Genomic DNA, 109,413 nt, shown 5'->3' with positions numbered 1-109,413 from the left:
GCGGCGAACCGCGCGATCTGGATGTGGCCGTCGGGCGTGACGCGCGCCGGGTAGACCGGCACCGACACCCGCGGATCGTCGAGGCAGGACCCGTCCTCCAGCGCGAAAGCCTGCTTGAGGATGGGTGATTGGACGGTGACCCGGCCGCCGCGGTCCCCGACGATCCCCCGCGACAGCACGGCCGCTCCAGAGAACGGGTCGACGTTGCCGACCGCGTGCACCGACCCGTCGTCCAGCCGGAACAGCGCCGCCTGCGAACCGTCGTCGAGCAGAACCCCGACGCCGCGCCCGGGAATCAGGCGGTCGTAGTGGCAGGCGGTCGTCCACACCTGAATGTCTTGAGCGTCGTTGAGAAGTGTCATCGTGTCTCCTTGATTACGACCGGACCCGCGGCATGCCAATGGGCACAGGCACTTTGCGCCCAGCGCGTTCGGTGAACGTCACCGTCGAATCGACGGCGTCGGGGGCGTTGACGAAGGAGACGAACCGCGACAGCTTGTCCGGGTCCTCCAGCACGCCCTTCCATTCGCACTTGTAGTTCTGCACATGCCGCTCCATCGCGGCCTCGAATTCGTCGGCCAAGCCCAGGGAGTCGTCGCACACGACCTCGCGGACGTGATCCAGGCCGCCGTCCAGCGATTCGACCCACGGCGCGGTGCGTTGCAGCCGGTCGGCCGTCCGGATGTAGTACATGAGGAACCGGTCGACATAGCGGACCAGGGTCTCGGTGTCCAAATCGCTGGCCAGCAGCTGGGCGTGCTTGGGCGTCATGCCGCCGTTGCCGCCGACGTAGAGATTCCAACCCTTTTCGGTGGCGATGACGCCCACGTCCTTGCTGCGCGCCTCGGCGCATTCGCGGGCGCAACCGGAGACGCCGAGCTTGATCTTGTGCGGCGCGCGCAGCCCGCGGTACCGCAGCTCCAGATCGATGGCCAGCTGCACCGAATCCTGCTGGCCATAGCGGCACCAGTCGCTGCCCACGCAGCTCTTCACGGTGCGCAGGGCCTTGCCATAGGCATGCCCGGATTCCATGCCGCCGTCGACGAGCCGCTTCCAGATCTGCGGCAGCTGGTCCACGCGGGCGCCGAACAGGTCGATCCGCTGGCCGCCGGTGATCTTGGTGTACAGCCCGAAGTCCTGGGCGATCTGGCCGATCAGGATCAGGTGCTCCGGCTTGATGTCACCGCCGGGAACCCGCGGGACCACCGAGTAGCTCCCGTTCTTTTGGATGTTGGCCAGGAAGTGGTCGTTGGAGTCCTGCAGCGAGGCCTGCTCGCCCTCGAGGATGTGGTCCGAGCCGGTGGACGCCAGGATCGACGCGACCACCGGTTTGCAGATGTCGCAACCCTTTCCGCGGCCGAAGCGCTCCAGCAGTCCCGAGAACGTCCGGATCTCGGTGGCGGTGATGATCTCGAAAAGCTCCGCCCGCGACTGGCTGAAGTGCTCGCACAGCGCCTTGGACTGTTCCACGCCCTCGGCTTCCAGCAGCTGCTTGAGCAGCGGCACGCACGACCCGCACGAGGTGCCCGCGGCCGTGCACGACTTCAGCCCCGGCACATCGGCGCAACCGCCGGCGATCGCGCCCTTCAGATCACCCTTGGTGACGTTGTTGCACGAGCAGATCTGCGCCGAATCGGGCAGCGCCCCCACGCCGAGGCCCGGCGCGCCATCGGCCTGGGCCGGCGCGATCAGCGCCAGCGGATCGCCCGGCAGCTCGCTGCCCACCATGGGCCGCAGCACCCCGTACGACGAGGCGTCGCCCACCAGGACCCCGCCGAGCAGGGTCTTGGCGTCGTCGGACAGCACCAGCTTGGCGTAGGTCCGGTTCACCGCGTCGTTGATGGCGACCTCGAGGCAGTTCTCGGTCACGCCCATCGCGTCGCCGAAGCTGGCGACGTCGACGCCGAGCAGCTTGAGCTTGGTCGACAGGTCCGCTTCGCCGAATTCCGCGGCGCCGTCCAGCAGCCGGTCCGCCACCACCTCGGCCGAGGTGTAGCCGGGGCCGACCAGGCCGTAGCACCGCCCGCCGATCGCCGCGACCTCACCGATCGCGTAGATGTCGGGATCGCTTGTCCGGCAGGACAAATCGGTGAGCACACCGCCCCGCTCGCCCCGCGCAAGCCCGGCGGCCGCCGCCAGCTCGTCGCGCGGCCGGATGCCGGCCGCGAAGATCACCACGCCGGCGTCGATCAGCTCACCGTCGGTCAGGCGCACCCGCGCCGACGTCGAGCCGTCCGGATGCGCGACGGCTTCGATCGATTCGGTGCCCGTCCCCACATGAACGGCGATGTCGAGTTCGGTGACCATCCTGGCCAGTAGCGCGCCACCGGCCTCGTCGATCTGCTGGGCCATCAGCCGCGGCATCATCTCGACGACGTGCGTCTGCAACCCGAACTGGCGCAGCGCATTAGCGGCCTCGAGCCCCAGCAGGCCGCCGCCGATGACCACCCCCGCGGTGGCGTGGCCGGCCTGAACCGTGCGCTGGGCGTCGGCGCGGATCGCGTCGAGGTCGTCGAGCGTGCGGTAGACGTGGCACTGCGGCAACTCGTGGCCGGGCACGGGCGGGACGAACGCATAGGACCCGGTGGCCAGCACCAGGGCGTCGTAGCCGTGCCGTTGACCGTCGGCGGTGACCACGGTCTTTGTGTCGCGGTCGATTTCGGTGACGCGGGCGTTCAGCAGCAGCCGGACCCGGTCGTCGCCGGCATAGTCGTTACCGGGCAGCGCCAGCAGTTGCCGGTCCCAGCTTTCGGTGTAGGAGGTCAAACCGACACGGTCGTAGGCGGCGTCGGCTTCCTCTGCCAAAACCGTGATGCTCCAACGCCCTTCGGTGTCGCGGGCGCGCAGCGCCTCGACCAGCCGGTGGCCGACCATGCCGTGCCCGACCACAATGACGTGACGCGCAACACTATCCGCGCACCAGGTTTCGGATTGGGCCATGCCATGAGGGTAGGGGCGGGAAATTAACTCGGAATCGCTGAATATGACACCCACATGACGGCGTGCTCACACCTCACAACGACGGCTGTGAAACTGTTCGCCGCGGGCGAACGCCCGAGAGGAACTTTAGCGTGGTCGACTCATGTTTGTAGAAATAGCCGGCCGGTAAGGCGCCGGTCACAGCAAACTCACAATGAAGCATAAGGAGATCCCCATGAGCAACCTCGCATTGTGGTCGCGACCGGCCTGGGACACCGACCGCTGGGTGCGCGACTTCTTCGGACCCGCCGCGGCGACCGACTGGGTCAAGCCGGTGAGCAGCGGCTTCACCCCAGCCGCCGAAATCGTCAAGGACGGCGATGACGCGGTGGTCCGCCTGGAACTGCCGGGCGTCGACGTAGAGAAGGATGTCAACGTCGAGGTCGACAAGGGCCGGCTGGTCATCCATGGCGAACACCGCGACGAGCACGCGGAGGAATCGAACGGCCGCACGCTGCGGGAGATTCGGTACGGATCCTTCCGCCGGTCGTTCCAGTTGCCGACGCACGTCACCGGCGAGGCCATCAGCGCCTCCTACGACGACGGCGTGCTGACCGTGCGGGTCGCCGGCGCCTACGCCGGAACCCAGCCGCAGCGCATCGCGATCACCAAGTAATTCCGCGACAGATCAATCCGGCGGGGCCGCGCCAATTCTGGACGGCCTCGCCGGATTCGCGTGTGAAGCCAGGGCTTTGCCTGTGAAGCGCGGGCTTTGGGTGTGAAGCCACGGCGCTGGGTGTGAAGGGTGGGCGGGAAAGCTGCCGAATCCCCGCCCTGGCTTCACCGCGAAAGCCCTGGCTTCACGCTCAATGCCCAGGATTCACCCTCAAGCGGCCCGCCGTGCCGAGAGCTTCAGGCCCAGCGGGCCAGCAGCTCCTTGGCCCGGGCCGCCAGCGCGGCCTGCAGGAACGGCCCGAAGCTGACCCGGGCGACGCCGAGCGGGCCGAACGACGCCGGGTCGTCCTGGTCGGGCAGCGCGAACGCGTTGATCGGCAGCGGCAGCTCGGCGGCCAAGCGCCGCAACGTTTCCGGGTCGTGGTAGCCCACCGGGTAGAGGACGTCGGCGCCCGCGGCGGCAGCCTCGGTCAGCCGCGCCACCGCCCGCTCGACGCGGTCGGCCTCGTCACCGTCGCGCCGCAGGAACAGATCGGTGCGCGCGTTGATCACGACGTGCACGCCGGCCGCGTCGGCGGCCGAGCGCAGCGCCGCCACCAGCTCGGCGTGCTCGGCCGCGGAGCGCAGGCGCCTGCCCTCCGAGTGCACGGTGTCCTCGATGTTCAGCCCGACGGCGCCGACGCCCAGCAGGCCTTCGATCAGGCGGGTCGGCGGCTGCCCGTACCCCGATTCGATGTCCACCGACACCGGGACGTCGACCGCGGCGGTGATCTGGGCGACCCGGGTCAGCACGTCGTCGAACGACATGCCCTCGCCGTCCGGCTTGCCGATCGAGTCGGCGAGTGGATGGCTGCCCACGGTCAGCGCGGCGAATCCCGCGTCGGCGGCCAGGCGGGCCGACCACGCGTCCCACACCGTCGGCAGGATCACCGGGTCGCCCGGCCGGTGCAGGTCGAGCAGGGCCGTGGCGCGCTCGGCGGTGGTTTGGCCTGTCATGGTGTCCGACATTAGGCCGCGACGATCGCTACTATCGAGGGCGTACTGTGATCCGCAACACCGTCTGCGCCCGGAGAAGTAGTAGGAGATCCGTTGAGCACCACGACTGAACTCGCCGAACTGCACGACCTCATCGGTGGCCTGCGGCGGTGCGTGAGCTCATTGCGGGCGCGGTACGGCGACAACCCGGCGATGCGCCGCATCGTCATCGACGCCGACCGGATCCTGTCCGACGTCGAACTGCTCGACACCGACGTCTCCGAGTTGGACCTGGACCGCGCCACGGTGCAGCAGTCCGGCGAGAAGATCGTCATTCCCGACACCCAGTACGACACCGATTTCTGGCGCGATGTCGACGACGAGGGTGTCGGGGGTCACAACAGGTCCTGACAACCTCGGACAACTTCAAGCCCCCCGCGAAACAGGGGGTTTGCTCTGTGTACCCTTCGACAGACAGCCCGTTCGAAGAGGAACACTAGATGAGCGCACCTACGGCGAACCGTCCTGCGTCCGGTGTCTTTTCACCCACACGCGCCCGCATCCCGCAGCGGACCCTACGCACCGACCGGTGGTGGATGTCGCCGTTGCGCATCGACCTGGGCTTCGCGGCTTTCGTCATTTACGCGACGGCGCGGGCGTTCCAGCAGGATTACTTCTTCGTCCCGAAGTACCACTACCTGACGCCGTTCTACTCGCCATGCGTCAGCAAGGCCTGCGGTGAGGCCGGCGACATCTGGCCCCAGTTCCTGCCCGACGTCTGGTGGCTGCCCTACGCGGCGCTGTCGCTGCCGTTCCTGCTGCTGTTCCGGCTGACCTGCTACTACTACCGGGGCGCCTACTACCGCACGGTGTGGCAGTCGCCCAGCGCCTGCGCGGTGGCCGAGCCCCGCGTGCACTACACCGGCGAGACCAAGTTCCCGCTGATCGTCCAAAACACCCACCGCTACTTCTTCTATATCGCCGGCATCATCTCGGTGATCAACACCTATGACGCGATCGTCGCGTTCCATTCCGACAGCGGGCCCGGTGGATTCGGCTTCGGCCTGGGCAACCTGATCCTGCTCGGCAACGTCATCATGCTGTGGATCTACACGCTGTCCTGCCATTCGTGCCGGCACGTGACCGGCGGGCGGCTCAAGCACTTCTCCAAGAACCCTGTGCGGTATTGGATCTGGACCAAGGTCAGCGCCATCAACACCCGGCACAAGCTGTTCGCGTGGATCACGCTGGGCACCCTGATGCTCACCGACTTCTACATCGCGCTGGTGGCCAGCGGCACCATTGGCGACCTGAGATTTGTTGGCTGACAAGCCATTTCGCCGATTATAGAGAGAGCTGAGCGAGGTTTCATGGTTGAGGTCGAGCGGCACGCCTACGACGTAGTCGTCATCGGCGCCGGCGGCGCGGGATTGCGGGCGGTCATCGAGGCGCGCGAGCGGGGCCTGAAGGTCGCGGTGGTGTCCAAGTCCCTGTTCGGCAAGGCCCACACGGTGATGGCCGAGGGCGGCTGCGCGGCAGCCATGGGCAACACCAACCCCAAGGACAACTGGAAGACCCACTTCGGCGACACCATGCGCGGCGGGAAATTCCTCAACAACTGGCGGATGGCCGAGCTGCACGCCAAGGAGGCCCCGGACCGCGTCTGGGAGCTGGAAACCTACGGCGCGCTGTTCGATCGCCTCAAGGACGGCAAGATCAGCCAGCGCAACTTCGGCGGGCACACCTACCCGAGGCTGGCGCACGTCGGTGACCGCACCGGCCTGGAGCTGATCCGCACCATGCAGCAGAAGATCGTTTCGCTGCAGCAGGAGGACTACGCCGAAGTCGGCGACTACGAGGCGCGCATCCGGGTGTTCGCCGAGTGCACCATCACCGAACTGATCAAGGACGGCGACAGGATCGCCGGGGCGTTCGGCTACTGGCGCGAGAGCGGCAACTTCGTCCTGTTCGAGGCGCCGGCCGTGGTGCTGGCCACCGGCGGCATCGGCAAGTCGTTCAAGGTCACCTCGAACTCCTGGGAGTACACCGGTGACGGGCACGCGCTGGCCTTGCGGGCGGGCGCGTCGCTGATCAACATGGAGTTCGTCCAGTTCCACCCGACCGGCATGGTGTGGCCGCCGAGCGTCAAGGGGATCCTGGTCACCGAGGGTGTGCGCGGCGACGGCGGGGTGCTGAAGGACTCCGACGGCAAGCGCTTCATGTTCGAATACATCCCGCCGGTGTTCAAGGGCCAGTACGCCGAAACGGAGCAAGAGGCCGACCAGTGGCTCAAGGACAACGACTCGGCCCGCCGCACCCCGGACCTGCTGCCGCGCGACGAGGTCGCGCGCGCGATCAACTCGGAGGTCAAGGCCGGCCGGGGCAGCCCACACGGCGGCGTGTACCTCGACATCGCGTCCCGGCTGACGCCCGACGAGATCAAGCGGCGGCTGCCGTCGATGTACCACCAGTTCAAGGAGCTGGCCGGGGTCGACATCACCAAGGAGCCAATGGAAGTCGGGCCCACCTGCCACTACGTGATGGGTGGCGTGGAGGTCGACGCCGACACCGGCGCGGCCACCGTCCCCGGCCTGTTCGCGGCCGGCGAGTGCTCGGGCGGCATGCACGGCTCCAACCGGCTGGGCGGCAACTCGCTGTCGGACCTGCTGGTGTTCGGCCGGCGCGCCGGCTTGGGGGCGGCCGACTACGTGCGGGCGCTGAGCAGCCGCCCGACGGTCGCGGAGGACGCCGTCGAGACGGCGGCCCAGCGCGCGCTCGCGCCCTTCGAGGGACCGACGAACGGCGCCGCGGCCGAGAACCCCTACACCCTGCAGCTGGAACTGCAGCAGTCGATGAACGATCTGGTCGGCATCATCCGCAAGGCGGAGGAGATCTCCGAGGCCCTCGGCCGGCTCGACAAACTGCGCGAGCGGTTCAAGAACATCCACGTCGAGGGGCAGCGGCGGTACAACCCCGGCTGGAACCTGGCCATCGACCTGCGCAACATGCTGCTGGTCAGCGAGTGCGTGGCCAAGGCCGCGCTGGAGCGCACCGAGAGCCGCGGCGGGCACACCCGCGACGATCACCCGTCGATGGACTCGTCCTGGCGCAAGGTGTTGCTGGTCTGCCGGGCGTCCGGCGGCGACGAGGTGCTGCCCGACATCAGCATCACGCGCGAGGACCAGGTGCCGATGCGGCCCGATCTGCTGGAGCTCTTCGAGATCTCCGAGCTGGAGAAGTACTACACCGACGGAGAACTGGCCGACCACCCAGGACGGAGAGGCTGATGACCTACAACGCGACCATGCGGGTGTGGCGCGGCGACGAGGCCGGCGGCGCGCTGGAGGACTTCACCGTCGAGGTCAACGAGGGCGAGGTGGTGCTCGACATCATCCATCGCCTGCAGCAGACCCAGACGCCCGACCTCGCGGTGCGGTGGAACTGCAAGGCCGGCAAGTGCGGCTCGTGCTCGGCGGAGATCAACGGCTACCCCCGCTTGATGTGCATGACCCGGATGTCCACGTTCGCCGAGGACGAGGTCGTGACCGTCACGCCGCTGCGGACGTTCCCGGTGATCCGCGACCTGGTGACCGACGTCTCGTTCAACTACGAAAAGGCCCGCGAGATACCGTCTTTCGCGCCGCCCAAGGACCTGCAGCCGGGCGAGTACCGGATGGCGCAGGTCGACGTGCAGCGCTCGCAGGAGTTCCGCAAGTGCATCGAGTGCTTCCTGTGCCAGAACGTCTGCCACGTGGTCCGCGACCACGAGGAGAACAAGAAGGCGTTCGCCGGGCCGCGCTACCTGATGCGCATCGCCGAGCTGGAGATGCACCCGCTGGACACGCTGGACCGGCGCAACCAGGCGCAGGAAGAGCACGGCCTGGGCTACTGCAACATCACCAAGTGCTGCACCGAGGTGTGCCCCGAGAACATCAAGATCACCGACAACGCGCTGATCCCGATGAAAGAGCGGGTCGCCGACCGCAAGTACGACCCCGTGGTTTGGCTGGGCAACAAGCTGTTCCGCCGCGGCTAGGCGGGGGCGGCATCGCCGTGGCCTAGACGCCGAGCCGGCGGAAGGTGCTGCGGTGGAACACGATGGGCGCCACCTCGGCGTCGACCGTCACCTCGCTGACCCGCAGCACCACGATGGTGTGGTCCCCCGCCGGGATCAGTTGTTCGATCGCGCTCTCCAGCCACAGGCCGGTGCCCTTGATGAACACCGCGCCGCTGTCGTAGGACACCGTCTCCAGCCCGGCGAAGCGGTCGCCGGTCTTGGCCGCCAACGTGCGCGCGGCCGCGTCATGGACCTCGCCGAGCACGCTGATGCCCAGCATCGGCACGGCCTTGAGTTTGGGCCAGGTCGTCGAGGTGTTCTGCACGCAGAACGACACCAGCGGCGGCTCGAGTGAAACGGGGACGAAGGTGCTGGCGGCCAAGCCTTCTCGGATCCCCTCGACCTCGGCGGCGATGGCCACCACGCCGGACGGAAAGTGGCCGAATGCCTCACGAAGCGTGGACGGCGTCAGATTCTTGTTCGGGTTCACCGCGGTCATTCGCCCCTTGCGCCGAGGACGGAATTCTCGTCCCCGACCCTACCTGCCGAATATCCGTGGGCTGAAGCCACATCCGGATGCGCCCGCAGCCTGCTCTTCCAGGCGTTGCGGCCGTAGACCGAGAAGATCGGATCCGACGGGTCGTCCCTTTTCGCGGCCCGCGCCGCCAATTCCTCGGGCAACGCCAGCACCGGGATCTGCGCGTCCAGTCGCGGGTTGAAGAAGTACGGCACCGAGATGCGCTCCCCGGCCGGGCCGGCCAGGTTCACCCGGTGCTCGGTGGCCCGCAGGTAGCCGCCCGTGGCCACCTCGAGCAGCTCGCCGATGTTGACGATGAACGCGCCCTCCACCGGCGGCACGTCGATCCAGCCCGCGTGGCCGCCCCGTCGCACCTGCAGGCCACGGCTGCCCGGCTCGGCGAGCAGCAGCGTGAGCACGCCGGCGTCGCGGTGCGCGCCCACGCCCTGGGGGCTGGCCGCGCGGGCGGGGTAGCGGATGATCTTGATCAGCGTGGCGGGCGCGTCGGCGAACGCGGCGTCGAACGCGTCCGGCGGGCTGCCCAGCGACGCCGCCCAATGCCGGAGCAGGCGGCGGGCCACCACGGAAAGGGCGGCGTCCCACTCGTCGATGATCGCGGGCAACTCGGGCAGGGCCTCCGGCCACTGATTCGGGCCCTGCAGCCACAGGTAGTCCGGACTGCCGGGACCGCCGATCGGGGGGCGTTCGGGGCCGAGGTCGATCTGCTCGCGCCAGTCCACCCGGCCCCGGGTCAGCTCGCCGCCCAGCCGGGTGTAGCCGCGGAAATGCGGGCTGCGCACCATCGCGATCGCGTCCTTGTCGGCCTCCGGCAGCGCGAACAAGCGGCGCGCCGCGTCGAGCACCCGGGCGGCTAGTTCGCCGGGCACGTCGTGGCCGATCAGGTAGAAGAAACCGACGTCGTGGGCGGCCTCGCGAAGGCCCTCCCGCAGGGCTTCCGGGGCGGTTCGAAGGTCCACCACGGGCAGCGCTGTGACGCGCCTCACGTCCGTCATGGCCACATCATCTCCGCAGGTCAGGCGCGAAAGAAGGGACTGCCCAACCGGTTGGTTAGTTAGACGGTGGAATCTAGCTCACACTCGCTTGCTTCGGCGACAATAACGGTTATATTTTAGGGCAGTTACTGGTGGGTAACTTAGACCTAGTACCCAACCACAAGTGGCATTCTCAACGAGGAGGAACGTAGTGGGCCACTACAAGAGCAACGTCCGTGACCAGGTATTCAACCTGTTCGAAGTCTTCGGCGTTGACAAGGCATTAGGCCAAGGCGAGTACAGCGACCTCGACGTCGACACCGCCCAGGAAATGCTGTCCGAGATCAGCCGGCTGGCCGAGGGCCCGGTCGCGGAATCGTTCGTCGAGGGCGACCGCAACCCGCCGGTCTTCGACCCGGAGACCCACTCGGTGGCGCTGCCGGAGGCCTTCAAGGAGTCGGTCCGCGCCGTCCAGGAGGCCGGTTGGGACAAAGCCGGCGTCGACGAGGCACTCGGCGGCATGCCGATGCCAAAGGCACTGGTATGGGCGCTGCACGAGCACATCCTGGGCGCCAACCCGGCGGTATGGATGTACGCCGGCGGCGCCGGATTCGCCAACGTCATCTACCACCTCGGCACCGAGGAGCAGAAGAAGTGGGCCACGCTGATCGCGGAGCGCGGATGGGGTGCGACCATGGTGCTCACCGAGCCGGACGCCGGCTCGGACGTCGGCGCCGGGCGCACCAAGGCGGTGCAGCAGGAGGACGGCTCCTGGCACATCGACGGCGTCAAGCGGTTCATCACCTCGGGTGACTCCGGTGACCTGTTCGAGAACATCGTCCACCTGGTGCTGGCCCGTCCCGAGGGCGCCGGCCCCGGTACCAAGGGTCTGTCGCTGTTCATCGTGCCCAAGTTCCTGTTCGACTTCGAGACCGGCGAACCGGGCGAGCGCAACGGCGCCTTCGTCACCAACGTCGAGCACAAGATGGGCCTGAAGGTCTCGGCGACCTGTGAGCTGTCGCTCGGCCAGCACGGCGTGCCCGCCAAGGGCTGGCTGGTCGGCGAGGTGCACAACGGCATCGCGCAGATGTTCGACGTCATCGAGATGGCGCGGATGATGGTCGGCACCAAGGCGATCGCCACCCTGTCCACCGGCTACCTGAACGCGTTGGAGTACGCCAAGTCCCGGGTGCAGGGCGCCGACATGACCCAGATGACCGACAAGACCGCGCCGCGGGTGACCATCACGCACCACCCCGACGTGCGCCGGTCGCTGATGACCCAGAAGGCCTACGCCGAGGGTCTGCGCGCGCTGTACCTGTTCACCGCGACCTACCAGGACGCGGCGGTCGCCGAGGCGCTGCACGGTGTGGACGCCGAGCTGGCCGTCAAGGTCAACGACCTGATGCTGCCGGTGGTCAAGGGTGTGGGCTCCGAGCAGGCCTACGCCAAGCTGACCGAGAGCCTGCAGACGTTCGGTGGGTCCGGCTTCCTGCAGGACTACCCGATCGAGCAGTACATCCGTGACGCCAAGATCGACTCGCTCTACGAGGGCACCACGGCCATCCAGGCGCAGGACTTCTTCTTCCGCAAGATCGTCCGCGACAAGGGTGTGGCGCTGGCCCACGTGTCCGGGGAGATCCAGAAGTTCGTCGACAGCGAGTCCGGCAACGGCCGGCTCAAGACCGAGCGCGAGCTGCTCGGCAAGGCGCTGACCGACGTGCAGGCCATGGCGGCCACCCTGACCGGCTACCTGATGGCCGCGCAGGAGGACGTCACCAGCCTGTACAAGGTGGGCCTGGGCTCGGTGCGCTTCCTGATGAGCGTCGGCGACCTGGTCATCGGCTGGTTGCTGCAGCGTCAGGCCGCGGTTGCGGTGGCGGCGCTGGACGCCGGCGCCAGCGGCGCCGAGCGGTCCTTCTACGAGGGCAAGATCGCGGTGGCATCGTTCTTCGCGAAAAACTTCCTGCCCCTGCTGGCCAGCACCCGCGAGGTCATCGAGACGCTGGACAACGACATCATGGAGCTCGACGAGGCGGCGTTCTAGACGCTGGGCCTCAGCAAAAACCCCGCTTCCGGCTGGAGGCGGGGTTTTTGTATGTAAGCAAAAAAGACCGCCGCTGGATCCCCTCAGTCCAGCGGCGGCCCTTTTCGCCCCCCGCCCACGATCGGCGGTCGATTCAGGGATGCCCCGTATTGCCGTCGGGGTCGGGGGGTCAGACCACAACACGGGGCTATCCGGACGGTCGGATACCCAAGAGCCCCGGTTCGTAACCGACTGTGACCGAATTCATTCGCGCCCGATGTTTGAGGCGATCAGGCCTCCAGGATCGCGGCCACGCCCTGGCCGCCGGCGGCGCAGATGGAGATCAGCGCCCGTAGGGTGCCGCCGCCCTTCTGCTCGGCCTTCTTCTCGGCCAGCTGCTTGGCGGCCTGCGCCAGGATCCGCCCGCCGGTGGCCGCGAAGGGATGCCCGGCGGCCAGCGACGACCCGTTGACGTTCAGCTTGGCCCGATCGATGGACCCGAGCGCGGCGTCGAGCCCCAGCCGCTCCTTGCAGTACTCCTCGGATTCCCAGGCCTGTAGGTGGGCCAGCACCACCGACGCGAACGCCTCGTGGATCTCGTAGAAATCGAAGTCCTGCAGGCTCAGTCCGTTCCGGGCCAGCAGCCGGGGCACCGCGTACGTCGGCGCCATCAGCAACCCGTCGCGCCCGTTGACGTAGTCCACCGCGGCGGTTTCCGCGTCCATCAGGTAGGCCAGCGGAGTCAGGGAGTGGGCGGCCGCCCACTCCTCGCTGGCCAGCAGCGCGACCGACGCGCCGTCCGTCAGCGGGGTGGAGTTGCCGGCCGTCATCGTCGCGTCGCCGTTCTTCACCCCGAACACGGGGCGCAGCGTCGCCAGCTTTTCGGTGCTGGCGTTGGCGCGCAGGTTGTCGTCCCGGTAGAGCCCGAGGAAGGGCGTGACGAGGTCGTCGAAAAAGCCCCGGTCGTAGGCGGCGGCCATGTTGCGATGGCTGGCGACGGCCAGCTCGTCCTGGTCGACGCGCTTGATGCCCATCTGCTTAGTGGTGATGGCGGCGTGCTCGCCCATCGACAACCCGGTGCGCGGCTCGCTGTTGGCGGGGATCTCGATCCCCAGCGTGGCGGGCAGCGTGCCGACCAGCTTGAGACGTTCCAGGTTCGACTTGGACCGGCGCAGCTTGAGCAGCTGGCGGCGCAGGTTGTCGCCCAGGCCGATCGGCGGGTCGGAGGTGGTGTCCACCCCGCCGGCGGCGGCCACCTCGTAGCGGCCGGCGGCGACGCCGTCGGCCGCGGCGATCGCGGCCTGCAGCCCCGTCCCGCACGCCTGCTGAACGTCGAACGCGGGCGTGTACGACGACAGCTCGGAGCCCAGCACGCACTCGCGGGTCAGGTTGAAGTCGCGGCTGTGCTTTAGCACCGCGCCGCCGACCACCACGCCCAGCCGCTCGCCTGCCAGCCCGAACCTGTCCACCAGCCCGTCCAGGGCGGCGGTGAACATGTCCTGGTTGGACGCTTCGGCGTACGCGCCGTCCGACCGCGCGAACGGGATGCGATTGCCGCCCAGTACCGCGACTGGTCGCCTGGTCTTAGAACTCGCAGGGGCCACTTTTCTCTCCGTGCATCTCCGGGTACATCACTTTTTGAACCGGCCGTTGTTCGCCATACTACTCACTGTTCTTACTCTGAAGTAAGTTCGTCCCGATACGGTTGTCCGACAAACGGCATTACCCAGGAAGGCAGCTCAGTGGCTCCCAAAGGCTCGTCCGATCTGTTCTCGCAGGTGGTCAACTCCGGCCCCGGATCGTTTCTGGCAAAGCAGCTCGGCATCCCGCAGCCCGAGACGCTTCGCCGGTACCGGCCCGGTGAGCCGCCGCTGGCGGGCTCCCTGCTGATCGGCGGCGAGGGCAGGGTGGCCGAGCCGCTGCGCGCGGCCCTGCATGCCGACTACGACGTGGTGGGCGCCAACCTGGGCGGCCGCTGGGCCGACAAGTTCGCCGGGCTGGTGTTCGACGCCACCGGCATCACGGCGCCGGCCGGGCTCAAGGGCCTCTACGAGTTCTTCACCCCGGTGCTGCGCAATCTGGGCCACAACGCCCGCGTCGTGGTGGTCGGCACCACGCCCGACGCCGCCGCCAGCACCGACGAGCGCATCGCCCAGCGCGCGCTGGAGGGCTTCACCCGCTCGCTGGGCAAGGAGCTGCGCAACGGGTCCACCGCGCAGCTGGTGTACCTGTCGCCGGACGCCAAGCCCGCCGCCACCGGCCTGGAATCCACGATGCGGTTCATCCTCTCGGGCAAGTCCGCCTACGTCGACGGCCAGGTCTTCTATGTCGGCGAGGCCGACTCCACCCCGCCGGCCGACTGGGAACGGCCGCTGGACTCCCAAGTGGCCATCGTGACCGGCGCCGCCCGCGGCATCGGCGCCTGCATCGCCGAGGTGTTCGCCCGCGACGGCGCCCGCGTCGTCGCCATCGACGTGGAGTCGGCCGCCGAGGCTCTCGCCGAGACCGCCAGCCGGGTCGGGGGCACCCCGCTGTGGCTGGACGTCACCGCAGACGACGCGGTCGACAAGATCACCGAGCACCTGCGCGACCACTACGCCGGGCACGCCGACGTCCTGGTCAACAACGCCGGCATCACCCGCGACAAGCTGCTGGCCAACATGGACGACGCGCGTTGGGACGCCGTGCTGGCCGTCAACCTGCTTGCCCCGCAACGGCTTACCGAGGGCCTGATCGGCAACGGCAGCATCGGCGAGGGGGGCCGGGTGATCGGCCTGTCGTCGATGGCCGGCATCGCGGGCAACCGCGGGCAGACCAACTACGCCACCACCAAGGCCGGCATGATCGGCCTGACCCAGGCGCTGGCGCCGGGGCTCTACGCGAAGGGCATCACGATCAACGCGGTCGCGCCCGGCTTCATCGAAACCCAGATGACCGCGGCCATCCCGCTGGCCACCCGCGAGGTCGGCCGCCGGATGAACTCGCTGCTGCAGGGCGGGCAGCCCGTCGATGTGGCCGAGGCCATCGCGTATTTCGCCAGCCCCGCGTCGAACGCGGTGACCGGCAACGTCATTCGCGTCTGCGGCCAGGCGATGTTGGGGGCATGATGAACCAGCCAAGCGGTTTGCGAAACATGCTGCGCGCGGCGGCCGGGGCGCTGCCCCTGCTGCCCCGCTCGGACCAGCTGCCGAGCCGCACGGTGACGGTCGAGGAACTGCCCATCGACCAGACGAACGTGGCCGAGTACGCGGGCGTCACGGGCCTGCGCTACGGCAACCACGTGCCGCTGACCTACCCGTTCGCGTTGACGTTTCCCGCGATGATGTCGCTGGTGACCGGCTTCGACTTTCCTTTCGCCGCAATGGGATCGGTGCACACCGAAAACCGCATCACGCAGTACCGCCCGATCGCGGTGACCGACACGGTCGGCGTGCGCGTGCGCGCGGAGAACCTGCGCGAACACCGCAAGGGCCTGCTGGTGGATCTGGTGACCGACGTCAGCGTCGGCAATGACGTCGCGTGGCACCAGGTGACCACCTTCCTGCACCAGCAACGCACCAGCCTGTCCGACGAGCCCAAACCGCCGCCGCAGAAGCAGCCGAAGCTGCCCCCGCCGAGCACCGTGCTGCGGATCAGCCCCGGCCAGATCCGCCGCTACGCCGCGGTCGGCGGCGACCACAACCCGATCCACACGAACCCGATCGCCGCCAAGCTGTTCGGCTTCCCGACCGTCATCGCGCACGGGATGTTCAGCGCCGCAGCGGTATTGGCGAACATCGAGGCCCGGATTCCCGACGCGGCGCAGTACTCGGTGCGGTTCGGCAAGCCGCTGGTGCTGCCCGGCACCGCGGGGCTGTACATCGACGAGGGCGACGACGGCGGCTGGGATCTGTCGCTGCGCAACGTCGCGAAGGGCTATCCCTATCTAACCGGCAGCGTCCGGGGCCTCTAGCCCGCGGGCCGGCGGCCGAGCGCGAGCACCTTCAATCCGTAAGCGCCGCAGGCGGTCAGCAGGAAGACGCCGAACAGCCACAGCGGCGGGTGGGCCAGCTCCCAGACGAAGATCGCCGCCCAGATCGGTGAACCCTGGGTCACCGCGAGCACCCCGGCGGCCCCCGCCAGCGAGACGGCCGGCGTGTGCAGGTGCGTCCCGGCCGCCCAATTGACGGCCAGCACCAGGGCCGATCCCGCCGCCGCGCCGGTGGCCAGCGAGGGCGTGAGCATTCCGCCCGCCCCGCCGGCGCGCAGGAACAGCGCCGTCAGCAGCGGTTTCAACACCAGGATGACCAGGGCCGCCGACAGGGTCATGCGGCTGGCGAGGCTGACGGTCAGGATGCTGCGGCCGTTGCCGGGCAACTCCGGGAACCAATGCGAGCAGATGCCCATCACCACACCCGCGGCGGCCAGCGCCGGGACCAGCACCCACGAACGCATCACCCGGGCCGGCCGCGCCGCCGCCATCAGACGGTTGAACGCCAACCCCACCGCGAGGGTCACCGGCGCCAGGATCAGCCCGTGCGCGGTCAGCAGGTACGACGATTCCGCGCTGGGCCAGGCCAGGCTCGGCTGGTCGTGCGTTTCGGCCGAGCAGATCGCGACGGCCAGGCTCGACGTGAGCAGGGCCGCGCCCACCGCCCGGGGATGCCAGGTGTTGAGCATGATCCGCACGGCGAACAGCGCGCCGGCCAGCGGGACGGCGTAGACGGCGCCAAGACCCGCCCCCGCCGCACACGCCAGCAAGACCTGGCGGTCATGGCCGGACAGCCGCTTCAGCCATGCGGTGGCGAAATCGCCCAGGGCCGCGGCGAATTGGCGCGGGGCGCCCTCGCGGCCCAGTGATGCGCCGGAGCCGACCAGCAGCACCTGCAACACCGCGTCGACACTCCACGCCAGCCGCGGGATCGGCTCGCGGCGGGCGATGGTCCCCGCCAGCGGCGGCACCGGGGTGCGGCGGCGCAGGAGCCACCAGCCCAGTCCCGCCAGCGCGCCGCCGACCACCGGCCCCAGCGCACGGCGGACGGGGCCGCTGCCGGTGATCCCGGTCAGCAGCGGGCCGAAACTGTAGTGATAGGTGATGTGCTCGACGAGCCGCAGCACCTCCGTCGTCGCCAACCCGGCGGCCCCGGCCAGCAACCCGACGATGACTACGGCGCAAAAGAAGTCGAGGTTGCGGCGGGGAGGCGATCGAGGCGGAGGGGCCACCCCACGAATGTAGGGGTTAGCCGGCCGCGGCGGCTTCGCGATCCTCCGGCGTGCCGCGCAGACCGTGCCAGAACAGGTCGATCATCAGCTCGGCCGCCTCGTCGACGCCGAGCTCGCCGCTGGACAGCCGGTTGGCCATCGCCTCCCCCGCGCCCACCAGCGCCACGGCCATCATCTGGTACTCGGCGTCCGACCGCGGGGTGCGGCTGCCGGCCCGCATCAGCTCGGCCACCAGTTCGATGATCTGCTCGCGTCCCTCGCGCACGGTGTGCGCGAACGCCTGCGAGCTGATGGCCTGCGTGTACATCACGATCCAGGACGCGCGGTTGGCGTCGATGTAACGCATGAACGACCTGATTGCGTTGCCCAGCAGGTCCTTTGGGCTCTGGTCGAAGTTGATGTCGGCGCGCACCCCTTCGATGAACCGCCCCAGCTCGCGGTCCAGGCAGGCGCCGAACAGGTCCTCCTTGGAGCCGTAGTACAGATACAGCATCGGCTTGGAGATCTGCGCCTCGGCGGCGATGGTGTCCATCGAGGTCTCGTGGTAACCGTTGACCGAGAACATCTGCACCGCGGCGTCGAGCATTTGCTGCTCGCGGACAGCACGCGGCAGCCGCTTGGTGCCACCCGCCATCGCCGTGCCTCTCTAGCCCGCCAAAATCTGACTACAGGGTAACGATGATGCGGCCTATTGGTGGCCACATGTTCGATTGGCGCCCTTCATCGTCGCCACCCGCACCACCGACTGGTCGACCGCCGCCATCGGCAGGTCGCCGGCGGCCACCGCCTTTTCCAGCCGGTCCAGGACCGCGGGCACCTCTTCGATGCTGACCCACAGCGCGACGTCGGTACCGGCCTGCAGCGCGCGCAGCACCGCCTCCGCCACGCCGTACCGATCGGAGATCGCGGCCATGCTGGACAGGTCGTCGCTGAACACCGGGCCGTTGAAGGGCGGGGCGCCGTAGCCGATGCCGTCGCGCAGCAACTGCACCGCGGCCCGGCTCAGGCTGGCAGGGTCGTCGCCGGTCAGCCCGGGGACTTGCAGGTGACCGATCATGACCGCGACCGGGAGCTGGGTCAGTAGCGTCCGGTAGGGCACGAGGTCGTTGGTCTGCAGGTCGCTCAGCGGCGGCGTGACGACGCCGCCCTTGTGTGAATCGCCCGAGCCATGTCCATGGCCGGGGAAGTGCTTGAGCACCGGCAGCAGCCCGGCGTCGCGCAGGCCCTGCGCGTAGGCCCCGGCGTAGGCCGTGACGGTGTTCGGGTCCGCGCCGAACGAGCGGTCACCGATCACGCCGTCCGGGGCATCGGTCACGTCGACCACCGGGGCGAAGTCGACGGTGATGCCCAGGTCGCGCATCTTCTTGCCGCGCTCCACTTCGAGGTCGTGGACTTGCTGGGGCGTCTGGGTCTGCGCCAGCTGCCGGGCCGACGGGGCCGCCCCGATCAGCGACTTCAACCGCGACACCCGGCCACCCTCTTCATCGACGCCCACCGCCAGCGGGAGGGGCCCGGCGCTGTGGGCGACCTCGGCCAGCCCGCCCTTGAAAATCGAGAGGTCCGTCCAGCCACCGATGATGATCCCGCCGACGTGGCTGTCATTGACGACGGTTCGGGCTTCGTCGGCGTTCCGCACGCCCACCATCAGCAGTTGTGCCAGCTTGTCGCGGGTCGACAGCGCGGCCGGGACGGCCGTTGGGTCGGCGCACACCGGCGGCGCGGGGGCGGCGGCCGGCTTGCTCGACGAGGCCGCCGGCGGGTGGGCGGCATGGTGGCCGCAGCCGGCTACCAGCGCTGTTGCGGCGACGAGCACGGCCAGGGTGCGGGGGAAGGGCATCGGGCCATGTTGTCACGGCGAGCGTTTCGTCCCGTGCTCCAGGGGGCATCGCCGGTAGGTTGGCAATCAGCCCATTTGCCTGGCAGGGAGGAGCCGGCGATGGCCGGGTTTTCGTTGGTCGCGGCGGCAAGCATCGCGGCGGGGCTGATGATCGGCGCCGCGGCGACCGTCGGCGTCACGCTCGAGGTCGAAGACCACAAGGCGGCGCCGGCGCAGACCGCACCGCAGCACCCCTCCGGGCCGTACCTGGTGAGTTACGGCTCTCGCTGTTGGCATGGCCATTGCATTCCGTGGCCGTGACTCGCCGGCCGAGCCGGCGACGGCCGTTCTGCTAGGTTGGCGCTAGGTCCCCCCGCGAAACTTCAGGAGCCTTTTCATGAACCGGATCATCGCGCCCGCCGCCGCGAGCGTTGTGGTTGGTCTGTTGCTGGGCGCGGCCGCGATCTTCGGGATCACCCTGATGGTGCAGCAGGACACGAAGCCGCCACTCCCCGGGGGCGATCCGCAGTCGTCAGTGCTCAACCGGGTCGAGTACGGCAACCGTAGCTAGCCGCGCGGCAGGGCCGACGCTGGGCGAGCCGGCGGCGCCGGCGCCAGCCGCGCCGCTCTCCCGCCGGTGGTTGCTGTTGGTCGGCGCCGTCGCGCTGGCGCTGACGTTCGCGCAGTCGCCCGGGCAGGTCTCCCCCGACACCAAGCTCGACCTCACCGCCAACCCGCTGCGGTTCCTGGCCCGCGCGACCAACCTGTGGAACAGCGAGCTGCCGTTCGGTCAGGCCCAGAACCAGGCCTACGGCTACCTGTTTCCGCACGGCACCTTCTTTCTGGTCGGCCACGCGCTGGGCGTGCCGGGCTGGATCACCCAGCGGGTGTGGTGGGCGCTGCTGCTGAGCGTCGGTTTTTGGGGGCTGCTGCGGGTGGCCGAAACGCTGGGCATCGGCAGCCCGACGTCCCGGGTGATCGGCGCTCTGGCGTTCGCGCTGTCGCCGCGGGTGCTGACCACGCTCGGATCGATCTCGTCGGAGACGTTGCCGATGATGCTGGCGCCGTGGGTGCTGTTGCCGACGATCCTGGCGCTAAGGGCCGCCGGCGACAGGTCGGTACGGGCGCTGGCCGCGCAGGCCGGGCTGGCCGTGGCTTTGATGGGCGCGGTCAACGCCATCGCGACGCTGGCCGGATGCCTGCCCGCGGTGATCTGGTGGGCGTGCCACCGGCCGAACCGGTTGTGGTGGCGCTACACGGCGTGGTGGGCGCTGGCGCTGGGCCTGGCCACGCTGTGGTGGGTGGTTGCGCTGGTTTGCCTGCGCCACGTCAGCCCGCCGTTCCTGGACTTCATCGAATCCTCCGGGGTGACAACGCAGTGGTCGTCGCTGACCGAGATCCTGCGCGGCACCGACGCCTGGACCCCGTTCGTGGCGCCGACCGCCACCGCCGGCGCGCCCCTGGTGACCGGGTCGGCGGCCGTCCTGGCCACCTGCCTGGTCGCCGCGGCGGGGCTGGCCGGGCTGGCCAGCCCGGGGATGCCGGCGCGGGGGCGGCTGGTAACGATGCTGCTGGTCGGCGTGGTGTTGATGGCCGTCGGCTACAGCGGGGGGCTGGGGTCGCCGTTCGCCCACGAGGTGCAGGCGTTCATGGACGCCGCCGGCGCGCCGCTGCGCAACGTGCACAAACTGGGACCGGTGATCCGGATCCCGGTGGCGCTGGGCGTCGCGCAGCTGCTGGGCCGGGTCGCGCTCCCGGGCAGCGCGCCGCGCTCGGCGTGGCTGCGCGCGCTCGCCCACCCCGAGCGCGACAAGCGGGCCGCCGTGGCGATCGTGGTCCTGACCGCGCTGATGGTCAGCACCTCGCTGGCGTGGACCGGCCGGCTCGCCCCGCCGGGCACATTCGGCGCGATCCCGGCGTACTGGCACCAGGCCGCCGACTGGCTCGACGAACACAACACGGGCGCACCGGTTCCCGGGCGGGTACTGGTGGTCCCCGGCGCGCCGTTCGCCACCCAGGCGTGGGGCACCACCCACGACGAGCCGCTGCAGGTGCTCGGCAACAGCCCGTGGGGGGTGCGCGACTCGATCCCGCTGACCCCGCCGCAGACCATCCGGGCGCTGGACTCGGTGCAACGCCTGTTCGCCGCCGGGCAACCCTCGGCGGGCCTGGCCGACACCCTTGCCCGCCAAGGCATTTCGTACGTCGTGCTGCGCAACGACCTGGATCCGGAGACGTCTCGCTCCGCGCGCCCCATCCTGGTGCACCGCGCGATCGCGGGCTCGCCGGGATTGCAGAAGGTCGCACAGTTCGGCGCGCCAGTGGGGCCCGGCACACTGGCGGGCTTCGTCGCCGACGGCGGGCTGCGGCCCCGCTACCCGGCCGTGGAGATCTACCGGGTGGCCTCCTCAAATGGCGGCGACGACCCCGGCGCGCCCTACTTCGTCGACGCCGACCGGTTGGCCCGGGTCGACGGCGGGCCGGAAGTATTGCTGCGCCTGGACGAGCGGCGACGACTGCTGGGCCAGCAGCCGCTGGGCCCGGTGCTGCTGACGCCCGACGCCCGGGGTGCCGGTCTCCCGGCCTCGCTCGTGACGGTCACCGACACCCCGGTGGCCCGCGAGACCGACTACGGCCGCGTCGACCAGCATTCGTCGGCCGTCCGGGCGACCGGTGACGCCCGGCGCACCTACAACCGCGTGCCCGACTATCCGGTGCCGGGCGCAGACACCGTCTTCGGCGCCTGGAACGGCGGGCGCATCACGGTGTCGAGCTCGTCGTCGGACTCCACCGCCATGCCCGACGTCGCGCCCGCGACCTCCCCCGCCGAGGCCGTCGACGGCGACTCCGGGACGGCGTGGGTGTCCAACGCGCTGCAGGCCGCCGTCGGGCAGTGGCTGCGGGTGGACTTCGACCACCCGGTGACCAACGGCTCGATCACCATCACGCCGAGCGCGACCGCCGTCGGCGCCCAGGTCCGCCGCATCCTGATCGAGACCGCCAACGGCAGCACCACTTTGCGGTTCGACGAGCCCGGCAAGCCGCTCGCAACGGCGCTGCCGTACGGCGAAACCCCGTGGGTGCGGGTCACCGCCGCCGGCACCGACGACGGCTCCCCCGGCGTGCAGTTCGGCATCACCGACCTTTCAATTACCCAGTACGACGCGTCCGGCTTCGCGCACCCGGTCAGCCTGCGGCACACCGTTTCAGTGCCCGGGCCGCCGCCGGGCTCGGCGGTCGCCGCGTGGGACCTGGGTTCGGAATTGCTCGGCAGGCCCGGCTGCGCGGCGGCGCCCGGCGGCGTGCGCTGCGCGGCGTCGATGGCGTTGGCGCCGGAAGAGCCGGTCAACTTCAGCCGCACCCTGACCGTCGCGGCCCCGGTGTCGGTGACGCCGACGGTGTGGGTACGGCCGCGGCAGGGGCCCAAATTGGCGGACCTGGTCGCCGAGCCGAATACCACTCGGGCCCAAGGCGATTCCGACGCGGTGGACATTCTCGGGTCCGCGTTCGCCGCGACCGACGGCGACCCGGCCACCGCGTGGACCGCGCCGCAGCGGGTGGTGCAGCACAAGTCCCCGCCGACGCTGACCGTCACCCTGCCGCGGGCGACGGAGGTCGCGGGGCTGCGGGTGGCGCCCAGCGCGTCGACGCTGCCGGCGCACCCGACGGTGGTGGCCGTCAACCTGGGCGACGGCCCGCAGGTACGCCAGCTGAAACCGGGTGAGCCCCAAACGCTTTCACTCAAGCCGCGGGTGACCGACACCGTCAGCATCAGCCTGCTCGACTGGGAAGACGTGATCGACCGCAACGCCCTGGGCTTCGATCAGCTCAAGCCGCCGGGCCTGGCCGAGGTCGCGGTGCTGGGCGCCGACGGCAACCCGATCGCACCCGCCGACGCCGCCCGCAACCGCTCGCGCGAGATCACCGTCGGTTGCGACCGCGGCCCGGTCATCGCCGTCGCGGGCCGATTCGTGCACACCTCGATCCGCACCACCGCGGGCGCGCTGCTGGACGGCGAACCCGTCGAGGCCCAGCCCTGCGAACGCGAGCCGATCGCGCTGCCGGCCGGCCAGCAGGAGCTGTTGATCGGTCCCGGCGCGCAATTCGTCGTGGACGGGGCCCGGCTGTCGACCCCCGCCGCCGCCGCGATACCCAGCGCCGCTCCGGTTCGCGCCCAGACCGGAGCGTGGGGTCCGAGCCGCCGCGAGGTGCGGGCCCCCGCGTCGCCCGCCGCGCGGCTGCTGGTCATCCCGGAAAGCATCAACCCCGGCTGGGTGGCGCGCACCGCCGCCGGGGCCCGACTGACGCCGGTCGCGGTCAACGGCTGGCAGCAGGGCTGGGTGGTGCCGGCCGGGGACCCGGGCACCATCACGCTGAGCTTCGCGTCCAATTCGCTGTACCGGGCGGGCCTGGCGGTGGGGCTGGTGCTGCTGCCGCTGCTGGCCGCGCTCGCCTGGTGGCGACCCCGGCGGCGGCGTACCGACGACCCGCCCGCCCGGCCGTGGGCGCCGGGGCCGTGGGCGGCGGTCGCCGTGCTGGCGGCCGGGGTTCTCATCGCGGGCGCCGCGGGGTTGGTCGCGGCCGGCGCCGCCCTGGGCCTGCGGTACGCGCTGCGGCGGCGGCGTCGGGGCGACGCCGCGACGGTGGCGCTGAGCGCGGCCGGGCTGATCCTGGCCGGGGCGGCGCTGTCGCGGCACCCCTGGCGCTCGGTCGACGGCTACGCGGGGCACGCGGCGAATGTGCAACTGCTGGCACTGATTTCGCTCGCGGTGCTCGCCGCATCGGTGGTGGCGGTTCCGCGCCGCGAGCCGCGGCCGCGCGAGGAATGACTTTTGGCCGTTGGCTAGCGGTTTTCCTGCTGCTTGACTGGTAATACGTGACGACCATGGATTGGTTTTCGGCGCCTGAATATTGGCTGGGCCGGATGGTCCTGCAGCGGGGCGTCGCGGCCATCTATCTGATCGCGTTCGTCGCGGCCGCGCTGCAATTCCGGGCGCTCATCGGCGAGCACGGAATGCTGCCGGTGCCGCGGTTTTTGGCCAGGCAGACGTTTTGGCGCGCGCCGAGCCTTTTTCATCTGCGCTACTCCGACCGGCTGTTCGCGGGGGTGGCCTGGCTGGGCGCGGCGCTGGCGGCCGCGGTCGTCGGCGGCGCGGCCGACCTGGCGCCGGTGTGGGGCGCGATGCTGGCGTGGCTGGCCCTGTGGGCGCTTTACCTTTCGATCGTCAACGTCGGCCAGACCTGGTATGGGTTCGGCTGGGAGTCGTTGCTGCTGGAGTCGGGGTTCCTGATGATCTTCCTCGGCAACGAGCGGGTGGCGCCGCCGGTGCTGACGCTGTGGATGGCGCGGCTGCTGCTGTTCCGGGTCGAGTTCGGCGCCGGGCTGATCAAGATGCGCGGTGACCCGTGCTGGCGCGACCTGACGTGCCTGTACTACCACCACGAAACCCAGCCGATGCCGGGGCCGCTGAGCTGGTTCTTCCACCACCTGCCGAGGCCGCTGCACCGTATCGAGGTGGCGGGCAACCATTTCGCCCAGCTGATCGTGCCGTTCGGGTTGTTCGCACCGCAGCCGGTGGCCAGCGTGGCGGGGGCGGTCGTCGTCGTCACCCAGCTGTGGCTGGTGGCTTCGGGCAACTTCGCCTGGCTCAACTGGGTAACGATCATGCTGGCGTTCAGCGCGATCGACGACTCGTCGTTGGGGATGCTCTTTGCGGTGCCCGCGCACGCTTGGCCCTCGGGGCCGCCGCTGTGGTTTGCCGGCGTGGTGATGGCGTTCACCGCCGCCGTGCTGTTCATGAGCTACTGGCCGCTGCGCAACATGCTCTCGCCGCGTCAGCGAATGAACATGTCGTTCAACTCATTTCATCTGGTGAACACCTACGGGGCGTTCGGCAGCATCGGGCGCATCCGCCGCGAGGTGGTGATCGAGGGCACCGACGGCTCGCCTGTCAGCAGCGAAACGGTCTGGAAGGAATACGAATTCAAGGGCAAGCCCGGCGGCGTGCGCCGGCTGCCGCGGCAGTGGGCCCCCTACCATCTGCGCCTGGACTGGCTGATGTGGTTCGCCGCCATCTCGCCGGGTTACGCCCAGCCGTGGCTGAGGCCATTCATGCAGCGGCTGCTGCGCAACGACCGCCCGACGCTGCGCCTGTTGCGGCGCAATCCGTTTCCCGATTCGCCGCCGCGGTACGTGCGCGCGCAGCTCTATGAGTACCGATTTACGACGTGGCGAGAGCTGCGGCGCGAGCGGGCGTGGTGGCATCGCACGCTGGTGGGCACCTACGTCCGGCCCATGACGCTGGGAAAAGAGCAGTCTCCGCGGGGAGCTTAGCCAGGCGTCAAAACGGCGGTGGATCGTCGTCGTCTTGGGGTGGGGCGGGTCCAAAGTAGCTGGGCCACTCAGCTTTACGGGCCAGGCGGGCGTCGCGGTTGTGGCGGCGTTCGGTGGCCACCCGGTAGGCGCGGTCTTGGGCGCGGGTGCGGCGGCGTCGGGGCATCATCGCGGTGCGCTCGGCGCAGTAGTCGGCCGGCGGGTCGGCCTCCGGTGTGGGCATGCCGCCCACCGAATAACACAGGCTGGGGAACAGCAGCGCGCTGCCCGGGGTGGTGACATACGTCTGTCCGGACGGGGAGGTCAGAATCAGCGTCCCGTCGGGCAGTTGCTGTTCGGCCCAACCCAGAAACGTCTTGATCAAATGATGGTGTCGGCTGGCTGGGAACACTTTAAAGCCTGGTGACATCGGGCAGTGATCGAAGACGCAGGTTGCGCGGGCTGGTTGCCTATGGTGATCGGGTGGCTGATGAGGAGTCAAACCCCGGATTCAAAGTAACCAGCCCTGACGGCGGCCTGCTGACGAGATAGGCTATTCGTCATATTCGGTGGGCGCTCATTGGGTTCGCCGCCTCCACCACTGCTGTAAGTCATCCCTGGTCTGGGTAAGAGGCTCACCACTGATATGGTCACGCCATATATCACCCAACGACGGCGACTCTGAATCCGCAGTCTCCGAAGGTATTTCGAGCTGTTGCGGCCTGCCGGGGTACGGCACGCCGGGATACTGACGCGGTGCAGGTGAAGCATCGACGGTACGCGCCGCCATCGCCATTGCGACCACCCAGCCGATGAAAGTCCAACCCAGGAAAAGGTTTATCACGACGATTGAGCCGGTGTTACGCACCTTGCGCGCCGCCGCAATGATCGACGGCAGGAAGTAACCGGCAAGCATCAGTGCCAGCACGATGACAAAGGCGGGGCCGTAGCCGCTGCCGTTGCCGCTGTCCGCGAGCGTCATCATCACTTACCCCTTACGCCCGTTCGTAGGAATGCCGCATCGTATCGCCGTCGCCGCCGCTGGGACCAGGGCCGAGAGTCACCGTCCAGCGCCGCCCGAGCCGACGTCGGCACCGGCCAGCGCCCCGAGGTGCCCACCTGGGCGTTGTGGTGGCCCCTGAGTCGTCAGCGCCGCCGCCCTTTCCCGGCCTTGTCGGGGAGCTGCAATAAGGTGTTCGCCATGAGTGGTGCGGTGCGGTTCGAGGAGCAGATGGGGACCCAGATCGGATTTCTTGAGCGGTCGGCACGGGCATACGACTCGGGTCAGGAAGACGAAAGCCTTCGGTTCGCCACCACGATGCGGGTGATCTTCCACCAGACGGCTATGAGCACCTCGCTGTTGACCCATATGCAGCTGACGGGGACGAAGATGCTGTCGTCGGCGCGGGGACACGGCAACTGGCAGGACTACCTCGGCATGAGACTCGATATCAATAGTCCGCGGCCGATCACGATGACGCCCCTGCTGGGTAAGGAGTTCACGGAGGTTCCTCTTGCCGACTGGTGGGACGGCGAGACGATCTTCGTCGACAACGGCACGCCGTACACGCGCAAGAAAATCATCTTGAGCCTCGCCAACAAAGACGGCGGCGCCCACGTCGACGAACAGCTTGAGGCGTACTACGAGGTCCTTCGGGCTGGGAAGTACGCGCTCGGGATCACCGGAAACCTGACGTACAACGGGCCGACCCCGTTCCCGCAGGGTGTCACCATCTACCCGGACAACGCGCACCTTGCGCTGGGTCGCCAATTCGCTCACGAAACACTTGCGTCGCAACGTCACTTCCAGTGGCCCGCCGTCCGGCGGCAATAGCAAGGACCCGTGCTGCGCGCCTTCAGGTTCCGCTAGTCGGCACAACACCGCGTTGGCGCGCGAGGTCCAGCATCTGCTCGGTCGGCATGTACGCTCGTGTCGAAAACGTCAGCGGCAGAGCGGGATCCGGTTCGCCGCCCTCGACGTTGGCGCACTCGACAATGTGCACCATGTCGGAGTTGAACAGTTCGGTCCAGCTGTCGTTTCGGTAGGGGTCGTGCCACGGGTGGCACGTCGGCGCCAGCTTGGGAACCATCTGCCGTAGCCGGTGGGTCTCTCCCGGGCGAAACCGGGTCCAGCCGCTGACGTCGACCCAGCCGAGTTCATCGAGGATCGTCTCGCGGGCGGTGTAGACGAGCTCCCACGCCAACGGCGGGAAGTACACGGAGGCGATGGCCATGATCCCGATCTGGTTTCCGTCGGCGCCGCGGCGCTGGTTCGGGCCCAGCAGGTGCCAGCCGAAGATGGACCCGGCGACGCGCGCGGACCGTCCGCGGGCGAGCGCGAGGTATAGCTTCATTTGCGCGGGCAGCTCGACGGGCTCGGCCCCGGTGAGCGACATCGGTAGGTCGGGCCAATGCTCCCTGAGCAGGGTTCCGGTGGCGCACATCCCCAACAGGATCGAGCGTGCGACCGCGCCGGGGTCGAAGCCGACGTCGGGCACGGCGATCTGTTTCGGCAGGGCGAGTGTGAGCGATTTGTCCCAACACGGCTTGAGCGAGGCCGCGAAGTCGCCGTACGCGCCGTCGTACCGGCTCGCGAGCCCGTTGCACTCGATGCAGTGTCCCGGCAGGTGGATTCCGCCGGGGTCCGGGCGGCCCGTGCTGACCTCGTGGCCCTCCAGCATGAGTCGGTAGCGCTTGGTCAGCATCTGGTTGCCGGCGCATTGGGGCGGCACGTGCGCCCTGGTCATCAGCTTCTTGTGCCCGCAGACGCCGCAGACGGCTTTGCGCCTGCGGTGACGGTCAATCGGCCTGCGGCCGCGCTGCCTGGACATCTCGGGTAACGAGGTTAGACGTCGCGGCCGACATCAGGCGGGACCTCGCATCCCTACGTCGTGGGCGGAGTGCCGCGGACGGGTCCTCCTCCGCCAGCGCCAGCAACCCGTCCGGCTCGTACACCAGCACCGCCGCGACAATCACCGCGCACCTCTTCGTAGGTAGAATGGCACCGCTCCCGGCGGCCACGTGCCGATCGTCGCCCAACAACTACATACCGCCGGGAGTCTTAGGGATTTAGACGATCAGCCGCAATCGCCGCGCTCATAGGTCCTCGACCCGAAAGGTGCCCGGTCCCCCGCTCCCCCCTCGGCGGCATCCTCCGCGCGGCCGCATCCGCCGAGCACCTCGTCGGTGCTCATCTTGCGGCGCTGGGGATAGGGCTGGGAGCAGGCGGAGTATCCGGGCGGTGGCCTCATCGTCGTTAGCCGTCTTTGCCCGTCTCGCAGGCAATGCCGTCATGGTCCTTGTCCAGCGAAGGCGCGTAGTCGGGGTGCAGCCGCGTGGTTTTCGGTCATGGTGTTCCTCTCGGGTGGTCGTGGGTTGTGGTTGTCGGTCAGGCGATCAGTCCGGCCCGCCGCAGAATCTCGCGGACCTCGGCCCGTTGGGCGTTCTCCCGTACCAGTACGTCGGCGAGCGGCTCGGGCATCAGCGCGTCGAGATAGGCGCGCACCATGTCGAGGATTCGCCGCTGCCCGAGGGCTTCCAGCTCGACGGCGTCATGTTCACGGCCGCCGTCGTACCGCTTGTCTCTCTTGCGGATGACCAGCCGCCGTAGCTCGGGGTCGGCAGCTACCTGGGCGTCGGTCAACGCGATCCGCTCCCACAGCGGGCGTAGTGGTACGCCTGACCGCAAAGCCCTTGCCTCCGAACGGATCACCGACTCCGCCCACGCCGGGGCGTGCTTCATCAGTACCCGCCGGTCGTGGGCCTCGATCTGCCCGCCGGACAGGTCGGAGTCCCCGAGATAGCCGACGCGCTGGCCGGGCTGCAGGCGCGACGCGACCTCGTTGATCAGATGCGCCCGCGCCATGCCCGCTGTGTCGGTGATCGGGCACCCGTAGAGGGCGGCGAGGTTGCGCAGCACCCCGGCGGTGTCACCGGACTCGCACAGAAGCAGCGGCGGGGGCTCCCCACCCCACGGGTCCAGGGTGGCCTCCTCCAGCGACTGGGCCATGAAGTCCGCGACGCTGGGCGCGGTGTTCCACTCGCTGTAGATCCGGCGTTCATCGAGGAGCCACGACCATGGGATGATCCCGACCTCCCGCAGATGGGTCAGCGCCTCTGAGAGGTATTGCCGGTCTTCCCGTTTGATCGGCTTACCGTCACGGCGGCGCAGCTCGGCGAACGCCGAAAGCGGATGCTTGCAGACGATCCCGAGCTGCTCCAGCTCGTAGAACACGAACCGGCCGTTAGTCGGGATCGTGTCGTCGGCCTGGTGGACGCGGAACCGGGCAAGCGCGGCGCGCTGAAGAGTGCCCGCGATGCTTCCCAGCTTGGACAGCCTCTCGTCATCGTCGGCGATGTCGAGGTCGACGGCGGCGATGTCCTCGGGCGAGAGGTAGTCGGTCATGTCATGGGGTTGCTTTCATGTTCGGTGGCTAACAAGGCGGCCTGCGCCTGGCAAACCTTCCCTCGTTGACCCTGCAACGCACGCACCGTGTAATAAGTTCCCCAACTATGTTGCAATAGTGCGACTCAGAACACAGTTGCATCGTTGATAACGCTGAGTAAGCTTCGCGTCATCTCGTGTTGTAGCAACGGGTAAAAAGAGGGGCCAGTTACGTAGAAAAGCTTGCGGCTAGGACGGTACGGATTTACGGTGAGAGGCGCAGGACAACCACACCCCGGATTGATAGGCGCGCGGGCATCCCGCCCGCGCCCACGGTTTGAATGGGGTTTGTCTGAATGTCCAAGCCATACACCGCCTCGCCCGAGGTGATGTCCGCGCGCGGAAAGCTCGGGATGCGGCGTCGTTACCATCCCGCCGAAGATGCCAGCGCGGAACGCGAGGCGCTGCAAGCCGCCGTCTGGAGCGACAAGATCAGGCGATTGGTCGCCGCCGCGCCGCCGCTGACGGTCGAGCAACGCAACCGCTTACGCGAGTTGCTCGCGCCAATCTGCGTCCAACCCGCCGATGTTGAGGCCGACCAGCTCGAAGACGGCGGCGCGGCCGGTGAGGCTAAACAGCTCGAAGACGGCGGCGCCGCGTGAAACACAACTCCCCCCAGAAACGGGAGCGGTCCTCGGCCACCGAACCGAGGACTCGCCACCGTCACCGTCTGGACAACCACTATCCCGCAGTCAGCCGTCCGGCCTCGCTCGGCCCGCCGAAGTCGAAGCGAGACCCCGAAAGGCGAGAGACATGGTTGATGTTACGGCGCACGGCGACATTCGGGGTATCAAGACGGCCGGGTGGTCGCGGTGAAGATGTATCCCCTCAGCGAGGAGAAACGCCGGTACTGGTGCTGGGCGCAGCGGCTCACGTTGGCGTTGATGACACGTGACCGCGACGTGATGGCGATGATCGGCGTAGAAATCGGCGACGACCTCGACCGCTGGAAGCAGGTCGCCTGGTTCCTGACCATCCTTGCCTGCGATCACCGAGACATGGACACGCTGTGCCGGGGGATCGCCGCGACCCTTGACGCCGGACTTCCCACCGGGAGGCCAGCATGACCGGCACCGAGAGTCAGCAAGTTGATTGGTGGAGCGTTCACCGGTTCGTCAGCCCGCTCCTTGACGCGGTCGGTGACTGGCCGGTGCTCGGCAGCCCGGCGTGGTCCGAGCTGCCCGACGCCGACCCGCGCAAGATCGCGGCGCTATTCGACGCCGCCCGGCATCACGCGTTGCGGCTGGAGACCGCGCAGCAGGCCCTCGCGGAGGCGTCCCGCGCGGTGTCCGCCGCTGCTGACTGGCCGCGAATCGCGCGCAGCTTACGCGCAGCCACCGACCCCTACATTCCCCGGAGGGCCGGATGACCGACGCCCGATTCCCGGACCGCTGGCTGCATGACGCCCGTATTCAGGGGCTCACCGATAGTGATTTCCGGGCGTGGATGCACGTGCTGGCATGGTCAGCGAGCAACCGGACCGATGGCATGATCCGCTTTGAGAACCTGCCGCTGATCCCCCGCGTGGACACCGACGCGATGGCCGCGTTTGTCGCGGCGGGGCTGTGCGTCGAGCTTCACGATGGCTGGTTGGTCGTTAACTACCTGGCCACGCAAACCAGCCGCACGCAACTCGAAGCCGCCGAACGGACACGCGCCAAGGACCGTGAACGGAAGGCGAAAGACCGTGCCGAAAAACTCGCAGCGCAACAACCTGTCCATACGGAAGTCCGTACGGAAGTCCATCCGGAAAACACAGGACAGGCTAGGCAAGGCAAGGCCTATACAGAAGTAACCACCTACGGAAGTAAGGGACCAGCAGCCCCAGCAAACAACGAACCGCTCCCGCCTGAGCCCGCTTTCGACTACGACCCCGCCGAGGCCGAGCCGTGAGGACGGTCATTTGTCGGGGTTGTGGGTGCGCTCCGGCGGTCGGCGCGGCCGGTGCCGAGGACTGGTGTGATCCGACGTTGTGCGCTGGATTCAATCAGGCTCGCTTCGATGAGGGTCAGTCGTGGATCGAAGCGCACCCGTGAGCGGGCTGCCATGGACGGCCCTGGTGCACATCGCTTGTCGTTGCCGGAAGGGCTATGAGTGCCTGTTTTGCCGGACCGTGTCGGGGCCTCGGCCGCGTCGCAGTCGGTGGTGCTCGGGTTGCGGGGCACGTTTGGAGCACGCCCTGTCGAAGTTCACCGCCAGGTGCCTCGAAATGCAGACTTTCTGATGAGGCCCAGGCCCAACTGCCGGGCGACCGGCAGACCGACACGGGGAGGACCCCATGACCGACGACTCGTACAACGCTGAGCTGATTCGGCTTGCTGCTGTGGTCGAACGGCTGACGTTGGTGTGCCTTGACGCGATCGGCGGCGCCGACAACGCCGCGCTGGGCGACGCCCTGAACCGCATCGCCGACGCGGTGGCCCCGGACGACTGGCGGTTCATCGCCCACCTGCTCGCCGGGCGTGTCGCGGAATGCCCCGCCGAAGTCGATCCGATCAGCGGGCAGCCGCGTTACCTTGTCGGCGCGATCCGCTTCACTGCGGGCCGCGTCGCGCACCTACTCGACCAGATCAACCCGGCGAGCAGCCCCGACGGCGAATCGCCGTGCCCGATCTGCGGCATCGCCGAGCGGTGCCATCCCAACGCCGTCTGCCCGAGGGTGACACCCGAGTGACCCCCAAGCCTTTGCAGTCGCGGTCCGTGACGTGTCCGGCCTGCGGTCACCCGTTCACCCCGGGCCGCCGGGAATACCGATTCTGCTCCGCTGACTGCCGCGAGCTGATCCGCCAGCGCGCCGCCGCCGCCCTTAGAGAAGCCGTGTTCGCGGAACCCGTCGCCCGGCCAAAAAGACTCGCGGACTCGACCCGTGCGGTCAGAACTTAATCGGCAAATAGCCAACGTTGGGGAGAATGCCGCCTAACAGCGGGGATCCCGGCCAGGAAAAGGTTAAACCGTCGAAGATGTAACCGGTCTGTGTTTGGCCCGTTGGGCTCGTCAGGTCGTAGGTTCCGAAGTAGAGAAGCGGATTTCCGAAGTGGTACACAAAACCCGCAGAGCCGTCCGGGAACATTCCTTCGGTGGCTCCCTCGGAGAACAACGTCGCCGAACCGAACGGCGTGTTTAGCCTGAGGCCAATATCAAAGACACCCCATTGTGGACCGGGAGGAGTGCCAAACATCGTCTCCTGCACGTACGCCTCGAAAGGACCGAAGGGAACGCTGGAAATCGTCTGAGCCGGGTTGGCAGCCGCCCCAGCCAAATTCCGACCGATTCCAATCATGGGAGCTACCCGCGCGTGTGCGGGCGTGTTCACGGCGCTGGCTAACGCTTGCACGGCATTAGCCACCTCGGTGTTGACGTATTGCGCCACCCCGCCATTCAACAGATTGGTGAACTGATCATGAAAGACTGCCGCATTGGCGCTGAGCGCTTGAAACTCCTGAGCGTGGGCGCCGAGCAGCGCCGTGATCGCCGCCGACACCTCGTCAGCGGCCGGGGCCACAATTCGAGTTGTGGAAGTGGCTGCGGCGGCGTTAGCCGCTTGCAGTGACGAGCCGATGTGGCCAATATCCGCCGCCGCTGATTCCATGAAGTCGGGCACCGCTGTCAGAGACGCCATGGCGGTAGAGTACAGCACCCCTCTGGGTCAATGGCTAATTCCGCACTCCATGTACCGGGCGTGCTCGTTCGTCGGCCGAGCGGCCAGGGCTTGTCAAGATAACTGTGGAAGGTGTTGTAGCCGTTCATCTTTGGTTTATAGCGGGAGCCGGTCGGAGAACTGGATGGCGAAGGTGTTCAACGCTTCGGTCCAGCGGTAGGTTCCGGGTCCTTGGGTGGATGCTCTTTTCTGGGTTGATATTGCGGATGGCCAGGTAGAGCAGTTTCATCTCGGCGGTATCCGAGGGAACGATCCGCGCAGAGCGTATCCCGGGTTCGACCTAGTCGACGCGGGCCGCCAGTACCCCCTGCTCCGGGGTGGTCCGCCGACCAACAGGAATGGCGCGGGAAGCCTTATCAGTAGGGCACAGACAGCTGCACGGCCCCTCAGCTATGGGGGAGTGCCCGAGCGGCCCCCAACGGCCGTCAGAACGCGATACAGATACCTTTCCGTGTCCCCGGACAGCCCCGCTATCCAGGAACTTGCGCTCATTGCGGGCAGACCCAGCGAATCGTGCCGATACTGGTACGCAGACACCGACGGAAGGACCGACCCATGGCCACCAAAGTGAGAATGCTTATTCCGGTTAACGGGCTGCATGTCGGGATCGAAGGGGGAACGCCAAAAGGCGCGATCCTCGACCTGCCCGACACCGTCGCGGACGGCTACCTCAAAGCCGGGCTCGCCGAATCCCGCCTGACCGGCCCGCTCGGTCGGGCTTATCAAAAGCAGCAGCCCTGACACGGGAGGCCCACCATGTCCAACCGCGCAAACCGGCACCGGATCGAGTACTCCGACGACCGTTCATCGGCCGCCGCCGGGCCGCTGACCGAGCTGGCCGAAGCGGCCGGAATCTCTGTCGAGGAAGTCGCGCAACTCGCCGCACAGGACCGACTGGCCAGTGTCGCGCGCCGAGCTGAATCGAGGACGCGGACCCGCCGCATCGCCGCCGCCAGGCAAGCCGCGATGCCGTTCCAGCTGGTGACGTTGGGTAAAAAGTTCGGGCCGTCCACCGACACCAGCAACCCGGCCATGATGTCCGACACCTGCTGCCCCAACTGCCACAGCCCCGACTACCAAGGGCTGTGCTGCAGTTCGTGCGGCCATTGCCAGCCATGACACCCAGAACAGCGCTCCATTCGACGGCCCCGCCGATTCCTGAGCGGGTTGCGGTGGCGGCCGGAGCGCACCCCGGCGCTGGCGGGCGGCTACTCAGTGGTTGCCACGGTTTCTCCAGCCGCCCGCCACGCCGGGACCCCCGAACCACCCGTTCGCCGAACTGGGTCCGATGGCTGTCTTCGCGGACTTGGCTGCGACCGGCGAACGGGCAGACCCCAAGTCGCACGTTGGTCATGGGCGAGTGCGACCACGGGGCCCGGCAGGGCGAGCCACACTTTCCGGGCCGCCCTGCCGGGAACCCCACCAAGACTCCGAACGAGATGGCGGCCGGGCGAGCCCCCCGTCTCGTCCGGCCCCCGGCGGCAGGCGTTCTGGTTGTCCACCTCGCCGCCGGGGAACCACAAGGCGAAATGGTCGGCGCCGCACCGCCGGGGACCTTCGACCACCCCGGCGCGCCGTCCTTTTCAATTGCCCCAGTCCGGGGGATGCGTGCCGGGGCTCCAAAACCCAAGCCCCGCAACACAACCCAGCCCGGGCGGGTGACATGAAAAGCCCTGCGGCACAACGACACTCGTACAGCAACCCACCGACACAAACGTCTACGCAGGTCAGCGGCGAATCACCAAGCCCCACAACGACGCAACCGACCTGGCCAGCAAACGCGTATACACAGCAAACCACATCTGACCAGCGACGATCGCGTCACGCGTTATTTTTAGCAAATCCGCTTGGCGAGGCCGCCTCGCGCCTGGGGGTACTTACCACGGACCATCGGGGGGTGCGGTCGGGATTTCCGGTCCGCGCGCCAAAGGTCAAGTGCCGGAACGGTTCTGGTTTCCGCAGATCGCCGCCGCTTTGTGCGAATTGCTTTGGGGTTTCCCGGAATTGAGCGATAGAGGCTGGTTATGTCCGATGTGACGCCTATTCGTCGGGATCACCGTTCGACTTCGACGAAGGTGGTGACGGTCCTCGCCGCTGTTCGAGGTGGTGATCATGTGACGATTCTGCGGGCGGTGCGGGATCGGATGGCGCAGGTGATCGGCGATGCCGGGCCTCGCGATGTGGGGACGTTGGGCAGGCTGTTGTTGACTGTGGAGCGGGAGCTGTACGGGCTGGATGCGGAGGCGGAAGAGGCGGCGGCCAGGGCTGTCGGCGGCGAGGATGAGCGGGCCGGTGAGCTGCCGTGGGACCCGGAGTCCCTATGACCAGGGCGGTGCTTTGTTGTGTCTGTTTCTCCGAGGTGGTTCGCGTGGGGAAGCGGTGTGGGGCGTGCAGCCTGACGTTCACGGGGGTGAAGGGCAGCTCGAATCAGTACGAGCCTCGGCCGGTGGCTGTGACGCCGCCGAGTTCATAGGACTTCGATGCATCCCCAAAGTTACATGAATGGAGTTTGGGCGCTCCGGCCACCTACCCACAAAAGTTTGTGGGGAGGTGGTAGTGTTACCCACATGGAGTCAGCACTGGATGTTGGACGGCTCAGCGAAACCCTCAGCCGTCTCAATGAACGCGCCGCTGCCATGGAGAAGGGCCTCGCCGAGATCCGCGAACTACAGAAGCAGATGGCGTCCCTTATAGCGGAGGCAGAGCGCCTAGGCCGTTACGGTCTCGCGGTTGAGGAGTTCCCCACCGTCCCCTCGGCACCCGAAGAAACGTCGCCAACGGTGGGCGAAGCCGCTACCTTCACCGACGCGGTGATCGCTGTATTTAAGCAGCGTCCGGATGCCGTCCTCGGCGTCGGTGAGGTGGTGGAATTACTGAAAGAAAGCAGGTCAGACGCCACAAAAGAGAGAGTGCGGAACGCCCTCTACTACGCCGACAAGCAAGGAAATCTGCATCGAGTCATTGGGCGAGCGGGCAAGTTCACCCTCAAAGACACCTCAACCCCGGCGGACACCGGGGTTGAGGTCAACGGGGAGTCGTACGAAGGCTCCCCCAGAGAGATAGGAGGTGGTCGAGATGGAACCTCGGCCCCGCCTCACGATCAAGGTAGTAGTGCGTATGACGCACGAATCCACCTTGATCGTGTTGGAGATCGAGCCCCCATAGGAGGCTGATCACCGCCCGTGGCCTCGTCGAAAGGCGAGGTCGCGGGCCTCTCACACTGGGCGGTGCACGGTGCCGGGTCGGAAGTTGGACACTGCTACCCGAGGGGTTCGAATCCCCTACCGTCCACCAGATGTAATTGTTCGCCGCGTTACCGCGACACCAGCAAGTATACGGCACAATGCCTACCCGACCTAGGTATTGTGCCAGCGCGTAGTGGGTCAGTCTAAAAGGTGAACTACAACTTCGCGCGTCCCCACCAGACCCTCACCAAGGACGCCGGAGGCCACAAGGTCACGCCCGCGATGGCCGCTGGCGTCGAGAACCGCGTCTGGGACGCACCGCGACATCGCGGCCCTACTTGACCGAGCGCGGGCCGCAGCCGGTAGTACTTTGGCCTTTCGGCGCATCATTCGCGTTCGGCGCAACCCGTGTGATGAGGGTCATGATGTAGCCAAGGAACCGTACTTTTGCCGTAATTGTTCTACCCATATACCCGCACAGGAGCCATACTTACGGTACCTAAGAAGGAGGGCCGCATCGATGACTGAAACCGACACTGCCGCGACGACTGAGACCGCCGCGACGACTGAGACCGACACGACGACTGAGACCGACACGACTGAAGCAGTCGCCACCAAGATCACCGCAACCCTGCCAAACGATGTAGTCGATGATCTGCGCCAACTTGCCAAGGCTAATCACTTGACGCTCAGCGCGGCACTCCGGCAGGCGATCACTACCTCAAAGTTCATCGATGATGAGACGAGAGACGGCAAGCTTCTCATCAAGAAGGACAACGGCGAGCTGCGGGAGATCGTCTTCCGATGACCCACGGGGCCCTCCGAGTCGCAGCGCGGCGGTGAGAAGCAAGTGAGTCATCCTCGTGTGCTAAACATCGACACCGCGCCGCCCCCGACGCCGGGGGCTTCGAACACGCCGAGTGTGCCGTACGCGCCCGAATACAAACCGGCGCGTGATCGAGAACGGGTCCGAACGATATTGGCGATTGGATTCGCAGCGGTGAGTGCGGGGATAGCGAATATTCTGCTGCTGTGGGCCCTAATCTGGCATAGCGATGTTAATACGCTACTGACAGGCATATTCACGCCGTTCTTCGGAGTGACCGGCACGATCATCGGGTTTTACTTTGGCGGCCAAGACACCACCAAGCACAGCAGCTAAGACCAACCACGGGGCGCCTGGCTTTGAGTGAGGCGGCGCAAAACAGACTGGCGCACGTACTCGCCGGGGTGTTGATCGCGGTCATCGTGGTGTGCGTGGTGATCGTAGTTGTAGCCCTGGATAAAGCAGGGCCCGTCGATACCGCGAACCAACCACCCGCCCACTCGGTTCTCGACCACCACCCCGAGTCGGCCAGCGGTCTACTACAAGAACTGTGCTGAGGCCCACGCCGATGGGCGCTGGGACATTCCCGAGGGTGACCCGGCCTACAGGCCCGCGCTGGACAAGAACCACGACGGCATAGCATGCGAGTCCCCAAGCCCGGCTGAGCAAGCGGTGCCGAGTTATTGGCGTTAGACGTGTTGGGGACCAAAGGCCCTAGTCAGCGATTGGTTTAGAGCGGTATCCCACTTTGCACAACTCAAAGAGCCGCGAGCAACAAGGCCGCATCCGATCTTGCCGGCCCACTACGGGGAGTAACGAAGGACATGACAGCACAGCCGCCACCCCAAGCAGAGTTTTATCCAGAGCATCCCCCCAGCGGCCCGGTCTCCAAGCCGCCGAAGTCGTCGAAGAAGAAGTGGATCATCGCGCTGGCAAGCGTTGCCGCCGTTCTTCTCATCGGAGGCGGAGCTACGACCGCAGTGCTCTTCGCGCACAAGTCGACAACCTCATCCAAGCCGACGACGACGTCCCCCCAGGATGCGCTCAAGAACTGGTGGAGCGGAGCGAGTGCGGACTTCAATGACTTGCAGAACGCCATCGACGATGCCAAACGCATAATGGACCGCGCTATCGCGGCGGGCGGAGGTGTCACCGAAGACGCCTGTCTCCGGATGCACGACATCGCTGAGAACAAGCTGCAGTCGCACCTGCCCAGCCCAGACCCGCTGGTGACCGCTGACATAGCAGGCGCGATCACCGACGTCCACGTCGCGGCGCACAACTGCCTGGCTGCCCAGCAGGGGGCCCTCCAGCAGTCCGGTGAATTCTACGATCGCATCAACGTGGCACAGAGGCAGATGAAGGCAGCGCAGGACATCGTGAACAGGAGCCTGATCGCGGCTTAGTAGCCCGCGCTACGCGCCGCATCAATGGTCGCAACTTCACGCTGAAACACCACCGCCCGCTAGACGCTTATAACGCCCACCTGGCGCTCGGGACAGGCGACCTGGTTGGGCCACGGAAAGATTCTTCTTTTCGGGTCGTATCACTCGGCGGCGATGGCGGCCCGTTCAATGTTGTCAATACCGAGTTAGACGCGGACTTATTGGTTCCAGAACGGGGGCCCCTGCCGTGCGGTCTGGTGGAACGGAACGGGGCGCGATCCTCTTTGCCGGGCCAAAAGGCTCTAACGCACGCCTGTACGACCTACGTATGATGAACAGATGAACGTTAAGAAATTGGTTGTGGCCAGCGTTTTTGTCGTTGCTGCTGCCATTGTCACAGGACCGGTAGCCGGTGCCGATCCAGTCGGACAGGGGGGCGGGGCCTGCACCGATCCGCAGTGCCCTCCACCGGTTCGGGTATTCATGTCGCCTAATAGCGCGACCAACCTAGAGCAGGCCAAGCAACAAGAGCTGCAGAATTCGCAGAACCTGCCGCCCGGGCCTTAGAAATTCAACCTCTGGGCTTGTCTCTTTGTTCTTTAGTCCGCTCATCCTGGTGGCTAGGGCGACCCGATGCGCCAGGCTGCTGGCGATCATGTTGCACCGGCACGACCACCACCGGGTGACCACATAAGTGGCGGATATGAAGGAATTGGAAATGTCGGACGGGACTCATCCCAGCCCTGTCCAGCCTCAGCAACACTGTGCCTCGGACAATAGATAACTACGGCTGAAGCGATAATATTCGCAGCCTCATCATCGCTATACGGGCCAGCGGTTTCCAAGGCCAGAAGTGCTTGACTCTTGGTCTTTCCGGCATCCAAAAGCCGACACACTCCTACGCCCTGTGACCTAATCATTGGAAAATTCCAGATCACCATGGGATGATCCTGATTTGGCTCAGTCAATAAATAGTAATAATCTTGATCATCCTGAACACTTGCATGCGATTTCGGTGCCGATAGCAGAGCATGGCAAAGCAGTACAGCCAATGTCGCTAACGCAGCGGTGAATTTTGCAAGGCGCTTGCGTGTGATTGTCATTTCTTTTTCTCTCGACGTCGTAAGGGCAAACCGCGCTGCCGTCAACGTTCGCGGGTTCCCGCCCTGACTACCCATTGCCCTCATTGACCGGATGGTCAATGCCGCCATGGTGAGAACACGCCCCCTGGGAGGTTCTGCTGTCAGAAAAGCAGCCGTCTCGACACTGGTACGTATCCCTCGGTAGCGGCGTCGGAGGGTTGCAGTGCACGCTGGAGGGCACGTAGTCCTCCGGCAGACAGCCAGCGGTCAAGATTGGCGAAATCGCGGCGGCGCTCTCTGCTATCGAACTAGCGCCGATCGTTGCGACAACGATCGCCGTCGTTACGAGCAGTCCACGAATCATGCTCCACACCTGGTGTTGAGACCGACTGTCTTGTTTGCCGTGGCTGGCGACGCTAATCGACCCGAGCCGTCCAACGTAGGGACCAAGGGCCTGATTTGGTGGGTCTAGGGGAATATGTTCGTTAGCGCAAGAGGCGGTACCTGGTGGGCAAGGGAAAGCTGTATACACAGAACGATTTCTAGCGGCACGGTGATCTGGACCCTTTGCGACGGAACTCTGACGTGACCGCGCTTCCACTTGAAGGAAAACGTGTCGCGGCGACACGATTCCGCTGGGGAATAACCCCTCGCCCTGAGACGTGCGCGGTGCACTCTCAGCGCCAGGTGATATCTACGCGGTCAGGGTCGAAGTTGCGGCCATTCTTGCCCTTCCCGACCGAATTGACGGTGATCGACAGCAGCAGCCGCACCACCGCCCGGTATCGGCCCGGTGACTCCTGCGCCAGCTTGTCCAGCTGACGGGCTACCCGGTCCGCGCCCAAGTCCAGGCCCTCCAGGACCCGCCAGCGGTCGTCGCTGATCTGCCGGTGCTCCAGGGCGGCAATCTTGCCGTTGACGACTTCGCTGGCGATGCGGGCCTGCGGACCCGTCAGCTCCCCCAGGCCCCGCTCGACACCGATGGCCTCAAGCCGCGCATAGAGGGCGTTCAGCTCGGCGCGGATCGCTTCGGCTTCGGCCGGGTCCATCTCAGCCTTGAGCAGGTCCACGGCGTCGGGCAGGGCGAGCCGCTCCGCGATCAGCCGGGCCACGAAGGGCTCGATGTGGGCGGCGCGGATCGACAGCTGGCGGCAGTTCCGGCACGTGTAGGCGACCGGCGGGGTCGGGTCCGCGTCGGTGGGTGTGCGGAGCCGTTGCCCGCCGAGGTGATGCCCGCAGTGCCCACAGGTCAGGACGCCGGTCAGCTTGTGCTCACGGACTGACTTCTGGCCGGGACGCCGCGCGGCGTCGGTCAGCTTGTCCTGCGCCCGCTTCCAGACACTCAGCGGCACCAGCTCAGGCCAGCCGCCCTCAACCAGCTTGCTGTTGTCCCGGTGGTAGGAGCGCATCCCGGCGTTGCGGGCAGCCCGCAGGAACAGGCTCACGGTTGTTTCTGTCCACGGCTTGCCGTTGAGCCCGTACGCGCCAGCCTTGTTGAACATCTTGGCGATGTCCCCCAGCGACTTGTTGCCCAGCAGCATCTCGTAGGCCTTCTTCACGAGCGGCGCCGTGTCCGGGTCCAGCTCGTGGTGATACGCCTTACACTTCGGGCCGCACTTGTCGGTGTGCCCGGTCCGCCGGTACCCGAACGCGCGGTGAAACGCGGTCGCCCCGTTGTCGGCGCGCTCGCGCTGCGCGCGACGCATCCGTACCCGCATCATGGCCACTTCGTGCTCGGACACGGCGGTCTTGATCTGCGCAGCCAGCACCCCGGTCGGCGAGAACAGGTCCACGTCGCCTTGCCCGGTGGTGGCCAGCTTGACCGGGCGGCCCAGCCCGGCGAAGAACCGGCGCAGCTCCTCCAGGTCAGCCATCAGCCGCCACGATCGGTCTTGGTCCCAGGCCGCGATGGCGTCGATACGCCCGGCCTTGATGTCGGCCAGCAGCCGCTCCCACTCGGGGCGGGCCTTCCCGTTGGACGCCGAGCGGTCGTCGTCCACGTAGTAGTCGACCAGCTCCCAACCCTTCACCTCGCACAGGGTCGCAGTGTCTTTGCGCTGCCGGTCGGTCCCCTCCTTCTTGTCGTCGGGGTCCGACGAGATCCGGCAGTAGGCCCCGGCGCGGACAGGGGCCTGCACGGGGGCGATGGTGGCGGTCATGATGGTGTGCTCCTCGGGTGGCGGAGGGCGAGCTGCCCTCTCACCTGGTACAACACCCTACCCTAGAAGTGCTCTCAGCTAGCATCAATTGAGTTCTGCAGTAGCACTTCAGGTTTGACGCGTGCGTGGGCCCACCCTGGGCATAGGGGATCGTATGATCCAGGTCGCAGCCGATGGCCGGGGCGTCGCAGCCCGGCCAGCGGCACGTCAGATCCCGGCAGCGCACGAAATCGGCCAACGCCTGCGAGGGCACATAGCCGTTCTCGGGTGGCGCGTCGCCGGGGTGAACCAGCGGCATGAGCTTGGCCGACTTAGCGATTTCGGCCAGCAGTTCGGGTGGGATGAGGCCGTCGGCGCCTACTTCGGAGCCCGGAGCCGTGCTGGTGCCGTTCAGGCTGGCCCGTTCGGCGATCACATGAATCACCACCGGCGACGCAGCGGGCCGTGTCCCTGCGGCGCAGTCGGGCCGCCCGCAGCGACAGCCCAACCGATCCGCCCCGACCGCCAGCGCGCCGAGCGCATCGGCGCGGCGCTGCTCACGGGTACGCGGATCGTGGACACACACCGTGGCCGCCAACGCATTCAGCCGCTTCTCCAGGGCGTGGGCATCCGGGGTCAGCAGGCTGCCGTGGATCTCCGAGAGCCCGTCTTGAACCCGATCCCCAATCCAGATCTCCCGATCGACCTGACGCTCTTTTCGACGGCGCACCGCATCCACATCGGCTTTGGCCACGATCTTGTCCACCTGACCGGCCAACCGGCCCCGACTCATCGACGGCCAGCGCGCCACATTGGCCGCCAACGTCGCATCCACGCCCGCCAACACCTCGGGGTCCTCGATCAAATCGGTGCGAAACACGACCGTCTGAAACATCCGAAAATCGATGTCCCCCGCCGCGAACACCCCGCCCACCTGCGGCAGGCGCTCACACATCGCCCGGGCATAGTGCAGCCGGCTCGCCGCCAGACCCTGGCTGATCCGCAACGCGGCCGCGACCTCCGCGGCAACCGCCTCCATGGTGTCGATCGCCCAGTCCTCGCTCTCCGAACACCGCGACAACCGATACCGAAACAACTCATGGATCGCGACCAGCTGCGCGGCGGCCTCCCGGTTCTCCGCCCGCGCCGCCGCGCAGATCCGATCCACCATCACCGCCGACTCCGCCGTCGTCGACGGATAGCACCGCTCGATCATCTCGTCGAACCGGGCGATCACCTCAGCACGGGCCGTCTCATCGAACATGTGTTCGAGTATAGCGCGGGCCATTGACTCGTGCTTTTTGGCAGGCCATCCCTGTGGATAACGGGCGGTGTCTCGACTAAAGCGTCTCGTCCAGCTCACCCAGCCGGTCGGTCAACCGCAGGTTCTCGGAATAGTCGACCGGGCGCGCCGTCGCCCGCGACGGCGAGCGCCTTGGAGTCGGGCCGCGCCAGCTTGACGCCGAGGGCCCCGGGCAACGCAACAACGGGTGAATCGGCTCAGCAGGGGGGCGACGCCGGTCTCGGCCCGGGGTGCGTCGGCGTTAAGGTCCGCCGTCGCCGCCGGTGCCGCCGTGCGCGACGGCGCCGGTCCCGCTGGCGAAGGCGGCGCCGCCCCCGCCGCCGCCACCGATGTTGGCGTTGCCGCCGGCGCCGCCCGTGGCGGTGGCGCCGCCTGTGCCGAAGAGGTTGCCGGCGGCACCGTTCGCGCCGGCGCCGCCGAGGGGCTGGCCGGTGCCGCCGACCCCGCCGGCGCCGGGGGCCACACCGTTGGCACTACCCCCTTGGCCGCCGTCGCCGCCGGGGCCGCCGGTGATAGCGCCGCCACCGCCGCCGCCACCACCTGCGGCGACTTCGGTACCGCTTGCGGCGGCGGGTTGGCCGCCGCCCCCACCGGCCCCGCCGCCGGAACCTTGGCCGGTGCTGCCGCTAAAGCCGCCGCCGCTGGTGGCGGTGGTGCTGGTGACATCGGCGCCGGCCCCACCGCCGCCCCCACCACCGGGGCCACCCGCGATCCCGGCGGCCCCACCGCCACCACCGCCGGCGCCGCCGCCGGCGGCGACGGAGCTGAGGCCGACCGTTGCGGCGACGCCGCCGCCGTTGCCGCCTTGGCCGCCGTGGCCGCCGTGGCCGCCGCCCGTGCCGTTGCCCCCGGCGCCGCCGCCACCACCACCGCCGCCGATCGCGATGGCGTCGGTGGTGCCGGTGGCGAGGGCGCTGCCACCGCCGCCCCCGTTTCCGCCGTCCCCGCCGGTGACACCGTTGCCGCCGTTGCCGCCGTTGCCGCCGCGGATGGTTTCCGCGGCCACCAGGCCCGAGCTGTTCACGGTGGCGTTGCCGCTGTTGCCGCCGTCGCCGCCGTTGCCGCCGGTCCCGCCGACGCTGTTGCCGCCGTTGCCGCCGTTGCCGCCGACGCCGGCCGTGCCGCCAGTGCTGCTGCCCCCGTCGCCGCCGTCGCCACCGGTGCCGCCGGTGCCGGCAAGGCCCACGCTGGCGCCGGGGCCGCCCGCGCTGCCACCCAGGCCGGCGGTCCCACCGTTGCCGCCCTTGCCGCCGTTGCCTGCGGTGCCGGCGGTGTCGCCCCCTTGGCCCCCCTGGCCGCCGTGGCCCCCCAGGCCGCCTGTGCCGCCATCACCGTCGTGACCGCCGAGGAATCCCGACACTCCCTCGGCGTGCCCGCCGCTCCCGCCCGTCCCGCCGGTCCCGCCCAGGCCGCCGCCGGTCGCGTTAAGAAAGCCCGTGACGCCGTCTCCGCCGCTCCCGCCGGTCCCGCCGGTCCCGCCAACGCCGCCCGCACCGCCACTGCCGAAAATCAGCCCGCCGTTGCCGCCCACCCCACCGGACCCACCGTTGCCGCCGAGGCCGCCGTTGGTAGGGCTGGCCCCCGCGGCGCCCGCGGTGCCGGTGGTGCCAATGCCGCCGGCCCCGCCCCTGCCGCCGTTGCCGAAGAAGAAAGCGTTACCACCGTTGCCGCCGGGGTGGCCCTGCGCCCCGGAGCCCCCGTCGCCGCCGTCGCCGAACAAGATCCCGCCCGGTCCCCCGTTTTGCCCGGTCCCCGGCGCCCCATTGGCGCCCTTGCCGATCAACGGGATCCCGAACAACGCATTGGTGGGCGCATTGACTACGGCCCGTACGTCTTGCCACAGGGGCGTGAGGGTCTGCAATGGCGAGGAGTTTGCCGCCTCGGCGGTCGCATAGGCGCCCCCGGCGGCGTTCAACGTCGACACGAACAGGGCATGAAACTCCGCCGCCTCGGCGCTGAGCGCCTGGAACACCTGCCCGTGACTGGAGAGCACTGACGCTATCGCCGCCGACACCTCGTCCGCACCGGCCGCCAGCAATCCCGTCGTCGGGCCCGCGGCGGCGGCATTGGCGGCGGTCACCGCCGAGCCGATCTTGGACACATCCAATGCAGCCGAGGCCACAAATTCCGGGACCGCTATCAAATACGACATCGCTGCCCCTCCCCACGGGTCGAGGAGTACAGATGAAGAGCACTGAAAGCGTACGCCAATTCCGCGCCGATGTTTCAGCCTTGAGCAAACGGGAGCTTAGAAGCCCGCTCGCCCGCAATCCCGAGCCCAGGCGACTAAAGCGTCTCGTCCAGTTCACCCAGCCGGTCGGTCAACCGCAGGTTCTCGGAATAGTCGACCGGGCACGCGATCAGCGACACCCCGTCGTCGGCCAGCGCGGCCTTCAGCGTCGGCAACAGCTCGGCGGCGCTGGTGATCCGATACCCCTTGGCGCCGAAGCTTTCCGCGTACTTCACGATGTCGGGATTGCCGAACTTCACGTAGTAGTGCTCGCCGAGCTCGAGGTCCATCTTCCACTCGATGAGGCCGTAACCGCCGTCCTCCCAGATCAGCACCACGAGCGGGATCCGCTCGCGCACGGCGGTCTCGATCTCCTGGGAGTTCATCAGGAACGCGCCGTCGCCCGCGACGGCGAGCACCTTGGAGTCGGGGCGGGCCAGCTTGACGCCGAGGGCCCCGGGCAACGCAAAGCTCATGGTGGACAGACCGTTTGAGATCAGGCAGGTGTTCCGCTCGTACGTCGGGTAGAGCCGCGCCATCCACATCTTGGTGGCGCCGGTGTCTACGAGCACCACGTCGCTGCGGCCCAGTGCCGCGCGGGTGTCGGCGACCAGCCGCGCCGGCGCCAGCGGGTAACGCGAATCCTGTTGCCCGCGGGCGAATTCCTCGGCCAGCAGTCCCGACCCCGGCACGTCGGCGGCCTGCTCGAAGCGATGGCCGGCCAGCGCGTCCGTGAGCGCGTTCAGCGAATCGCTGATGTCGCCGATGATCCCGACGTCGACGGAGTAGTGCGCGTCGACCTCGGCCGGGAAGCGGTGCACATGGATGATCTTCTTGTCGGCCTGCGGGTTGATCCGCACGGGATCGAACTCCTGCAGCTCGTAGCCGACGGCGATGACCGCGTCCGCGTCGTCGAACCCGAAGTTGACGTAGTCGTGCCGCATGAACCCCACGGTCCCGATGCTGTTGGGGTGGTCGTCGGGCATCACGCCCTTGCCGTGGAACGTGTTGGCCACCTGGATGCCGAACTCCTCGGAGAACCGCACCAGGGCCTTGGTCGCGTCGGCGCGCGCGGCGCCGTGCCCGGCCAGCACCACCGGCCGCTTCGCCTGGCGCAGGATGTCGACGGCGCGCGCGACCTGCCGGGGCGCCGGCGCGTCGGGGCGAACAACGTTGCGGGGCAATGGCTTCAAGTCGTAGTCGGCTTCGTCTGCGTCGATGTGCTCGGGGACCGCGAGGTAGACCGCGGCCGGGCGTTCGGTCTCGGCGACCTTGAACGCCTTGCGGACCATCTCGGGGATGGCGCGTGGGGTCGGGATGCCCGCGGCCCAGCGGGTGATCGGGGCGAACATCGACACCAGGTCGACGTACTGGTGCGACTCCTTGTACTCGCGGTCTTGGCCGACCTGGGCGGAGATCGCCACCATCGGGGTGCTGTTGGTGGTGGCGTCCGCGACGCCGAGTTGCATGTTGATGGCGCCCGGGCCCAGGGTCGCCGACACCACCGCCGCCCGGCCGGTGACGCGCCCGTACATCTCCGCCATGAACGACGCCGCCTGCTCATGGCGGGTGAGCACGTAGCGGATGTGTGATGCGGCCAGCGCCTGCACGAACCGGATGTTCTCCTCGCCGGGCACCCCGAAAACGACGGAAACACCCTCGTTCTCCAGGCACTTCACGATCAGCTGAGCGGCTTTACTCATCCGGCACCTCCATGGGGGGAACGATAGTGGCAGGCTGGGTGTTGGACCTTTTACCAACCTCGAAGCGAAGGATCTCAGCGTGCCCATCGCCACGATCAACCCGGCTACCGGCGAGACAGTAAAAACCTTCACCCCCGCGACCGACGAGGAAGTCGAGGCCGCCGTCGCGCGCGCCCACGCCCGGTTCCAGGACTACCGCCATAACACCACCTTTGCCCAGCGTGCCGAATGGGCAAACGCCACCGCCGACCTTCTCGAGAAGGAAGCCGACGAGGTCGGCGCCATGATGACCCTCGAGATGGGTAAGACCCTGAAGTCGGCTAAGGCCGAAGCGCTCAAGTGCGCCAAGGGTTTTCGCTACTACGCCGAGAACGCCGAGCAGCTGCTGGCCGACGAGCCGGCCGACGCGGCGAAGGTCGGTGCGAAGCGGGCCTACACCCGTTGGCAGCCGCTCGGGGTGGTGCTGGCCGTGATGCCGTGGAACTTCCCGCTGTGGCAGGCCGTCCGCTTCGCCGCTCCCGCACTGATGGCGGGCAACGTCGGCCTGCTCAAGCACGCCTCGAACGTGCCGCAATCGGCGCTGTATCTGTCGGACGTCATCGCCCGCGGCGGCTTCCCGGAGGGCTGCTTCCAGACACTGCTCGTTTCGTCCAGCGCCGTCGAGGCCATCCTGCGCGATCCGAGGGTCAAGGCGGCCACGCTGACCGGCAGCGAACCGGCCGGCCAATCCGTCGCGGCCATCTGCGGTGACGAGATCAAACCCACCGTGATGGAGCTCGGCGGCAGCGACCCGTTCATCGTGATGCCGTCGGTCGATCTCGACGAGGCGGTCAAGACCGCGGTTACCGCCCGGACCCAGAACAACGGCCAATCCTGCATCGCCGCCAAGCGATTCATCGTCCACACCGACATCTACGACGCGTTCGTGGACAAGTTCGTCGAGCGGATGGAAGCCCTGAAGGTCGGCGACCCGACCGACCCGGACACCGACGTGGGCCCGCTGGCCACCGAGTCGGGCCGCGACGAGATCGCCAAGCAGGTCGACGACGCCGTCGCCGCGGGTGCCAAGGTCCGACTCGGCGGCAAGACCCCCGCCCAGCCGGGCTGGTTCTACCCGCCGACGGTGGTCACCGACATCACCAGGGACATGGCCCTTTACACCGAAGAGGTTTTCGGACCGGTCGCTTCGATGTACCGGGCCAAGGACATCGACGAAGCCATCGAGATCGCCAACGCCACCACCTTCGGGCTTGGGTCCAACGCCTGGACCAACGACGAGGCGGAGCAACAGCGCTTCATCGACGACATCGAGGCCGGACAGGTCTTCATCAACGGGATGACGGTGTCGTACCCCGAACTCGGGTTCGGCGGCGTCAAGCGATCCGGCTACGGTCGCGAACTCGCAGGCCTCGGCATCCGAGCGTTCTGCAACGCCAAGACCGTCTGGGTGGGGTAGCTCCCCGAGGCCCTCAGGCCGACGCGCCCGCCAGCGCCCTCTCGTCCTCGTCGGCGAAGGTGTCCTCCAGCTGCACCGGCGAGTAGTCGAGGTCGATCTCGGCGACGGGGCGGCCCCGCGCGCTGTTGATCGTGCCGAACCGCCGCATGCCCTTGTCGGCGGCATAGGCCATGAACTCGTCCGTCGAAATGCCGAAGGGCATCGGGTCGTAAAGGGCGAAGCCCTCTTCGATGAGGCGCAGCCCGAGCGGCATGAGCTCGTTCATGCGCGTTTCGAAGACGCCCCAATTGGCGTCGTCGGCGGCGACGTGGCGCCGGCAGGTGAAGGTGCCCCACGCCATGTGGCGTCGCTCGTCGTCGCCGATACGCCGCACCAGCTCCTGCATGCCGGGCAGGATGCCGCGCTCCACGCAGATCTTGTGCCAGGCGAAATAGCCCGTCAGCGCCAACATGCCTTCGACCATGTGGTTGTAGGTCACCGACGCCCGGACCTGCGCGGCCGGTGACGGGTCGGTGCACAAGGCGTCGAGGCAGGCCGGCAACTCCTCGTAGAAAATCGTGCGGTAGGTGGGAATGTCGTCGAGATACTCGTGCAGGTCGCCGGTGACGCCGACGGCGTCGAGCCACATGCGGAACACCTGCACGTGCTTGGCTTCCTCGAACGCGAACTGCGTCAGGTACATCTCGTCGCCGAGCCGGCCCTCCGCGCGCATCGCGGCCATGAACGGCTGGATGTCCTCGGTCACCGCTTCCTCGCCGGCGATGAATTCGGCGCACAGCCGGGTGGCGTAGTGGCGTTCGTCGTCGGTCAGCCGCTCCCAGTCCGCGCGGTCACGCGAGAAGTCGATGTCGGCGGGATTCCAGAACTTCGCGTTGCCGCCGGCGAAGAGCCGCAGCGGCAGGCTGTCCCAGTTGAGTCCGCCCGCAACCATCGAGCCCGAATGTGTGCGTGTCATGTGACCTCCTCAGATCGGTGTAAGGCTGGGTGGACTGGCGTCGGGTGCGGTTGCGTCGAGAACGCGGCCGCCAGCACCGCGACGAGCCGGCGAACGGCCAGCGCCGGTTGCTCCGGGGTGGGTTCGTCGAGCCCGAGAACCGGGTCCAGGCCGCGCATGTAGGGGGCCAGCGCCAGGTGCGGAAAGATCAAGAGCATCAATGACAACAGCGCATCGGTGTCCGAATCGGCGCGCAGGTCACCGCGCAGCTGCGCGTCGCGGACCAATGGGCGCATCACTTGCAGGTAGTGACGGTGAATGACGTTCTGCACACTGACGCGGGCCTCGGTGTCGACTTCGAGAGTGGCCGCGGCGTGCAGCGCGCGTTCATGCGGGTGGTCGGCGAAGTAGGCGACCCACGCGTCGAGCCAGTCGGTCAGAAAATCGAAGAACGGCCGGCTCGGGTTCAGCTCGCGGATGCGTTCCTCCATGTAGGCGCGCACCCGTTGGCTGGCGATGTCGGCGACGTACGCGTAGAGGTCGCGCTTGTCCGCGAAGTACTGGAACAGGCTGCCCTTGGCGACGCCGGCGCGCCGGGCGATGACGTTGAGGCTGCCGCGGGAGAAGCCGTGCGCCCCGAACTCGTCTTCCGCGGCTTCGATCACCGCCGCGCGTCGGGCGGGGTCCACGCGCGCCCAAGTCACCGTTGGCATTTGGAGCCTCCTCGCGTTCGATGACCACTGGTCATTCTACGGTGAGCCACGTCACAGTCAAGGCTCGTCTTGTCCAGTGTGCGCTCAGCCGCACGCTCGGCGGTGCCGGGGGACTTACGGACGCATCTGGTAGGCGCCGCTGAGCGGCAGGACGTGTTCCTTCCAGATCTGGTCGTAGCGCGCGGAGTCGTGCGCCGGACGACGGATCATGCGCATCGCGAAGCGGGCCTGTTCGTCCGTCGTCGCCGGCTTGTCGCCGAGTTCCACGGCGTAACCGTTGAAGTCGCGCACCAGCACGGCGAAGATCTCGTCGATCACGGCGTCGTCCATCCCGGACAGCGGGGCTTCCTCCAGGATGAGCTGGGCGTAGGGCACCGTCGCGAACAGTTGGCCCACCCCGAAGGCGAAGTCAATGTCCTTCTGCTGCACGGCATCCGGTGTGGCGCTGGCCAGCATCTCGGCGAGCACGTCGACCTGCTCGCGCAGCAGCGCGACGTTGGGCAGGTGCCGGAAGGCGTCGAACGGCGCGCGCCAGTCTCCGAACCGCACCTTGCCCAGGCCGCCGGTCGGCCCCTGGGCGAACAGGAACGTGTCGTCGGCGGCGTCGTCGCGCCGCGATATCACGGGCAATTCGGCGTTCGGCGCGAACAGGAAGTTGGGCATGAACTTGGCGAGCAGCCCGATGTTGATGTGGACGGTGCCCTCCAGGCGGGGCAGTAGGCCGATCTCGCGGGTGACGGCCTCGAAAAAGGTGTCCTTCTCAACGCCTTTGGCGGCGATGACGTCCCACATGGCGGTGATGACGCGCTCGCCTTCGCTGGTGATCTTGGCCTTGGTGAGCGGGCTGTAGAGCAGGTAGCGGCGGTCGGCCGCCGACGCGCTGCGCATGTAGTCGCAGGCGCGGGTGGCGACCAGCTTCATCGCGACCAGCCGCAGGTACGCGTCGGTGAGCAGGCGCCGCACGTGGGTGAAGTCGGTGACGACGGTGCCATACAAGACGCGGTTGGACGCGTGGGTGACCGCCTCGTACATGGCGTGGGTGCACATGCCGATGGCGCCCCAGCCCAGGTTGTACTTGCACACGTTGACGGTGTTCAGGGCGGCGTGAAAGGCGTCGGGGCCGTGGTGCAGCATGTCGGCCTCGGTGACGGGGTAGTCGCGCAGCGCGTAGTTCGCGACGAAGTTCTGCGAGTTCACCACGTTCTTGATGAGCTGGTACCGGTCGTGCTGGGAGTCGGCGGCGAAGAACACGTACTCGTCGGTCCCGGCGATCTTGCCGAAGGTGGAGACCATGCGCGCGACGTTGGCGTTGCCGATGTAGTACTTCTCGCCGCTGGCGATCCAGCCGTGTTCCGAGGGCGTCAGGATCATGTCGGTCTGGTAGACATCGGCGCCGTGCGTCCGCTCGGACAGCCCGAAGGCGAACACCTCGCCGGCCTCCAGCTGGGCGGCGGCCTTGCGCTTGGCGTCCTCGTTGTCGCTCATCCAGATCGGGCCGAGGCCCAGGGCGGTGACCTGGAACGGGTACCAGTAGCTCAGCCCGTAAAACCCGACGATCTCGGCGAATTCGCTGATCCGGTAGGTGTCCCAGCGGCAGTCGTCCGCCCCGTACTCGGACGGCGTCAGCAGCGAGGCGAAGATGCGTTCCCGCCCGATGTGGTCCAGAAAGTCGGAGTACCAGACCCGGTTGTGGTCGTCGGACTTCAGCCGCGCCTTGCCGCGGGACTCGAAGAAGTCCACGGTCGCGGCCATGATCTCCCCCGAGCGGGCATCGGGATAGCGGCGTTGCAGGCGGTTGGGATTGAGCAACATGGGGGCAACGTACTCCCACACAGCCCTGTTGGTGAACCGCCCATCCGCCTTAGAGTCAGTCCCGTGCCAGAACTCAATACCGCTCGCGGCGCCATCGATACCGCCGATCTCGGCGTGACGCTCATGCACGAGCACGTGTTCATCATGACCACCGAGATCGCCCTCAACTACCCCGAAGCCTGGGGCGACGAGGATCAACGGGTGGCCGATGCCGTCGACCGGCTGGGCGAGCTGAAGTCCCGCGGCGTGGACACCATCGTCGACCTCACGGTGATCGGGCTGGGCCGCTACATTCCGCGCATCGCGCGCGTCGCCGCTGCCACCGAGCTGAATATCGTTGTGGCAACCGGTCTTTACACCTACAACGATGTCCCGTTCCGGTTCCACTACCAGGGCCCGGGCGCGCCGCTGGACGGCCCGGAGATCATGACCGACATGTTCGTCCGCGACATCGAGGAGGGAATCGCCGACACCGGCATCAAGGCGGGCATCCTCAAATGCGCCACCGACGAGCCGGGCGTGACCCCCGGCGTCGAGCGGGTGCTGCGCGCCGTCGCCCAGGCGCACAAGCGCACGGGCGTGCCGATCTCCACCCACACCCACGCGGGCTTGCGGCGCGGGCTGGAGCAGCAACGCATCTTCGAAGAAGAGGGCGTCGACCTGAGCCGGGTGGTGATCGGTCACTCCGGCGACAGCACCGACGTCGGCTACCTCGAGGAGCTGATCGCCGCCGGCTCCTACTTGGGCATGGACCGGTTCGGCATCGACCTGATCTCGCCGTTCGAGGACCGGGTGAACATCGTGGCCACGATGTGCGAGCGCGGCCACGCCGACAAGATGGTGCTCTCGCACGACGCCAACTGCTACTTCGACGCGCTGCCCGAGGAGCTGCTGCCGGTGGCCGCCCCCAATTGGCATTACCTGCACATCCACAACGACGTGATCCCCGCCCTCAAGGAACGCGGCGTCACCGACGAGCAGCTGCACACCATGCTGGTGGACAATCCGCGCCGCATCTTCGAGCGGCAAGGCGCCTACTCGTGACCCAGCCGGTCCCGCCGATCGGCACCCAGATTTCGCAGCTTGCCGGGTTGGCTCCCGACGAGCCCGCGGTCACCTGCGACGGCCGGACCATCACCCGCGGCGAACTCGACCGGTCGACGAACCGGTTGGCCCGCGCGTACGCCGAGCGCGGCGTCGGCGTCGGCGACTACGTGACCATGGTGCTGCCCAACTCGATCGAGTGGATCCAGGCCGCGGTGGCGTGCTGGAAACTGGGCGCGGTGCCGCAGCCGCTGTCCGCGCGGTTGCCCGACGCGGAGCTGGCCGGCCTGCTCGAGTTGCGGCCGCCCGCCCTGCTGGTGGGCCGCGAAGGCTCCGAAATACCCAGTGTGCCAGCCGGTTTCGTCCCCGACCCGGCATTGTCCGAGGCCGGGCTGCCGGAGGCGGTCTCACCGGTGTGGAAGGCGATGGGGTCGGGCGGCAGCACCGGGCGGCCCAAGCTCATCGAGTCCGGCGGCGACAGCCGGATCCCGGCCGCCGTCGGCTACCCGCTCGGCGCGCAGGAGGGCGACACGACGCTGGTGCCGATCCCGCTGTCCCACAACACCGGTTTCACCACCGCGACGATCGCGTTGCTGATGCGTCACCACCTGGTGCTGATGAGCCGGTTCGACCCGCACGGTTTCCTGCGGCTGATCACCGACCATCGGGTCACGTTCCTGACCACGGTGCCGACGATCATGCAGCGTGCGTTGCCGGTCTACCACGCCGACCCCGGCGCCTACGACCTGTCGTCGCTGCGGCGGTTCTGGCACATGGGGGCGCCGTGCCCGCCGGCCATCAAGCAGGCCTGGATCGACCTGCTGGGTCCCGACGCCGTCTGGGAACTCTACGGCGGCACCGAATTACAGGCGCTCACCTTCATCAGCGGCGACCAGTGGCTGACCCACCGCGGCTCCGTCGGCGTGGTGGTGGCCGGGGAGATGAAGGTCCTCGACGACGACGGCAACCTCTGCCCGCCCGGCGTCGTCGGCGAGATCTACATGCGCCCCGCGCCCGGCAGCGCGCCGACCTACCGCTACGTCGGCGTCACGCCGAAGTCCCGGGACGGCTGGGACTCCCTGGGTGACCTGGGCTACTTCGACGCCGACGGGTTTCTGTACCTGTCCGACCGCCGGGTCGACATGTTCACCGTCGGGGGTCGCAACGTCTACCCCGCCGAGATCGAGAACGCGCTGTCGGCCCACCCGGAGGTGCTGTCCTGCCTCGTCGTCGGCGTGCCGCACGACGATTTGGGCCAGGTGCCGTACGCCCTGGTGCACGCGGCCGACGGGTCATTGCTGGACGACGAAGCCGTGAAAGGTTTTCTGCGCGAACGCATCTCGTCGTACAAGGTCCCCGACACCGTCGAGTTCGTCGGCACTCCCCTGCGCGACGACGCCGGCAAGGCGCGGCGGTCGGCGGTGCGCGCCGAGGTGATCGCGCGCCTGCAGGCCGCCGAGCCCGCCTGACGACTCCAAGAATCTTGCCTCCCAAATAGGCGGCATCTTTTGCGAGGACTCATCACGGCGTACGATTCGCTGCTAACTCACTGATGCGGTGGCGATCGGGCCGTCGCTGTATTGGTTGGAGGTCGGGATGTCGTATGTGATCGCCACGTCGGAGATGATGACCTCGGCGGCAACGGACTTGGCCGCTATGGGCGCGAATGTCAGCGCGGCCCACCTGGTCGCGGCGGCCCCGACCGTCGCGGTGATACCCTCGGCCGCCGATGAGGTATCGGCGGGTATCGCCCATCTGTTCTCCGCGCACGCCAGGCATTATCAGGCCCTGGCCGGGCAGGCCGCAGCGTTTCATCAGCAGTTTGTGCAGAACATGACCGGCGCCGCGGCCTCGTATTCCAGCGCCGAGTCCGGGATCGCCGCGACGCTGACGCCTACATTCCCCAGCCTCGCCGATTTCTTCCAGTTCCTCGAGAGCGATTTCGTCACCGCGAGCGGCAATTTCGTGAACTCGTTTGGCTCCTTCCCCAACGTCAGGTTTGATCAGTTAGGCAGAGCCACAAGTGATGTGCTGGCCTTCCTGTTATTTCCGATCACCTACCCGGTCTTCGCCGTCACCACGTTCATCGCCGAGGCCGTGATCTACGCCATCATCAACGCCTTTATCCCTTAATCGACACATTTTTCGGAATCGGAGCCCGCTCACCGAATGGCTTCAGTTCGACCAGGGGTACGCAAACAACGGTCCGGTGAGTGCGGACGCGAGGAGCGACAACACCGCGGCGAGGATCAGCAGCCAGATGGCGTGGGCGAGGAACCTAAGCGCGGCCTTCAGATCACCATTCCGGCCACCTACTTCGCACCGGATGACGGTGCTCAGCCGGTCCAGATCGCCGGGAGTCAGGAACACCCTCTCCTGACCGATTGCCATCAGATACCTGCGGGAGCCATTGGCCCGATCGAGGCGAACGAGGTGTAGCTGATCACCGTCACTGTCGCGCAGGCCGATGAGGCTGGTTAGTTCCGGTTGTCTCACGGTGTACCCCCTCGGTCGTTGGAGTTCCGTGGTTGGGTTGGGACTGTCCTGTTGTTGGAACTCCTCGACCATATCCGCTGCCGGCAACCGCGCGCAATCCCCTGCGCTGCAATGGATCTGCATCGTTCCGATGCACTGATGTCATCGCCTCCAGTCCGCGGGCGCGCCCGGCGCGGTCGAGTTTGTCGGCACCCCTGCGCGACGACGCCGGCAAGGCGCGACGACTCCAAGAATCTTCCAAGCGCTGCGCCCCACCATGGGTCCGTCGATGACCGTTGTCCGGGAGAGGGGCCATGCAGATCGAGCCGTTGAGCACGGAGCTGATCGAACGTTATCTGCGATCGCGTCAGCTGCGGTTTTTCCGCAGCAGTGACGGCGAGGAATTCATGATGCTGCTGTCGAGCCATGAGCGCGGCAAGCTGCACGTGAACGTGCGGATCAACGGTTTGCGGCGCGATGTTTTGGAGATCTCGATCAGCCCGGCCGTGTATTACCTGGCGACCGAACGGCCGCGCCTGATGGAACTGGTGAACGACTGGAATCGGGACACCCACTGGCCCAAGGCGTTTGTGCGCGAGACCGCCCAGCCGACCCGCCTGAGCGTGGTCGCCGAGAATGATTACTTGCTGACCGACGGCATCCACATGGAGGCGCTGGGCAACTTCGTCAGATCGACCGTCGAGTACGGCACCGACCTGTTCGAGAAGATCGAGCGGGCCATCGCCCTGCCGTCCGCGGACGCGTTGGAACAGTGGATGGATCGCTGAGTCACGGCGCGATCGCGTCGGCCTCGGCGTCCGTGACCTGGGGCGCCGGCTCGTGGCGTTTCTCCCAGCGGCGCAGCGCTTCGCGGCACGGGGATTCGACCAGCGCGTAGCTGACGGCGGCGATCGCCCAACCGAAGATCAGCGTCAACGCCAGCACCGAAGGCATCCGGCCGGTGAACGGGAACGTGCCGAGCACCGGGAACACCATCGCCAGCGCGGCCAGGTGCCACACGAACAGGCCGTAGGACCAGCGACCCAGCGTCACCATCGCCGTGCTGCCCAGCAGCCGGTGCGGCGTGTCGACCCGGTCCAGCACCAACGGGGCCACCAACGCGAACGCCACCAGCGAGCCCGCCGCCGTCTTCACCGCGAACTGGGCGGCGGTGCCGGGCACCAGGCCCTCGGGGCCGGCCAGCGGCGAGGCGGCCAGCAGATACGCCAGCACCGCGACGACGGCCATCAGCACCCGGCGCCGCGCGAACCGGTGCGGCACCCCGACTCCGCAGTGCACCCACTCCGCCAGCAGCATGCCCGCGGCGAACCAGGAGAAGAAGGCCGGCGGCCAGTTCAGCGGGTTGATCCCAGGAGGGCCGTGCCCCGAAAAGACGGGCACCCAGCCCCACGCCCAGCTGAGCGCCGCCAGCGCGGCGATCGCGGGCACCCGCGCGCCGACCGGCAGGCGGCGGGCCAGCAACGCCAGCAGGGGCAGCGCGAGATAGAAGCTGACCTCGACCGAAAGGCTCCACATCTGCGTCAGGCCACCGGTCAGGGTGAGCGGCACATAGATCTGGGTGAGCGTCAGGTTGGCCAGCCACACGGTCGGGCTGGCGTGGTCCGCGTCGGGCAGCAGGGTCAGGATCACCACGACCGCCACCAGGTAGGCCGGCATGATGCGCACGACCCGCGAGCGCAGGTAGTGGCCGGTGCGCGGCCGCGGCCCCAACACTCGCGCCGCCGCCGCGTGCCCGCGCCACAGGAGGAATCCCGACAGCGCGAAGAACACCGCCACCGCGAGGTCGAAGCGGCCGAACAGCCGGCCGGCGGCGCCGCTGGAGTGGCCCGTCTGGAAGGCGACGTGCGTGACGACCACGCCCATGGCCGCGCACGCCCGCATCCCCTCCACGGCAGGCAGGAAGCTGCGGATTCCGCCCACCCGTTGGCCATCGGTCACGCCACAAGTGTGCCCGTCGGTAGTCCGCCGACGAATGGGGTACGTAAGCCGGGGCCTTAAATTCTGCTGTTAGGGTCGAACGGGTTTGCCACGCTGCTTGGTCGGGTCGGATCGGGTCGCGGCCGACAAGACCGGGGACCATCACGGACCACGAGGGATCGACTAGGAGGGCACGGCAACGTGAACCGAGCAGTCATGTTGCGTTACGCCGCATGCGCGATCATCGGACTCGGGGCTGCCCTGCTGATCGCTGCGCTGTTGCTGTCGACGTACACCAGCAGCAGGATCGCCAAGATCCCGCTGAACATCGACGCCACGTTGATCAGCGACGGCAACGGAACCGCGCTCGACTCCGCGTCGCTGTCCGGTGACCACCTCGTCGTCAACCAGAACGTGCCGCTGGTGTCCCAGCAACAGGTCAGCGTCGAATCCCCGGCCAACGCCGACGTCGTCACGCTGCAGGTGGGCACCTCGGTCCGGCGCACCGACAAGCAAAAGGACAGCGGCCTGCTGCTGGCGATCGTCGACACCGTCACCCTCAACCGCAAGACCGCGCTGGCCGTCTCCGACGACACCCACCCCGGCGGCTCGGTGCAGAAGCCGCGCACCGTCAACGACGAGAGCCCGCCCACCGCGATGCCGCTCCGCCACGAGGGGTTGTCCTACCGGTTCCCGTTCCACACCGAAAAGAAGACGTATCCCTATTTCGATCCGATCGCGCAGAAGCCGTTCGACGTCAACTACGACAGCCAGGAAGACGTCAACGGCCTGACGACCTACAAGTTCACGCAGAACGTCGGCTACAACGCCGAGGGCAAGCTGGTGGCCCCGGTGGCGTACCCGACGCTGTACGCCGACCAGACGACTGATTCCAAGTTCACCGCATCGGCGGCGATGTGGGGCGTCCAGGGCGGCGATCCCAACGAACAGATCACCATGACCCGCTTCTACGCGGCGCAGCGGACCTTCTGGGTGGACCCGGTGTCGGGGACCATCGTCAAGCAGAAGGAGCACGCCAACCACTACTTCGCCCGTGACCCCCTCAAGCCGGAGATGACCCTGGCCGATTACACGGTGACCTCGAACGAGGACACCATCGAAGCCCAGGTCAACACGGCGCGCGACGAGCGGGACCGGCTGGCGCTTTGGTCGCGCGTGCTGCCCATCACGTTCACCGCGGTCGGCCTGATCGCGCTGATCGGCGGCGGGGTGCTCGCCTCCTTCAGCCTGCGGACCGAGAGCGCGCTGACCGACCCGGGCCTGGACCGCACCGACCAGGAACTCTTCGGCCGCGGCCCGGAGGAACCGGTGCCCGGCGCCGAAGCCGAGACCGAGAAGCTGCCCACCCAGCGCCCCGCCGGCGGCGCGGATCCCGACGCACCGCCCGTCGGTTCGGACGAGCCACCCGAGCCGGGGCCGCCCGACGCGGGACCGCCGGAGTCACCCGGTCCCCCCGAACGGGCCTAGCTTCCCTGGAGGCGCTCACCGTGCGCTGGACCCGGCCGGGGTACGCGCTGCTGCTGGCGCTCCTGGTGGCCGGACCTCTCCTGGCGCCCGGGTACCTGCTGTTGCGCGACGCGGTGTCCACGCCCCGGTCGTATGTGTCCGACACCGCCCTGGGGTTGACGGCGGCGCCGCGGGCGACGCCCCAGGATTTCGCGGTGGCGCTGGCGTCGCATCTGATCGACGGCGGCGTCGTGGTGAAGGCGCTGCTGGTGGCCGGCCTGTGGCTGGCGGGGTGGGGCGCGGCGCGGCTGGTGGCGACGGCCCTGCCCGATGCCGGGGCGCCGGGCGAGTTCGTCGCCGGCACGCTGGCGATCTGGAATCCCTATGTCGCCGAACGCCTTTTGCAGGGCCACTGGAGCCTGCTGGTCGCGTACGGCTGCCTGCCCTGGGTGGCGACGGCGATGCTGCGGCTGCGGACGGCGGCGGACGCGGGGTGGCCCGCCTGGTTCGGCCTGGCGTTCTGGGTGGCGCTGGCCGGGCTGACCCCGACGGGCCTGCTGCTCGCCGCGGCGGTGGCGCTGGTCTGCGTGGCCTGCCCCGGCACGGGTCGCCCGCGCTGGGTGTGCGCGGCGGCGGCCTCGGGGGTCGCGCTGGTGGCGGCGGCGCCCTGGCTGACCGCGGCGGCGCTGGGCTCGTCGCTGAAGGCGCACACCGCGGCGAACGCGCTCGGGGTGAACGCGTTCGCGCCGCGGGCCGAGCCCGGCCTGGGCACGCTCGCCAGCCTGGCCAGCCTCGGCGGCATCTGGAACGGCGAGGCCGTACCGGCTTCGCGCACAACGCTTTTCGCGCTGTCCTCCGCCGCGGTGCTGCTGGCGGTGGTGGCGGCCGGGTTGCCGGTCGTGGCGCGCCGGCGCCCGGTGATTCCGCTGCTGGCGCTGGCGGCGGTGGCCGTCGTGGTGCCGGCCGCATTGGCGACGGGCCACGGTCTGCACGCCTTACGGGCGCTGGTGGACGCCGCGCCCGCCTTCGGTGTGCTGCGCGACGGGCAGAAGTGGGTGGCCCTGGCGATGCCGGGTTACGCGCTGGCGGGCGCGGGCGCCGTGGTGACGCTGCGGCGGTGGTTGCGGCCGTCAGTGGCGGCGCTGGCCTGCTGCCTCGCGCTGACCTTGGCGCTGCCGGACCTGGCGTGGGGCGCGTGGGGCGCGGTCGCGCCGGTGCGCTACCCGCGGGGGTGGGCCGCGGTGGCGGCGGCGATCAATGGGGATCCCCGGACCGTGGCGGTGTTGCCCGCCGGGACCATGCGGCGCTTCTCGTGGTCCGGGCCGGCGCCGGTGCTGGATCCGCTGCCCCGCTGGCTGCGCGCCGACGTGCTGTCCACCGGCGACCTCGCCATCTCGGGCGTCGTCATTCACGGGGAGGGCGATCGCGCCCGGGCCGTGCAGGACCTGCTGCTTTCGGGGCCCGACCCGGGCGCGTTGGCGCCGGCCGGCGTCGGGTGGCTCGTCGTCGAATCGGACAGCGCCGGCGACATGGGCGCCGCGTCGCACACCCTCGACGCGCTGACGCCGGTCTACCGCGACGACGAGTTCGCCCTCTACCGGGTCGGCGGCGAGGGCGCCGGCATTCCCGCCGCGCGGCGCACCGCGACGCTGGTCGCACACGTGGCGTGGCTGGCGATGCTCATCGCGGGCGCCGCCGGCGCCGCGTTCAGCCTCAGACGACACCGCTGACGAACTCGCCCATCTGGACGGCTTGAAGGACGCCGGCCATCGCGTCGGCGCTTTGCGCCCAGGAGAACTCTCCGCTGCGCGCCTGCGCCTTGGCGCCGAGTTGGTCGCGCAGCACGGGGTCGCAAAGCAGCCGTTCGAGGCGGTCCACCAGCTCGTCGCGGCCGTCCACCAGGAGCCCGGTCACCCCGTCGACGATAGAGTCGGACAGCCCGCCCGAGGAGCGGTAGCCGACGGTGGGCACCGCGTGCTGCGCCGCCTCGACGACGGCCAGGCCCCAGCCCTCCTTGCGGGACGGCAGCACGTGCACCCAAGAGCTCTGCAGGACATGGTGTTTGGTCACGTCGTCGACGTGGCCGTGGAAGGTCACCGCGTCGGCCATGCCCAGGCGCCGGACGTGGTCGACGAGCCGCTGGCGCCACCACCCGTCGCCGACGATGTCGAGGTGCAGTCCCGGTATTCGGGGCCGCAGCGTCGCGACCGCTTCGAGGGCGTCCTCGATCCGCTTGTGCGGCACCAGCCGCGACAGCACGACCACCCTCGGCGCCGCCGAGCGCGGGCCGGTCAACGATTGCGCCGGCGCCTCGTCAAGGCCGTTGCGCACTACCGCGATCTGCTCGTTGCGCACCCCGAGCGCGACCAGGTCACGGGCCGACGGCAGCGACACCGTCACGTACTGATTGCGCCGGTTCACCCGGGGCGACAACCTCGATTCGACGAACCAGCCGATCCGGCCGAGCACCCGCCCGGCCACCGGCCACTGCTCGCGGTGGCAGTGGTGCACCAGCACCACCACCCGCCGGCCGTACACCAGGCGGGCGAGGAACGGCAGGCCGTTCTGGGTGTCGACGACCGCGTCCGGCCGCACGCGCCGCAGCGGCCCGAGACCGATGCGCGCCGCGGCCATCGACAGCAGCGCCCACACATACACCGAGTACCGGCCGCCGGCGCGGTCGATGCGCACCCCGTCGACCACTTCGCGGCGCGGCGCGCCCGGGTAGCGGGCGGTGCGCAGCGTGACGGCGACCCCGGACGCGGCCAGCTGCGCGCCGACGCGCTGCAAGTAGGCTTCGCTGCCGCCGCCCTGCGGGTGCCCGGTGTCGCGCCAGCACAGCAGCAGGACGGAACGGAGAGCGGACATTACTGGTCAGCGTAGCCGTCCACGCTTTGCCGGCGGGTCCGCCGGTGGGATCCTTCCCAGATGAGCATCGGCAATGAATCGGTGTCGGGCGGGGATTTTCTACTGCTCGTCGAGAAATTCGGCCTGACACCGTATCTGCAACGGCACGACCAACGGGCCTAGCCGACCCCGGCCGTAGGGTTGGCCGGTGGCCGTCACCGACCTTTTCGCGCGGCGGGCGAACCTGCGCCGGTCGCTGCGCCTGCTGTCGGAGTTCCGCCACGAGCGGTCCGACCCGGCCCGCTTCTATCGCGCGCTGGCGGCCGACACCGCGGCGATGGTCGCCGACCTCTGGCGCGGGGCCCATGGCGAGGATCCGGTCGGCCGCACGCTGCTCGACGTCGGCGGCGGCCCGGGATACTTCGCGGCGGCGTTCGCCGACGCCGGTCTCCGTTACATCGGCGTGGAACCCGACCCGGGCGAGATGCACGCGGCCGGGCCGACTTTGGCCGCTGCGGGCGGCTCGTTCGTCCGGGCGTCGGGAATGGCGCTGCCCTTCGCCGACGACTCCGTCGACATCTGTCTTTCCTCCAACGTCGCCGAGCACGTGCCGCGGCCCTGGCAGCTGGGCGCCGAGATGCTGCGGGTGACCCGGCCGGGCGGGCTGGCCGTGCTCTCCTACACGGTGTGGCTGGGCCCGTTCGGTGGCCACGAGACGGGCCTGTGGCACTACCTGGGCGGCGCCCGGGCCGCCGAACGGTACGCCCGCAAACACGGCCATCCGGCCAAAAACAACTACGGGTCGTCGTTGTTCGCGGTGTCCGCCGCCGACGGCCTGAACTGGGCCGCCAGCACCGGCGCCGCGGTGGCCGCATTTCCGCGCTACCACCCCCGATGGGCGTGGCGGCTGACGTCGGTCCCGCTGCTGCGCGAGTTCCTCGTCAGCAATCTCGTGCTAGTGCTGAGACCCCACTAATGAAACATGTTCTCGTTTTGCGTCGGCTTGGGTAGGGTGGCGGCCATGAGCGACGACGCTAAGACCGAATACGACAAACTTTTCATCGGCGGCAAGTGGACGGAGCCGTCGACCTCCGAAGTAATCGAGGTGCACTGTCCGGCCACCGGTGAGTACGTCGGGAAGGTGCCGCTCGCGGCGGCGGCCGACGTCGACGCGGCGGTCGCCGCGGCGCGCGCCGCCTTCGACAGCGGCCCCTGGCCGACGACGCCCCCGAAGGAGCGCGCGGCCGTCATCGCCAAGGCGCTGCAACTGCTCGAGGAGCGCAAGGACCAGTTCGCCAAACTGCTGGCCGACGAGACGGGCCAGCCGCCGATGACCATCGAGACGATGCACTGGATGGGCTCGATGGGGGCGATGCAATTCTTCGCCGGCCCCGCCGTCGACCAGGTCAAGTGGCGGGAGATCCGCAACGGCTCCTACGGGCAGACGATCGTGCACCGCGAGCCGATCGGCGTGGTGGGCGCGATCGTGGCGTGGAACGTGCCGCTGTTCCTGGCGGTCAACAAGCTTGGCCCGGCGCTGCTGGCCGGCTGCACGGTGGTGCTCAAGCCGGCCGCCGAAACGCCTTTGACCGCAAACGCTTTGGCGGAGGTGTTCGCCGACGCCGGTCTGCCCGAGGGCGTGCTGTCGGTGGTGCCCGGCGGGATCGAGACCGGGCAGGCGCTGACCTCCAACCGGGACGTCGACCTGTTCACCTTCACCGGCAGCTCGGGCGTCGGCAAGGAGATCGGCCGGCGCGCCGCGGAGTTGCTCAAGCCGTGCACGCTGGAGCTCGGCGGAAAGTCGGCGGCCATCGTCCTCGAGGACGTCGACCTGGCGTCCGCCGTCCCGATGATGGTGTTCTCCGGGATCATGAACACCGGGCAGGCCTGCGTGGGCCAGACCCGCATCCTGGCCCCGCGCTCGCGTTACGACGAAATCGTGGACGCGGTAAGCACTTTCGTGCAGTCGTTGCCGGTGGGCCCGCCGTCGGATGCGGGCGCCCAGATCGGGTCGCTGATCTCGGAGAAGCAGCGCGCGCGGGTCGAGGGCTACATCGCCAAGGGCATCGAGGAGGGTGCTCGGCTGGTGTGCGGCGGCGGCCGCCCCGAGGGCCTGGACAACGGATTCTTCGTGCAGCCAACAGTTTTCGCGGATGTCGACAACAAGATGACGATCGCCCAGGAGGAGATCTTCGGGCCGGTGCTCTCCATCATCCCCTACGACACCGAGGAAGATGCGATCAAGATCGCCAACGACTCAGAGTACGGCCTGGCCGGCAGCGTGTGGACCACCAACGTGCCGCGGGGCATCGAGATCTCGGAGAAGATCCGCACCGGCACCTACGCGATCAACTGGTATGCCTTCGATCCGTGCTGCCCGTTCGGTGGCTACAAGAACTCCGGCATCGGCCGCGAGAACGGACCGGAGGGCGTCGAGCACTTCACCCAGCAGAAGAGCGTGCTGATGCCGATGGGCTACACGGTCGACGGCTAAACCCGTTGCGCCGAGCGTGAACTCACGGCGAGAATTCAGCAGCCGATCTTTCGCCGTGGCTTCACGTTCGGCGTTTCGCTTCTAGCATCCGCGCGACGGATCGCGATGCGCTCGCAGCCCGCGGCTAGCGGCCCTGGAATTGGGCCTGCCGTCGCTCGATGAACGATCGCACGCCCTCGGCGGCGTCGAACTCGTCGCCGGTCAGCAGCCAACGCATGGCGTTGCCCCACCCGGCGTCGCGGGGAAGCCGGATCGTCGCACCGGCGAAGGGGTAGATGCCGCGCTGCACCTCGAGCTGGGTGAAGCGCGTCCCGTCCGCCGCGATGCCCGGCCCGACGTCGACCAGGTCCAGGCCAGCGGTGAAGTGGTCGCCGTGGGCGACCAACAGCCGGCGCGCAACGAGTCATCGGATTCCAGCAGCCCGTAGGCGCGCGACAGGTCGGCCAGCATCGCCCGGTCGAACGCGCTGCGCTTGCCGGGCCGGTTCAGCCCGATCAGCAGGACGTGTCCGTCGCGAGGAACACGGTGTCGCTCTTCGGAAGAGCCATCGTCTCAGTGAAACGCAGCCGTAGGTATTATGCAATAAAGCATAATGAGGCCAGGGTCACGTCCCCGCCGGCCACGGCGCCAAACAATTCCTGAACACCATTTATCCAGTTGCCCGGTTTACTTAGGGAATAAAAGTTGCTTACTTGACCGATGTCTTATATGCTTCAAAGCATAATCTATGGCCGCACTCAGGCCGGGAGAAAACAATGTGGATCATCGAACTCAACGTCGCCGGCTACCAGTACACGCGCGAGATGCCTGACCTCAAGCGGCGGCCGTTCCGGTTCAGCCCGCGTAATATGCACTGGCCGGTACCGCGGCACTCGCACGCTGCATGACGCTCGCCATGGGAGGTACGACAGTGCCGACTACCACCGACGCCAAGGCGGAATCCGCGCCGACCAAACGCTGCGACACCCGCAAGAAGATGCTGCTCAGCGCCGCCGAGGTGATGCGCGAGCGGGGCGCCGCCGGGGTGACCATCGATGAGGTGCTGGCCCGCAGCGGCGCGCCGCGCGGCTCGGTGTATTACCACTTTCCCGACGGGCGCAATCAGATCCTGACCGAGGCGCTGCGGTACTCGGGCGAGTCCATCACCGCGATGATCGACGACGCGGCCGGGTGGGGCGCCAAGGCGCTGTTGCGCGAGTTCGCCGAGTTCTGGGAGCGGCTGCTCGCCGAGGGCGACTTCACCGCTGGCTGCCCTGTGGTGGCCGCCGCGATCGGCTCCGACGACGACCCCAAACTGTCCGGGGAGGCGGCCACGATCCTGGGGCACTGGTGTACCGCGCTGACGCGGGCGTTCGTCAACGACGGCTTTGATGACGACGAAGCCGCCTCGCTGGCGGTGACGTCGATCGCCGCCTTCGAGGGCGCGATTGTGCTGTCCCGCTCGACCCGCAGCGTCGACCCGCTGCGCCGGGTCGGCGAACAGATCGAATTTCTCATCAAGGCAAAGGAATTCGTGGTCCGCAACAACATCGCGGAGTAGCTTCGGCTCAACCGGCGATAATCCGGCATTTGCTGTCGGCATTAAGTACCATCTGACTCCTGACGACTCGGCTCGGCATGTCGGCTGGTCGGAAGACGCCCTGACATAGCGCTCGCCGGGAGGTATTCGATGTCGTTCGTGTTCGCCACGCCGGATGTAGTATCAGCGGCCGCAACGGATTTGGCGAGCATCGGCTCGACGCTCAGCCAGGCCAACTCGGCCGCGGCGGCCCAGACCACCCAGGTCCTCGCGGCGGGTGCCGACGAGGTGTCGGCCGCGGTCGCCGAGTTCTTTGCTGCTCACGGCCAGGGCTATCAGGCGCTCAGCGCCCAGGTGGCGGCATTTCACGACCAATTCGTCCAGGCTCTGAACGCGGGCGCGGGCGCCTATGCCAGCACGGAGGCGGCCAACGCCGCGGCCGCGGCGAACCCCTGGCAGGCCCTGCAGCAGGACATCCTGGGCGCGATCAACGCCCCCACCGAACTGCTGCTGGGGCGCCCGCTGATCGGCGACGGCACCAACGGTGCTCCGGGGACCGGCCAGAACGGCGGGGCCGGCGGGCTGCTGATCGGCAACGGCGGCAACGGCGGCTCCGGCACGCCCGCAACGAGCTTCGGTCCCGGGGGGCCGGGTGGCACGGGCGGGGCCGCCGGGCTGTTCGGAAATGGCGGCGCCGGAGGCGCCGGTGGCCCCGCCAACGCCGTTAGCTTCCAGTCCGCGGGGCCCGGTGGGGCGGGAGGCACCGGTGGGCTGCTGATCGGCAATGGGGGTTCCGGTGGCGCGGGCGGGATCGCGATGACCCCCACGACGGGAGGCACCGGCGGCAGGGGCGGGGACGCCATCGGCTTGTTCGGGAGCGGAGGCGCCGGCGGCGTCGGCGGTTCGGGTCAAGTCGGCGATCCGCAGAACAGCGTTGCCGGTGCGGGCGGCCAAGGCGGCCATGGCGCCCTATTGCACGGCAGCGGCGGCCACGGCGGCAACGCCGGAATCGCCACGCGCGGCAATACGGGTGGCAATGGTGGCGCCGGCGGATTGTTCAGCGGCCATGGCGGCGACGGCGGCAACGGCTCGGGCGGCAAGGTCGGCGGTAACGGTGGGGCAGCCGGCTTCATCGGCACGGGCGGCGCGGGCGGAACCGGAGGCGCCGCCGATAACACGCTGGCCTTTGAAAATGGTGGCGACGGCGGTTACGGCGGCGCCGGCGGCGCCCTGTGGGGCAACGGCGGTCACGGTGGCGCAGGCGGACAATCCTCCTACGGCAATGGCGGCCAAGGCGGTGCGGGCGGCAATGCCGTCGGGCTCTACGGCAGCGGCGGCCACGGCGGAGACGGCGGTCAGGCGTTCGGCAAAGGCGGTTTCGGCGGGCGCGGCGGTAACGGCGGGGTCCTCGGCAATGGCGGTGGGGGCGGCAACGCCGGCTTCGGCTTCACCTTCACCGGAGCCCTGGGCGGCGACGGCGGCAACGCCCAGCTGATCGGCAACGGCGGCGCCGGCGGGACTGGGCAGCTTGCCATCAACGGCGGGATCGGCGGTGCCGGGGGCCTGCTGCTGGGCGTGCCCGGAGCCGACGGATGACAGGCGCCGTAGCCCGGCGAAATCACGGTCTGCGTTCGCCAATCGCGCTACGATTTTTCCCACGACGGGGGGCATTGCCGGAGGTGCGGAATGTCTTTCCTGTTCGCGGTTCCCGACATGGTTTCAACCGCCGCCACGGACTTGGCGGGCCTCGGATCCACGCTTAGCCAGGCCAACTCCGCCGCCGCGGCCCAGACGACCGAGGTCCTGGCGGCCGGAGGCGACGAGGTGTCGGCGGCGGTGGCCGCCTTCTTCGGCGCCCACGCCCAGGACTACCAGGCCGTCAGCGCCCAGGCGGCAACCTTCCATCGGCAATTCGTCCAGTCCCTGAACGCCGGCGCGGCGGCCTATGCCGGCGCCGAGGCGGCCAACGCCGCGGCCACGGCCAACCCATGGCAGGTCCTGCAGCAGGACATCCTCAACGCGATCAACACGCCCACCGAACTGCTGCTACAGCGCCCGCTGATCGGCAACGGCACCAACGGCCTGCCGGGGACCGGCCAGAACGGCGGCGCCGGCGGACTGCTGTGGGGCAACGGCGGCAACGGCGGATCGGGCGCGGCCAACTCACCGGGCGGCAACGGCGGGCCCGCCGGGTTGCTGGGCAACGGCGGCGCAGGCGGCGCCGGCGGCCTGAGCGTCACGAACTCGGTACCGGGCGGCAAGGGCGGCGCCGGTGGCACCGGCGGGCTGTTGTCGGGGAACGGCGGCCCGGGCGGCGTCGGTGGCGCCTACAACGGCCTTACCGTCGGCGGGGCCGGCTCAGGTGGCGCGGGCGGCGACGCGATCGGGCTGTTCGGCAACGGCGGCGCCGGTGGCGCCGGCGGCCTGGCGCCCGGCGGCTTGGTAGGCGGCGCCGGTTCCGGCGGCCACGGCGGTCACGGCGGACTGTTGAACGGCAACGGCGGCGCCGGCGGCGCCGCGGGCACGCAAGGCTCCTTCACCGGTTCCGGCGGGGACGGCGGCGCCGGCGGGATGCTCAGCGGCAATGGCGGTGCCGGCGGTGCCGGTTACGCCGGAAAGGCCGGCCACGGCGGGAATGCCGGCCTGATCGGCAACGGCGGCGCCGGCGGGGGCAACGACGCCGGTGGCGTGGGCGGCACCGGCGGGAACGGCGGCACGTTGCTGGGCAACGGCGGCCGCGGCGGCGACGGCGGGCAAAGCCTCTTGGCCTTCGGCGGCGCGGGCGGTGCCGGCGGCAACGCCGTCGGGCTGTTCGGCCACGGCGGCAACGGCGGCAACGGGGGCCAGAGCCTGACCGTCGCGTTCAACGGGGGCGCCGGTGGGCACGGCGGCAACGGCGCCCTCTTCGGCAGCGGCGGCGACGGCGGCAACGGCGGCGCCGGCAGTTCCGTCACCAACAAGGCCAACGGCGGCGACGGCGGCAACGCCCAGCTCGTCGGCAACGGTGGCACGGGCGGCAACAGCACCGGCGTCGGCGCCACCCCGGGAGTGGGCGGTGGCGGCGGACTTCTGCTAGGGATCCCCGGCCCCAACGGGCACGCGGGCCCGTAGACCGTCAGTCGCTGGCGGGCAGCGGCTTGACCTCTTTGAGCTGCAGGGCGGTCGCGCCGATGCTCAGGCTGCCGGCGCCGGGCTTGGTCACCAGCACCTCGGCTCCCGTCTCGTCGACGTAGCGCTTGCCCATCACGGTGCCGTCGGAGAACGCCGGGTCCAGCTCGCCGGAGCGTTCGCCGCCGATCGGCACCATCGGCGCGCCACCGCAGCGCAGGTCGTCGAGGCTGTCGGCGCTGCGGACCACGATGACCTGGGTGTCGCACACCTGGCTGGCGAGACGGGTTCCGTTCTTGATCATTTTGGCGTTCCTAATGTTCGGAGATTTTCGACGATCTCGCGGCGCAAAACCTTGCCCGTGGGTGTGGTCGGCAACTCGTCGCGAAAGACTACCCGGTCGGGGGTGCGCGACCCGCGCAAACTCTTGCGCACGTGCTCGCGCAATTCCTCGGGATCGGGATCGATGCCTGCCACCGGCACCACCACGGCGACGATCGCCTGGCCCCACTGCGGGTCCTCGACGCCGACCACGGCGACGTCGCGCACGTGGGCGTGCTCGATGAGCACCTCCTCCAGCTCGGCGGGCGCGATGTTCTCACCCCCGCGGATGATGGTGTCGTCGCTGCGCCCACTGATATAGAGGTAGCCGTCCTCGTCGAGCAGGGCCACGTCGCGGGTCGGGAACCAGCCCTCGTCGTCGAGCACCGAGCCGATCCCGGTGTAGCGCCCCGACACCTGCTCGCCGCGCACGAACAGCTCGCCGCTTTCGCCGGGCGGCAACACCGCGCCGTCCTCGCCGCGGATCTGCAGCTCGATGCCGGGCACCGGCCGCCCGACCGATCCGAGCCGCTTGGCCACGTGCGGTGCGGGCGCCGCGTGCGCCTCGCGATGGTCGTCGGGGCCCAGCACCGCGATCGTCGAGCTCGTCTCGGTCAGCCCGTAGGCGTTCACGAAGCCCACGTGTGGCAACAGCTCCAGCGCCCGGCGGACCAGTGGCAGGCCCACCTTGGATCCGCCGTAGGCCAGGCTGCGCAGCGACGCCAGCTCATGGCCGCCGCGTTCGAGGACGGTGACGATGCGGTCCAGCATGGTGGGCACCACCGTGGCCGTGGTCACCTTTTCGGCGTCGATCAGCCGCACCCATTCGTCGGCGTCAAAGTTGGGCAGGTACACCATCTTTCGGCCGGCGTAGAGGTTCGACAGCGCCGCGCTGACCCCGGCGATGTGATAGGGCGGCACACAGATCAGCGCCGCGTCGGCGGGTTCGGCCGATTCGAATTCGACGGTCCCGGTGACGTAACTGGTCAGGTTGTTGTGCGAGAGCTCGACGGCCTTGGGCGCCGATGTGGTGCCCGACGTGAACAGCACGATCGCGACGGATTCCGGGTCAGCGAACTCGGCCGCGGGCTCGGCCTCGCGGGCCGCGGCCAGGAATTCGTCGGACGACATCACCCGCTGCGACGACTCCCCGATCATGTCGCGGTAGCGGTCGTCGACGATCACCAGCGGTTCGGGCAGCCGCTCGATCAGCGCCTGGATCCCCTCCGCGGAGAGCCGGTAGTTCAGCGGCGTGAAGGCCAGCCCGGCGCGCGCGGTCGCGAAGATCAGCACCGGCAGCATCGCGCCGCCGGTGCCCACATAGGCCACATGCCTGGCGCCCGATCCCGCGACGACACCGGCGCCGCCGTCGGCGAGATCGCTCAGCTGCTGCGTCGTCAGCCGCAGCTCCCCGGAGACGACGGCAGTGCGCTCGGGGTTGCTCGACGCGGCCATCTCCAGCAGCAACGAAATGCTCATCCTCGATCCTTCGTGGATCCCCGCCCTTTACAGATCTAGCGCACAGTGTAAGCCATCTAACTAGTGCTATCGGTCGGGGTGCCAAGCCGTGACGCGCGGGATCCAGCGGGGGACGTTACGGCGGTAGGCGACGTACTCGTCGCCGTAGCGCCCGGCGAGGTGCGGTTCCTCCCAGAACCGGATGGCCGTCGCCTGGAACACGAAAAAGGTGGCGAACCAGGCCAGCAGCGCGCCGGACCCGGTGATGGCCGCTTCGCCGAGCAAGATGCAGAGCACACCGGTGATCATCGGATTGCGCACGTGCCGGTAGGGCCCGCGCACCACCAGGTGGACCGGCTCGCCCATGACGGGACCCAGCCCGAGCGTCCCCTCGCCCACCCGGTCGAACAGCACGTTGGTCCAGACCATCAGGCCCAGCCCCTCGGCGATCAGCACGCAGCCCACCGCCACCAGTGCGGCCGTCGCGGCCGCTCCGAACTGCGGCCCGCGCACGCCGCCCGGCAGCAAGATCAGGGCCGGGATCACCAGCGTCACCGTCATCGGGAAAAGCAGGACCGACAGCAGGTGCCGCCACCAGAGCCGTCGTTCGCGCGCGTTGGTCACCATCGCTTTCTCCTCTCCCGCTATTACTTCAACTATCGTTGAACAAATCCAGCCTACGCGCGCTGCCGCAGATAGGTCAACGTCTGTTGAAGTATCCTGACGGGCATGGCGGAGGCGCGGCGGGCGGGCCGGTGGCGCACCGGTCAGCAGAGCCGGCAGCGCATCATCGACGCGGCGCGCGAGCGTTTCATGCGCGACGGGTACGACAAGGCGACGGTCCGCGCGATCGCCGCCGACGCCGGCGTCGACGTCGCGATGGTCTACTACTTTTTCGACAGCAAGGAGGGCCTGTTCACCGCGTCGGCGCTGACCGGTCCCGAGCACCCGCTGCACCAGCTGGCCGCGCTCCTCGACGAGGGCGCCGAGCAGATCGGTCCGCGGCTGGTGCGCCGCTTCCTCGAACACTGGGAGGAAGGCGCCGTCTTCGAGCCCTTCATGACGCTGTGGCGCTCGGCGGCCATCCACCCGCAGGCTCGAAAGGTGTTGCACGACAGCCTCGCCGGACCCATCGCCAAGCGGGTCGCGACGGAATTCGGGGTGGCCGACGCCGAGCTACGGGTCGAGCTGGTGGCCAGTCACCTGGCCGGGCTCGCGTTCGCGCGCTACCAGCTCAAGATCGAGCCGCTGGCGTCGACGACCGTCGACGACCTGGTCTCCTGGCTGGGGCCGACGGTGCAGCGTTACCTGACCGATCGCTAATACCGCGAGCGGACGGGTCAGGTGCCGGTCCAGCGCGCCGGGCGCTTCTCCGCGAACGCGATCGCGCCCTCCTTGGCGTCGTTGGACACGAACACCGGGCCCAGGATCTTGCTCTGCTCCTCCCACCGGGACTCCGGGGTCCAGCCGCGGGACTCGACGATGATGCGCTTGGTGGCGGCCACCGCGAGCGGGCCGTTGGCGGCGATCTTCTCGGCCAGCTCGATGGCGGCGTCCAGCGCCTTGCCCGGTTCGGCCAGCACGTTGACCATGCCCAGCGCGTGGGCGCGCTCGGCGGACAGGTTGTCGCCGGTCAGCGCCAGCTCCATCGCGATGGCCGGCGGGATGCGTTCGGGCAGCCGCAGCAGCCCACCGCCGCCGGCGACCAACCCTCGCTTGACCTCCGGGATGCCGAACGCCGCGTCGCGCGAGGCCACGATCAGGTCGGTGGCCAGGGCCAGCTCGGTGCCGCCGGCCAGCGCGTAGCCCTCCACCGCGGCGATGAGCGGCTTGACCGGCGGCCGCTCGGTGAAGCCCATGCCGCGGCCCTCGACGATGGGCACTTCGCCGCGCGCGAAGGCCTTGAGGTCCATGCCCGCGCAGAACGAGCCGCCGGCGCCGGTCACGATTCCCACCGACAGACCGGTGTCGCCGTCGAGCCGGTCCACGGCGTCGGCCAGGCCCCGGGCGACCGCGGCGTTGACCGCGTTCTTGGCCTTGGGCCGGTTGATGGTGATGATCAGGATCCGGTCCCGTTGTTCGACCAGGACTTCGGGTTCGGGGTTGGCGGCCTCTTCGCTCACAGTCACGGTGCTGATGGTAGCGGCCGACCGGAGCGTCATTAGCGGCAGTCGAGAGTCCGGTTACCGAGACCGGCCTCAGGCCGGCGCCATCGCCGCCTCGATGACCGTCAACTCCTCGGGAATCCCTGCAGCCCTGCGTATTTCGATGAAGTCGGCGACCATTGCCTCGGTCACCTCGTGCGGGTCCTTGAGGGTGGCGCCGTCGGAGAGCACCGAGATGTTGAGCTGATCGACGTAGCTCCACACGGTGATGTTGAGGCCGCTGCCGGCGGTCAAGGGCCCTACCGAATAGATCTCGGTGACCAGCGCGCCGCCCACCCGGCCGCGCTGGCGCGGACCGGGCACGTTGGAGATGTTCAGGTTGAGGATCTTGTTGTGCCCGTCGCGGCTGGAGGCCCACCGGAAGAAGGCCTGGGTGGGCGCGGGCGGCATGTAGGCCGCCCAGCGGCTGACCAGCTCGGGCCCCATCAGCTGGTTGCTTTCCTTGGCCGCGATGGCGTTCTCGTGGCTGCAAGCCACCCGCTCCAGCGGGTCGTCGGAGTCGGTCGGCAGGCCGACCAGCACGCCGGTGAACCGGTTGCCGGAGATGCGCTCCGGCGAGAAGTCGAAACTCATCGGCACCGAGGCCAGCAGCGGCTCGGCCTGGCCGTCGTAGCGCAGTTGCAGGGTGCGCAGCGCGCCGGTCGCCATGGCGAGCACCATGTCGTTGATGGTCGCCCCGAGCCGCTTGCCGGTCTCCTTGACGTCGGCCAGCGCCAGCGTGGCGGTGGCGAACCTGCGCTCGGCGGTGATCTTGTGGTTGATGAAGGTTGGCGGCGGCTCGAACGGCCGGGTCAGTTCCGGGGACAGCTTGCGGGAGCTGCGCCGGACCCGGCCCAGGCCCTCCGCGGTGTAGCGGACGGTCGCGGGGATTCGCCCGAGGTGGCGCAGGTGATCGGCGAACGCCGAACTCATCAGCTGCCGCGGGGTGGGGGCGGGGTCGGACGTGTAGGGACGACCCTCGGGCGTCGGCTGGATGTCCATGCCGCGCGCCAGCAGGTTCGCCGAAGCGACGCCGTCGGCGAGCGCGTGGTGGATCTTGCCGACCACCGCGATCCGGTTGTTGGCCAGGCCCTCGACGAAGTACATCTCCCACAGAGGACGGGTTCGGTCCAGCGGGGTGCTGGCGATCCGCCCGATCGCCTCGTCCAATTCGCGGCGGCCGCCGGGGGCGGGCAGCCGCCACGGCCGGATGTGGTACTCGAGGTCGACCTCGCAGTTCTCCCGCCACATCGGATGGTGGAACTTGAACGGGATTTCGACGAGCTGGTAACAGAACGGCTCGAGTTTGTTCAGCCGGCCGGCGATCACTTGGCGGAAAGCCTCGATGTCGAACTCACGCCGATCGGGAGCCAGCTCGATCACCGCGGCTTTGATGGTATGCATGTGCACGTTCGGCGTCTCGCTGTACAGCAGTACCGCGTCCCAGCCGCTGAGCCTTTTCACCGCCACCCCTTACCCATAGGGGGACATTACCCAGCGGCGCGAGCTCAGATAACCTCTTTCGCGCCGATCTTTTTGGTGCGGTAGATCTGGTTGAGGAACAGCGACGCGGCGTGCGCGGCCGCGCCGGCCCGCTCCCCGTCGATGAGGTCGTATCCGTGGCCCGCGCCGGGCAGTTCCAGGTAGCCGACCATCGAATGCGAGACGGCGCGCAGCCGTTCGACGAAGCTGCGCGCCTGCTCGACCGGGATGACGTTGTCCTTGCTGCCGTGAATCACGAGGAACGGCGGGGCATTTCGATGCACCCGCGCCATCGGCGACGCGTCGCGGAACACCTCGGGGTGCCGCGCGATCGACTTCTTGACGACCACCCGCTCCAGGAAGTCGACGAACCGCACCCGCTCGGGGGTGGAACGGTCCTCCCAGTCATAGCGGCCGTAGATGCCGACCACCGCGTCCACCGAACTGTCGGCGCCCTCGGGCAGTTCGGTCCGATGCGCCGGGTCGTCGTGGGTCAGTCCGGCCAGCGCGGACAGGTGCCCGCCGGCCGAACAGCCTGCCACCGCAACGAAATTGCGGTCGCCGCCGAACTTGTCGACGTTGGCGCGCGCCCACGCGATGGCCGTCTTGACGTCGGTGATGTGGCGCGGCCAGCGGTGGTGCGGCGCGACGCGGTAGTCGATCGCCAGGCACACCCAGCCCTGCTCGGCCAGCCGGGACATCAACGCGGAGCCCTGGCCCATGGACCGGCCGTGCACCCAGGCGCCGCCGGGCACGAAGATCAGGACCGGCGCGGGTTGCGCGGGCAGGTCCTTACGCCGCCAGACCTCGAGCACCTGCGCCGGGTGGTCGCCGTAGTGGACGCCGCGGCGGTAGAGGTAGCGGCGCCGGCGCATCGCGTCCCAGATCGGCGGGGTCCGCTCCGCGGTGGGCCACTCGACGTCGAGGTCCGCGGCCGACACGACGCCCCGTAGCGCGGCGATGGAGACCTCCCGGACGCTCTGCGGGTCCGCGACCGGCACCTCGTCGGCGTGGGGCGTCAGCAAGTCCTTGGTCAGCGCGGACAGCGCTTGGGGTGCGTGGCGGGCGCCCCAGACGCTCATCGCGGTCAGCGCGCCCAGCGGTTCCAGGCGCTTTCCGACGACCGGCAGCGAAGCGCTGGCCACGCTCAGGGCCAGCATGTAGTCGGCGGGGCCGGCCCGCAGCAACCACTTCACGCAGGGTGTCATGCGGGGTGCCCTCGCAGTCATGTACGGACTGTACCCCCGGGCGGGCGCCTGAAACTGACGTTTGCGTTAGAGAACGGGCGCCGGTTTGCCGGTGGCACGCCGGCGTGTCACGGCGAGGCGGGCGGCGTACCAGATGGCGCTCACGGCGAACATCGCAGCGGTGAGCAGCAGCCACCTGCCCAGGAACGGCTGCTGGGTTTGCCCGGTGGCCGCCAGATAGGTCGGGGCGCCCTGCTCGATGATGCCCGGCAGGAAGATCAGCAGCGTCAGCCCGGCGCCCAGGGCGGGCACCCGAATGTGGTTGCGGGCGCTGATGTTTGGACGACGGCGTGCCCGCGCGAACAGCACCCGGTCGGCCAGCGCGTAGAGCGGGAAGAGCAACAGGTCGTGGGCGATCACCGCGGCGGCCAGCCAGACGGCGATCGACTGCCACCAGGTGCCGGAATTCCACAGGGTCGCCGGCTTGAAGGTGGCCAGGACGTAGCCCAGCAGGGCGAACCCGGACACCATCGTCAGCAGGTGCAGCGGGCCGGACCTGTAGACCGCCGCGAAACGCCGTGCGAATGACACCATCTCAGATCGGCTCGAACTCGATGGCCGCCACCCATTTGGTGTTGTGCACTCCCGGTAGCGCCGGCACGATGATCCGGGCCGGGTAGCCGTGATCCAGCGACAGGTCGGCGCCGTTGACCCGTAGCGCCAGCAGGGCGTCGGGGTCACGAACCTGGTTGGGCTGCAACGTCGCCTCGCCGAACGCGCCGCCCCGCTGCAGCGATGTCACCCGAGCCGTGCGTGGGACGGGCACGCCGGCGATTCGGGCCAGGTCGGCCAGCCGGACCCCGCTCCAGGTCTGCACGGTCGACCATCCCTCGACGCACGCGATCGGCAGCCGCGCGGTGTGCTGCGCCAGCCCGGCCAGCGCGCTGCGGTCCAGCACCACCACCGTCGCCCCGCTGCGCAGGACCAACCGCCAACTCGCGCCGACGAGTTCCGGCGCGATGCCCGCGGCGACGGCGGTCTTGTTGACCGGGAAGTCGTGGCCCCGGCCGCGCGGCAGCAGCAGGGCGGCGCCGCGGGAGGCCCCGCCGAGGGTCTGGCCGGCCGTCAGCACGCCGACCAGCGCCACGCCGGAGCCGACCAGCGCCAGGGCGCCGCGGCGGCTCATCGTCGGCTCGGCCGGGTCGGCCGCCACCAGGCCGTCGGGATCGGGCGCTTCCGGGCGGGTGTCGCTTCGGTTGGTGCGCAACACTTCTCGCAGCGACAGCGACCGCAGCCCGGTGATCATGCGCGGGATCTTCAGCGTGATGTGCATCAGAAAACCGGCGATGAAAACCCACGCCCCGAAATAGTGGGCGTCGTAGAAGCTGAAGCCGAAGATGTAGTCGTACTGGATGTTGAGCACCCCGGTGACGATCTCGAACAACACGCCGCCGACCAGCATCAGCAGCGACAACCGTTCCAGCGCTTGGGCGATCGAGCGGGCCGGGGGCCACGCGAACAGCCGCGGGATCACCGACCACAGCTTGGCCAGCACCACCGGGATGATCACCAGGCCCAGCCCCACGTGCAGGCCCTGGGTCAGCCGGTACAACCACGACGGGCGCGTCGGCCAGTCGAAGGTGGGCAGGCGCAGCCAGCCGACGTCGGCCGGGATCGCCTGGCCGAGCCGCGGCCCGTAGGCGATGTAGGACAGCAGCCCGGTGAGGATGACGATCGGCAGGACGATCAGCAGCACCAGCCCGAACACCGACGTCAGCCACGGGCCGCGCAGCGGGCTCCGGAATGCTCCCAGCCGCCGCGCGCCCGGCGGCGGGTGCTGGTCGAGCGCGCGCCAGAGCCGGGTGGGAAACCCGTAGTCGTTCACAGGGCGGCCAGGTTCGCGATGACCCGGCCGCCGATCAGCCGGAGGCCGGTCAGAGTCAGGCCGACCTGCGCGGCCAGCGTGGCGGCGCTGTCGACACCGACCGTCGCCCAGCGAAACCAGGGCCCCACGTCGCGGTCGGTCTCCAGGCGCACCCAGCGCGGGCGGACGCCGACGGCGTCGGTCTCGAACTCCGCGACGCAGCGCCCGCCGCGACCGAGCAGCTCGGCGGCACGTGCCAGGATCCGCCGCGGGTCGCCGCCGAGGCCGACGTTGCCGTCGACGAGCAATACCGTCTGCCAAGACCCCGTTCCGGGCAGCGGTTCGAACACGTCGCCCAGCAGCGCGGGCGCGCCGACGCGTCCCGCCAGGCGGATCGCCGTCGCCGACCGATCGATGCCGAGCGCGGGGATCCCCCGCCGGATGAGCTTGGCGACCAAGCGCCCCGGCCCGCACCCCAACTCGATCGTCGGCCCGGTGCACATCTGCGTCACCGCCTCGTCGAAGACGTCGTCGAAGGCGTCGCGCGACGCGCTGTCGGGACATCGCTCGCCCAGCCACCGGTGCGCCGGCAGCGGCCGAACCTCGCCGTCCTCGTGCCGGACCCAACATCTCTCGCCACCGAGCGCCCGATCGTAGAGATGCCCCAGCATGCCACGCCTCTCGCATCGTGCGCGACCGGGCGGCCCGGACGCGCCTCTGCCCCGGTGGGGGATGTGCTCATGAACCCGCATCGCGGGCACGCCGATAGCCACGGGAAATGCCAGCGTTTGGATCAACCGGATCGGTACCCCGATCCGCGATCGGCTAACCGCGCGGTTCACGCGGGTTATTCGGCGCCGGAACCGGCCCGGATGGGTTTGGGCTAAGACGAACCGGCGTCGAACAGGAACTCGTCCAGCAGCCGGTTCACCCGGGCCGGGTCCTCCAGCGCGGCCAGGTGCGCGACTCCGTCCAGCACGGTGAACGACGCGTCGGGGATCGAGTCCGCCATGGCCCGGGTTTCGGCCACCGGGAAGGTGGCGTCCTCGGCGCCGGCCACGACGAGCACCGGAGCCGTCACGCCGGCCAGCAGGGCGTGCTGGTCCGGCCGGTCGGGGACCACGCTGCGGACCGCCCAGCGCGCCGAATCGATGTCGACGGCGCGCAAGTTCGCGAGGACGGTCTGGACCACCTCCGGGCGGTCGCGTAGGGTCGTCGGACCGAGGAAGCTGCGCACCGCCGCCCGCGTCAGCGGTGGCCGGATGCCGCCCAGCGCGGCCGCCATCCGCAACATGGCCGCATACCGAATCCGTTGGACGACACCGGCTTTCGACGCCGTGCAGTTCATCAAGACGCCGCGGTCGAGGCGGTCGGGATGGCGGGCCGCGAACGTGGCGCCGATCATTCCGCCCCAGGAATTGCCGACGAAGTGAGCCTTGTCGATGCCGAGCCCGTCCAGCAGGTCGACGACGCAGCGCGCGCAGTCGGCGAAGCTGAACGCCGCGCGCAGGGGCGCGCTGCCGCCGTGGCCGGGCGGGTCGATGAGCACCAGCCGGTTGGTCTCGCCGAATTGGGCGGCCTGGCCGGCCCAGAGGTCTCCCGTCATCAGCAGGCTGGGCCACATCAGCACGGCGGGCCCGGTGCCGGGGCTGACCTGGACGCGGATGCTTCCCAGCGCGGTATCGACCAACCGGGACACCAGCGTGCTCACGCCGCCACGATAGCTAGGCCGGGTATGGCGCCGCCCCGATTCGTTGCGGTTGATCGCCCGGGCGAACGCAGATCGTGCCGGCGTCGTCGGCGCGCACCTGGTAGGCGGTGACCGGCGCGCCGGCGCTGCCCACCTCTTCGCCCGTCGCCAAGTCGTAGGTGAAGCCGTGCAACGGGCAGACGACGATCCGGCTGTCGGCCAGTCCGTCCGCCAACGGACCACCCCGGTGCGGGCATACGGCGTCCAGGGCGCGCAGCGAGCCGTCCCTGAGGCGGAAGACCGCGATCTGCCGGTCTCCGACCGCGTAGGCGCGGCTTTCTCCGACCGGGATGTCGCCGACCGGGCCCAACCGGATCTCGGTCATCGCACCGGCACCTGCGGCAGCGGGATCAGCGGCAGCGAAGAGCGGAACTGGTTGGGCGGGGCCGCTTTTCGGCTCTCGGCCCACGGATCGCGGTAGGAATCCACCGACTTCTGCATGCGCGCGTCGAGCTCGCCCGCGATGCCCTCACCATCCTCGACCACGATCGAGCGGATCCGCTCGATGCCCACCCTCGGCACGAAGTCGTAGGTTCGTTCCAACCAGTTGGCATTCTCCCGGTAGTACTGCAGGAACCGACCCGTCAACGCGATGACCTCGTCGGAGGTATCCACCGTCGCCAGCAGATCGCCCTTGCGGACGTGTGAGCCGGCCGCACCGCCGACGTAGATCTGCCATTGCCCACCCTCGATCGCGACGACGCCGACGTCCTTGCACAGGGCCTCTGCGCAGTTGCGGGGACACCCGGTCACCGCCAGCTTCATCTTCGCGGGGCTGGGCAGGCCCTGAAACCTCTCCTCGATCGCGATGCCCAGCGCCGTGGAATCGCCCAGCCCGTAGCGGCAGAAGTCACTTCCCACACACGTTTTGACGGTTCGGAAGCTCTTGCCGTACGCGTAGCCGGACGGCATCCCGAGGTCGGCCCACACCGCCGGAAGGTCCTCCTTGCGCACCCCGAGCAAATCGATTCGCTGGCCGCCGGTGAGTTTGATCATCGGAATCTGGTACTTGTCCGCCACGTCGGCGATCCTGCGCAGCTGCTCGGAGTTGGTCACCCCACCCTTGAGTTGCGGGACCACCGAGAACGTGCCGTCTCGCTGGATGTTGGCGTGGACCCGGTCGTTGATGTAGCGACTGTCGCGCTCATCGACGAACTCGTGGCCCCACATCATGTCCAGCAACGAGGCGAGCGCCATTTTCGAGCCGGCGTCCTCGCGGCCTTCCGGCGCCAGCGCGGCGAACACCGACGACACCGAGTGCAGCTCGAGCTCGCGGATCAGCCGCATCAATTCCGGTTTCTCATAGGGGATCCCCGGCACGTACCAATTGGCCCGCTCGTCTTCGGAAATCGCGGCGCCGGTTTCGGAGGCGGCCCACTCGACGATCTGGGCGACCAGTCCCTTGCACGAGCCGCAACCCTTGCCGGCACGCGTCGCCGCCATCACGCCGGCGAGCGATGTCTGGCCGTCGTTGACGCAGCGGACGATCGCGGCCTTGCTCACGCCGTTGCAGTTGCACACCTGGGCGTCGTCCGCCAATTCGGCCGCGCCGGTCGCCGCGTCGGGGGTGCCGATGTCGAACATCAGCGAGATCCGTTCGGGTGGAAGCGGAAGCCCACGGTCGAAGGCCTGCATCAGGAAGGCCACCTTGCTGACATCGCCCACCAGGGTGGCACCGACCAGTTTGTCGTCGCGAACCACCACGGTCTTGTACACGCCGTGCTTGGGTTCGGAATACTGCACGAATTCGTCGTCGTCGCGCTCGGGTCCCTTCAGACCCATCGCCGCCACGTCGACCCCCGCCACCTTCAGCTTGGTGGCCGTGCGTGAACCATGATATGCGGCACGGGGATTGGCACTCGTCAAGTGATCGGCGAGCACACCGGCCTGCTCCCACAACGGGGCCACGAGCCCGTAAACCTGCCCGCGGTGCTGCGCGCACTCGCCTACCACGTATATGTCGTCGTCGTCGATCGAACGCATCTGGTCGTCGACGACGATAGCGCGTTCGACGGTCAGCCCGGCGCGCTGCGCCAGCCCGACGTTGGGACGGATACCGGCCGCCATCACCACCATGTCGCACGGCAGCTGGGTGCCGTCGTCGAATTCGATCGCCGACGGCAAGCCGTCCAGGGTGAGCATCCTGACGGTTTTCTTGCCGGTGTGCACCTCGATGCCCAGCGCCTCCACCAGGCGGCGCAGGATGGCGCTGCCCTGGTCGTCGAGTTGGGCGTTCATCAAGGTGGGGCCGCCCTGCACGACGCCGACGTGCAGTCCCCGATTCTGCAGGCCCCGTGCCGCTTCCAATCCCAGCAGCCCGCCGCCGACGACGACCGCCTTGCTTCGGCCCTTGGCGAATTCGATCATCGCCCCGCAGTCGTCGAGGCTGCGGAAGCCGAAAACGCCGCGCGCCAAGGTCTTGTCGTCCTGCCAGATGCCCTCGACGGGCGGGAAGAACGACCTGCTGCCGGTAGCCAGAATCAGCTTGTCGTAGCGGACGGTGGTGCCGTCGTCGGCGTACACCAGGTGCGCGAAGGGGTCGATGCGCACGACGCGCACCCCCGCCCGCAGCTCAATGTTGTTCTGCGCGTACCAGTCCAGCGGATTGAGGTAGATCTCGCCCGCATCGTCGGACCCGGCCAGCACGTTGGACAGCAGGATCCGGTTGTAATTCCCGTACGGTTCGTCGCCGAAGACGGTGGTGGCAAACAGTTCATTGCCACCGCGGGCGAGGATCTCCTCCACCGCGCGCGCCCCCGCCATGCCGTTGCCGACGACCACCAGCTTGGCCAGGCCGACCCTATGGCCGTTGGTTTCGGGTTGCACCAATGTAGCCATGGCGACTCAGATCTCAACGAGGCCGATGTCGACGAACACCGTGCCGCTCAGGCCGTCGGGGGCGGCGACGAACACCTCGAGGACGGTGTCGGCGATCAGGTCTTCGACGACCCGGAGCGGCACGTGCACCGCGTCCTTGGCCCCGACCGGGAAGTACCGCATCGGGGCGCCGTCGCGCATCAGGACGATGGTAACCAGCTCGTCGGTGCTGTTCCCGCCGCGGAAATAGACGGGCTGGGTGATGGCCCCGGCCGGCACGGCATAGCGCAGCGACGCGTCCAGCAGGGACGGCGACTCATACCCCTTGCCGTCGAAGGCGAACGCTCCCTGCAGGAATCGAGGGGTGCTGCCATCACTCATGTCTCATCTCCCTTCGGTGAATCGGCTGCGTCTGCACGCGCCACGGCGACCGCGCAGGCTTTGAAGGAGGGCATCCGGGAATGTGGGTCAAGCACCGGATTCGTGAGCCGGTTGATGCTCGCCGCCCCGCCCCAGTGGAACGGCGCGAAGACGGTGTCCGGGCGGATCCCGGGGTTCGTCCGCGCCGTCATCGCTACCTCGCCCCGGCGGGTCCTCAACCGAACCTTGTCGCCGCTGTTGATACGAAGGCGTCGCGCCAGCGTCGGGTGCAGCTCGGCCATCGGCTCCGGCTCGGCCTCGGCAAGCGCGACAACCCTGCGGGTTTGGGTCCCGGATTGGTAATGCCGCAACACGCGGCCCGTCGTGAGGTAGTACGGGAATTCGTCGTCCGGGGATTCGGGCGCCTCCCGTTGCTCGACGGGATGGAAGTGGGCCCGGCGGTCGGGCGTCGGGAAGTCCGCGGTGAACAGTCGAGGGGTGTCGGGGTACAGGGGCGACGGGCAGGGCCAGAACACACCGTCGCCGGTCGCGATCCTTTCGTAGCTGATCCCGCGGTAGTCGGCCTTGCCGCCCTGGCTCGCGCGGGTGAGCTCCTCGAAAACCTCTTGCGGGTCGGCCGAAAAGCCGTGTGCCCCTATTCGCTTCGCGAGGTCGGCCATGACGTCGAGGTCGCCGCGCACCTGTCCGGGCGGCGCGACCGCCGCCCGCCGCAGGATCACGCGGCCTTCCAGGTTGGTCATGGTCCCCGACTCTTCGGCCCACTGCGTCGTCGGAAGCACCACGTCGGCCAGCTCGGCGGTCTCGGACAGGAAGATATCGGACACTACCAGGAAGTCCAGTTCCTTCATTTTGTCCGCGATTTCTAGCGAATTGGGCGCCGAGACAACGATGTTGGAGGCCATGACCCATAGCGCGCGTACGCCGCCGGGTGTGCCGATGCCGTCGAGCAGTTCGTAGGCCGACCGTCCCGACCACGGCATGTCCGCCGGGTCGATTCCCCACACCCCCGCGACATGGGCGCGCGCGGCGGGGTCGTCGAGCTTGCGGTAGCCGGGCAGCTGGTCGCACTTCTGCCCGTGTTCGCGACCGCCCTGACCGTTGCCCTGGCCCGTGATCGTCGCGAACCCGCTATGGGGGCGGCCCGGCAGTCCCAGTGCCAGGGCCAGGTTGATGAAGGCTTGCACGGTATCCGTGCCCGAACTGTGCTGCTCGGCGCCGCGCGCGGTCAGGACCATCGCGCGGTCGGCCGCGGCCAGCATTCGCGCCGCGGCCACGATGTCGCCCTCGGGCACGCCGGTGATCCGTTCGACCCGGTCCGGCCAGTACAGCCGCACCGCGCGGCGCACCGCCTCGAATCCGGTGGTCCGTTCGGCGATGTAGTCGCGATCGATAAGGCCCTCGCGGGCAATGACGTTGAGCATGGCGTTGGCCAGCGCCAGGTCGGTTCCGGGGACGGGCTGCAGATGTAGGTCGGCCCGCGCCGCCGTCGCCGTGCGCCGCGGATCCACCACGATGTGCTTGGCGCCCTTGGCCCGGCCGTCGTCGAAATGCTGCATCGCGGGCGGCATGGTTTCGGCGGGGTTGCCGCCGACGAGCAGGATCGCGTCGGCGTGCGCGATATCGGCGAGCGGAAACGGCAGCCCGCGGTCGATGCCGAACGAGCGGTTCGACGCCGCGGCCGCCGAGGACATGCAAAACCGGCCGTTGTAGTCGATGGCCGAGGTGCGCAGCGCCACGCGCGCGAACTTGCCGAGCTGGTAGGCCTTTTCGTTGGTCAGGCCGCCGCCGCCGAAACATCCGACCGCGTCGCGGCCGTAATCCCGCTGCGTCGTGTGGAAGGCGGCGACGATCCGTTCCAGCGCCTCGTTCCAGGTGGCCGGACGCAGCGCGGCACCACGCTCGTCGCGAACCAATGGGGTGGTCAGCCGGTCCGGGTGCGCCAGCAGCTCGGCCGCGGTCCAGCCTTTCGCGCACAGCCCACCGCGATTGGTCGGGAAGCCCTCCTGCGGCGCGAGCACGACCTGCCCACGCGACGCGTCGAGGGTGATCCCGCACTGCAAAGAGCAGTACGGGCAGTGAGTCTTCGCCGGCGCCAACGCCATTGGCGATCACCGCTTAGCAGGTGAGCCGGCACGCACTTGGCCGGCTCGGCTGGATGTACCTCCCATGTCGCCTCCCGATCGGCGCTTACCACCGAAGGTACGTCGGCAGTGTTTCCACGGCATTTCCGCCGATTGTCCGCACGACTACCGCGGGATCACGGGCCCCTGCGCGGCGTGTGCTTTCGGCCCGGCGATACTTGACCGATGCCGAACGACGACGTTCACCCCGACCTGCGCCGCATCGCGCGCCTCGCCCCGCGGCACCTGATCGGCCCCCGCAGCCTGCCGGTGATGCGGGCCATGGGCGGCCTGACGGGGCGCCGCAAAGCCGACGCGACCGCGGGTGTCGAGGTGATCACCCTGGGATCCGGGGCCGGCGTCCGGCTGTTCCGGCCCCCCGGTGCGACCGAACCCTCCCCCGCAAGCGGGAGGTGCCCCCACCCCGCGCTGCTGTGGATCCACGGCGGCGGCTACGTGATCGGCACGGCGCAGCAGGACGACCGGGTGTGCCGCCGGTTCAGCTCGAGGCTGGGCATGACCGTCGCGTCGGTGGAGTACCGCCTGGCGCCCGAACATCCGTATCCCGCGGCGCTGGAGGACTGCTATTCGGCGCTGGCCTGGCTGGCGGAGCTACCCGCCGTGGACCGCGACCGGGTGGCGATCGCCGGCGCCAGCGCGGGCGGCGGCCTGGCGGCGGCGCTGGCGCTGCTGGCCCGCGACCGCGGCGAGGTGAGCCCCGCATTCCAGGTGTTGGCGTATCCGATGCTGGACGATCGGAGTTCGGCCGCCGGCGCAAGCCCGAACCACCGCCTGTGGAGCACCCGCAGTAACCGGTTCGGCTGGAACGCCTACCTCGGCGGCGGCGACCCGGCGGTCGCCGTCCCGGGCCGCCGCGAGGACCTGAACGGGTTGCCGCCGGCGTGGATCGGGGTCGGCACGCACGACCTGTTCCACGACGAGGACCTGGCCTACGCCCGGCGCCTGACCGAAGCGGGGGTGCCGTGCCACGTCGAGGTGGTGCCGGGCGCGTTCCACGGCTTCGACGTGGTGGCACGCAAAGCCCTAGTGTCGCGGCGATTTTTCGACAGCCAGTGCGAGAGCTTGCGCGCCGCGCTCGTCCCGGCCGCCTGAGCGCCGCTTACATGGCGAAGTAGACGAGCTCGCCGCCGATGACGGTGGCGGCCACCATGCCGGCGTCCAGCTCGGCCAGCGCGGTGGCCGGCGGCTCGGTCAGCACGCAGAGGTCGCCCGGCTGGCCGGCTTCGACTGACCGCGGCCGGCCCGGGCAGTCGGGGCGGCCCAGGAACATAGTCAAAGCCGTTAGCGCCGAGACACATTCGTTCGCGTTGAGCACAGCACCGCTCGGCGTGGTGCGGTGCACCGCGGCCCGCATCGCGGTCCACGGGTCCCCGTGGCCGAACGGCATGTCGGTGGACAACGCCACCGGCACGGATGCGTCCAGCAGCGACGCCACCCGCCACAGCTGAGCGTGCTCGGCGGCGGGGACGTCGGCGAGGTATTGGTCGCCGCGCTCGGCGACCAAGTTGGGCTGCGTCACCACCGTGACCCCGAGCTCCACCAGGTCCGCCAGGTTGTCGTCGGGCACCACGGCGGCGTGCTCGATGCGATCCAGCGGGTGGCTACCGGCGGCGCGCAGGGCCGCGATGGTGACCACCAGTTGGGCCGCCGTGACGCAGTGCACCGCGACGGGGCGGCCGTCGCCGTGCTGGTCGGCGATCCACGCCGTCAGGGCGTCCAGGTCGAGGCGATCGTCCTGCAGGATCTTCTTGCCGGGCGCCAGAAAGCTTGGCCGCGGCCGAAATTCGCCGCGTCGGTGCGCGACCAGCAGCGCGACCATGTCGTCGGCGCCCAGGTCGGGGGTGGCGTCGGTGACACCCGTGACGCCGGTCGCGGTGATGCGGCGGCTGAGCTCGGCCAGGTCGGTTTCGCGCTGCGCCAGCGCGTCCGACCACCCGCGGTCCGCGCTGCGCAGGCGGCCGTCGGGGTGGTCGGGGAGGCCGACCCGGCCCAGCGCCTCGGAATTGAGGATCCACAGCGCGCCGCTGCGGTGCTGGATGCGCACCGGAACGTCGCGCACGACGGCGTCGAGGGCCGCCCGGTCCAGCTCGCCGGCGACGGACTCGTGATACCCAACGGCGCGAATCCACCCGTCCGGGCCCGGGGTCGCATTCGAAAGAAGTTGCGTCAGTTGTTCTTTGGTGCTGACCCCGGGCGGCCCGACGAAGAACGAATCCAGCGCCGACGCGGCCGAGCGCAGGTGCACATGGTGATCGTGCAGCCCCGGCAGCACGGTTCCGCCCCCGGCGTAGAGCACGCCCTCCCCTTCACTGGCGACCAGCCCGTCGCCCACCTCGTCGATCTGCGCGCCGACGCGGATGTCGACCGTCCGGCCGTCGAGCAGGGTGGCGCGGTGAATCAGCATGGTAGGCACTGCCTTTCGGAGACCATCCGGCGCACGGCGTCATTGTCGGCGCCGAGGGCGGGCGCCTCGCCGAGGACCGTCGGCGCGCGCGGCGGCGGCGCCGGGTACGGCGCGGTCGACGCTTCGGTCGGTAAGGCCGCGTGCGTCGCGGCGACCGCGGCCATGGACACGTGGATCAACTCGCCGCCGCCTCGGCGCAGCGATTCGAGCACCGCAAGGGCCGCCTCCAGACCGGTCAGCGGGTCGGCGATGGCGTCGCCGCAGAACACCGGGCCGTCGGTGGCGGTACCGACCAGGCCGCCGGCCACCGCGGCGTCGTCGCCGAACGCCGGCCTGAGGTCGTCGTATCCGCTGATGCGCAACCAGATTCGGCCCGTTCGCGGCGCGACGTGATCCGGCCCGAGCCCCCGCCGCTGCAGCGCCGCGGGACGCGAGCCCTCGATCACGATGTCGGCGACGCCGAGCAGTTCGCGCAGCTCGCCGGACTGCCGGTCGAAATCCACACAGTAGGAAAGCTTCTCACCGTTCATCCAGTCGTAGAAGGCGCGGTTGCCCTCCCGGGTGCCGTCCGGGCGGCGCGGGCTCTCCACCTTGACGACGGTCGCCCCGCCGCGCGCCAGGAGCTGCCCGCACAGCGGTCCGGCCCACATCGAGGACAGGTCGGCCACCAGCAGGCCGGCCAACTCGCGCGGGTGCGCCCGGAAGCCCAGGTGCCGCACCTGTGGCGACGCGGCGGCGACCTCACCCAGCGCGGCGGCCGGGATGTCGAGCAACCCCGCCCGCTCCGTAACGGCGGACACCGGACGCGTTGCGGCCCAGCGCTGCAGCGCCGGCCACGGATCGGTGCCGCCCGCTTCGATCTCCAGCAGCGCGGGGACGGCGGCGACGTCGTCGGGGCGCGACAGCGTGATTGCGCACCAGCCATCGCGGGCCGGCAGCAACCGGGTGGCGCCGCCCGCCGACACCCGGCCGCGGCGCGTCAACCCGAGCAGCCCGGCCCGCCCGGCCAGCAGCGCGGCGGGGTCGATGGGGACGCCCGTTCGGCGGCGGACGGCCGTGGCCACCTCCTCGGCGCGGGCCAGGACGTTGGCGCGGGAGAAGTCGGGCGGCCCGTCGGGCAGGCCCGTCAGGCAGGCCAGCCCGCTGCTACCCCAGCTCGACGAGGGCGAACTCACGCCCCCCATTGTGCGCTCGGCTTGTCGGCGCGACTCAGAAATGCAGCGCGTCGAACCGCCAGTCCAGCACCGGCCGGTCGGGCGCGCCCGGCGCATCGCCGGCCGCGTAGACCAACGACCGCAGCCCCAGCACCCCACCTTGGCCGGTCGGCCGGGCGGTCTCGACGTGCAGCTCGCTGTACAGGGTGTCGCCCTCGTGCACCGGGCCGGTGTGATCGCAGGACTGCCAGCCCAGGACCGTCGCCAGGTTGGGCAACAGCCTGCTGGCCTGCGCGAGCGCCAGCCCGATGGTGTGTCCGCCGTACACCAGCCGGCGCCCGCCGACCCGCGAATCGTGATGGGTGGCAGCGATGTTCAGGGTGAGCCGGGCGAGTTCGGGCGCACCGCTGACCACGTCGCCCGTGCTGCGCAGCACCGCGCCCGCAAGGCCGGGGTCGAAATGCGGGCCCGGCACCTTGTCTCGGAACACGTCGGCGTCCCACTGCGCGGTCGGATCGTGGGCCGGGCCGGGCACGTCGGCGCCGACGGCCGACAGATCGTCGGCGGGCGCGTTCTCGGGATTCCAGCCCGGGCTGGCCGGCAGCATGCCGCACCGGTAGAAGTCGAGGACCAGCCGGTCGGCCTGGTCGATCGTGATCATCCGCAGCGCCGCCATTCCGGTCGGCTCCCGGCCCGGCTTCGGTGAATTGGCCCGCAGCCCAACCACTTCGGTGCGGGTGTAGATGGTGTCGCCGACGACGGGAAACCGGTGGAACACCAGCCCGCGGTAGAACAGGTTGGCCTTGACCCGCTGGGTGGCCAGCGTCGACTGGCCGATCGCGACGTCGCACACCAGCGCCGGGTGGGCCAGCGGCCCCGGCACGCCCGTCACGGCGGTGTTCAGCACCGCATCGCAGGCCAGCCGCAGCCGGTCCCCCACGATCGCCTGGTGCGCGGCCGCCATCCCCGCCGAGAGCGTCATCGCCGGAGCCCAGTCGAAGACCTCGCCGACCGACAGATCGTCGAAGTACGGGCCGCCCTCCCTTACATGCGCAAAAGTCACGGGGCCAATATGGCACACGTGGGCAGTGAGCTGAACGACGACGAGGACATGCTGGTCGCGACGGTGCGGGCGTTCGTCGACCGCGACGTCAAGCCCGGCGTCCGCGAGGTCGAGCACGCCAACGCCTACCCCGAGGCGTGGATCGACCAGATGAAGCGGATCGGCATCTACGGCCTGGCCGTCCCCGAAGAGTACGGCGGCTCGCCGGTGTCGATGCCCTGCTACGTGCGGGTCACCGAGGAGCTGGCCCGCGGCTGGATGAGCCTGGCCGGCGCGATGGGCGGGCACACCGTGGTGGCCAAGCTGATGACGCTCTTCGGCACCGAGGAGCAGAGGCGGGCCTACCTGCCGCCGATGGCCACCGGCGAGCTGCGGGCCACCATGGCGTTGACCGAGCCCGGCGGCGGCTCGGACCTGCAGAACATGACGACGACCGCCGTCGCGGACGGCTCCGGCAATCTGGTCATCAACGGTTCCAAGACCTGGATTTCCAACGCGCGCCGGTCCGGGTTGATCGCGCTGCTGTGCAAGACCGACCCGAACGCCACGCCGCGCCACACGGGCATCTCGATAGTGCTCGTCGAGCACGGGCCGGGCCTGACGGTCTCGCGGGACCTGCCCAAGCTGGGCTACAAGGGCGTGGAGTCCTGCGAGCTGTCGTTCGACGACTTCCGCGTGCCGGCGTCGGCGGTGCTGGGCGGCCGGGTGGGCGAGGGCTTCGCGCAAATGATGAAGGGGCTCGAGACGGGCCGCATCCAGGTGGCCGCCCGCGCCCTGGGCGTGGCGACGGCGGCGCTCGAGGACGCGCTGGCCTACGCGCAGCAGCGGGAAAGCTTCGGGCACCCGATCTGGAAGCATCAGTCGATTGGCAACTATCTGGCGGACATGGCGACCAGGCTCACCGCCGCCCGACAGCTCACCCGCTACGCCGCCGAGCGCTACGACAGCGGCGAACGCGCCGACATGGAGGCCGGAATGGCCAAGCTGTTCGCCTCCGAGACCGCGATGGAGATCGCGCTGAACGCCGTGCGCATCCACGGCGGCTACGGCTACTCGACCGAGTACGACGTCGAACGCTACTTCCGCGACGCCCCGCTGATGATCGTCGGCGAGGGAACCAACGAGATCCAGCGCAACGTGATCGCCGCGCAGCTCGTTGCCCGGGGCGGGATCTGACGCGTACCTCCCGAATTGACGCTCGGGTTTGCTGTATATTTGCCTGACTTCGGCGCCAGCAAAGAGAGGCAGCTGCCATGAGTTATCCCCCAGGGCCCTATGAGGGTTCCCCAGAATGGCAGGGCCAGCAGCCGCCGGCGTGGCAGGGCCAGCCGCCACCGCCGCCGCCCGGATATCCGGCCCCGCAGTCGGGTTGGCCGGCCCAGCGCGAGCCGGACAACTATCTCGTCTGGGCGATCCTGGTGACGGTGCTGTGCTGCCTGCCGTTCGGGATCGTCTCGATCGTGTACTCCACCAAGGTGTCCGGGCTGTGGACCCAGGGTCGGTACGCCGAGGCGCAGTCCGCGGCCGACAGCGCGAAGAAGTGGGCCATCATCGGCGCGATCGCGGGCGTGGCCGCCTTCGTCATCATCGGCATCCTGTACGCCTTCGTCTTCGCGGTCGCCGTCTCGAACCTGCCGTCCACGACCACCACCACCTATTCGGGCTTCTGAGCTTTGACGCCTTGGGCGCCAACGTAAGTCGCGTCAACCAGCCCCCACTCCCGAGCGGTGTCGGCGCCGATCGTCCGGCCGGACAGCACCAGGTACGCGGTGCGCCACCGGCCGATGCGCCGGGTGACGCTGACGGTGCCGCCGGCGCCGGGGATCAGGCCCAGGCCCAATTCGGGTAGCCCGAACACCGAATCATCGCGCGCCTCAATCCATCCGCAGAAGGCCGCCATCTCGAGCCCGCTGCCCATCACCCGGCCGTGCACCCGGGCGCGGCAGGACGGCCCGAGCCGCGCGGTCAGCGCGTCGAGGGCCAGCGCGGGGCTGTGCCGGGTGCGGGCCAGGTGCGCGCTCGCCGGGTCGGCGAACGTGCCGAATTCCGCCAGGTCTCCGCCGCTCCCGAACGATGGGCCGTTGCCGCCCAACACGATCCCGGTCACCGACGGGTCCAGCAGCGCGACGGTCAGCGCCTCGAGCAGCGCGGCCCGCGCATCGGTGGAGAACGCGTTGTGGCGCTGCGGCCGGTTGAACGTGATCCGCAGGGTGTCGCCGTCACGCCGCGCGAGCACTGGCTCGGCGATGTCGGGCACGCGGGCCGGGCCGCGTTCGGCCAGCCACCGCGCGAACTCCGGGCCGGCCTGCAGGGTGGAGTAGGCCAGCGATTCGGTCACCACCCCGGCCAGCGTCGGGCCGCCGGGGTCGATCGCGCGCAGCACGTCGTCGCACACCGCGCTGGCGTGCGGCCACCGGTCGCAACGCTCGGTGAGCTCGGCCAGGGCGTCGGGCACCGAGTCGACGGTGACCACCCGGCGATCCGGGCACGGGTCCTCGGTCAGCGTGAAAGTGGCGCGATCGAGCAATGATTCGTCGGCGTCCGCGACCGGCCCAACGGCGACCTGCACACCGGGCAGCGCATCATCATCGGGCTGCGGCGGCCCGCTCAGATCGACGACGCGCAGCGTCACACCGAGTACTTCTCGATCAGCCCGTTCTTGTAGAGCTTGCCGGTGTCGGTGCGCGGCAGCTGCGCCTCGAAGGCGATCGAGCGCGGACATTTGTAGTGCGCCAGGCGGTCCCGCAGCCATCCGGTCAGTTCGTCGGCGAACTGATCGGTGGCATCGGCCGGGTCGACGGTCTGCACGGCCGCCACGACGCGCTGACCCATCTCGTCGTCGGGAACGCCGAAGACCGCCGCGTCCAACACCTTCGGGTGGGTGACCAGAAGGTTCTCCGTCTCTTGCGGGTAGATGTTCACCCCGCCGGAGATGATCATGTGGTGGCGCCGGTCCGTGAGGTAGAGGTAGCCCTCCTCGTCGAGGTAGCCGACGTCGCCGACGGTCACCCAGCCGTGCGTATCGCGCGAGGCGGCAGTTTTCGTCGGATCGTTGAGGTATTCGAAGGAGTGCCCGCCCTCGAAGTAGATCTCCCCGGGCTGGCCCGGCGGCAGCTCGGTGCCGTCCTCGCCGAGGATGTGAGCCGCGCCCAGGTACGGTTTGCCGACCGAACCCGGATGCGCCAGCCACTCCTCGGCGCTGATCAACGTCGCCCCGATCGCCTCGGAGGAGGCGTAATACTCGTCGATGATCGGCCCCCACCAGTCGATCATCTGCTTCTTGATCTCCACCGGGCACGGGGCCGCGGCGTGCATCGCGCGCTTGAGGCTGGACAGGTCGTACGAATCACGAACGGCTGCAGGCAGTTTCAACATGCGGGTGAACATCGCCGGCACGAACTGGCCGTGCGTGACACGGTAGCGCTGGATGGCGTCCAGCGTGCCCTCGGCGTCGAACTTCTCCAGCACGACGGTGGTGATGCCGCCGGCCTGCGCGCTCATCGACCACACCGACGGCGCGGTGTGGTACAGCGGGGCGGGGCTCAGATAGATCGAGTCGGGGGACATCCAGACTTCGACCAGCGCCGACATCATGCCGGGCGCCTCGGCGGGCGGGAGATGCGGCAGGTCGCGCCGGATCCCCTTGGGCCGGCCGGTGGTGCCCGACGAGTACTGCAGCAGGTCGCCCTCGATCTCGTCGTCGATCGGCGTGTCCGGTTGGTGCGCAACGCATTCGGGGTAGCGCTCCCAGCCCGGCAGGTCGCCGTCGGCGATCATCAGCAGCTCTGGCAGCCCGGGCAGATGGTCACCCAACTGCACCAGCGTGTCGCGCAGCGCCGCCGAACCGATGATCGCCTTGGCGTTGCTGTTGTCGACGATGTAAGCGGCCTCGGCCGCGGTCAGGTGGGTGTTGATCGGCACGTAGTACAAACCGCTGCGGCGGGCCCCCCACATCACCGCGTGGATGTGCTCGTTGTTCTCCATCAGGATCGCGACGGTGTCCCCCTCGCGCAGGCCGGCCTGGCGGAACCGGTGCGCCAGTCGATTGGCGCGGGCTTCCAGGTCGTCGAAGGTGACGACCGTCCCGGACGGGTACAGGATCACGGCGGGCTTGTCGGCGCCGACATGGTGGCGAATCTGCATGCGCCGACTGTACGACGCCCGGGTTGACACCTGTCATGAGGGCAGCAGCAGGGCGCTGTCGCCGAACTCGTGCCACAGATAGCCGCGCGCGACCGCCTCCCGGTAGGCCGCCGCGACCAGGTCGGGGCCGGCGACGGCCTCCAGCAGCAGCAGGTGCGAGGCGCCGGCGTCATGCCACCCGGTGATCAGGCCGTCGACCACCCGGCACGGGCGGTGCGGGCCGAGCACCAGGTCGGTCCAGCCGACGGCCGCGCGGACCACGCCGGCAGCGTTCGCGGCCGACTCCAGCGCGCGCGTCACCGTGGTGCCGACGGCGATCACCCGGTTGCCGGCAGCGCGCGCCGAGTTCACCGCCCGCGCGGTGGGCGCCGGCACCTCGAACAGCTCGGGGGTCGGCGCCTCGCCCGCTTCGGCCGACGACACCCCGGCGTGCAGCGTGATCGGCGCGATCCCGATCCCGGCGGAGACCAGGGCGGTCACCAGCTCGGTGCTGAAAGGCCGGGCGGCGCTGGGCATTTCGGCGCTGCCGGCGGACCGGGCGAACACGGTCTGGTAGTAACGCAGCGGCCATTCCCGCGGCACGTACGCGTACCGGATCGGCCGCCCGTGCCGCGCGAGGTAGGCCCCCAGGTCGCCCTCGAGGATCACCCGGGCGGCCCACAGTCGCGCGCCCTCGGCCCCGGGTTCCGGATACGACGACCCGATGACGAGCGCCGCGCCGCCGGGCATGTCGACGCGTTCGCCGGGCCGCACATCGGTGAGGTGTCCGGTGGCGTCGGCCGCGGGCCGCAGTTCCACCACCCACTCCTTGTCGCCGCGCGCCGTCGAGAAGTGCACGGCGATGTCCCGCCCGTCGCGGCGGCCGTCGACCGCGGCGGGCATCGTGGCGGAGTTGTTCACCACCAGCAGATCGCCGGGTTGCAGGTACTCGCCGAGGTCGGCGAAGCGGGCGTGGCTGACCCGGCCCGGGCGGGCGACGAGCAGCCTGACCGCGTCGCGCGCGACGCCGCGGGCTTCGGGCGGCTCGCTGGCGTCGGAGCCCGGGGGGCGGTGGAAGTCGATCATGACAGCGCACCGGACAACAGCTCCGCGGCCCGGTAACGACCGGCGGGCGGCCGCCTTTCCAGCAGGCGCAGCAGGGCCGGGACGACCGACTCGGGCTCGGCGCGATCGGAGATGTCCTCACCGGGAAACGCGGCCTGGTGCATCTCGGTGCGCATGTCACCCGGGTCGAAGGCGTAGACGGCAATGGCCGAAGCCTCGGCCGCCAGGACGGCCGACAGCTGATCCAGCGCGGCTTTGGACGACCCGTAGCCGCCCCACCCGGCGTACGGCTCGACGGCGGCGTCGGACGACAGGTTGACGATCGCCCCCGCGTTGTCGGCGAGCGCCGGCAGGGCCGCCCGGATCAGCGCCATCGGGGCGAACACGTTGGTTTCGTATACGTCCCGCAAATCGCCGACCGGGTAGTCGGCGAGCGCCGGCTGCGGGCTGGGCCCAAGCCGGCTGGCGTTGTTAACCAGCAGGCCAAGGGGGCCGGCCCCGAGCGCGGCGGTCAGCAGCGCGTCACGGTGCGACGCGTCGGTCACGTCGCCGGGTAATCCGATCAGTCGATCCGAATTCAGCTCTGCAACAGTTGCTTTGAGTTCATGGGTGCGGCGGGCGTCGGCGACGACGGCCCACCCGCGGTCGAGCAGGGCGGCGGTCACCGCCCGGCCGAAACCGCGGGACGCGCCGGTGACGATGGCGACGGGGCTTGGTTGCGATCGAGTCATAGCGCCCATACTGATAGTTGAAGTAAACTTTAAGTCAAGTCTCCAATTCGAGAAGGCCGACAATGGACAAGCGGGATCTGTTCACCGTCAGCGAGATCGCGCGCCGCAGCGGCTTCGCCGCCTCGGCGATCCGCTTCTACGAGAGCCAGGGGCTCATCACGGCGACCCGGACGTCGGGCAATCAGCGCCGGTTCGAACGGCAGATGCTGCGGCGGCTGGCGTTCATCAAGGCCGCCCGCAACGTCGGGCTGAGCCTCGACGAGGTGGCCGACGCGCTGGCGACCCTGCCCGACGGCCGCACCCCCACCCGCGCCGACTGGGCCCGGCTGTCGAAGACCTGGCGCGCACGGCTGGACGACCAGATCGCCGGGTTGATCGCGTTGCGCGACAACCTCGACTCGTGCATCGGTTGCGGCTGCCTGTCACTGAAGCGCTGCGCGATCTCCAATCCGGGCGACCTGGCGGCCGGCGCCGGAGCGGGCGCGGTGTACCTGCCGAGATCGCTGCGACGCCCGGCTACGGGTGCAAAACTTTAGGACTCGGCGAGCCGCTGCTTGAGCGCCTCGAACTCGTCCTTGACGCCGGTCGGCAGTTTGTCGCCGACGAACTCGAACCACTCCTCGATCAGGGGCAGTTCCTCGCGCCACTCGTCGGCACGGACGGCCAGCGCCTGTGCGACCTCGTTGGCGTCCGCGTCGAGGCCGTCCAGGTCCAGGTCCTCGGGGGTCGGCACGATGCCGATCGGGGTGTCCTGGCCGCCCGCCCGGTGTTCGATGCGGTCGACGATCCACTTCAGCACGCGGCTGTTCTCGCCGAAGCCGGGCCACAGGAACTCGCCCTTCTCGCCGCGGCGGAACCAGTTGACGAAGAACACCTTCGGCAGCTTGGACTCGTCGGAGTTCTTGCCCAGGTCCAGCCAGTGCTGGAAGTAGTCGCCGACGTGGTAGCCCAGGAACGGCAGCATGGCCATCGGGTCGCGGCGCACGGTGCCGACCTTGCCCTCGGCGGCGGCGGTCTGCTCGCTGCCCATGGTCGCCCCCATGAACACGCCGTGCTGCCAGTCGCGGGCCTCGGTCACCAGCGGCACCGTGGTCTTGCGGCGGGCGCCGAACAGGATGCCCGAAATCGGCACGCCCTGCGGGTCGTCCCACTCCGGCGCCAGGATGGGGCACTGCGACATCGGCGTGCAGTACCGCGAATTCGGGTGGGCCGCATTGGTTTCCGTCTCGCGGAAGTACCAGTCGTTGCCCTTCCAGTCGGTGAGGTGCTGCGGGTCGCCCTCGAGGCCTTCCCACCACACCTCGTCGTCGTCGGTGAGCGCGACGTTGGTGAAGACGGTGTTGCCCGCGGCGATGGTGCGCATCGCGTTGGGGTTGGACTTCCAGTTGGTGCCCGGCGCCACCCCGAAGAAGCCGAACTCGGGGTTGACGGCGTACAGGCGGCCGTCCTTGCCGAACCGCATCCAGGCGATGTCGTCACCGAGCGTCTCGGCGCGCCAGCCCGGGATGGTCGGCTGCAACATGGCCAGGTTGGTCTTGCCACACGCGGACGGGAACGCCGCGGCGAAGTAGTACGCCTTGTTCTCCGGGGAGATCAGCTTGAGGATCAGCATGTGCTCGGCGAGCCAGCCCTCGTCGTGCGCCATCGCCGAGGCGATGCGCAGCGAGTAGCACTTCTTGCCCAGCAGTGCGTTGCCGCCGTAGCCGGAGCCGTAGCTCATGATCTCGCGGGTCTCGGGGAAGTGGGTGATGTACTTGGTCTCGCTGCACGGCCACGCCACGTCCTTCTGGCCCGGCTCCAGCGGGGCCCCGACGGAGTGCAGCGCCTTCACGAAGAAGCCGTCGTCGCCCATCTTCTCCAGGGCCGCCTTGCCCATCCGGGTCATCACCTTCATCGAGACGACGACGTATTCGGAGTCGGTGATCTCCACGCCCAGCTTGGGGTCGTCGGCGCCCAGCGGGCCCATGCAGAACGGCACCACATACATGGTGCGGCCGCGCATGCAGCCGCGGTACAGCTCCGTCATGGTGGACCGCATCTCGGCCGGGTCCATCCAGTTGTTGGTCGGGCCGGCGTCGATCTGCCGCTCGGAGCAGATGAAGGTCCGCGACTCCACACGCGCCACGTCGGAGGGGTCGGACAGCGCCAGGAAGGAGTTGGGGTACTCCTTGGGGTTCAGCCGCTTGAACGTGCCCGCCGCGACGAGTTGCTCGGTGAGCCGCTGCCACTCCTCGTCGGACCCGTCGGCGAAGACCACCCGGTCGGGCTGGGTCAGCTCGGCGACCTCCGCCACCCAGGACAGCAGCCCCTGGTGATTGGTGGGCGCGGTGTCCAAACCGGGGATGGTCGCTGAAGTCATCGAAGTCTCCTGGATTCTTCTGCCTGCTTACTCGGCTCGTATTTGAGTTGCCTTGCTATGCCCTCGCCCACACAACTGTTCACATGGTGGCGTTAGCTACAGGTTATCGTGAGCTACTTGTCGGAGAGGTCTCGGGCGGGTATAAGCCTTCTCACAACAACGATTCAGAAACAGGGCCGAACGTCACGCGTCGTCGCCATTCTCGCTCCCTGAAACCGGTTCATCGTTTTCGCCGTCGGGTTGGGGTATACCCGGTTGTCCCAGTTCTGCACGCACGGCGTCCAGGGCGGCCTGCACGGTCGGCATCTCCCGGTCGCGCACCGCGGCCGCCCGCGCCGCCGCGATCGCGTGCTCGCGCAGTTCGCTGTCGATCGCGCTGACCTGGTCGGCCACCTGCGCGTTCTCCGCCTCGTCGCGGGCGACCAGCGCGGTGCTCAGCAGCGACTCGGCGACCAGCACCCGGGTCGCCACCAACTCCTCCACCGTCGACTGCAGCGACGACGTCACATCGGCGGCCCAGCGGTCCAGCAGCGACCGGTCGCGCAGCAGTCCGCGGATGTGGATGACCACGAACGTGACCGCCACCCCGACGGCGACGCAGCCGACCGCGCCCGCCGCGGCCAGGGCGGGGCTGAGCCGGGCGGCCAGCCCGCCGACCAGCCGGCTGAGGGTCAACGCCACACCGAGCCCGAAGCCGGCGCCCAGCAGCATCATCAGCCAGGTTTCGTGCCGCCGGGATTTCAGAGGCGGGGGCGGGACCTCGACGGTCGGTAGCTGATCGACGCCGGGCAGGGCGACCGGCACACCCAGCACCTGCGCGACCTCGGCGAGGTGGGTGCCGGTTCCCTCGCTCACCTCGGCCACCACCTCGTCGACGCGGCCGCGCGCGTACTCACCGAAGCCGGCCATCTTCCGCCGGGACAGGCCGGCGGCGTCCTCTTGCAGCTCGGTTCGCACCGACGAGCACCTGTTGCGCGCGAAGTAGGACAACTGGACGCGGGCCTGCTGAATCTGGCCGCGCAGCGTGATGGTGCGCTCGGTTTTCGCCTGCCGCCGCTGCCGCAGGGCCCCGCTGCGCTCCTCGCGCAGCGCGTCGACCCGCGCCCGCCGCCCGGCGCCCTCGGCGTCGCGGTCGATGCGCTGGGCGACCGTCTGCAGCCGGGATTCCCAGGCGCGCAACCTGTTTCGCCGCGGAATGTCGGGGGCGGCGAGTTGCTCGTCGACCGTGCGCACCAAATCGTCGACGCTCGGGTCGCCCACGTCGGGCAGGGCGGCGGCACCGACCCAGGGCACGTGGGCGTACCGCGGCGCGTGCGCGGCCAGGGTGTCGCGGTTGGCGGCGAGGACGTCGCGCCAGTTGCGGTGCACGTCGATCTTGGACACCACGCCGACGACGACGTCGGTGTGCTCGGCAGCGGCGTCCAGCAGCGCGCAGTCGGATCCGGTCAACTGCGCCGCCGCGGAGACGACGAAGACCACCGCGACCGGCGCGTCGCCGGGTCCAAGATCCGCCGATTCGACGAACTTGTGCTGCGACAGCCGTTCGCGCAGCGCCGACACCACGGCGGTTACGCCGGCCATCCACGGGCCGGTCACCAACACCACGTCGCGCCGGTTGATGCCGGGTGAATCCAGCCGGGGCCCGATCGCCGCCACCAGCGCGTCGACCTCGGCGGCCGGATCGTCGCCGCTCACAGTGGCTCCCCAAGCGGCGACCCGCACGCCTGCGACCACAACCGCAGCGATCCCCGGGCGATGTCCGCGCCGCAGGCGCGCTGCAGACCACTCACCGGTCCCAGCCTGCCAAGGCTGTAGCGCTGCCAGCGCACCGCCCGGGGCAGGGGGTCCGCGGGCTCGTCGCCGCCGGGGTCGAACCCGGCGGCCTCGGCCAGGTCGACCGCGGCCGCCATCCGGGCGACCACCGTGTCGTCGCGGGACAGAAAGCCGCTGATCACCTCGCTGGCCTCGCCCCACGTGACGGCCAGCGCCTCCAGCTCCGCGACGGCCCGCAGCACCCGCCGATAGCGCACCTCCGCGCCGATCGCCGCGATGTTGTCCACGACCGCGTCGACGCCGCTCAGCTTGCGCAGCAGGGCTCGGGCCTGCGGCGGGGTCCCGCCCTGCCGGGCCGCCGCGATGCCCAGCGCGGTGCCGAACAGGTCGAGCGTCTCCAGCAGGCGCAGGCGCACGTCGGTCGGCACCGGAAGGTCCGCCGCGAGGAAGCCGGTGTAGGAGCCGTCCAGACAGCGCGCGCCCGCCGGGTCGGCGGCCAGCGCCCGCAGCCCCGCCCACAGCGCCGCGTCCAGACCGTCCAGCCCGGCGAGCGCGAGCAGACCGCTCATCGGCGCGATCGGCGCCCCGACGAGCGCGGCGAACCGCGTGTTGCGGGCGCTGCCGGACAGCCGGGCCAGGTCGGCCTTGTTCAGCACGGCCAGCACCGGGCGTCCGGCGGCGGCGACAGCGTCGGCGTCCTCGGGCTTGATCACCTCGGCGGTGACATAGACGACCACGTCGGCACCCGCCGCCGGCGCCGCCGTCGCCGTGATCCCGCGCCCGGCCCCGGCGCGGTCCAGGGCGCGGGCCACCGTGCGGCGACCCACCCCGCGGCGGCCGCGGACGGCCACGCGTAGCGGCGCGCCGGCCCGCTCGGCGATCGCCGCCAGGCGCGGGTCGGCGCGGCCGGCGGCAAAGCGCGCCAGCTCGTCGACGAAAATCCTGTGCCCTTGTCCCGTCATGTCCTACCCGTTCGATCCGACGGGCGTCCGTTTGCCGGGCGGCCAGTCGGGCCTCACCGAATGGTGGCATCTGCGTCATCGAGATGCGAGCCACCGCTACCAGCCGAAGGCAACTGTTGGGTATCAATCTGGACCACGGGCGGCTACATCGGAGGTTCATGGGCCACCATGGACAAATGCATGCGCAACCCGGGGTCGGGACGTGTCCCGGCGCGCCGGTGGGAGTGGAGGCTGGCCTGCAGACCGGAGAACCGCCTGGCCCCGAACATCGCCGCCTGCCGGCCACGAGTTTCCGGTCGCGGCGTTCCGCGCTTTCGGAGGCCCAGCGCCAGACCTGGGAGCGGCTGTGGCCGAAACTGGGCATCTCGGTCGGCCCTCCCCCGGCCGGAGCTCCGCCGCGCCCGGAACCGCTGGACACCCGCGCATGGTTCGGCCGCCACGCCCCGGTGGTGCTCGAAATCGGTTGCGGCAGCGGCACATCCACCCTCGCGATGGCAAAGGACGAGCCCGACGTCGACGTGATCGCGGTGGAGGTCTACCGGCGGGGCCTGGCGCAGCTGCTGTCCGCGATCGACCGCGAGCAGGTCGGCAACATCCGGCTGATCCGCGGGAACGGCATCGACGTGCTGGACCGCCTGATCGCGCCGGGTTCGCTGACCGGGGTGCGCGTCTTCTTTCCCGATCCCTGGCCCAAGGCCCGTCACCACAAGCGCCGGTTCCTGCAGCCGAGCACGATTGGCCTGATCGCCGACCGGTTACTCCCTGGTGGTGTCCTGCACGCCGCGACCGACCATCCCGGCTACGCCGAGCACATCGCCGAGGCCGGCGATGCGGAACCCCGGCTTCGTCGCGTCCAGCCGGGAAGCCGGCTGCCGATCTCGGTCGTGCGCCCCACCACCAAGTACGAGACCAAGGCCCAAGAAGCGGGCAGCGCCGTGAACGAGTTCATCTGGAGTAGGCGATAGATATGAGCCTGACCGAAGAGGCGACAGCAGCGGAAGCGGCACCGGAACCGCTGGAAGCACCGGCGGTTCTGTCGGCCGAGGGCCTGAGCAGCTTCCAACCGCCGGCCGGGCGCGTGCTGCTCGTCTGGGACGCTCCCAACCTCGACATGGGCCTGGGCTCCATCTTGGGGCGGCGCCCCACGGCCCTGGAGCGTCCCCGCTTCGACGCCCTGGGTCGCTGGCTGTTGGCGCGAACCGCGGAGGTCAGCTCGGGCCGCCCCGGCGTCGTCATCGAGCCCGAGGCCACCGTTTTCACCAACATCGCCCCGGGCAGCGCCGACGTCGTGCGGCCGTGGGTGGACGCGTTGCGAAACGTGGGGTTCGCGGTCTTCGCCAAGCCGAAGATCGACGAGGACAGCGACGTGGACCGCGACATGCTGGCCCACATCGCGCAGCGGCATTCGGAAGGGCTCGCGGCGCTGGTGGTGGCGTCCGCCGACGGTCAGGCATTCCGTCAACCGCTGGAAGAAATCGCGCGGACCGGGGTTCCCGTCCAGGTGATCGGATTTCGCGAACACGCCAGTTGGGCGTTAGCGTCGGATACCTTGGACTTCGTCGACCTGGAAGACATTGCGGGTGTGTTCCGGGAGCCGTTGCCGCGGATCGGCCTGGATTCGCTGCCTGACCATGGAGCATGGCTGCAGCCGTTCCGGCCGCTGTCCGCCCTGTTGACCACGCGTGTGTGAGACTGGGAAACCAATGCGTGGGTCGCTAGAGATCCAGTAAGGAGCTTACGTGTTCGCCTGGTGGGGACGAACTGTGTACCGATACCGGTACATCGTCATCGGGGTCATGGTGGCTCTGTGCCTCGGCGGCGGCATTTTCGGCATGAGCCTGGGCAAACACGTTACACAGAGCGGCTTTTACGACGACGGCAGCCAGTCCGTCAAGGCGTCGGTCCTGGGTGACCAGACCTACGGCCGCGACCGCACCAGCCACGTCGTCGCCACCTTCACCGCTCCCGACGGCAAGACCGTCGAGGATCCGGCGTGGCGGCAGAAAATCGTCGACGAGCTGAACAAGTTCAAGAACGACCACCCCGACCAGGTCGTCGGGTGGGCGGGCTGGCTGGCGGTGGCCAATCCCGCCGACGCGCCCCCGCTGATCAAGGGGATGGCGACCGAGGACAAGAAGCACACGTTCGTGTCGATCCCGCTGAAGGGCGACGACGACGACTCCATCCTCAACAACTACAAGACCATCGCGCCGGACCTGCAGAAGCTCGACGGCGGGACCGTCCAACTCGCGGGCCTGGAGCCGATTGCCAACGCCCTGACCGGCACCATCGCCACCGACCAGCGCCGCATGGAGGTGCTCGCGCTGCCGTTGGTGACGGTGGTGCTGTTCCTGGTGTTCGGCGGCGCGATCGCCGCCGGCCTGCCGGTCATCGTGGGCGGGCTGAGCATCGCGGGCGCCCTGGGCATCCTGCGGTTCGTCGCCATGTTCGGGCCGGTGCACTATTTCGCGCAGCCGGTGGTCTCGCTGATCGGCCTCGGCATCGCCATCGACTACGGGCTTTTCGTGGTGAGCCGGTTCCGGGAAGAGATCGCCGAGGGCTACGACACCGAGGCCGCCGTGCGACGCACCGTCATGACGGCAGGTCGCACCGTCACCTTCTCCGCGGTGCTGATCATCGCCTCGAGCGCCAGCCTGCTCGTGTTGCCGCAGGGCTTCGTGCATTCGCTGGTCTACGCGATCTTCGCGGCCGTCGGCCTCGCGGCGCTGCTGTCGATCACGCTGCTGCCGGCCTGCCTGGGCATCCTGGGCCGCCACGTCGACGCGCTGGGCGTGCGGACCGCGTTCCGCGTTCCGTTCCTGCGGAACTGGAAGGTGTCGCGCGCCTACCTCAACTGGCTGGCCGACCGGCTGCAGAAGACCAAGACCCGCGAAGAGGTCGAGGCCGGCTTCTGGGGCAAACTGGTCAACTTCGTGATGAAGCGGCCGCTGGCGTTCGCCATCCCGATCGCCGTCGGCATGATCCTGCTGGTCATCCCGCTCGGCAACCTGTCGTTCGGGGGCATGAGCGAGAAGTACCTGCCGCCCAACAACTCCGTGCGCCTGGCGCAGGAGCACTTCGACAAGCTCTTCCCCGGCTACCGCACCGAGCAACTGACCGTGGTGATCAAGAGCAACAACGGCAGCAAGGTCACGGATCAGCAGGTGGCCGACATCCGCAACAGGATCGCGCCGATCACCGGGTTCACGGACAAATCCTGGGAGGAGCGACCGTGCCCGGCCATCGCGGGCAACCCCTGCGTCAACGGCCCGAACGGCGCGACGCAGCCCAAAAACGACTCGGTGCGCGTCATTCAGAACGGCCTGTCCAACCGCAATGACGCCGCCAAGAAGATCGACGAGCTGCGGGCCATAAATCCGCCGAAGGGCCTCACCCTGCTGGTCGGCGGCACGCCCGCGCTGGAGCAGGACAGCATCCACAGCCTGTTCGACAAGGCGCCGCTGATGCTGGTCCTGTTGCTCGGCGCCACCACCTTGCTGATGTTCCTGGCGTTCGGATCGGTGGTGTTGCCGATCAAGGCGGTGGTGATGAGCGCGCTGACGCTCGGGTCCACGCTGGGCATCCTGACCTGGATCTTCGTCGATGGGCACTTCTCGACGTTGCTGAACTTCACGCCGACACCGCTGATGGTGGTGCTGATCGCGCTCGTGGTCGCGGTGGGCTTCGGCCTGGCCACCGACTACGAGGTGTTCCTGGTGTCCCGAATGGTCGAGGCGCGCGAACGCGGCATGTCCACCGCGGAGGCGATCCGGATCGGCACCGCGACCACCGGACGCTTGATCACGGCCGCCGCCCTGGTCCTCGCCGTCGTCGCCGCGTCGTTCGTCTTCTCCGATCTGGTGCTGATGAAGTACCTGGCGTTCGGCCTGATGGCGGCGCTGTTGCTGGACGCCACCGTGGTCCGCATGTTCCTGGTGCCGTCGGTGATGAAGTTGCTCGGCGACGACTGCTGGTGGGCCCCGCGCTGGGCCCGGCGCCTGCAGAACAAGATGGGACTGGGCGAGATCGACCTGCCCGACGAGCGCAAGCGCCCCACCCTCAACGGCCGGCCCGCCCGGCCCCCCGTCGCGGCGGCCAGCCTGGCCGCCGGGGCATCGCGCGCACCGCACGACCCCACCCACCCCGGCTCGCTGGAGCCGTCGCGGGCGGGCCACCCGGACCAGCTCGAACCCCGGCCCGCCCGGGAACTGGCGGCCGGCGCGAGCACGCCGTCCGCCGGGAGCACCACGCGCCTGCAGGCCCAGCCGACGGAAGCGAAGACCGCGCGCCTCACGGTGCCTCCGAACGCGGCCCCCAAGCCGCCGGTGTCGCCGCGGCCGCCGGCGCCCCCGACACCGTCGAGCGGTCAGACCCGGGCCATTCCGGTGCCGCCCAACAGCTCCGGTGAGTACGACCCGGCCGACCCCACCGCCGCCCTGCCGGTCATGGGTTCGGACGCCAACGACTCCGACGCGGCCACCGAGAAACTCAACGCCCGCGGGCAAGGCGAGAACGGCGACCGGCGTCGCCGGGGCGCCGGCGGGGGCGTCAGCGCGCAGGATCTGCTGCGCCGCGAGGGACGGTTGTAGCGCCCGACGGGTCAGTCCGGCTCGTCCGGTTCCGCCTGGACGACGACCCCGGCCTCGTCGGTCTCCTCGGTCTGCTTTTCCGCCTTCGCGGACGGGTCCGGCGCGAGCAGCACCTGGATCGCGTTGTTGAGGAACGCGACCGTCGGCACGGCGAGCAGGGCCCCGACGATCCCGGCGAGCACGCCGCCGGTGGAGATGGCCAGCACCACCGCCAGCGGGTGAATGGAGACCGCACGCCCCATCACCAGCGGCTGCAGCAAATGCGCCTCGAGCTGGTTCACCGCGATCAGCAAACCGAAGGTGATCAGCGCGTAGACGAGCCCCTTGGCCAGCAGCGCGACCACGACCGCCAGCAGTCCCGAGACCAGCGCACCGATCAGCGGAATGAAGGCGCCGAGAAACACGATTGAGGACAGCGGCAGCGCCAGCGGGATGCCCATGATCGCCAACCCGGTGCCGACTCCCGCGGCGTCGGTCAGGGCGACCAGGAAGGTGGCGCGCACGTAGCCGATCAGCGACACGTATCCGGCGAAGCCCGCCGCCCGCACCCGCTCCCGGGCGCCCGCCGGGAAGATCTTCGTGACGTACTGCCAGATGTTGCGGCCGCCGTAGAGGAAGAAGATCAGCGTGAACAGCGTCAGCACGGCGGCTGTCACCAGCTCGGTGATGGTGGCCGCGGTGGAGAGCGCGCCGCTGGTCAGCTTGGACTGGTTGTTGTGCAGCGCCTGGATCGCGGCGTTGCCCGCGTTGGATATCTGTTCGCCGCGCAGGTGCAGCGGGCCCTCCATCAGCCAGCGGCGGCTGGAGTCGATGCTGCGGCTGATCTGCTCCGTCAGGTCGGGCAGACCGTAGACGAACTGGACGATGACGAACGTCAGGATGCCGCCGAAAACCGCGAACCCGCCCAGCATGACCAACGCCACGGCCGCCCCGCGCGGCAGGCCACGCCGGTCGATCCAGTCGACGGCCGGCACCAGCAAAGCGCTGACCATCAGCGCCAGCAACACCGGAACGACGACGACTTCCAGCTTCTGCACGACCCAGAGCAGGGCGACCGCCGCGGCCAGGATGACCAGCAAACGCCACGCCCAGGCCGCGGCCTTTCGGACCAGAGGTTCGACGGACCCAGCCTCCAAGGCGTCGTCGGTGTTTGCCGGCATCAGGCCAGCCTATCTGGCGGCGGCGGCCGCGACCGGCCGTTGCGCCTCCCCCGCGTGGCCCGACCCGGCACGATCCGGTTACGACCCCGACACAGTCGGAGCTTCGCCTCGCTGGCCGCGCCACCTGCGCGGTTACCCTAAAGCACGTGTCGCACGACGCACCCGCCCGCAAGCTGGACCTGACGCGCGAAGAGACCCCGCGCGGCAGGTACTGGTGGGTGCGCTGGGTGGTCCTAGGGATCGTCGCGATCGTGCTTGCTGTCGAGATCGCGCTCGGCTGGCGCCAGTTGGCGAAAGCCTGGATGAGCCTCTACGAGGCCAACTGGTGGTGGCTGATCGCGTCGGTGGTGGCGGCGGCCGCGTCGATGCACAGCTTCGCCCAGATCCAGCGCACCCTGCTGAAATCGGCGGGCGTGCACGTCAAGCAGCTGCGGTCGGAGGCCGCGTTCTATGCCGCCAACTCGCTGAGCACGACGCTGCCCGGCGGGCCGGTGCTGTCGGCGACGTTCCTGTTCCGCCAGCAGCGGCTCTGGGGCGCGTCGACGGTGGTGGCCTCGTGGCAGTTGGTGATGTCGGGCGTGCTGCAGGCGGTGGGGCTGGCGCTGCTCGGCCTGGGCGGCGCCTTCTTCCTGGGGGCCAAGAACAACCCGTTCTCGCTGCTGTTCACGCTCGGCGGCTTCGTCGCGTTGCTGCTGTTGGCCCAGGCGGTGGCGTCGCGCCCGGACCTGATCGAGGGCATCGGCAGCCGGGTGCTGTCGTGGGTCAATTCGCTGCGCGGCAGGCCGGCCGACACCGGCCTGGACAAATGGCGCGAGACCCTGATGCAGCTCGAGTCGGTGAGCCTGGGCCGCCGCGACCTGGGTGTGGCGTTCAGCTGGTCGATGTTCAACTGGATCGCCGACGTCGCCTGCCTCGGCTTCGCGGCGTACGCCGCCGGCGATCACGCGTCGGTCGCCGGGCTGACGGTCGCGTACGCCGCCGCCCGCGCGGTCGGCACGATTCCGCTGATGCCGGGCGGACTGCTGGTGGTCGAGGCGGTGCTGGTGCCCGGCCTGGTCTCCAGCGGGATGTCATTGCCGAGCGCGATCTCGGCGATGCTGCTCTACCGGCTGATCAGCTGGTTGCTGATCGCCGCTATCGGCTGGGTGGTGTTCTTCTTCGTCTTTCGCACCGAAAACGTCGCCGACTCCGACGATGACGACCCGATCACCGGCCCGCTGGCCGTCGTGCGCGACGGCGACCCGACCACCGACCCGACCGAAACCGCCCTGCAGGGTCCGCTGCCGCCGCCCGAGCCCAGCCAGGAAATCGACGGTTAGCGCGCGCCACCGATCGTCACGCCGGGCAGCGTCGGGGCCGGCACGCCGCCGGCCGGGGAGGCGGCCGGCGTGCCGCCGCCTGCCAGCGCGGGCAGCCCGCCCGCCGCGCCCTGCGCCTGCTGCATCATCCCCATCGCCTGCGGGATGGAGATCGGCAACTTGCACTGCGTCGACAGGCTGGTCAACGGCGACGCGATCGACGTCATGTCGCCGGCGACCTTCGGGTTGGCTTCGAAGTAGGACTTGAGCCCCGTCAACGACTGCGGGCCGGCCTGCTGCTGCAGCATCGAGGTCATCGTCTGGTTGGTTTCGGGATGCGAGTCCAGGTAGTCGCCCATCGACTTGGAGACCGAGCCGATGGTCCTGGCGATCTCGCTGGCCGCGCACGGGTCGTTGGCGCCCGTCGCCGGCGGCCCGGCGAGGACGGCGACGGCGGCGCCCGGCACCGTGAGGGCCAGCAGCCCGGCGAAGATTCTGCGGCGCCCGGTTGCGGTGGCTGTCGTCATGGATCGCTCCTTGAAAGTTTGCGAGGGTGCGCGGCGTCGCAGGCGCATCGCAAAACGGTTGGCGTGACTGGCTCTTCGTGACGGGGTTCCCCGCTCCCCCGCGCGGCCATCGGACATCCTGCCATCCCCACACCGCCGCTGCTAGTTCGTGTGATCCACATCCCGCTTGGTCACCGGTGCACAACGACTGGGCGGCGTCTTGGCAACATCCGTGTCGTTGCAGCTCAGGATGCAGATAAGCCGACATAATCCACAGGCTGCTGCGGTATTCTCGCCTGCACGCATTGCGTGAGAACCCGGGGAGTGAAGAAATCCAGCAGTTCATGATGCGCCTCAGCCGCAGCCTGCGTAAGTACCGCTGGTTGGTCTTCACAGGCTGGTTGCTGGCATTGGTGCCGGCGGTGTACATGGCGATGACGCAGTCGGGAAACCTCACCGGCGGCGGTTTCGAGGTGGCCGGCTCGCAGTCGCTGGCCGTGCACGACCAGCTCGAGGATCTTTATCACGACCAGGGGGCGTCCTCGCTGGCGCTGGTGGCGGCCCCCCGCCCGGACGCCAGCTACTCCGACATCAACGACGCCGTCGCACAGCTGAGGCAGATCGCCGGCGAGTTCCCCGGCGTCACCGAGGTCCCCAACCCCACCCAGCGGCCGCCGCAGCCCGACCGGCCGTACGTGATCTCGCTGCGGATGGACGCCCGCAACGCCGGCACCAGCGACCTCGCCAAGCAGCTGCGCCAGAAGGTCGGCATCAAGGGCGACCAGTCCGGCCAGACGGCGGACGGCCGGGTGCGGCTTTACGTGATCGGGCAGGGCGCCCTGTCCGCCGCCGCCGCCGCGAACACCAAGCACGACATCGCGGCCGCCGAAAAGTGGAACCTGCCGATCATTCTGGTCGTCTTGCTGGCTGTGTTCGGTTCGCTGGCCGCCGCGACGATCCCGCTCGCCCTCGGCGTCTGCACGGTCGTCGTCACCATGGGTCTGGTCTACTTCCTGTCGGCCTACACCACCATGTCGGTGTTCGTGACCTCGACGGTGTCGATGTTCGGGATCGCGCTCGCCGTGGACTATTCGCTGTTCATCCTCATGCGTTTCCGCGAGGAACTGCGCGCCGGGCGCCAGCCGGACGAGGCCGTCGACGCCGCGATGGCCACCTCGGGGCTGGCGGTGGTGTTGTCCGGTATGACCGTCGTCGCCTCGCTGACCGGCATCTACATCATCAACACCCCGGCGCTGAAGTCGATGGCGACCGGCGCGATCCTGGCCGTGGCGGTGGCGATGCTGACCTCGGCTACCTTGACGCCGGCGGCGCTGGCCACCTTCGGGCGGGCGGCCGCCAAGAGGTCGCGCCTGCTGCACTGGTCGCGCCGGCCGGAGGGCAGCCAGTCCCGGTTCTGGATCCGGTGGAT

The 109,413-nt window shown here is 69.0% G+C and carries 99 protein-coding genes and 6 pseudogenes (1 of these 105 cut by a window edge); 49 read left to right on the top strand and 56 right to left on the bottom strand.

Annotation, left to right across the window (positions count from 1 at the left end):
• Together nirD and nirB (AC5Y2S_RS24845) are read right to left on the bottom strand one after the other, a co-directional pair.
• A partial coding sequence (gene nirD, locus AC5Y2S_RS24850; RefSeq protein WP_499902888.1) for a nitrite reductase small subunit NirD occupies nt 1–362 on the bottom strand: 362 nt, incomplete at its 3' end.
• A 13-nt stretch (nt 363–375) separates the two neighbouring features.
• Nucleotides 376–2,940, bottom strand: coding sequence for a nitrite reductase large subunit NirB (nirB, locus tag AC5Y2S_RS24845; protein ID WP_499958986.1), 2,565 nt, complete (start codon nt 2,938–2,940; stop codon nt 376–378).
• 214 nt (nt 2,941–3,154) lie between these two features.
• Between nirB (AC5Y2S_RS24845) and AC5Y2S_RS24840 the strand changes: the two genes are divergently transcribed.
• A complete protein-coding gene (locus AC5Y2S_RS24840) occupies nt 3,155–3,595 on the top strand; it encodes an Hsp20/alpha crystallin family protein (RefSeq protein WP_499958984.1) in 441 nt (146 codons plus the stop codon).
• A gap of 236 nt (nt 3,596–3,831) precedes the next feature.
• Here AC5Y2S_RS24840 and AC5Y2S_RS24835 read toward each other — a convergent pair whose 3' ends face one another.
• Complete coding sequence (locus tag AC5Y2S_RS24835; RefSeq protein WP_499958983.1) at nt 3,832–4,590, bottom strand: isocitrate lyase/PEP mutase family protein; 759 nt, start codon at nt 4,588–4,590, stop codon at nt 3,832–3,834.
• 93 nt (nt 4,591–4,683) lie between these two features.
• Here AC5Y2S_RS24835 and AC5Y2S_RS24830 point away from each other — a divergent pair, with 93 nt between their 5' ends.
• From AC5Y2S_RS24830 to AC5Y2S_RS24815, 4 genes are all read left to right on the top strand, one after another.
• Nucleotides 4,684–4,980, top strand: coding sequence for an Rv0250c family protein (locus AC5Y2S_RS24830; protein WP_499958981.1), 297 nt, complete (start codon nt 4,684–4,686; stop codon nt 4,978–4,980).
• Nucleotides 4,981–5,069: 89 nt separating this feature from the next.
• Entirely contained in the window at nt 5,070–5,897 is an 828-nt protein-coding gene (gene sdhC, locus AC5Y2S_RS24825) for a succinate dehydrogenase subunit SdhC (RefSeq protein ID WP_499902883.1), read from the top strand.
• 42 nt (nt 5,898–5,939) lie between these two features.
• Nucleotides 5,940–7,856 (top strand): fumarate reductase/succinate dehydrogenase flavoprotein subunit, encoded by a 1,917-nt coding sequence (locus tag AC5Y2S_RS24820; protein WP_499958980.1) that lies wholly within the window; start codon nt 5,940–5,942, stop codon nt 7,854–7,856.
• Nucleotides 7,856–8,605 (top strand): succinate dehydrogenase/fumarate reductase iron-sulfur subunit, encoded by a 750-nt coding sequence (locus AC5Y2S_RS24815; RefSeq protein ID WP_499902881.1) that lies wholly within the window; start codon nt 7,856–7,858, stop codon nt 8,603–8,605. The genes AC5Y2S_RS24820 and AC5Y2S_RS24815 overlap by 1 nt, the downstream gene beginning before the upstream one ends.
• A gap of 22 nt (nt 8,606–8,627) precedes the next feature.
• Here the strand turns inward: AC5Y2S_RS24815 and AC5Y2S_RS24810 are convergent, their stop codons facing one another.
• Nucleotides 8,628–9,116, bottom strand: a complete 489-nt coding sequence (locus AC5Y2S_RS24810) for a flavin reductase family protein (protein WP_499959015.1) — start codon at nt 9,114–9,116, stop codon at nt 8,628–8,630.
• Between the two features lie 5 nt (nt 9,117–9,121).
• The gene (locus AC5Y2S_RS24805) at nt 9,122–10,156 is read right to left on the bottom strand and encodes an isopenicillin N synthase family dioxygenase (RefSeq protein WP_499958978.1); all 1,035 of its coding nucleotides are present in this window, start codon (nt 10,154–10,156) and stop codon (nt 9,122–9,124) included.
• 190 nt (nt 10,157–10,346) lie between these two features.
• Here AC5Y2S_RS24805 and AC5Y2S_RS24800 point away from each other — a divergent pair, with 190 nt between their 5' ends.
• Entirely contained in the window at nt 10,347–12,182 is a 1,836-nt protein-coding gene (locus AC5Y2S_RS24800; RefSeq protein ID WP_499958976.1) for an acyl-CoA dehydrogenase, read from the top strand.
• A gap of 269 nt (nt 12,183–12,451) precedes the next feature.
• Here the strand turns inward: AC5Y2S_RS24800 and AC5Y2S_RS24795 are convergent, their stop codons facing one another.
• On the bottom strand, nt 12,452–13,765 hold the full coding sequence (locus tag AC5Y2S_RS24795) for an acetyl-CoA C-acetyltransferase (RefSeq protein ID WP_499958974.1): 1,314 nt from the start codon (nt 13,763–13,765) through the stop codon (nt 12,452–12,454).
• 138 nt (nt 13,766–13,903) lie between these two features.
• Here AC5Y2S_RS24795 and AC5Y2S_RS24790 point away from each other — a divergent pair, with 138 nt between their 5' ends.
• The gene (locus AC5Y2S_RS24790) at nt 13,904–15,268 is read left to right on the top strand and encodes a 3-oxoacyl-ACP reductase (protein WP_499958972.1); all 1,365 of its coding nucleotides are present in this window, start codon (nt 13,904–13,906) and stop codon (nt 15,266–15,268) included.
• Nucleotides 15,268–16,113, top strand: a complete 846-nt coding sequence (locus tag AC5Y2S_RS24785; RefSeq protein WP_499959014.1) for a MaoC/PaaZ C-terminal domain-containing protein — start codon at nt 15,268–15,270, stop codon at nt 16,111–16,113. Before AC5Y2S_RS24790 ends, AC5Y2S_RS24785 begins: the two co-directional genes overlap by 1 nt.
• On the opposite strand, the gene AC5Y2S_RS24780 is transcribed toward AC5Y2S_RS24785, so the two are convergent.
• Genes AC5Y2S_RS24780 through AC5Y2S_RS24770 form a run of 3 tightly spaced genes read right to left on the bottom strand, consistent with a single transcriptional unit; the run spans nt 16,110 to nt 19,200 of the window.
• Nucleotides 16,110–17,363, bottom strand: coding sequence for a chloride channel protein (locus AC5Y2S_RS24780; RefSeq protein WP_499958970.1), 1,254 nt, complete (start codon nt 17,361–17,363; stop codon nt 16,110–16,112). The two genes, AC5Y2S_RS24785 and AC5Y2S_RS24780, sit on opposite strands and share 4 nt — an antisense overlap.
• 16 nt (nt 17,364–17,379) lie before the next feature.
• On the bottom strand, nt 17,380–17,997 hold the full coding sequence (locus AC5Y2S_RS24775) for a TetR/AcrR family transcriptional regulator (RefSeq protein WP_499958968.1): 618 nt from the start codon (nt 17,995–17,997) through the stop codon (nt 17,380–17,382).
• A gap of 54 nt (nt 17,998–18,051) precedes the next feature.
• Complete coding sequence (locus AC5Y2S_RS24770) at nt 18,052–19,200, bottom strand: glycoside hydrolase family 3 N-terminal domain-containing protein (RefSeq protein ID WP_499958966.1); 1,149 nt, start codon at nt 19,198–19,200, stop codon at nt 18,052–18,054.
• A 99-nt stretch (nt 19,201–19,299) separates the two neighbouring features.
• Between AC5Y2S_RS24770 and AC5Y2S_RS24765 the strand changes: the two genes are divergently transcribed.
• From AC5Y2S_RS24765 to AC5Y2S_RS24750, 4 genes are all read left to right on the top strand, one after another.
• Nucleotides 19,300–19,500: a DUF2613 domain-containing protein gene (locus tag AC5Y2S_RS24765; protein WP_499958964.1), complete on the top strand. Its 201-nt coding sequence runs from the start codon at nt 19,300–19,302 to the stop codon at nt 19,498–19,500.
• 76 nt (nt 19,501–19,576) lie between these two features.
• Entirely contained in the window at nt 19,577–19,750 is a 174-nt protein-coding gene (locus AC5Y2S_RS24760; RefSeq protein WP_065443914.1) for a DUF2613 domain-containing protein, read from the top strand.
• A 19-nt stretch (nt 19,751–19,769) separates the two neighbouring features.
• Nucleotides 19,770–24,008, top strand: a complete 4,239-nt coding sequence (locus AC5Y2S_RS24755; protein WP_499959013.1) for an alpha-(1->3)-arabinofuranosyltransferase domain-containing protein — start codon at nt 19,770–19,772, stop codon at nt 24,006–24,008.
• Between the two features lie 56 nt (nt 24,009–24,064).
• Nucleotides 24,065–25,513, top strand: a complete 1,449-nt coding sequence (locus tag AC5Y2S_RS24750; RefSeq protein WP_499959012.1) for a lipase maturation factor family protein — start codon at nt 24,065–24,067, stop codon at nt 25,511–25,513.
• 7 nt (nt 25,514–25,520) lie between these two features.
• Here the strand turns inward: AC5Y2S_RS24750 and AC5Y2S_RS24745 are convergent.
• Nucleotides 25,521–25,889, bottom strand: a pseudogene (locus AC5Y2S_RS24745) (hypothetical protein); the annotation flags it as partial.
• Between the two features lie 180 nt (nt 25,890–26,069).
• Nucleotides 26,070–26,477 carry a superinfection immunity protein gene (locus AC5Y2S_RS24740; RefSeq protein WP_499958962.1) on the bottom strand — a complete coding sequence of 136 codons (408 nt, stop codon included), beginning with the start codon at nt 26,475–26,477 and terminating at the stop codon, nt 26,070–26,072.
• Between the two features lie 216 nt (nt 26,478–26,693).
• On the opposite strand from AC5Y2S_RS24740, the gene AC5Y2S_RS24735 reads away from it, so the two are divergent.
• Nucleotides 26,694–27,326 (top strand): hypothetical protein, encoded by a 633-nt coding sequence (locus tag AC5Y2S_RS24735; protein WP_499958961.1) that lies wholly within the window; start codon nt 26,694–26,696, stop codon nt 27,324–27,326.
• Between the two features lie 22 nt (nt 27,327–27,348).
• On the opposite strand, the gene AC5Y2S_RS24730 is transcribed toward AC5Y2S_RS24735, so the two are convergent.
• From AC5Y2S_RS24730 to AC5Y2S_RS24720, 3 genes are all read right to left on the bottom strand, one after another.
• Nucleotides 27,349–28,239: a hypothetical protein gene (locus AC5Y2S_RS24730; RefSeq protein WP_499958959.1), complete on the bottom strand. Its 891-nt coding sequence runs from the start codon at nt 28,237–28,239 to the stop codon at nt 27,349–27,351.
• A gap of 509 nt (nt 28,240–28,748) precedes the next feature.
• The gene (locus tag AC5Y2S_RS24725; RefSeq protein ID WP_499959011.1) at nt 28,749–28,823 is read right to left on the bottom strand and encodes an excalibur calcium-binding domain-containing protein; all 75 of its coding nucleotides are present in this window, start codon (nt 28,821–28,823) and stop codon (nt 28,749–28,751) included.
• Between the two features lie 57 nt (nt 28,824–28,880).
• On the bottom strand, nt 28,881–29,897 hold the full coding sequence (locus tag AC5Y2S_RS24720; RefSeq protein ID WP_499958958.1) for a hypothetical protein: 1,017 nt from the start codon (nt 29,895–29,897) through the stop codon (nt 28,881–28,883).
• 335 nt (nt 29,898–30,232) lie between these two features.
• Here AC5Y2S_RS24720 and AC5Y2S_RS24715 point away from each other — a divergent pair, with 335 nt between their 5' ends.
• The 5 genes from AC5Y2S_RS24715 to AC5Y2S_RS24695 all read left to right on the top strand — a co-directional run bounded on the left by AC5Y2S_RS24715 (nt 30,233) and on the right by AC5Y2S_RS24695 (nt 32,610).
• The gene (locus AC5Y2S_RS24715) at nt 30,233–30,538 is read left to right on the top strand and encodes a hypothetical protein (protein ID WP_499958956.1); all 306 of its coding nucleotides are present in this window, start codon (nt 30,233–30,235) and stop codon (nt 30,536–30,538) included.
• 210 nt (nt 30,539–30,748) lie between these two features.
• Nucleotides 30,749–31,003, top strand: coding sequence for a hypothetical protein (locus AC5Y2S_RS24710; protein ID WP_499958954.1), 255 nt, complete (start codon nt 30,749–30,751; stop codon nt 31,001–31,003).
• On the top strand, nt 31,000–31,305 hold the full coding sequence (locus AC5Y2S_RS24705) for a DUF2742 domain-containing protein (RefSeq protein WP_499958952.1): 306 nt from the start codon (nt 31,000–31,002) through the stop codon (nt 31,303–31,305). The genes AC5Y2S_RS24710 and AC5Y2S_RS24705 overlap by 4 nt, the downstream gene beginning before the upstream one ends.
• Nucleotides 31,302–31,829, top strand: a complete 528-nt coding sequence (locus tag AC5Y2S_RS24700) for a hypothetical protein (protein WP_499958950.1) — start codon at nt 31,302–31,304, stop codon at nt 31,827–31,829. Before AC5Y2S_RS24705 ends, AC5Y2S_RS24700 begins: the two co-directional genes overlap by 4 nt.
• A 385-nt stretch (nt 31,830–32,214) precedes the next feature.
• Nucleotides 32,215–32,610, top strand: coding sequence for a hypothetical protein (locus AC5Y2S_RS24695; protein ID WP_499958948.1), 396 nt, complete (start codon nt 32,215–32,217; stop codon nt 32,608–32,610).
• Nucleotides 32,611–32,808: 198 nt separating this feature from the next.
• Here the strand turns inward: AC5Y2S_RS24695 and AC5Y2S_RS24690 are convergent, their stop codons facing one another.
• Together AC5Y2S_RS24690 and AC5Y2S_RS24685 are read right to left on the bottom strand one after the other, a co-directional pair.
• Nucleotides 32,809–33,555, bottom strand: a complete 747-nt coding sequence (locus tag AC5Y2S_RS24690) for a PE family protein (RefSeq protein WP_499958946.1) — start codon at nt 33,553–33,555, stop codon at nt 32,809–32,811.
• Nucleotides 33,556–33,690: 135 nt separating this feature from the next.
• A pseudogene (locus AC5Y2S_RS24685) lies at nt 33,691–33,841 on the bottom strand (IS256 family transposase); the annotation flags it as partial.
• Between the two features lie 308 nt (nt 33,842–34,149).
• Here AC5Y2S_RS24685 and AC5Y2S_RS24680 point away from each other — a divergent pair.
• From AC5Y2S_RS24680 to AC5Y2S_RS24640, 9 genes and pseudogenes are all read left to right on the top strand, one after another.
• On the top strand, nt 34,150–34,335 hold the full coding sequence (locus tag AC5Y2S_RS24680; RefSeq protein WP_499958944.1) for a hypothetical protein: 186 nt from the start codon (nt 34,150–34,152) through the stop codon (nt 34,333–34,335).
• 15 nt (nt 34,336–34,350) lie between these two features.
• The gene (locus AC5Y2S_RS24675) at nt 34,351–34,713 is read left to right on the top strand and encodes a hypothetical protein (protein WP_499958942.1); all 363 of its coding nucleotides are present in this window, start codon (nt 34,351–34,353) and stop codon (nt 34,711–34,713) included.
• A gap of 995 nt (nt 34,714–35,708) precedes the next feature.
• Complete coding sequence (locus AC5Y2S_RS24670) at nt 35,709–35,918, top strand: hypothetical protein (protein ID WP_499958940.1); 210 nt, start codon at nt 35,709–35,711, stop codon at nt 35,916–35,918.
• A gap of 243 nt (nt 35,919–36,161) precedes the next feature.
• Nucleotides 36,162–36,767, top strand: a complete 606-nt coding sequence (locus AC5Y2S_RS24665; RefSeq protein WP_499958938.1) for a hypothetical protein — start codon at nt 36,162–36,164, stop codon at nt 36,765–36,767.
• A 222-nt stretch (nt 36,768–36,989) separates the two neighbouring features.
• Nucleotides 36,990–37,122 (top strand): annotated as a pseudogene (locus AC5Y2S_RS24660) (IS1 family transposase); the annotation flags it as partial.
• Between the two features lie 177 nt (nt 37,123–37,299).
• Nucleotides 37,300–37,587 (top strand): hypothetical protein, encoded by a 288-nt coding sequence (locus tag AC5Y2S_RS24655; protein ID WP_499959016.1) that lies wholly within the window; start codon nt 37,300–37,302, stop codon nt 37,585–37,587.
• Nucleotides 37,588–38,061: 474 nt separating this feature from the next.
• The gene (locus AC5Y2S_RS24650; protein ID WP_499959010.1) at nt 38,062–38,298 is read left to right on the top strand and encodes an excalibur calcium-binding domain-containing protein; all 237 of its coding nucleotides are present in this window, start codon (nt 38,062–38,064) and stop codon (nt 38,296–38,298) included.
• A 131-nt stretch (nt 38,299–38,429) separates the two neighbouring features.
• Complete coding sequence (locus AC5Y2S_RS24645) at nt 38,430–39,011, top strand: hypothetical protein (RefSeq protein ID WP_499958936.1); 582 nt, start codon at nt 38,430–38,432, stop codon at nt 39,009–39,011.
• A gap of 318 nt (nt 39,012–39,329) precedes the next feature.
• Nucleotides 39,330–39,557 (top strand): hypothetical protein, encoded by a 228-nt coding sequence (locus AC5Y2S_RS24640; protein WP_499958935.1) that lies wholly within the window; start codon nt 39,330–39,332, stop codon nt 39,555–39,557.
• 86 nt (nt 39,558–39,643) lie between these two features.
• On the opposite strand, the gene AC5Y2S_RS24635 is transcribed toward AC5Y2S_RS24640, so the two are convergent.
• From AC5Y2S_RS24635 to AC5Y2S_RS24605, 7 genes and pseudogenes are all read right to left on the bottom strand, one after another.
• On the bottom strand, nt 39,644–40,093 hold the full coding sequence (locus AC5Y2S_RS24635; protein WP_499958934.1) for a DUF732 domain-containing protein: 450 nt from the start codon (nt 40,091–40,093) through the stop codon (nt 39,644–39,646).
• 67 nt (nt 40,094–40,160) lie between these two features.
• Complete coding sequence (locus AC5Y2S_RS24630; protein WP_499958932.1) at nt 40,161–40,436, bottom strand: DUF3761 domain-containing protein; 276 nt, start codon at nt 40,434–40,436, stop codon at nt 40,161–40,163.
• Nucleotides 40,437–40,749: 313 nt separating this feature from the next.
• Nucleotides 40,750–42,231: a recombinase family protein gene (locus AC5Y2S_RS24625; protein WP_499958931.1), complete on the bottom strand. Its 1,482-nt coding sequence runs from the start codon at nt 42,229–42,231 to the stop codon at nt 40,750–40,752.
• A gap of 40 nt (nt 42,232–42,271) precedes the next feature.
• A complete protein-coding gene (locus AC5Y2S_RS24620) occupies nt 42,272–43,474 on the bottom strand; it encodes an HNH endonuclease signature motif containing protein (protein WP_499959008.1) in 1,203 nt (400 codons plus the stop codon).
• A 143-nt stretch (nt 43,475–43,617) separates the two neighbouring features.
• Nucleotides 43,618–43,692, bottom strand: a pseudogene (locus AC5Y2S_RS24615) (thiamine pyrophosphate-dependent enzyme); the annotation flags it as partial.
• 62 nt (nt 43,693–43,754) lie between these two features.
• The gene (locus tag AC5Y2S_RS24610) at nt 43,755–45,665 is read right to left on the bottom strand and encodes a PE family protein (protein ID WP_499958930.1); all 1,911 of its coding nucleotides are present in this window, start codon (nt 45,663–45,665) and stop codon (nt 43,755–43,757) included.
• Between the two features lie 134 nt (nt 45,666–45,799).
• Nucleotides 45,800–47,446, bottom strand: a complete 1,647-nt coding sequence (locus tag AC5Y2S_RS24605; protein ID WP_499958929.1) for an acetolactate synthase large subunit — start codon at nt 47,444–47,446, stop codon at nt 45,800–45,802.
• 79 nt (nt 47,447–47,525) lie between these two features.
• On the opposite strand from AC5Y2S_RS24605, the gene AC5Y2S_RS24600 reads away from it, so the two are divergent.
• Nucleotides 47,526–48,902, top strand: a complete 1,377-nt coding sequence (locus AC5Y2S_RS24600) for an NADP-dependent succinic semialdehyde dehydrogenase (RefSeq protein WP_499958928.1) — start codon at nt 47,526–47,528, stop codon at nt 48,900–48,902.
• A gap of 13 nt (nt 48,903–48,915) precedes the next feature.
• Here the strand turns inward: AC5Y2S_RS24600 and AC5Y2S_RS24595 are convergent, their stop codons facing one another.
• From AC5Y2S_RS24595 to AC5Y2S_RS24585, 3 genes are all read right to left on the bottom strand, one after another.
• Nucleotides 48,916–49,857, bottom strand: a complete 942-nt coding sequence (locus AC5Y2S_RS24595) for a R2-like ligand-binding oxidase (RefSeq protein ID WP_499958926.1) — start codon at nt 49,855–49,857, stop codon at nt 48,916–48,918.
• Nucleotides 49,854–50,549: a TetR/AcrR family transcriptional regulator gene (locus tag AC5Y2S_RS24590; protein WP_499958924.1), complete on the bottom strand. Its 696-nt coding sequence runs from the start codon at nt 50,547–50,549 to the stop codon at nt 49,854–49,856. The genes AC5Y2S_RS24595 and AC5Y2S_RS24590 overlap by 4 nt, the downstream gene beginning before the upstream one ends.
• Nucleotides 50,550–50,663: 114 nt before the next feature.
• A complete protein-coding gene (locus tag AC5Y2S_RS24585; protein WP_499958922.1) occupies nt 50,664–52,361 on the bottom strand; it encodes an acyl-CoA dehydrogenase family protein in 1,698 nt (565 codons plus the stop codon).
• Between the two features lie 63 nt (nt 52,362–52,424).
• Between AC5Y2S_RS24585 and AC5Y2S_RS24580 the strand changes: the two genes are divergently transcribed.
• The 3 genes from AC5Y2S_RS24580 to AC5Y2S_RS24570 all read left to right on the top strand — a co-directional run bounded on the left by AC5Y2S_RS24580 (nt 52,425) and on the right by AC5Y2S_RS24570 (nt 55,538).
• The gene (locus AC5Y2S_RS24580) at nt 52,425–53,405 is read left to right on the top strand and encodes a phosphotriesterase family protein (RefSeq protein WP_499902863.1); all 981 of its coding nucleotides are present in this window, start codon (nt 52,425–52,427) and stop codon (nt 53,403–53,405) included.
• Entirely contained in the window at nt 53,402–54,874 is a 1,473-nt protein-coding gene (locus AC5Y2S_RS24575) for an AMP-binding protein (protein ID WP_499958921.1), read from the top strand. Before AC5Y2S_RS24580 ends, AC5Y2S_RS24575 begins: the two co-directional genes overlap by 4 nt.
• Before the next feature lie 127 nt (nt 54,875–55,001).
• Entirely contained in the window at nt 55,002–55,538 is a 537-nt protein-coding gene (locus AC5Y2S_RS24570; protein ID WP_499959006.1) for a PE family protein, read from the top strand.
• A 42-nt stretch (nt 55,539–55,580) separates the two neighbouring features.
• On the opposite strand, the gene AC5Y2S_RS24565 is transcribed toward AC5Y2S_RS24570, so the two are convergent.
• Entirely contained in the window at nt 55,581–55,901 is a 321-nt protein-coding gene (locus AC5Y2S_RS24565; protein WP_499958920.1) for a hypothetical protein, read from the bottom strand.
• Between the two features lie 293 nt (nt 55,902–56,194).
• On the opposite strand from AC5Y2S_RS24565, the gene AC5Y2S_RS24560 reads away from it, so the two are divergent.
• Nucleotides 56,195–56,668: a type III secretion system chaperone family protein gene (locus AC5Y2S_RS24560; protein ID WP_499958919.1), complete on the top strand. Its 474-nt coding sequence runs from the start codon at nt 56,195–56,197 to the stop codon at nt 56,666–56,668.
• Between the two features lies 1 nt (nt 56,669).
• On the opposite strand, the gene AC5Y2S_RS24555 is transcribed toward AC5Y2S_RS24560, so the two are convergent.
• Nucleotides 56,670–57,782, bottom strand: a complete 1,113-nt coding sequence (locus AC5Y2S_RS24555; RefSeq protein ID WP_499959004.1) for an acyltransferase family protein — start codon at nt 57,780–57,782, stop codon at nt 56,670–56,672.
• A gap of 237 nt (nt 57,783–58,019) precedes the next feature.
• On the opposite strand from AC5Y2S_RS24555, the gene pgfA reads away from it, so the two are divergent.
• Both pgfA and AC5Y2S_RS24545 read left to right on the top strand, forming a co-directional pair.
• Entirely contained in the window at nt 58,020–59,306 is a 1,287-nt protein-coding gene (gene pgfA, locus AC5Y2S_RS24550) for a cell envelope lipid trafficking protein PgfA (RefSeq protein ID WP_499958918.1), read from the top strand.
• 20 nt (nt 59,307–59,326) lie between these two features.
• Entirely contained in the window at nt 59,327–61,015 is a 1,689-nt protein-coding gene (locus AC5Y2S_RS24545) for an MmpA family trehalose lipid delivery protein (protein WP_499958916.1), read from the top strand.
• Here the strand turns inward: AC5Y2S_RS24545 and AC5Y2S_RS24540 are convergent.
• Nucleotides 60,999–62,153 carry a glycosyltransferase family 4 protein gene (locus AC5Y2S_RS24540; RefSeq protein WP_499958915.1) on the bottom strand — a complete coding sequence of 385 codons (1,155 nt, stop codon included), beginning with the start codon at nt 62,151–62,153 and terminating at the stop codon, nt 60,999–61,001. The two genes, AC5Y2S_RS24545 and AC5Y2S_RS24540, sit on opposite strands and share 17 nt — an antisense overlap.
• Nucleotides 62,154–62,340: 187 nt before the next feature.
• On the opposite strand from AC5Y2S_RS24540, the gene AC5Y2S_RS24535 reads away from it, so the two are divergent.
• Nucleotides 62,341–63,108 carry a class I SAM-dependent methyltransferase gene (locus tag AC5Y2S_RS24535; RefSeq protein ID WP_499958914.1) on the top strand — a complete coding sequence of 256 codons (768 nt, stop codon included), beginning with the start codon at nt 62,341–62,343 and terminating at the stop codon, nt 63,106–63,108.
• A gap of 45 nt (nt 63,109–63,153) precedes the next feature.
• Nucleotides 63,154–64,626 (top strand): aldehyde dehydrogenase, encoded by a 1,473-nt coding sequence (locus AC5Y2S_RS24530; RefSeq protein WP_499958913.1) that lies wholly within the window; start codon nt 63,154–63,156, stop codon nt 64,624–64,626.
• Between the two features lie 166 nt (nt 64,627–64,792).
• Here AC5Y2S_RS24530 and AC5Y2S_RS24525 read toward each other — a convergent pair.
• Nucleotides 64,793–65,127 (bottom strand): annotated as a pseudogene (locus AC5Y2S_RS24525) (enoyl-CoA hydratase-related protein); the annotation flags it as partial.
• Between the two features lie 394 nt (nt 65,128–65,521).
• Between AC5Y2S_RS24525 and AC5Y2S_RS24520 the strand changes: the two are divergent.
• The 3 genes and pseudogenes from AC5Y2S_RS24520 (at nt 65,522) to AC5Y2S_RS24510 (ending at nt 69,256) form a co-directional block, all read left to right on the top strand.
• Nucleotides 65,522–66,166, top strand: coding sequence for a TetR/AcrR family transcriptional regulator (locus tag AC5Y2S_RS24520; RefSeq protein ID WP_499958911.1), 645 nt, complete (start codon nt 65,522–65,524; stop codon nt 66,164–66,166).
• Nucleotides 66,167–66,295: 129 nt separating this feature from the next.
• Nucleotides 66,296–67,738, top strand: a pseudogene (locus AC5Y2S_RS24515) (PE family protein); the annotation flags it as partial.
• 93 nt (nt 67,739–67,831) lie between these two features.
• Nucleotides 67,832–69,256 (top strand): PE family protein, encoded by a 1,425-nt coding sequence (locus AC5Y2S_RS24510; RefSeq protein ID WP_499958909.1) that lies wholly within the window; start codon nt 67,832–67,834, stop codon nt 69,254–69,256.
• Between the two features lie 4 nt (nt 69,257–69,260).
• On the opposite strand, the gene AC5Y2S_RS24505 is transcribed toward AC5Y2S_RS24510, so the two are convergent.
• The 3 genes from AC5Y2S_RS24505 to AC5Y2S_RS24495 all read right to left on the bottom strand — a co-directional run bounded on the left by AC5Y2S_RS24505 (nt 69,261) and on the right by AC5Y2S_RS24495 (nt 71,659).
• Nucleotides 69,261–69,557: a hypothetical protein gene (locus tag AC5Y2S_RS24505; RefSeq protein WP_068106239.1), complete on the bottom strand. Its 297-nt coding sequence runs from the start codon at nt 69,555–69,557 to the stop codon at nt 69,261–69,263.
• Entirely contained in the window at nt 69,554–71,053 is a 1,500-nt protein-coding gene (locus AC5Y2S_RS24500; protein WP_499958908.1) for a class I adenylate-forming enzyme family protein, read from the bottom strand. Before AC5Y2S_RS24500 ends, AC5Y2S_RS24505 begins: the two co-directional genes overlap by 4 nt.
• Before the next feature lie 66 nt (nt 71,054–71,119).
• Nucleotides 71,120–71,659, bottom strand: coding sequence for a methyltransferase family protein (locus AC5Y2S_RS24495; protein ID WP_499958907.1), 540 nt, complete (start codon nt 71,657–71,659; stop codon nt 71,120–71,122).
• 102 nt (nt 71,660–71,761) lie between these two features.
• On the opposite strand from AC5Y2S_RS24495, the gene AC5Y2S_RS24490 reads away from it, so the two are divergent.
• Nucleotides 71,762–72,355 carry a TetR/AcrR family transcriptional regulator gene (locus tag AC5Y2S_RS24490; RefSeq protein WP_499958906.1) on the top strand — a complete coding sequence of 198 codons (594 nt, stop codon included), beginning with the start codon at nt 71,762–71,764 and terminating at the stop codon, nt 72,353–72,355.
• Nucleotides 72,356–72,372: 17 nt separating this feature from the next.
• On the opposite strand, the gene AC5Y2S_RS24485 is transcribed toward AC5Y2S_RS24490, so the two are convergent.
• The 11 genes from AC5Y2S_RS24485 to AC5Y2S_RS24435 form a co-directional block, all read right to left on the bottom strand.
• Entirely contained in the window at nt 72,373–73,194 is an 822-nt protein-coding gene (locus AC5Y2S_RS24485) for a crotonase/enoyl-CoA hydratase family protein (RefSeq protein WP_499958905.1), read from the bottom strand.
• Between the two features lie 36 nt (nt 73,195–73,230).
• Nucleotides 73,231–74,640: a WS/DGAT/MGAT family O-acyltransferase gene (locus AC5Y2S_RS24480; protein WP_499958904.1), complete on the bottom strand. Its 1,410-nt coding sequence runs from the start codon at nt 74,638–74,640 to the stop codon at nt 73,231–73,233.
• Nucleotides 74,641–74,684: 44 nt separating this feature from the next.
• On the bottom strand, nt 74,685–75,887 hold the full coding sequence (locus AC5Y2S_RS24475) for an alpha/beta hydrolase fold domain-containing protein (RefSeq protein WP_499958903.1): 1,203 nt from the start codon (nt 75,885–75,887) through the stop codon (nt 74,685–74,687).
• Between the two features lie 45 nt (nt 75,888–75,932).
• Nucleotides 75,933–76,439, bottom strand: a complete 507-nt coding sequence (locus tag AC5Y2S_RS24470) for a hypothetical protein (RefSeq protein WP_499958902.1) — start codon at nt 76,437–76,439, stop codon at nt 75,933–75,935.
• A 1-nt stretch (nt 76,440) separates the two neighbouring features.
• A complete protein-coding gene (locus AC5Y2S_RS24465) occupies nt 76,441–77,730 on the bottom strand; it encodes a molybdopterin-dependent oxidoreductase (RefSeq protein WP_499958900.1) in 1,290 nt (429 codons plus the stop codon).
• Nucleotides 77,727–78,380, bottom strand: coding sequence for a methyltransferase domain-containing protein (locus AC5Y2S_RS24460; protein WP_499958899.1), 654 nt, complete (start codon nt 78,378–78,380; stop codon nt 77,727–77,729). The genes AC5Y2S_RS24465 and AC5Y2S_RS24460 overlap by 4 nt, the downstream gene beginning before the upstream one ends.
• 212 nt (nt 78,381–78,592) lie before the next feature.
• Complete coding sequence (locus tag AC5Y2S_RS24455) at nt 78,593–79,333, bottom strand: alpha/beta fold hydrolase (protein WP_499959002.1); 741 nt, start codon at nt 79,331–79,333, stop codon at nt 78,593–78,595.
• Between the two features lie 100 nt (nt 79,334–79,433).
• Nucleotides 79,434–79,784, bottom strand: a complete 351-nt coding sequence (locus AC5Y2S_RS24450) for a Rieske (2Fe-2S) protein (protein WP_499958898.1) — start codon at nt 79,782–79,784, stop codon at nt 79,434–79,436.
• Nucleotides 79,781–82,297, bottom strand: a complete 2,517-nt coding sequence (gene nirB, locus AC5Y2S_RS24445) for a nitrite reductase large subunit NirB (protein ID WP_499958896.1) — start codon at nt 82,295–82,297, stop codon at nt 79,781–79,783. The genes AC5Y2S_RS24450 and nirB (AC5Y2S_RS24445) overlap by 4 nt, the downstream gene beginning before the upstream one ends.
• 6 nt (nt 82,298–82,303) lie before the next feature.
• The gene (locus AC5Y2S_RS24440) at nt 82,304–82,657 is read right to left on the bottom strand and encodes a molybdopterin oxidoreductase (RefSeq protein ID WP_499958895.1); all 354 of its coding nucleotides are present in this window, start codon (nt 82,655–82,657) and stop codon (nt 82,304–82,306) included.
• Nucleotides 82,654–84,759 (bottom strand): molybdopterin oxidoreductase family protein, encoded by a 2,106-nt coding sequence (locus AC5Y2S_RS24435; protein WP_499958894.1) that lies wholly within the window; start codon nt 84,757–84,759, stop codon nt 82,654–82,656. Before AC5Y2S_RS24435 ends, AC5Y2S_RS24440 begins: the two co-directional genes overlap by 4 nt.
• A gap of 204 nt (nt 84,760–84,963) precedes the next feature.
• On the opposite strand from AC5Y2S_RS24435, the gene AC5Y2S_RS24430 reads away from it, so the two are divergent.
• A complete protein-coding gene (locus AC5Y2S_RS24430) occupies nt 84,964–85,890 on the top strand; it encodes an alpha/beta hydrolase (RefSeq protein WP_499958893.1) in 927 nt (308 codons plus the stop codon).
• Nucleotides 85,891–85,897: 7 nt separating this feature from the next.
• Here the strand turns inward: AC5Y2S_RS24430 and AC5Y2S_RS24425 are convergent, their stop codons facing one another.
• From AC5Y2S_RS24425 to AC5Y2S_RS24415, 3 genes are read right to left on the bottom strand one after another with little or no spacing between them, the layout of a single operon-like run.
• Nucleotides 85,898–87,202 carry an amidohydrolase family protein gene (locus AC5Y2S_RS24425; RefSeq protein WP_499958892.1) on the bottom strand — a complete coding sequence of 435 codons (1,305 nt, stop codon included), beginning with the start codon at nt 87,200–87,202 and terminating at the stop codon, nt 85,898–85,900.
• On the bottom strand, nt 87,196–88,386 hold the full coding sequence (locus AC5Y2S_RS24420; protein ID WP_499958890.1) for a CoA transferase: 1,191 nt from the start codon (nt 88,384–88,386) through the stop codon (nt 87,196–87,198). The genes AC5Y2S_RS24425 and AC5Y2S_RS24420 overlap by 7 nt, the downstream gene beginning before the upstream one ends.
• 25 nt (nt 88,387–88,411) lie before the next feature.
• On the bottom strand, nt 88,412–89,419 hold the full coding sequence (locus tag AC5Y2S_RS24415) for a MaoC family dehydratase (RefSeq protein WP_499958889.1): 1,008 nt from the start codon (nt 89,417–89,419) through the stop codon (nt 88,412–88,414).
• A gap of 9 nt (nt 89,420–89,428) precedes the next feature.
• On the opposite strand from AC5Y2S_RS24415, the gene AC5Y2S_RS24410 reads away from it, so the two are divergent.
• Nucleotides 89,429–90,595 (top strand): acyl-CoA dehydrogenase family protein, encoded by a 1,167-nt coding sequence (locus AC5Y2S_RS24410; protein WP_499958888.1) that lies wholly within the window; start codon nt 89,429–89,431, stop codon nt 90,593–90,595.
• A 77-nt stretch (nt 90,596–90,672) separates the two neighbouring features.
• Complete coding sequence (locus tag AC5Y2S_RS24405) at nt 90,673–91,089, top strand: CD225/dispanin family protein (protein ID WP_499958887.1); 417 nt, start codon at nt 90,673–90,675, stop codon at nt 91,087–91,089.
• Here the strand turns inward: AC5Y2S_RS24405 and AC5Y2S_RS24400 are convergent.
• From AC5Y2S_RS24400 to AC5Y2S_RS24385, 4 genes are read right to left on the bottom strand one after another with little or no spacing between them, the layout of a single operon-like run.
• Nucleotides 91,074–92,045 (bottom strand): enoyl-CoA hydratase/isomerase family protein, encoded by a 972-nt coding sequence (locus tag AC5Y2S_RS24400; RefSeq protein WP_499959001.1) that lies wholly within the window; start codon nt 92,043–92,045, stop codon nt 91,074–91,076. The two genes, AC5Y2S_RS24405 and AC5Y2S_RS24400, sit on opposite strands and share 16 nt — an antisense overlap.
• A 2-nt stretch (nt 92,046–92,047) precedes the next feature.
• Nucleotides 92,048–93,562 (bottom strand): fatty-acid--CoA ligase FadD4, encoded by a 1,515-nt coding sequence (gene fadD4 / locus AC5Y2S_RS24395; protein WP_499958886.1) that lies wholly within the window; start codon nt 93,560–93,562, stop codon nt 92,048–92,050.
• A gap of 33 nt (nt 93,563–93,595) precedes the next feature.
• Nucleotides 93,596–94,627 (bottom strand): S-adenosylmethionine:tRNA ribosyltransferase-isomerase, encoded by a 1,032-nt coding sequence (locus AC5Y2S_RS24390; RefSeq protein ID WP_499958884.1) that lies wholly within the window; start codon nt 94,625–94,627, stop codon nt 93,596–93,598.
• Nucleotides 94,624–95,337 carry an SDR family NAD(P)-dependent oxidoreductase gene (locus AC5Y2S_RS24385; protein ID WP_499958882.1) on the bottom strand — a complete coding sequence of 238 codons (714 nt, stop codon included), beginning with the start codon at nt 95,335–95,337 and terminating at the stop codon, nt 94,624–94,626. Before AC5Y2S_RS24385 ends, AC5Y2S_RS24390 begins: the two co-directional genes overlap by 4 nt.
• Before the next feature lie 62 nt (nt 95,338–95,399).
• Between AC5Y2S_RS24385 and soxR the strand changes: the two genes are divergently transcribed.
• Nucleotides 95,400–95,873 (top strand): redox-sensitive transcriptional activator SoxR, encoded by a 474-nt coding sequence (gene soxR / locus AC5Y2S_RS24380; RefSeq protein WP_499902826.1) that lies wholly within the window; start codon nt 95,400–95,402, stop codon nt 95,871–95,873.
• Here soxR and AC5Y2S_RS24375 read toward each other — a convergent pair.
• From AC5Y2S_RS24375 to AC5Y2S_RS24365, 3 genes are all read right to left on the bottom strand, one after another.
• Nucleotides 95,870–97,696, bottom strand: coding sequence for a phosphoenolpyruvate carboxykinase (GTP) (locus tag AC5Y2S_RS24375; RefSeq protein ID WP_499958880.1), 1,827 nt, complete (start codon nt 97,694–97,696; stop codon nt 95,870–95,872). The two genes, soxR and AC5Y2S_RS24375, sit on opposite strands and share 4 nt — an antisense overlap.
• Nucleotides 97,697–97,879: 183 nt before the next feature.
• Nucleotides 97,880–99,391: a hypothetical protein gene (locus tag AC5Y2S_RS24370; protein ID WP_499958878.1), complete on the bottom strand. Its 1,512-nt coding sequence runs from the start codon at nt 99,389–99,391 to the stop codon at nt 97,880–97,882.
• A complete protein-coding gene (locus tag AC5Y2S_RS24365) occupies nt 99,388–100,431 on the bottom strand; it encodes a hypothetical protein (RefSeq protein ID WP_499958876.1) in 1,044 nt (347 codons plus the stop codon). Before AC5Y2S_RS24365 ends, AC5Y2S_RS24370 begins: the two co-directional genes overlap by 4 nt.
• A 158-nt stretch (nt 100,432–100,589) precedes the next feature.
• Between AC5Y2S_RS24365 and trmB the strand changes: the two genes are divergently transcribed.
• From trmB to mmpL3, 3 genes are read left to right on the top strand one after another with little or no spacing between them, the layout of a single operon-like run.
• Nucleotides 100,590–101,396, top strand: coding sequence for a tRNA (guanosine(46)-N7)-methyltransferase TrmB (trmB, locus tag AC5Y2S_RS24360; protein WP_499903274.1), 807 nt, complete (start codon nt 100,590–100,592; stop codon nt 101,394–101,396).
• Nucleotides 101,397–101,398: 2 nt separating this feature from the next.
• Nucleotides 101,399–102,121 carry an NYN domain-containing protein gene (locus AC5Y2S_RS24355; protein WP_499958874.1) on the top strand — a complete coding sequence of 241 codons (723 nt, stop codon included), beginning with the start codon at nt 101,399–101,401 and terminating at the stop codon, nt 102,119–102,121.
• Between the two features lie 49 nt (nt 102,122–102,170).
• Nucleotides 102,171–105,020 (top strand): trehalose monomycolate exporter MmpL3, encoded by a 2,850-nt coding sequence (gene mmpL3, locus AC5Y2S_RS24350; RefSeq protein ID WP_499958872.1) that lies wholly within the window; start codon nt 102,171–102,173, stop codon nt 105,018–105,020.
• Between the two features lie 11 nt (nt 105,021–105,031).
• Here the strand turns inward: mmpL3 and AC5Y2S_RS24345 are convergent, their stop codons facing one another.
• A complete protein-coding gene (locus AC5Y2S_RS24345; protein WP_499958871.1) occupies nt 105,032–106,180 on the bottom strand; it encodes an AI-2E family transporter in 1,149 nt (382 codons plus the stop codon).
• Nucleotides 106,181–106,326: 146 nt separating this feature from the next.
• On the opposite strand from AC5Y2S_RS24345, the gene AC5Y2S_RS24340 reads away from it, so the two are divergent.
• The gene (locus AC5Y2S_RS24340; protein WP_499958870.1) at nt 106,327–107,499 is read left to right on the top strand and encodes a lysylphosphatidylglycerol synthase transmembrane domain-containing protein; all 1,173 of its coding nucleotides are present in this window, start codon (nt 106,327–106,329) and stop codon (nt 107,497–107,499) included.
• On the opposite strand, the gene AC5Y2S_RS24335 is transcribed toward AC5Y2S_RS24340, so the two are convergent.
• A complete protein-coding gene (locus tag AC5Y2S_RS24335) occupies nt 107,496–108,005 on the bottom strand; it encodes a hemophore (RefSeq protein ID WP_499958869.1) in 510 nt (169 codons plus the stop codon). The genes AC5Y2S_RS24340 and AC5Y2S_RS24335 overlap by 4 nt on opposite strands.
• Nucleotides 108,006–108,328: 323 nt before the next feature.
• Between AC5Y2S_RS24335 and AC5Y2S_RS24330 the strand changes: the two genes are divergently transcribed.
• Nucleotides 108,329–109,413, top strand: the 5' portion of a protein-coding gene (locus AC5Y2S_RS24330; protein ID WP_499958868.1) for an MMPL family transporter. 1,927 nt of this gene lie beyond the right edge of the window; 1,085 of the gene's 3,012 nt are visible here — the first part of the coding sequence; the start codon lies at nt 108,329–108,331; its stop codon lies beyond the right edge, outside the window.

The organism is Mycobacterium sp. NGS69 (assembly GCF_059812165.1).
This window is presented reverse-complemented; position numbering and strand designations above follow the sequence as displayed.

Bases quoted from the DNA above. Each gene is read 5' to 3' on its own strand.
- nirB (WP_499958986.1), bottom strand. From the start codon at position 2,940: ATGGCCCAATCCGAAACCTGGTGCGCGGATAGTGTTGCGCGTCACGTC.
- AC5Y2S_RS24840 (WP_499958984.1), top strand. From the start codon at position 3,155: ATGAGCAACCTCGCATTGTGGTCGCGACCGGCCTGGGACACCGACCGC.
- AC5Y2S_RS24835 (WP_499958983.1), bottom strand. From the start codon at position 4,590: ATGACAGGCCAAACCACCGCCGAGCGCGCCACGGCCCTGCTCGACCTG.
- sdhC (WP_499902883.1), top strand. From the start codon at position 5,070: ATGAGCGCACCTACGGCGAACCGTCCTGCGTCCGGTGTCTTTTCACCC.
- AC5Y2S_RS24820 (WP_499958980.1), top strand. From the start codon at position 5,940: ATGGTTGAGGTCGAGCGGCACGCCTACGACGTAGTCGTCATCGGCGCC.
- AC5Y2S_RS24815 (WP_499902881.1), top strand. From the start codon at position 7,856: ATGACCTACAACGCGACCATGCGGGTGTGGCGCGGCGACGAGGCCGGC.
- AC5Y2S_RS24805 (WP_499958978.1), bottom strand. From the start codon at position 10,156: ATGACGGACGTGAGGCGCGTCACAGCGCTGCCCGTGGTGGACCTTCGA.
- AC5Y2S_RS24785 (WP_499959014.1), top strand. From the start codon at position 15,268: ATGAACCAGCCAAGCGGTTTGCGAAACATGCTGCGCGCGGCGGCCGGG.
- AC5Y2S_RS24775 (WP_499958968.1), bottom strand. From the start codon at position 17,997: ATGGCGGGTGGCACCAAGCGGCTGCCGCGTGCTGTCCGCGAGCAGCAA.
- AC5Y2S_RS24770 (WP_499958966.1), bottom strand. From the start codon at position 19,200: ATGCCCTTCCCCCGCACCCTGGCCGTGCTCGTCGCCGCAACAGCGCTG.
- AC5Y2S_RS24765 (WP_499958964.1), top strand. From the start codon at position 19,300: ATGGCCGGGTTTTCGTTGGTCGCGGCGGCAAGCATCGCGGCGGGGCTG.
- AC5Y2S_RS24760 (WP_065443914.1), top strand. From the start codon at position 19,577: ATGAACCGGATCATCGCGCCCGCCGCCGCGAGCGTTGTGGTTGGTCTG.
- AC5Y2S_RS24750 (WP_499959012.1), top strand. From the start codon at position 24,065: ATGGATTGGTTTTCGGCGCCTGAATATTGGCTGGGCCGGATGGTCCTG.
- AC5Y2S_RS24740 (WP_499958962.1), bottom strand. From the start codon at position 26,477: ATGATGACGCTCGCGGACAGCGGCAACGGCAGCGGCTACGGCCCCGCC.
- AC5Y2S_RS24735 (WP_499958961.1), top strand. From the start codon at position 26,694: ATGAGTGGTGCGGTGCGGTTCGAGGAGCAGATGGGGACCCAGATCGGA.
- AC5Y2S_RS24730 (WP_499958959.1), bottom strand. From the start codon at position 28,239: ATGACCAGGGCGCACGTGCCGCCCCAATGCGCCGGCAACCAGATGCTG.
- AC5Y2S_RS24720 (WP_499958958.1), bottom strand. From the start codon at position 29,897: ATGACCGACTACCTCTCGCCCGAGGACATCGCCGCCGTCGACCTCGAC.
- AC5Y2S_RS24715 (WP_499958956.1), top strand. From the start codon at position 30,233: ATGTCCAAGCCATACACCGCCTCGCCCGAGGTGATGTCCGCGCGCGGA.
- AC5Y2S_RS24705 (WP_499958952.1), top strand. From the start codon at position 31,000: ATGACCGGCACCGAGAGTCAGCAAGTTGATTGGTGGAGCGTTCACCGG.
- AC5Y2S_RS24700 (WP_499958950.1), top strand. From the start codon at position 31,302: ATGACCGACGCCCGATTCCCGGACCGCTGGCTGCATGACGCCCGTATT.
- AC5Y2S_RS24695 (WP_499958948.1), top strand. From the start codon at position 32,215: ATGACCGACGACTCGTACAACGCTGAGCTGATTCGGCTTGCTGCTGTG.
- AC5Y2S_RS24690 (WP_499958946.1), bottom strand. From the start codon at position 33,555: ATGGCGTCTCTGACAGCGGTGCCCGACTTCATGGAATCAGCGGCGGCG.
- AC5Y2S_RS24680 (WP_499958944.1), top strand. From the start codon at position 34,150: ATGGCCACCAAAGTGAGAATGCTTATTCCGGTTAACGGGCTGCATGTC.
- AC5Y2S_RS24675 (WP_499958942.1), top strand. From the start codon at position 34,351: ATGTCCAACCGCGCAAACCGGCACCGGATCGAGTACTCCGACGACCGT.
- AC5Y2S_RS24665 (WP_499958938.1), top strand. From the start codon at position 36,162: ATGGAGTCAGCACTGGATGTTGGACGGCTCAGCGAAACCCTCAGCCGT.
- AC5Y2S_RS24655 (WP_499959016.1), top strand. From the start codon at position 37,300: ATGACTGAAACCGACACTGCCGCGACGACTGAGACCGCCGCGACGACT.
- AC5Y2S_RS24645 (WP_499958936.1), top strand. From the start codon at position 38,430: ATGACAGCACAGCCGCCACCCCAAGCAGAGTTTTATCCAGAGCATCCC.
- AC5Y2S_RS24640 (WP_499958935.1), top strand. From the start codon at position 39,330: ATGAACGTTAAGAAATTGGTTGTGGCCAGCGTTTTTGTCGTTGCTGCT.
- AC5Y2S_RS24635 (WP_499958934.1), bottom strand. From the start codon at position 40,093: ATGACAATCACACGCAAGCGCCTTGCAAAATTCACCGCTGCGTTAGCG.
- AC5Y2S_RS24630 (WP_499958932.1), bottom strand. From the start codon at position 40,436: ATGATTCGTGGACTGCTCGTAACGACGGCGATCGTTGTCGCAACGATC.
- AC5Y2S_RS24625 (WP_499958931.1), bottom strand. From the start codon at position 42,231: ATGACCGCCACCATCGCCCCCGTGCAGGCCCCTGTCCGCGCCGGGGCC.
- AC5Y2S_RS24620 (WP_499959008.1), bottom strand. From the start codon at position 43,474: ATGTTCGATGAGACGGCCCGTGCTGAGGTGATCGCCCGGTTCGACGAG.
- AC5Y2S_RS24610 (WP_499958930.1), bottom strand. From the start codon at position 45,665: ATGTCGTATTTGATAGCGGTCCCGGAATTTGTGGCCTCGGCTGCATTG.
- AC5Y2S_RS24605 (WP_499958929.1), bottom strand. From the start codon at position 47,446: ATGAGTAAAGCCGCTCAGCTGATCGTGAAGTGCCTGGAGAACGAGGGT.
- AC5Y2S_RS24595 (WP_499958926.1), bottom strand. From the start codon at position 49,857: ATGACACGCACACATTCGGGCTCGATGGTTGCGGGCGGACTCAACTGG.
- AC5Y2S_RS24590 (WP_499958924.1), bottom strand. From the start codon at position 50,549: ATGCCAACGGTGACTTGGGCGCGCGTGGACCCCGCCCGACGCGCGGCG.
- AC5Y2S_RS24585 (WP_499958922.1), bottom strand. From the start codon at position 52,361: ATGTTGCTCAATCCCAACCGCCTGCAACGCCGCTATCCCGATGCCCGC.
- AC5Y2S_RS24570 (WP_499959006.1), top strand. From the start codon at position 55,002: ATGTCGTATGTGATCGCCACGTCGGAGATGATGACCTCGGCGGCAACG.
- AC5Y2S_RS24560 (WP_499958919.1), top strand. From the start codon at position 56,195: ATGCAGATCGAGCCGTTGAGCACGGAGCTGATCGAACGTTATCTGCGA.
- AC5Y2S_RS24555 (WP_499959004.1), bottom strand. From the start codon at position 57,782: ATGCGGGCGTGCGCGGCCATGGGCGTGGTCGTCACGCACGTCGCCTTC.
- AC5Y2S_RS24540 (WP_499958915.1), bottom strand. From the start codon at position 62,153: ATGTCCGCTCTCCGTTCCGTCCTGCTGCTGTGCTGGCGCGACACCGGG.
- AC5Y2S_RS24530 (WP_499958913.1), top strand. From the start codon at position 63,154: ATGAGCGACGACGCTAAGACCGAATACGACAAACTTTTCATCGGCGGC.
- AC5Y2S_RS24520 (WP_499958911.1), top strand. From the start codon at position 65,522: ATGGGAGGTACGACAGTGCCGACTACCACCGACGCCAAGGCGGAATCC.
- AC5Y2S_RS24510 (WP_499958909.1), top strand. From the start codon at position 67,832: ATGTCTTTCCTGTTCGCGGTTCCCGACATGGTTTCAACCGCCGCCACG.
- AC5Y2S_RS24505 (WP_068106239.1), bottom strand. From the start codon at position 69,557: ATGATCAAGAACGGAACCCGTCTCGCCAGCCAGGTGTGCGACACCCAG.
- AC5Y2S_RS24500 (WP_499958908.1), bottom strand. From the start codon at position 71,053: ATGAGCATTTCGTTGCTGCTGGAGATGGCCGCGTCGAGCAACCCCGAG.
- AC5Y2S_RS24495 (WP_499958907.1), bottom strand. From the start codon at position 71,659: ATGGTGACCAACGCGCGCGAACGACGGCTCTGGTGGCGGCACCTGCTG.
- AC5Y2S_RS24490 (WP_499958906.1), top strand. From the start codon at position 71,762: ATGGCGGAGGCGCGGCGGGCGGGCCGGTGGCGCACCGGTCAGCAGAGC.
- AC5Y2S_RS24485 (WP_499958905.1), bottom strand. From the start codon at position 73,194: ATGACGCTCCGGTCGGCCGCTACCATCAGCACCGTGACTGTGAGCGAA.
- AC5Y2S_RS24475 (WP_499958903.1), bottom strand. From the start codon at position 75,887: ATGACTGCGAGGGCACCCCGCATGACACCCTGCGTGAAGTGGTTGCTG.
- AC5Y2S_RS24470 (WP_499958902.1), bottom strand. From the start codon at position 76,439: ATGGTGTCATTCGCACGGCGTTTCGCGGCGGTCTACAGGTCCGGCCCG.
- AC5Y2S_RS24460 (WP_499958899.1), bottom strand. From the start codon at position 78,380: ATGCTGGGGCATCTCTACGATCGGGCGCTCGGTGGCGAGAGATGTTGG.
- AC5Y2S_RS24455 (WP_499959002.1), bottom strand. From the start codon at position 79,333: ATGTGGCCCAGCCTGCTGATGACGGGAGACCTCTGGGCCGGCCAGGCC.
- AC5Y2S_RS24450 (WP_499958898.1), bottom strand. From the start codon at position 79,784: ATGACCGAGATCCGGTTGGGCCCGGTCGGCGACATCCCGGTCGGAGAA.
- nirB (WP_499958896.1), bottom strand. From the start codon at position 82,297: ATGGCTACATTGGTGCAACCCGAAACCAACGGCCATAGGGTCGGCCTG.
- AC5Y2S_RS24440 (WP_499958895.1), bottom strand. From the start codon at position 82,657: ATGAGTGATGGCAGCACCCCTCGATTCCTGCAGGGAGCGTTCGCCTTC.
- AC5Y2S_RS24435 (WP_499958894.1), bottom strand. From the start codon at position 84,759: ATGGCGTTGGCGCCGGCGAAGACTCACTGCCCGTACTGCTCTTTGCAG.
- AC5Y2S_RS24430 (WP_499958893.1), top strand. From the start codon at position 84,964: ATGCCGAACGACGACGTTCACCCCGACCTGCGCCGCATCGCGCGCCTC.
- AC5Y2S_RS24425 (WP_499958892.1), bottom strand. From the start codon at position 87,202: ATGCTGATTCACCGCGCCACCCTGCTCGACGGCCGGACGGTCGACATC.
- AC5Y2S_RS24420 (WP_499958890.1), bottom strand. From the start codon at position 88,386: ATGGGGGGCGTGAGTTCGCCCTCGTCGAGCTGGGGTAGCAGCGGGCTG.
- AC5Y2S_RS24410 (WP_499958888.1), top strand. From the start codon at position 89,429: ATGGCACACGTGGGCAGTGAGCTGAACGACGACGAGGACATGCTGGTC.
- AC5Y2S_RS24405 (WP_499958887.1), top strand. From the start codon at position 90,673: ATGAGTTATCCCCCAGGGCCCTATGAGGGTTCCCCAGAATGGCAGGGC.
- fadD4 (WP_499958886.1), bottom strand. From the start codon at position 93,562: ATGCAGATTCGCCACCATGTCGGCGCCGACAAGCCCGCCGTGATCCTG.
- AC5Y2S_RS24390 (WP_499958884.1), bottom strand. From the start codon at position 94,627: ATGATCGACTTCCACCGCCCCCCGGGCTCCGACGCCAGCGAGCCGCCC.
- AC5Y2S_RS24385 (WP_499958882.1), bottom strand. From the start codon at position 95,337: ATGACTCGATCGCAACCAAGCCCCGTCGCCATCGTCACCGGCGCGTCC.
- soxR (WP_499902826.1), top strand. From the start codon at position 95,400: ATGGACAAGCGGGATCTGTTCACCGTCAGCGAGATCGCGCGCCGCAGC.
- AC5Y2S_RS24375 (WP_499958880.1), bottom strand. From the start codon at position 97,696: ATGACTTCAGCGACCATCCCCGGTTTGGACACCGCGCCCACCAATCAC.
- AC5Y2S_RS24365 (WP_499958876.1), bottom strand. From the start codon at position 100,431: ATGACGGGACAAGGGCACAGGATTTTCGTCGACGAGCTGGCGCGCTTT.
- trmB (WP_499903274.1), top strand. From the start codon at position 100,590: ATGGGCCACCATGGACAAATGCATGCGCAACCCGGGGTCGGGACGTGT.
- AC5Y2S_RS24355 (WP_499958874.1), top strand. From the start codon at position 101,399: ATGAGCCTGACCGAAGAGGCGACAGCAGCGGAAGCGGCACCGGAACCG.
- AC5Y2S_RS24345 (WP_499958871.1), bottom strand. From the start codon at position 106,180: ATGCCGGCAAACACCGACGACGCCTTGGAGGCTGGGTCCGTCGAACCT.
- AC5Y2S_RS24335 (WP_499958869.1), bottom strand. From the start codon at position 108,005: ATGACGACAGCCACCGCAACCGGGCGCCGCAGAATCTTCGCCGGGCTG.